This window comes from Paraburkholderia acidicola, from assembly GCF_002362315.1.
Classification (GTDB): Bacteria; Pseudomonadota; Gammaproteobacteria; order Burkholderiales; family Burkholderiaceae; genus Paraburkholderia; species Paraburkholderia acidicola.
The window spans coordinates 743416-858758 of the sequence record NZ_MTZV01000004.1 but is presented as its reverse complement, the minus strand read 5'-3'; the positions used below and the strand labels follow the sequence as shown (position 1 = coordinate 858758).

Genomic DNA, 115343 nt, shown 5'->3' with positions numbered 1-115343 from the left:
CCGACAAGGCGCCCGCGCCGCACGCGCAGGCCTTTTTTGGCAAGCGCGGGCGCGAGGCCGCCGAGCGTGCTCAATGCAGTGCCGCTGTGCGCGTGGCAGATCGCCATGCCGAGTGCGTCGGCGGCGTCGGTGCCCGGCAGGCCCGACAGGTTCAGCAGGCGCACGACCATGTGCTGCATCTGTTCCTTGGTTGCGCGGCCGTAACCGACCACAGCCTGCTTCAACTGCAGTGCCGTGTATTCGGCCACCGGCACGCCGCCCGCCACGAGCCCGCAGATCGCCGCGCCGCGCGCCTGGCCGAGCAGCAGGGTGGACTGTGGATTGACGTTCACGAAGACTTTTTCGATCGCGGATTGATCCGGCGCGTGCTGGCGGATCAGCGTTGAGATGCCCTCGAAGATCGTACCGAGGCGCGACGGCAGGTCCGCGTCCGACGTCTTGATGACGCCGCTCGCGACATACGCGAGCTGATGGCCCGACTTGTCGATGATGCCGAAGCCGGTCACGCGCAAACCTGGATCGATGCCGAGAATTCTCATGAAATACGCTGGGGAAGGACTGCTTGCGATACTACAACGAATCGCATGAAAAACGGCCAGCAGGGCGTGTAGCCCGGCCGGCCGTGTTCGCCGTCCCATTCGCGCAGGGTAGGTGGCTACCCGTGCATGGACGCGTTCGGTGCTGACTCAGTTACGTCGTCAATGACGGAAATGCCGCACACCCGTCAAAACCATCGCGATGCCGTGTTCATCGGCGGCGGCGATCACTTCATCGTCGCGCATCGAACCGCCCGGCTGGATCACGCACGTCGCGCCCGCGTTGACCACGACGTCGAGACCGTCGCGGAACGGGAAGAACGCATCCGACGCAACCGCCGAGCCGCCCAGCGACAACCCTGCGTTCTGCGCCTTGATGCTCGCGATCCGCGCCGAATCGACACGACTCATCTGGCCAGCGCCGACGCCAAGCGTCATGCCATTGCCGCAGAACACGATCGCGTTCGACTTCACATACTTCGCGACGCGCCAGGCGAACAGCAGATCGTCCGTTTCCTTCGGAGTAGGCTGGCGCTTCGTCACCACGCGCAGCTCGTCCGGTTGCACGTTGCGCGCATCGAGCGATTGCACGAGCAGGCCACCGCCCACACGCTTCAGGTCGAACGCGTTGTGGCCGTCGCCGAGTGCGATTTCGAGCAGACGCACGTTCTGCTTTGCAGCGAACACCTGCTTTGCCGCTGCGCTGAAAGCGGGCGCAATCAGCACTTCGACAAACTGCTTCGCCACGGCTTGCGCGGCCGCTTCGTCGACTTCGCGATTGAACGCGATGATTCCGCCGAATGCCGAAGTCGGATCCGTCTGCAGCGCCTTCAGATACGCTTCGTGCGCACCTGCGGCGACTGCGACGCCGCACGGATTCGCGTGCTTGACGATCACGCACGCGGGCACGTCGAAGGTCTTCACGCACTCCCATGCCGCGTCGGAATCGGCGATGTTGTTGTACGACAGTTCCTTGCCCTGCAACTGGTGGTAGTTCGCGAGTGCGCCCGCCGGTGCTGCGAGGTCGCGGTAGAACGCCGCGCCCTGATGCGGGTTTTCGCCGTAGCGCAGGTCCTGCACCTTGTCGAACGCGAGGTTCAGCGTGGCCGGGTAGGCGTTGCGCGACTTGTGTTGCAGTTCGTCGGTGAGACTTGTCAGGTAGTTCGTGATCGCGCCGTCGTATTGCGCGGTGTGCGCGAATACTTTCGTGGCGAGCCGGAAGTTGGTCGCATAACTCACCGCGTTCGCGTTCGCGCGCATTTCGTCGAGCACCGTCGCGTAGTCGACCGGATCAACCACGACGGTCACGTCGCGATGATTCTTCGCAGCCGAACGCAGCATGGTCGGCCCGCCGATGTCGATGTTCTCGATCGCGTCTTCCAGCGAGCACTCTTCCTTCGACACCGTCTGCACGAACGGGTACAGGTTCACGACGAGCAGGTCGATGGTGGGGATGCCGTGTTTGTCGAGCGCTGCCATGTGCTCCGGCAGATCGCGACGCGCGAGGATGCCGCCGTGCACCTTCGGATGCAGCGTCTTCACACGGCCGTCGAGCATTTCCGGGAAGCCGGTGTAGTCGGCGACCTCAGTCACCGCGAGGCCGGCATCCGCGAGCAGTTTCGCCGTGCCGCCCGTCGACAGGAGCTTGACACCGAGAGCGGACAGCGACTTCGCAAAGTCGACGATGCCGGACTTGTCGGAAACGGAGATGAGCGCTTGCTTGATCATGATGGGGACGGGGAGCCGAAAAGGGACGAGGCGGGGCGCGCGACGCTACAGCAGGCCGTGCTGTTGCAGCTTCTTGCGCAGCGTATTGCGGTTGATGCCGAGATACTCGGCGGCGAGCGACTGGTTGCCGCCCGCCTGCTGGAGTACCACCTCGAGCATCGGTTTTTCGACGCACGCCATCACCATTTCATAGACGTCGTGCGGATTGGAGCCGTCGAGATCCTGGAAGTACATCCCCAGGCTATCGCGGACACATTGTTCGATGTTGTGCTTGCTCATGCTGCCAGTCGGTCGGTATGGTCCGGCTCGCCGTCGTTGTTCACGTCGTCGTCGACGTACACGAGCCGCTCGGAAAGCGCGCTCTGTGCGTCGAAAAATTCGTTGACGGCGAGCAGTTGTTCGCGCGTCGTGTCCAGCGTATTCATGCGATGCCGGAACACGTTGGCGCCAGAAAGGCCGCGAGTGTACCAGCCGATGTGCTTGCGCGCAGTACGGACACCGGTGAATTCACCGTAAAACGCGTAGTGATCTTCAAGATGCTCGTTCATGATCTGCTGGATTTCGACCACGCGCGGCGCCGGCAACAGCTCGCCGGTACGCAGGTAATGCTCGATTTCGCGGAACAGCCACGGGCGCCCCTGGGCCGCGCGGCCGATCATGATGGCGTCCGCGCCGGTGGCGGCCAGTACGTCACGTGCTTTCTGCGGCGTCGAGATATCGCCGTTCGCCACCACGGGAATGCGTGCCGCGGCCTTGACGGCGGCGATCGTGTCGTATTCGGCATCGCCGCGATACAGGTCGGCGCGCGTGCGGCCATGCACGGTCAACATCGAAATGCCGGCTTCTTCAGCGATGCGCGCGATGGTCAGCGCGTTGCGGTTGTCGCGATCCCAGCCAGTGCGGATTTTCAGCGTGACCGGCACGGCATCCGGGCCGATGCCCACCGCGTCGACCACTGCGGACACGATGCGCTGCACGAGCGGCTCGTTCTGCAGCAGCGCAGAGCCGGCCGCGACGTTGCACACCTTCTTCGCGGGGCAGCCCATGTTGATGTCGATGATCTGCGCGCCGTTCGCGACGTTGTAGCGGGCCGCTTCGGCCATCATGGCCGGATCGGCCCCGGCGATCTGCACCGCGATCGGTTCGACCTCGCCGGCGTGATTTGCGCGGCGCATGGTTTTCTCGCTCTTCCACAGCTGCGCATTCGACGCGACCATCTCCGATACCGCATAGCCCGCGCCCAGCCGCTTGCAGAGCTGGCGGAACGGCCGGTCCGTCACGCCGGCCATCGGGGCGACGAACAGGTTGTTGCGCAGGTTGTGGGAGCCGAGAGTAGGCATCGGGCGAGTCGAAAAAGAGAGAACGCAAAAGCCGTCCGCGGTGCGGACGAATTGACAATTTGCGCGGGAAAACCGCCATTTTACCGTTAACGGATTCCTGGCAAACCCCTGGAGTCTGCTGTAACCCATTAAATCTTCTATGAAAGTGCCTGCGCTCATAGACCCACATCATGCGTGGGCTATGAGCGCTCGTGCGTTCAGCGGCGCTGGCCGAACATCATCTGACGGGCGAGTGCGGTCTTCACCGGCGGCGCGAATTCGAGCGCGGTGAGCGCGAGGCCGCGCAGCGTCGCGAACGGTGCGAAATCGACGGTAAAGACGCGGGCGAGCGTGTCGGTGGCGCGGATCGTGAGACGCCGGTCGAGCGCGCGACGCTGCGCGAAGGTGGCGAGCGCGAGCGGCGTCGCGCCGTGCAGCGACAACGCATCTGTAAGCGCGTGCGCATCGCGCAGACCGAGATTCAATCCCTGGCCCGCCACCGGATGCAGCGTCTGCGCCGCATTGCCCACCGCGACGATGCGGCCCTTGACGAGCGTATCGACTGCATTGAGTCCGAGCGGAAACGAAGCGCGGCCGGTGATTTGCGTGAAACGTCCCATGCGGTCGCCGAATGCCGTACCGAGTTCGCGTAGAAACGCATCGTCGGGCAACTGTGCGCGGCGTGCGGCCAGTTCCGGTGCACAGCACCAGACGAGCGCGAATTCCGCGCCGCGCGCGCCACCGATTGGCAGCAGCGCGATCGGCCCTTCCGGCGTGAAGCGTTCCCACGCGACGTGTGGCTGCGGCGCCGAGACGCTAACGGTACCGACAAGTGCGGTCTGCCCGTAGTCGCGCGAGTTGCCGCTGTCGGCGTCGCGTGCTCCCTGTTCGTGGAACAAACCGCCTTCGGCATTCACGAGAATACGGGTGCGCAAGTTGCGCGAGCCGTGCGCGTCGGTGACGGGCAGCGTGATGCCGTCGTCTTCCTGCACCGGCGTTTGCGCGGCGGTGGACGTGAGCCAATGCACCGCGGTCGGCCGGACCGCATCGGCGAGCGCGCCGACAATCGAGCCATAGCGCAGCACATAACCGAGCGCGGGCAGATCGTGTTCCTTGTGATCGATCAGCGTGCGCCCGAAGTGACCGCGCTGCGATACGTGAATGCGCTGGATCGCGGTGGCATCGTCGGGCCAGCGCAGCGGCTCGAGAATCATCCGGCTGCCGTGCGAGACGGCAATCGCGCGCGGATCGGAGCGTGCGTGTTCCGGTTCGCGTGCATCGATGAGCGCCACCGACAACGCCTGTGTCGCGCTACGCCGCGCCAGCCAGCCCGCGAGCGCGAGACCGACCGGACCAGCGCCGACGATTGTCACGTCGTAATCGAATGGGGCGCTGGCCGTGGCGGAAGAGGGTGCTGCGGACACTTCGCTCATGGCTGCTGGTGGTTAGCACCCGCCGCGGCGCGCGCTTCCTGCATCAGCGCTTCGATTTCATCGGCGGTGACGGGGACGTCGCGCGTGAGCAGCTCGCAGCCGTCGGCGGTGACGACTGCGTCGTCTTCGATGCGGATGCCGATGTTCCAGTATTGCTCGGGGACATCGTCGGCGGGGCGGATATAGAGACCGGGTTCGATGGTCAGTGCCATCGACGGCTGCAGCGTGCGCCATGGCAGCGCACCCTGTTCATCGCGTTCGGCGCCGCGCTCGCGATAGTCGCCGCAATCGTGCACGTCCATGCCGATCCAGTGGCTGGTGCGGTGCATGTAGAAGCGCGCATACGCGCGTTCGGTGATCACGTCGTCAACGGTTGCATAGCGCTGACGATCGACGATGCCGGTGTCGAGCAACCCTTGCGCGAGCACCCGCACGGCAGCCTGATGCGGCGCGTCGAAGGTGACGCCGGGGCGCGTTGCGGCGACGGCAGCCTGCTGCGCGGCGAGCACGATGTCGTACAGCTCGCGCTGCGCGGGCGAAAACCGGCCGCTGGCGGGGAACGTGCGCGTGATGTCCGACGCATAGCCGTCGAGTTCACACGCGGCGTCGATCAGGATCAGGTCGCCGTCCCGCGCGATTGTGTTGCCCGCGGCGTAATGCAGCACGCACGCGTTCGCACCGGCCGCGACGATCGAGCCGTACGCGGGCGCCTGCGCGCCGTAGCGGCGGAACGTATAGAGCAGTTCGGCTTCGAGTTCGTATTCGCGCACACCGGGGCGGCATACCGCCATCGCGCGGCGATGCGCGAGCGCGGAGATCTGCCCGGCGCGACGCATGATCGCGAGTTCGTGAGCATCCTTGAAGAGCCGCATGTCGTCGAGCAGCGGCAGCAGGTCGTGTGCGCTGACCGGTGCCGCGGTTCCGCTGCGGCTCTGCGCGCGCACCGTGTCGAGCCAGCCGCGCACCTTCGTGTCGAGTTCCGCCGAGGTGCCGAGTGCGTAGTGCAGCGCGGGTTTGTCGGCGAGGATGCGGGGCAGTTCGGTATCGATGTCGTCGATGGCGAATGCTGCGTCGAAGCCGAAAGTTTCGCGTGCGCCTTCAGGGCCGAAGCGGAAACCTTCCCAGATCTCGCGCTCGACATTTTTTGCGCGGCAGAACAGGATTGCTGCCGGTTCGCCTGGCTGTGCGCTTGCGTCGAGAACGAGCGTCGCTTGCGGTTCGGTGAAGCCGGTCAGGTAGTAGAAATAGCTGTCGTGGCGGTATGGGTACTCGGCGTCGCGGTTGCGGATCGCCTCGGGTGCGGTCGGCACGAGGGCCACGCCGCCGCCTTGTGCTCGGAGTGCGGCAAGGACGCGCTCGCGGCGGGCGCGATAGAGGTCGATAGCCGGGGGGGCGGCGGGCGTCGTGTCGCCCTGGAGTTCGGTGAGATTGTTCATCGTGCGATTGTAGCGCTCTATGTGGAGGTCGTTCAGGGTGCCGCTGCATGCGGGCGGCAGTGTCTGTTCTTGCCGTGCCGCCGCCTGTGCAGGCAAACAAGAACCAGCCGCGAGGCGCCAACAAGAAGCCCCCGGCCCAGCCAAACAAGAACCCGCCGCCAGGCCCCCCCGGCAGGGACAAACAGCAAAAACCCCGCCCCCTGAGCCAAACCCCCAAACCCTGTAAAATACGCCCCCATGGAAACATGGGCCCCCCACGTCACAGTCGCCGCCGTCATCGAGCGCGATGGCCGCTTCCTGCTGGTCGAGGAACATACGCCCGCCGGGCTGCGGCTCAACCAGCCAGCCGGCCATCTCGAAGCAGGCGAAACGCTGGTAGAAGCAGCATCCCGAGAAACGCTAGAAGAATCGGCGCATCCGTTCGCGCCCGACGCACTGGTTGGCATCTACATGACGCATTTCGAGCCGACGGCAGGCAGCAAAGGCAGCAGCGACAGCACAGGCACCACCTACCTGCGCTTCACCTTCTGCGGGCAGGCTGCAGAAGCGCTGGATGAACGAGCCCTCGATCCGGACATCGTCCGCACCCTGTGGATGACCGCCGACGAGCTCCGCGCCTGTCCCGAACGGCATCGCACGCCGCTCGTGATGCGCTGCGTCGACGACTACCTCGCGGGCCGGCGTTTTCCGCTCGATCTCGTCCACACGCACGCGGTCGCGCCCTCCGCATCAAGCAAGTCAGGCAACCCATGAGCAAGCAGAAAGTCGTAGTAGGTATGTCAGGCGGCGTCGATTCGTCGGTCACCGCGTGGCTGCTCAAGGAGCAGGGGTACGACGTCGTCGGTCTCTTCATGAAGAACTGGGAAGATGACGACGACAGCGAATACTGCTCGACCCGTGAAGACTGGATCGACGTCGTTTCGGTCGCCGACCTGATCGGCATCGATGTCGAAGCCGTCAACTTCGCCGCCGAATACAAGGACCGTGTATTCGCCGAATTCCTACGCGAGTACTCGGCCGGCCGCACCCCGAACCCCGATGTGCTCTGCAACGCGGAAATCAAGTTCAAGGCGTTCCTCGATCACGCGATGTCGCTCGGTGCGGAAACCATCGCAACCGGCCACTACGCGCGCGTGCGCGAAATCGACGGTCGCCATGAGCTGCTTAAAGCGAAGGACCTCACGAAAGACCAGTCGTACTTCCTGCATCGTCTGAACCAGGCGCAGTTATCGCGCACGATGTTCCCGCTCGGCGAAATCCCGAAGACGAAGGTCCGTGAGATCGCCGAGCAGATCGGTCTGCCGAACGCAAAGAAGAAAGATTCCACAGGCATCTGCTTCATCGGCGAACGGCCGTTCCGCGATTTCCTGAACCGCTATCTGCCGACCCAACCCGGCCCGATGAAGACCCCCGACGGCGAGCTGGTCGGCGAGCACATCGGTCTTGCGTTCTATACGTTCGGCCAGCGCAAGGGCATCGGTCTCGGCGGCAGCCGGGATGGCAGCGGCGAGCCGTGGTTCGTCGCCGGCAAGGACATGGCGTCGAACACGCTGTACGTCGTGCAGGGCCACGACCATCCGTGGCTGCTGAGCCGTACGCTCGTCGCCGGCAACACGAGCTGGGTGGCGGGCCATGCGCCCGCGGAAGGTTTCGCGTGCGGCGCCAAGACGCGTTACCGCCAGGCCGACGCAGCTTGTACGTTCGATGCCGCGGACGATAGCGGCCGCACCTTCGAACTGCATTTCGACGATCCGCAGTGGGCTGTCACACCGGGGCAATCCGCGGTGCTCTACGATGGCGATGTTTGTCTTGGCGGCGGCATCATCGAGCACGCAACCACGGCGCAACCCGCTGTGCGCCGGCCGCAGCAAGCCGCGCTATTGACGGCGCGCTGAGCTTCGGGAAGTTTCGTGCGCGGCAGCTTGGCGGCGTACCGCGCGCATCTGCGGTACGCTGCACCTTCACAACAAAATGAGCAGTCGTTCGTCCCACCCCGCAACGGATCCCTGCCGTACCCGAACCTGACGATCCCGCCGCGGGGACTCACTGCAACGGAGCCCCCATGTTTTATCGACGCTATCTGGCCATGTGGTGCGCGGTGCTACTGGTCGTCGCCTGCGGGGCGCTTGCCTCGCTGCATCACCTGTCGTGGTTCTGGATCATCGTGCCCGTGCTGCTGGTCGGGCTCGGCATCTTCGATCTGACGCAAGAGCACCACGCGATCCTGCGCAATTACCCGCTGTGGGGCCACTTCCGCTTCATGTTCGAGTTCATTCGTCCGGAGATCCGTCAGTACTTCATCGAGGACGACACCGACGAAAAACCGTTCTCGCGCGCACAGCGCAGCATCGTCTATCAGCGCTCGAAGAACGAAGTCGACAGCCGTCCGTATGGCACTGAACTCGATGTGAAAGCAACCGGTCACGAATGGATCAGCCATTCGCTTGCGCCGACCAAAATCGACGGGCACGATTTTCGTATCCTGGTCGGCGAGACACGCGAGCAACCGTACTCGCTGTCGATCTTCAACGTGTCCGCGATGAGCTTCGGTTCGCTGTCGGCGAACGCGATCATGGCGCTGAACCTCGGTGCGAAGAAAGGTAATTTCGCGCACGACACGGGTGAAGGTTCGATGTCGAAGTATCACCGCGAGCACGGCGGCGACATCATCTGGGAAATCGCGTCGGGTTACTTTGGTTGCCGTAACGACGACGGCAGTTTCAACCCCGATAAATTCGCGAAGCAGGCGCACGAGCCGCAGGTGAAGATGATCGAGGTGAAGCTCTCGCAAGGCGCGAAGCCCGGGCATGGCGGTGTGCTGCCGGCCGCGAAGATCACCCCCGAAATCGCCGAAACGCGTGGCGTGCCGATGGGACGCGATTGCATCTCGCCCGCTACCCACTCAGAGTTTTCGACACCGCGCGGATTACTCGAATTCGTCGAGCGACTACGGCGTCTGTCCGGCGGCAAGCCGACTGGCTTCAAGCTGTGTATCGGCCATCCGTGGGAATTCTTCGGCATCGCGAAGGCCATGCTGGAAACAGGCATCCTGCCGGACTTCATTGTCGTCGACGGCGCGGAAGGCGGTACCGGTGCGGCGCCACTCGAATTCACCGATCACATCGGCGTGCCGCTGCAAGAAGGGCTGTTGCTCGTGCATAACACGCTCGTCGGCGCGGGTTTGCGCGATCGTATCCGGATCGGCGCGAGCGGCAAGATGATCACCGCCTTCGATATCGCCAAGACGCTGGCGATCGGCGCGGACTGGGTCAACGCGGCGCGCGGCTTCATGTTTGCGGTCGGTTGCATTCAGGCGCAGACCTGCCATACGGGCCGCTGTCCGACCGGCGTCGCGACGCAAGACCCGGTGCGTCAGCGCGCGGTCGTCGTGCCCGACAAGTCGGACCGCGTGTTCAGCTTCCATCACAACACGCTGCATGCCTTGCAGGAAATCATTCAGGCGGCGGGCTTGCATCACCCGTCGGACCTGCGTGCGCATCACATCGTGCGGCGCGTGTCGTCTCACGAAGTGCGTCTGATGTCCGATCTGCTCAAGTATCTCGAGCCGAACGATCTGATCAACGGCAATTACCGGTTCTCGCTCTACGAGAAGTGGTGGCCGGTGGCGCGCAGCGATTCGTTTGCGCCGGCGCTTGAAACTGCGGCGGCCTGAGCGTTAATCCGGCAGCACGGGAAAATCGCCTGCGGCGTTGAGTTCGCCGCAGGCGGTTTTTCCCGCACAGCGATGAGTCGGCCGCAGCGTGACCGCAACGGCCACGCTCGCGGCGACGGCTTCAATCTGACGGAAAGGTATCGACGAACGACGGCCGCTGCGTCAGTTTCTGAAAGTGTTTGTCGAGATTCGGATGCGCTTCGCGCCAGTTGATCTCGGGCATCCGGAAGTCCAGATAACCGAGCGCGCAACCGAGCGCGATGTCCGCCAGCGTGTAGTGATTGCCGGCGCACCACGTCTTGCTGCCGAGCCCCTGCGTCATCGCAATCAGACCTTCATCGATCTTGCGCTGCTGGCGTACAAGCCACGCGTCGTCGCGACGGTCGGCAGGACGCAGCACATTTTCAAGGCGGATCAACACCGCGGCTTCGAGTATCCCGTCCGCGAGCGCCTCCCAGCAGCGCACTTCGACACGTTCCCTACCCGACTGCGGAATCAGCTTGCCGACCGGCGACAGCGTATCGACGTACTCGCAGATCACACGCGAATCGAACACGGCCTCGCCGTCTTCCATGATCAGGCACGGCACCTTGCCGATCGGATTGAAGGTGTGAATGGTGGTGTCCGGCGCCCAGACGTTCTCGAGCACCAGCTTGTAGTCGATCTTCTTTTCGGCGAGTACGATCCGCGCCTTGCGGACAAACGGGCTCGCCAGCGAACCGATGAGTTTCATCACATCTGCCTTTTATGGAATCCGGCGAAAGTATACGTTGGATATCGGTCGTCCAGACAACGGCGGGCGATCTTCCGGAAGCACGTCCGCGGGAGCTGTGGGCGGATTGCAACATTGCCGCAACGCGGGCGGCCTGGCCAGACGGCCGGACGGCCAGTCCGTACGGAGAAAAAATAAAGCCGACGGAGAGGTAAAAGCCAAACCCAGCCGATTGGCATAAACCCCATGCCAATACAAACCCCAGGCTGCCAGCCGGCACGGGAATTTCGGTTAAAGTGGACACCCGTAGCCGTTGCACCAGCAAGCCGGCGGGCCTCGTCGGCAATTCACAGGAAGGTCGAGGAGGATTCAACGATGCACATCGGAGTGCCAGCCGAGACGCGCGCGCATGAAACCCGCGTCGCCGCGACGCCCGAGACCGTGAAGAAATACGTCGCGCAGGGCCATCGGGTCACGGTTCAGAGCGGTGCCGGTAACGGCGCCAGCTTTCCCGACGAAGCCTTTACCGCTGCCGGCGCCGAGATCGTCGATGTAGCCGCCGCATTCGGCGCCGATCTCGTCCTCAAGGTCCAGTCCCCCACCGAAGCCGAACTCCCGCAGCTCAAACGCGGCGCCGTACTCGTCGGCATGCTCGATCCGTTCAATGCCGACAACGCCGCGAAACTCGCTGCGGCCGGCGTGACTGCGTTCGCGCTCGAAGCCGCGCCGCGTACCACGCGTGCGCAAAGCCTCGATGTGCTGTCGTCGCAGGCGAACATCGCGGGTTATAAGGCCGTGTTGCTCGCCGCCACGCTGTATCCGCGCTTCATGCCGATGCTGATGACTGCCGCAGGCACCGTGAAGGCCGCCCGCGTGCTGATTCTCGGTGCGGGCGTCGCGGGTCTGCAGGCGATCGCTACGGCAAAGCGCCTCGGCTCGGTGATCGAAGCATCGGACGTGCGCCCGGCCGTGAAAGAGCAGATCGAATCGCTTGGTGCGAAATTCCTCGATGTGCCGTATGAAACCGACGAGGAGCGCGATGCCGCGCAAGGCGTCGGTGGCTATGCGCGGCCGATGCCGCCAAGCTGGCTCACGCGCCAGTCCGCACTCGTCCACGAACGCGCAAAGCAGGCCGACATCGTCATCAGCACCGCGTTGATCCCAGGGCGTCCCGCACCGACACTGATCTCCGTCGAAACCGTGCAAGCGATGAAGCCCGGCTCCGTGCTCGTCGATCTCGCGGCCGGCCGCGGCGCGGAGTACGAAGGCCGGCGCGGCGGCAACTGTCCACTTACCGAAGCGGACCAGGTCGTGACGAAGCACGGCGTGCAGATCGTCGGCTATACGAACCTGGCATCGATGGTCGCCGCCGATGCATCGTCGCTCTACGCACGCAACCTGCTCGATTTCCTGAAGCTAATCGTCACGAAAGAAGGCACCCTGAACATCGATCTCGCGGACGACATCGTCGCGGCCACGCTGCTGGCTCGCGACGGCGCCGTCACGCGCAAACCATAAAGAGGAGCGGCGATGGAAGTCATCAACCACACCGTGATCGACCTGATCATCTTCGTGCTGGCAATCTACGTCGGCTATCACGTCGTCTGGAACGTGACACCGGCCCTGCACACCCCGCTGATGGCCGTAACCAACGCGATCTCTGCGATCGTGATCGTCGGTGCGATGCTCGCGGCCGGGCTCACGATCGGCGGGCCTGGCAAGTTCTTCGGCACGCTGGCGGTGCTGCTCGCGGCTGTCAACGTGTTCGGCGGTTTCCTTGTCACCCGGCGCATGCTCGAGATGTTCCGCAAGAAGGAACCGAAGAAGCTCGCCAGTGCGGCCAAGGAGGGTGCGTAAATGAGTATCGACGTCGTTACGCTGCTGTACCTCGTCGCATCGGTGTGTTTCATCCAGGCGCTCAAGGGGCTGTCGAATCCGAAGAGCGCGCGCGCCGGTAATGTGTTCGGCATGACGGGGATGGCGATCGCGATCCTCACCACCGTTGCGCTGATCGTCAAACAGGCCTCGGTGCTCGGTTCGAACCTCACGCTCGGGCTGTCGCTGCTGCTGGGCGCGCTGGTAGTAGGCGGGGCGATTGGTGCGTTCGTCGCGGCACGCGTCGAGATGACGAAGATGCCGGAACTCGTCGCGGCGATGCACTCGCTGATCGGTCTCGCCGCGGTCTGTATCGCGTATGCGGTGGTCTGCGAGCCGGCCGCGTTCGGGATCGGTATCGAGGATGCGCCCTATGCCGGCTTCCTGCCGTACGGCAACCGGATCGAACTGTTCATCGGGACGTTCGTTGGCGCGATCACGTTCAGCGGCTCGGTGATTGCGTTCGGCAAGCTGTCGGGCAAGTACAAGTTCCGGCTGTTCCAGGGCGCGCCGGTCGTCTACGCGGGGCAGCATCTGCTGAACCTGATGCTCGCGATCGCGATGCTCGGCTTCGGCGTGATCTTCTTCCTGACGCAGGCCTGGTTGCCGTTCATCATCATGACGGTGATCGCGTTCGCGCTCGGGGTGCTGATCATCATCCCGATCGGCGGCGCGGATATGCCGGTGGTCGTGTCGATGCTCAACTCGTACTCGGGCTGGGCGGCGGCGGGGATCGGCTTCTCGCTGAACAACCCGATGCTGATCATCGCAGGGTCGCTGGTCGGCTCGTCGGGGGCGATCCTGTCGTACATCATGTGTCACGCGATGAACCGCTCGTTCTTCAACGTGCTGCTGGGCGGCTTCGGCGCCGAACCGGGCGCGGTGGCGGCGGGTGCGCAGGAGCAACGCCCAGTGAAGTCCGGTTCCGCCGACGATGCATCGTTCATGCTCGGCAACGCCGAAACCGTCGTGATCGTGCCGGGTTACGGACTTGCCGTGGCACGCGCGCAGCATGCGCTGAAGGAACTCACCGACAAGCTGATCGCGAAGGGCATTGATGTGCGTTACGCGATCCATCCGGTGGCGGGGCGCATGCCGGGGCACATGAACGTGCTGCTCGCCGAAGCCGAAGTGCCGTACGACCTGGTGTTCGAGATGGAGGACATCAACAGCGAGTTCGGCCAGGTCGATGTGGTGCTCGTGCTCGGCGCGAACGACGTGGTGAATCCGGCCGCGAAGAACGATCCAAAGTCGCCGATCGCGGGCATGCCGATCATCGAGGCGTACAAGGCGCGCACGGTGATCGTCAATAAACGATCAATGGCCGCGGGCTACGCGGGCCTCGACAACGACCTGTTCTATATGGAGAAGACGATGATGGTCTTCGGCGATGCGAAGAAGGTCATCGAGGATATGGTCAAGGCGGTGGAGTGAAGAGGTACGTGCGGCACGTCAGCGTATCACCGGCTCGTTCGGTGCGTTGATGTGCCGCAGATAATCAGCGAGACGCCGGCCGCTCATGTCCGGAAAGGTCTCGTGCAGCGCCACGCCGCCCATACGGGCGATGTCGAAATTGCGAAAGTCTTCGCGCAGTTCGCACCACGCGCCGACCATCCAGCGTCCACCCAGATAGATGAGCCCGAGCGGCCACACGCGCCGTTCCGTGTGCGCACCGAGCCGGTCGCGATACGGGAAGCTCACCACGTGACGCGAATCGACCGCGCGATGCAGCGCATCCACCTTCACGAAAAATTCCTGATCGACATGAAACGACGGCGCGAACACCGCGAGGCGTTCGAGTGCGGCGCGTTTGTCGGCGGGCATTGCGGAGGCGATCTTCGCGAGCGCACTGCGTGCGCCGCCTGCGAAGCTCGCACCGCCCCATGATTCGAGCATCCGCGCGCCGGCGGCGAGCGCGGCGAGTTCGTCGGCGGTAAACGTAAGTGGCGGCAGACTCGCCGCACGGCTGAGCCGATAGCCGATGCCCGCTTCACCTTCGATCGGTACGCCCGATAACTGCAGGTCGTGGACATCGCGATAGACGGTGCGCAGCGAGATGCCGAGCCAGTCGGCAAGCTGCTGCGCCGTAGTCAGGCGGCGGCCGCGCAGCAATTCGGCGATCTGGAACAGGCGGTCGGCGCGACGCGTCATCGGGAGGACAGGAGCGAGTGAACAGTGCTCCGATGATAGCGCCACGCCGGGCCCTGCAACCAACGCTTCTTCAGGCCAGTTTCAGCGAATGCAGGCCGACGCGGTTGCCTTCGGTATCGATGAAAAAGCCGACGTAGCCGAAGTTGTTCGGCAGCTCGATCGCCATGCCGTCCTTCTTGCCGCCCGCGCGCTCGACGCGCTCGAGTGCTTCCCGCACCGAGGGCTCCGCGTTCAGATACACGAGCACGCCATCCGAAACGGGTTTGATTTCGCGCGGGTTGTAGACGATGCAGCCGCCCGTTGCGCTTTCTTCGTGGCCGAATATGGCCATCGGTACGCCGCCCATCACTTCGCGTTGCAGCTGCGTGTCGAGCGCGGCCTCATAGAAGCGCGTCGCACGATTGAAGTCGGTGGACGGGATTTCGAACCAGGCGATGACGCGGCTCGCGGTGGCTGTTGCTACTGCCGTTTCTGTTGCGGTGACGGTTGACATGACTCTCTCCGGTAGATCGCTGTGGGCCACGGACGGCGTCGACGACACCGGATGGCATGGAGAGGAGTGTGCGACCGGGCTACTGCCAGCGTGCTGTCAGTAGCCTCGGCGTCTTGGAGCAGAAAGTGAGCCGTGCATCGGGCGATGCAACGGCCCCATGACGCGGTTTTCAGTCCGCAGGCGTGTCGCTGGCCGGGCGTTGCCGCACGCTGCCGGCGATCAGATCGAAGCGGAACAACCGGCATTCGAGCGCGCCGTTGAAGAGCGGCGTTTTGGTCGACTCGCGCAACCGCAACTGGCCGGGCAGCTTGCGATCGGAGGTCAGGATGAACGCGTGCCAGCCGGTGAAGCGCTGCTTCAGCGAGTCACCGAGCGCCTTGAAAAACTCGCTGTCTGGCGGTGCGTCGGTGTGGACGCGGCGAAAGCCGTCGTCGTCACGGGAATCGCGGGTATCACGTGCTTCGCGCGAATCACGGTCTTCGCGCCGGTCACGCCCGGTTTCGCGGACTTCACCGCGCGGGCCGCGGCCGCGCACTTCGATCCGTTCGCCATACGGCGGATTCGCGACGAGGATGCCCGGCGTCGCGACCGGCGCGCTCATGCCGCGCGCGTCGACCTGCTTGAGCACGATGCTGGGCAAGCCTGCACGCTGAAAATTCGCGCGGGCCTTGTCGAGCATGTCCCCAGAGATGTCGCTGCCGAAAATCTGCAGATCCTTGCGCGATGACGCGGCCGCCTTCTTTGCATCGAGCGCGGCGGCCTTCAGGCCTTGCCACACGCTCCGGTCGTACTGGCGCAGTTTCTCGAAGCCAAAGCGGCGCTCCGAACCGGGCGCGACGTTCAGTGCCACCTGCGCGGCTTCCGCGAGGAACGTGCCGCTGCCGCACATCGGATCGTAAAGCGGCGTACCGGGCGTCCAGCCGGTTAGACGCAGGATGCCTGCGGCGAGGTTCTCGCGCAGTGGCGCCGCGCCCTTGTCGAGCCGCCAGCCGCGCTTGAACAGCGGTTCGCCGGAGGTATCGAGGTACAGCGTGCAATCGGTGGCGGTAAGGAAAGCGAAGACGCGCACGTCGGGCGCGGCAGTGTCGACGTTCGGCCGTTCGCCGCTCACTTCGCGCAGGCGGTCGCAGATGGCGTCCTTGACCCGTAGCGTCGCGAATTCGAGGCTACGCAGCGTCGACTTGATCGCCGTCACGTCGACGCGCAGCGTTTCGTTTGCGGAGAACCACTGCTCCCAGCGCTGTTCGAGCGCGAGCGCGTAGATGTCCTGTTCGCTGCGGTACGGCTGGTGTGCGAGCTTCAGCAGCACGCGGCTCGCGAGGCGCGAATGCAGGTTCGCCGCCATGCCCGCGGCCCAGCCCCCGCGGAAGTGCACGCCGCCCGGCACCTGGGCGCCGGCCGTGAAAGGCGCGCCGTTCAGGTGGCGTGCGGCGATCTCGGCGAGTTCGGCGGCAAGCGCGGCTTCAAGGCCGCGCGGGCAGGGGAGGAAAAATTCGAAGGACATTGAGCGTGCCGGGAGGCGTTGAATAAGGCGCTATTGTACGCGGTCGGGGTGGGCGGGCCGGGTGCGTGCCAGGTATGCGACCCTGCCGGCGCGGCACGAGCCCGGTGCGTTTCTGCCGATATGTCAGGGATACGGGCAGGGCGCCCCAGGGCGGACTAACCGCTAGCCAGCCTCGCGCGACCGCCGCACCGGCCAGACGAGATCGAGCGGATGACGCAGCACATGCCGCAGGAACGCCCCGCGCAGCGAGCGCACGTCCTTCGCCCGCAAGTCGCGTGAGCGCACCGCCATCAGGAACGCCAGTGCAAAGCTCACGGCGACGTTCAGCACCGCCATGCTGAACGTGCCGGCCAGCGCCCACCATAGCTCGGGCGTATTGAATGCGCCTTTGCCGAGCACGCCGAGCGCAACGCCGATCGAACCTGAACTCAGCGTGACGTGCCGGACTTCGAAGCTGAAGGCGAGCGCCGTGACGATTGCCGGAACGAGGCCGAGCATCAAACCGAGCGTGACATTGCCGATCACACCGGCGATGTTCGAGCGACAGAACCCGGCGAGCCGCGTCGCGCCCGCGACCCCGAGCGTCATCCGTAGCCGCCGGTTGTAGGCGAGCGCGTCGCCGACCCGGTGCAGCACGAACCAGTTGTCGGCCCAGCCCGCGAGCAGGCTCGACGACCACAGCAGCACGCCGGTCAGCGCCGCGTAGAACGGCGTCGGGCCGAGCAGCGAGAACGAATGCAGCGTTGCGTGGGCCTTTTCCGGCGAGATCAGGTTCGCGCCGAAGACGCCATGCCACAGCAACTGCACGACGAGACACACGGGGAACACGACCGCGACATTGCCGAACACCGCCGCCGACTGTGTACGGATCAACGCAACCACCGACGCGACGAAGTTATCCATCCCTTCGCGCGTGCCGGTCCCGTCGAGTTCGCGCGCGAGCGTCGGCGCGGTCATTGCGGGTTGCTTGGTGGCGAGCGAGAAGTGCAGGAAGTGCATCAGCAGGAAACTGGCCGCGTAGTTGATGCCGGCGAGTAGCCCTTCGAACATCGACTGCAGATGCGCCCCCGTGATCGCGAATTTCACGCACACGGTGACGACGGTCACGAGCCCGCCGCCAGCCGCCATGCGGAGCATCTTCAGATACTCGGCGCGATCGCGTGCAATGTAGTGCTCGCCGGTGTCCGCGCTGTACTCGACGACCTTGCGTGCAAGCAGCGAGAAATTGCTACGCAGCAGATGCGCCACGCTCTGGCTCGCGTGATTCGCGTTCACGAGTTCGGCGACGAGGCGTGCGCCTGCGTGCAGGTCGTCGGCGGCCATCCAGGCATCGAGCAGCAACTCGGCGCGCACGATGCGCATGCGCATCCGCTCGACCTGGAAGACGATGTCGACGCTCACGCCGTTGCGGTAGAGGTGCGAAAAGACGTTGTCGGTGGCGATCCGGCATTCGTCGAGCAGGATGCGCAGATAGTTGACCTCGTGCAGCAACCGGGCTGCTTCCGTGCCAGAGCCAGGGCTCGTGCCGTCGGTGCTTGCTTCGACGGCGTGATGTGCGGCCTCGACCGCAAGCATCGCGCGAGTGAGCCGGTAAAACGGCTGCTTTTCCATCGCCTTGCGTACGTCGAACGCATCGGGTGCATCGGACGCATCGGCATCGCCCAGGCGGCTGCGGACCGTCTGCGACAACCCCGTCGAACTGATCTGGCAGGTCAGGTTATGCATCGCCGCGAGCAGATCGAGCGACAGCGCGCCGCCGGGTTGCAGGTTTATTTCGCCGGATTCGTAGTCGAACAGATCGCGAATGCGCGCGAGCAGATCGGCGGGCAGCGATGCAATCCATTCGGCATCCTGCTGCGACGTGAACATCAGCGTGAACAGCGCGGACAGTTCGCGGCGATTCGGCGCGGGCGGGATCAGCGACGCTTGTGCTCGCTCGAACAGCGCGCCGAAGAAGCCCGAATGCACGGGCATGCCGGCGTCGCACAGCAACGAGATGCCGTCGCTTTCGCGCAGCACAGCACGCAGGATACCGGCGACGTTGGTCTTCCACGCGAGGTTGCGATCGAGCACGTGCAGCAGGTAGCGCACGCGCGTATGCGCGGGGATGGGGCGCGGTGCGTCGTCGGGCGTATCAGCGGTGTCGGTCTGCAGACTGCCGCCGCGATGCAGCCAGTGCGCGAGTTCGATCAGCCATTCGCTGCGCTCGGCGTAGGGCGCGTTCACGTCCGCGATCGCGAGCAGCGCATCCAGTTGATGTCCGCCGTTGCGCGAGGCGCGCCATTTTTTCAGGAACGTCTTGAGAGAACGAAGCATGGGTCAGGGTGTGTCGTGCGTGACGGTCGTTGGGTATGGACGGACTGCGCGCGGCTTCGGCATCGGGCGGGCGACGACTTTTTCTGCCGGGCGGCGAGCACGCGGTACTGCAACGCGCGGCGTGCCACCCGTTTGCGGGCGGCCTTATCGAGTCGGGTAGCAGCGCGCGGACCGGGCCGGCTTCCGGTGGCGGGGTTTGCTACTACCGATCGTTTGCAGCCGCTCTTAAGCCGCCAAGCTGGCCGCTGAATTCAACCACTGGCCCCGCCAGCCGCGTTCGCCGACGTCCCGGTCGACGCAGGCAACGGGCAAGGCACCGTTACAGGCTGCACAGTAGCCGGTGCCGCGGCACCCTTCTTCGTGGACGCAGCGGCAGCGCGCGGTTGTGGCGCAGCCGCAAGCGCACCGACGGCCGTCGCGATCTGCGCGGAGATGTCCTGCACCGCGCGCCGGTGACCCTCGACGAGCGCGTCATAACCACCCGTCACCGGTTCACTGATTATGCTGCGGCAGGTCATCACGGCCTGCGTGCGCACTGCGCGCACACTCCACACCGCGTCGATCAGCGCATGCGAACCGGGCCACGATTCGAAACGCTGCACGTTCACGCTGACCCGGTACACGGGCACGCCGTCCGGATACGCGGTGCCGGCTACATCGATTGTGCCAAGCCGTTGCGTCAGATCGACCGATAGCGCGCGCCGGATCTCGTCGCCGGGCAGCGAAGCCCAGCGTGTCTGCTCCAGCACATCGACCTGGTTCGCGCCGGTCTGCACGACGAACGATGTCTTTGCGACCTGTGCCGGCACATCGACGGGCGGTACTTCGATCAGAAACTGCGCGTGCGCCGCACTGCGAGCCGGTGCAGTGGTCGCGTCGGAGCCGAGCGTATAGAAGCGGCTCGGCGGCGACGAACAGGCGGCGAGCGCGATCAACCCCGCACAGGCTGCAATACCGCCGACCGTACGCAGCGAACGCGACGAACTAGAGAAGAGGCCGGGAAGCCAGGTTTGCGTCATGGTTTATCTCCTGGTTTGCCGCGCAACAGCGATTCGGGATGACGCTCCAGATAATCCGACAGCGCATTCAGCGACTGCAGCGTGCGGGTCAGTTCCTGCAACGCCTGGTGTACGTCGGACTGCAGCGGCGAATCCTGCTGCAGCGTCGATTCGGCGGAATTGAAAGTGTGCTTCGCGGCCGACAGTGTGTCGCGCGCCTCCGGCACCACTTCGGTGTTGAGTCGCAAGAACAACTGATCGGCGTTTTTCAGCGAGCTGTTCAGATTCGTGCCGATCTCGTCGAACGGTATCTTGTCGAGCTTCTTCGCGATGTCGGCGACCTGCAGTTGCAGTTCATCGAGCGTGTTCGGAATGGTCGGTATCTCGACCGGATCGCGTGACACGTCGATGGTGGCGGGCGCTACCTTCGGGAACAGATCGAGCGCCACGTACAGCTGGCTCGTGATCAGGTTGCCCGTGCGCAACTGGCCGCGCAGTCCGTGCTGCACGAGACGCTGCAGCAGCTCGCGGCTCGCCGGCGTGCCTGCGGCGGGCACGCTGCCGACCGAGCGCCGGCGCAGGCGGTCCGGGTACAGATTCATCGTGACCGGCATCGTGAAGTTGCGTGCCTTCGGATCGTATTCGACACCGATCGCCGTCACCTGGCCGAGCACGATACCGCGGAAGTCGACCTGTGCGCCCACCGACAGCCCGCGCAGCGACTGGTTGAAATTCATCACGACACGCACGGGCGGGCCGTCCGGCTCGCGCATGGCATCGGCCTCGTCGGCGCCGAGGCGGAAGGTTGCGTTATCCGCGGCCTGCTGGCCGACCAGTTGCCCCGGCGGCGACTGGAACGCGAGGCCGCCGGTAATCACGGTCGCGAGCGACTGCGTGTTCAACGTGAAGCCACTCGAATCGAGCCGCAGATCGACACCGCTCGCATGCCACCAGCGCGAATTCGTGCCGACGTACTGATCGTACGGCGCGCTGACGAACACCTGGATCGTGACGCCGGTGCCTTCCTTGTCGAGCGCGAAGCCGACCACCTGGCCCACCTGCACGCGTCGGTAATAGACCGGCGAGCCGATGTCGATCGAGCCGAGCGATTCACCGCGCAGCGTGAAGCGATGGCCACGCTGATCACCGGTGACGGGGGGCGGCGTTTCGAGGCCGGTATAGAGCTTTTGCGTGTCCTGCGAGTGACCCGCGTCGACACCGATGTAAGCACCGGAAAGCAGCGTGTTGAGACCCGAGACGCCGCTCGTGCCGACCCGCGGACGCACGACCCAGAAACGCGTGTCCTTCACCGCGAAGTCTTCGGCTTCCTTGGTGAGCTGCACGACGACTTCTACCTGCGTGTGATTGTTGATCAGCTTGATCGTTTTCACTTCGCCGATATCGACGTCCTTGTACTTGACCTTGGTCTTGCCGGGCTCGAGCCCTTCGGCGGAGCTGAACAGGATCGAGATGGTCGGCCCGCGATCGACGACCGATTTGACGACGAGCGCGATGCCGATCAGTGCGGCGATCAGCGGAATGACCCAGACAAGCGACGGCAGCCAGGTCCGCCTCGGTTCGATGTCGGGCTCAGGCAGGTCGGGCGGAACGATGGGGCCTTGCGGGCTAGTCATGGTTGAGGTCCTGAGCGGTAGTTCCGGTATGGCGTTTGGCGGCGTTGGCGTTGCTGTCGTCAACCCGTTTTGCGTTATCGATGTGGTCCCAGATGAGACGTGGATCGAACTGCATCGAGGCCAGCATCGTCAGGATCACGACCGAGCCGAACGCCAGCGCGCCCGGCCCTGCGGTGATCACAGCAAGTGACTTGAAGCGCACGAGCGCGACCGTCAGCGTAATCACGAATACGTCGAGCATCGACCACCGGCCGATGCGCTCGACGATCCGGTACAGCTTCGTGCGTTCGTGCGGCCGCCAGGTGGAGCGGCGCTGCGCGGTGACGGTGAGCAGCAGCAGCACCGACAGCTTCAGCATCGGCACGAGAATGCTCGCGACGAACACGATGATGGCAAGCGGCCAGTCGCCCGAGGTCCAGAAGAAGACCACGCCGCTCATGATCGTGTCGTCCTCGGAGCCGACGAGCGACGAGGTGTGCATGATCGGCAGCAGGTTCGCCGGAATATACAGCAACGCGGCCGCGATCAGCAGCGCCCACGTGCGCATCAGGCTGTCCGGGTTGCGCCGGTGCAGGACCGCGCCGCAGCGCGGGCAGTGTTGAGGGACCACCGAGCGCACGCGCTGCGACACGTGTCCACACGCGTGACAGGCGACCAGGCCGGCGCGCGACGCCGTGAGGTATTTCATCGGCGGCTCATCCCTGACGCGGTGTGACTGGCGCGGGTGCGCTGGCCGGGCGGTTCGCGACTGCGGCGCGGCCCGGCTGACCCGGATGGGCTTTCTGTTTGCGACGCGGCGCGGGGCGCGCACGCAGATCGTCGACGACGTCCCACAGCGTGCGTGGATCGAACGTGACGACGACGGCGAGCATCAGCGTCAGCGCACCGAACGCGAACAGCGCGGCCTCGGGCATCACGCGCGCGAGGCTGACCATCTTCACGATCGTCACCAGCACGCCGAGCATGAACACTTCGATCATGCCCCACGGCCGCACGAACTGGATCGCGCGCAGCACCCGGTTGAAGCCCGGCGGCACATGGCCGCGGCGCACCGGGATGAGGATGTAGAGCAGCGCGACGAGTTCGGTGAGCGGAAACAGCGTGGTCGCGCAGAACACGATGACGGCCACGATCTGCATGTTTTCGTCCCACAGCGCGACGAGCGCACCGAACAGACTGGTCTGCGACGTGATGCCGTTGGTTTCGAGTTCGACGATCGGAAAGCCCTGCGCGATCAGGAACGTGATCAGCGCGGCAACGGTCAGCGCAGTGATGCTATCGAGCCGGCCCGACACGCCGCGGTACAGCGTGGCCCCGCAGCGCGGGCAGCGCGCGGTGGCGCGGCCGGATAGCCGCGGTTTGCGAAACAGTGTGTCGCACTCGTGGCACGCAATCAGGTGGTGGTCATGTTCCATGCGGGCTAAAAGGCAAACGACGTGAATGGGGACACGCGCTGCCGGGAGGTCCGGCAACCAGTGAGGCAATAGTACCAAACGCGCCTGTGGCGGGCATTTGCGGCGGGTAAGCCGGATTTTTTTGCCGGGTCGCCCTCGATAATTTTACGCAGCGACCCGTCTCGGACAGCAACGCTCCCTCGTCGTTCCCGTTCCGCTGCGGCCCGCCAGATGCCGCTATGACGGCGTTTTTGGTCCATACCGCCTTTTACGGCTTGGGGTAGCATGGCGGCCTTAGTGCATGTTGTGTGCCTGACCGATGCGCACTGCATCGGGAATAACGGTACATGCTGGATCGTTTAACCTTCGTATAGTCTTTTTAGCTGGCCTCGACCCGCCATGACCCACGACCCATCATTCGCTCCACGCGAGTCGTATACGCGCACCGCGATTGCATTTCACTGGCTGATTGCGCTGCTAATCGTCTGCGGTTTCGCGCTCGGCTGGGTAATGACCGACATCCCCGGTTTCACGCCGACCAAGCTGCGCTATTTCTCCTGGCATAAATGGATCGGCGTGACGGTGTTCGCGCTGGCGGTGCTGCGCATCCTGTGGCGCGCAACCCATGCAGCGCCCCCGCTGTCGCGCGAGACGCCCCTGTGGCAGCGCGGTGCCGCGCACGCGGTGCACGGGCTGCTCTATGTGCTGATGGTGGCGATTCCGGTGTCGGGCTATCTGTACAGCTCGGCGGCAAACGTGCCGGTCGTGTACCTCGGTCTCGTGCCGCTGCCACGGCTGATCGCGCCCGATCCCGCTCTGAAGGTTCTGCTGAAAACCGTCCATATAACGCTGAATTACGGGCTGCTCGCACTCGTGGTGATGCACGTCGCGGCGGCGCTCAAACATCAATGGCTGGACCGCGATGGGCTGCTGTCGCGGATGATCCCTTTCCTCAAATAAGGACGACCATGAAAGTTTCGTTTTATCGATACATGCTCGCGGCGTTTGCCGCCGCGTCATTGACCGCTGCCGGCAGCGCCTGGGCGCAGGTCGATGCGGCGAAGAGCACGATTACCGCAATCTCGACGCAGATGAACGTGCCGGTGGAAGGCAAGTTCACGAAATTCACCGCGCAGGTATCGTTCGATCCGGCCAAGCCGGCGGCGGGCAGTGCGCAGTTCACGATCGATGTCGGCAGCTACGATCTCGGCGATGCGTCTTACAACGATCAGGTGCGCGGTAAGGAGTGGTTCGACACGAAGACCTATCCGAGCGCGACGTTCGTTTCCACGGCGATCGCGGCGGCTGGCGGTAACCAGTTCAAGGTGACCGGCAAGCTGACCATCAAGGGCAAGTCGCAGACCGTCGTCGTACCCGTCACGGTCACGCAGCAGGGCACGACGCAGACCTTCGACGGTTCACTGCCGATCAAGCGCTCGCAGTTCGACATCGGTACGGGCGAGTGGAAGGACACGTCGGTGGTCGCCGACGCGGTGACGATCAAGTTTCACATCGTCGCAGCACATAAGTAAGCGCAGTCGTTTGATATAACCGAAAGCACCGCACTACACGCGGTGCGCTTTCTTCAAAGAAGGAGCATCACTTGAAAAAGACCCTCTTGATCGCTGCTGGCGCACTCGCGTCGTCGCTGTCGTTCGGCGCATTTGCCGCCGATACCTATCAACTCGATCCGCAGCATACCGCCCCGAGCTTCGAGGCTGATCACTTCGGCGGCCTGTCGGTGTGGCGCGGCAAGTTCACGAAGAGCTCGGGCACGGTCACGCTCGATCGTGCGGCGAAGACCGGCACGGTCGACGTCACGGTCGACCTCTCGTCGGTGCAGATCGGCAATGCCAAGCTCGACGCCGAACTGGTCGGCGACAAGTTCTTCGACGTCGCGAAGTTCCCGACGGCAACGTACAAGGGCACGCAGATCCGCTTCGATGGCGACAAGCCGGTCGAAGTGATCGGCGCGCTGACGCTGCACGGCGTGACCAAGCCGCTGAATCTCGAGATCGATTCGTTCAAGTGCATCCAGCATCCGATGCTCAAGCGCGAAGTGTGCGGCGTCGAAGCGGAAGGCACGTTTAACCGCGACGACTTCGGTGTCGACTACGGTAAGACGTACGGTTTCAAGATGGCAACGAAACTGCACATCCAGGCTGAAGGCATCAAGCAGTAAGTCGCAGGACGGTTTTGTGTAGAAACCGCTTCGAGCGCTGCGGCGCCGAAGCGGTTTTTTTATGGCCTCGCCGGAGACGGGCGGATACAAGGAAGTACTCGCGCAGCTTTAATTTTTGCGGTAAATAGTGCGTTGACGCCCGACTGTTGTGCGTGCAACCAGTCGCGGCCCGCGAGGCGGCCTTGACCGTCCGCATTACATAATTCGCGCGCGACGGAGATCTGCATGAGTGCAACGACAGCAGCAAACCCCGCGGCGGTGCGCCGCGGCACGTGGCGCGCGGTGGTCGCCGCGTCGATCGGCAACGCGCTGGAGTGGTTCGACCTCGTGGTGTACGGCTTTTTCGCCGTCATCATCTCGAAGCTTTTCTTTCCGGCCGGCAACGACGCAATCTCGCTGCTGCTTACGCTGGGCACATTCGGCGTATCGTTCTTCATGCGTCCGCTCGGTGCGATCGTGCTGGGCGCCTACGCGGACCGCGTCGGCCGCAAGGCGGCGCTCACGCTGTCTATCCTGCTGATGATGATCGGTACGCTGATCATCGCTATCCTTCCGACCTACGAGACCATCGGCGTCGCCGCTCCGTTGATCCTCGTCGCAGCACGGCTGATGCAGGGCTTTTCCGCGGGCGGCGAGTTCGGCAGCGCGACCGCGTTTCTGGCCGAGCACGTGCCGGGAAGGCGCGGATTCTTCGCGAGCTGGCAGGTCGCGAGCCAGGGGCTGACCACCTTGCTCGCGGCCGGATTCGGCGCGGTGCTGACCGGTGAACTGTCGTCTGCGCAGATGGCTTCGTGGGGCTGGCGTGTGCCATTCTTCTTCGGGCTGCTGATCGGCCCCATCGCCTGGTACATCCGCACGAAGCTCGACGAAACGCCCGAATTCCTCGCCGCCGAAACCACCGATACTCCGCTGCGCGACACGTTCGCGAGTCAGAAGCTGCGGCTCCTCATCGCGATCGGGATCGTGGTGCTCGGCACCGTGTCGACCTATCTGGTGCTGTTCATGCCGACGTATGGCGTCAAGCAACTGGGGCTCGCGCCGTCGGTGGCGTTCCAGGCGATCGCGTTGACCGGTGTGATCCAGCTGGTGTTTTCACCGCTGGTTGGACATCTGTCGGATCGTTATGGACGCACGTCGATCATGCTGGTGTCGGCGGTACTGCTGCTCGTGCTGATCTATCCGGCGTTCGCGTGGCTCGTCGCGAATCCGACGTTTGGTGCACTGATCGTCGTGCAGGTCGTGCTCGGTTTTCTGATGACCGGCTACTTCGCGGCGCTACCCGGCCTGCTGTCGGAAATCTTCCCGGTGCAGACGCGCACGACCGGCATGTCGCTCGCGTATAACATCGCGGTGACGATCTTCGGCGGGTTTGGGCCGTTCATCATTGCGTGGCTGATTCGCGCGACCGATACGAAAGTTGCGCCGAGCTTCTACATGATCTTTGCCGCGCTGGTGAGTCTGGTTGCGTTGATCGCTGCGCGGCGCAAGCTGGGATTCAGCTAGTCGGGCAGGGCGCCGTAAACGACAAAGGCCGGTTCAAATGAACCGGCCTTTGCGTTTTACAACTATGCAAATCTACACCGATCGCATCACAGCGCTTACACCTGCGCGCCCGCGTTCGGATCGTTCGGATCGTGGCTTTCCTTCTTTTCCTTCAGCAGATCTTCCCGCTTCACGCCGAGCCACATCGCGAGCGCCGCCGCGACGAACACCGACGAATAGATACCGAACAGAATACCGACCGTCAGTGCCAGCGCGAAGTAGTGCAGTGTCGGACCGCCGAACAGGAACATCGACAGCACCATCATCTGCGTACTGCCGTGGGTGATGATCGTGCGCGACATCGTGCTGGTGATGGCGTGGTTGATGACTTCGACCACGGTCATCTTGCGTTCGCGGCGGAAGGTCTCGCGAATCCGGTCGAAGATAACGACCGATTCGTTCACCGAGTAGCCGAGCACCGCGAGCACCGCGGCGAGCACCGACAACGAGAACTCCCACTGGAAAAACGCGAAGAAGCCGAGAATGATCACCACGTCGTGCAGGTTGGCGATCACGCCGGCCACCGCGTACTTCCACTCGAAGCGGAACGACAGGTACAGCACGATGCCGATCACCACGCAGGCGAGCGCGAGTAGACCGTCGGTGGCGAGTTCCTTGCCGACCTGCGGGCCGACGAACTGGACACTGCGCAACTCTGCCTGCGCATCGGCGCCCTTCAGTGCGCCCATCACCTGGTCGCTCTGTTGTGCGGACGTGAGGCCCTGCTTGGCCGGCAAGCGGATCAGGATGTCGCGTGAGGTGCCGAAGTTCTGCACCTGCGCGTCGGCGTAACCGAGCTTGCCAAGCGTGGCGCGCACGGGTTCGAGCACGACTGCCTGCGGATACTGCACCTCGATCACCGTGCCGCCGGTGAATTCCACTGACAGATGCAGCCCGCGATGCAGCAGGAAAAACACCGCCGCGGCGAACGTGAGCAGCGAGATCGTGTTGAACAGCAACGCCCGCTGCATGAGCGGCAGGTCTTTACGGATGCGGAAAAATTCCATGGTGTGTTTCTCCGGGACTCAGCGGGACGAGCCCGGTTTGCGCGGCGCACTGCCCGCGTCGCGACGGCGTACGACCGGCTTGCCTGGGCGTGCCGGTACTTTTGCCTTGCTGGCGGTGGTGGCAGCGCTGATGGCCTGCGCGGTGCTGGTGTCGGCGTCGCTGTTTTCCAGGTACGCTGCCGCACCGTCGACGGCAACTGCGTCGGGACGCCATACCTGACCGATCGCGAGCGACTTCAGTTTCTTCTTGCCGCCGTACCAGAGATTCACGAGACCGCGCGAGAAGAACACTGCCGAGAACATCGACGTGATGATGCCGATACAGTGGACGACCGCGAAGCCGCGCACCGGGCCGGTGCCGAACGCAAGCAGCGCGAGACCGGCAATCAGTGTCGTTACGTTCGAGTCGAGAATCGTCGCCCAGGCATGGGCGTAGCCGTTCTGGATAGCCAGTTGCGGCGGCGCGCCGTGACGCAGTTCTTCGCGTACGCGTTCGTTGATCAGCACGTTCGCATCGATCGCCATACCGAGCGCGAGCGCGATAGCGGCGATACCGGGCAGTGTTAGCGTGGCCTGCAGCATCGACAGTACGGCGACCAGCAGCAGCAGGTTCACCGACAGGCCGATTACCGAGATCACACCGAACAGCATGTAGTACGCGATCATGAACACGGCGATCGCGACGAAACCCCAGACCACCGAGTGGAAGCCCTTGCGGATGTTGTCGGCGCCGAGGCTCGGGCCGATCGTGCGTTCTTCGATGATGTCCATCGGAGCCGCGAGCGAACCGGCGCGCAGCAGCAGTGCGAGATCGGTGGCGGCTTGCGGCGTCGGCTGGCCGGTGATCTGGAAGCGGTCGCCGAGTTCGGACTGGATCGTCGCGACCGTCAGCACTTCGCCCTTGTTTTTCTCGAACAGCACCATCGCCATCGGCTTGCCGATGTTGTCGCGCGACACGCTGCGAATCGCGCGGCCACCTGCTGAGTCAAGACGGATATTGACCGACGGCCGTTGATGTTCGTCGAAGCCTGCCGAAGCATCGATGATGCGGTCGCCGGTGAAGATCACCTGCTTGCGCAGCAGCACCGGTACCTGGTTGCCTTGCGTGAACAGTTCGTCGCCCGGGGGCACCGGGTCGCCCGGATTCGGATGCAGGTTGACCGGATCGGCGAGACGCGCTTCGAGCGTCGCCGTACGACCGATGATGTCCTTCGCCTTGGCCGTGTCCTGCACACCCGGCAGTTCGACGACGATGCGATCCGAGCCTTGTTGCTGGATCACCGGTTCCGACACGCCGAGTTCGTTCACGCGGTTATGCAGTGTCGTGATGTTCTGCTTGAGCGCGGCATCCTCGACCGTTTTCTGCACGGCCGGCGTGAACGTACCCACTACCTGGTAGCCGCCGCTTGCAGCCGGCTGCGTGGACCACTGGAGTTCGCTGACACCCTTGGCAAGTTGTGTGCTGGCACTGTTGGCGACGCTCTGGTCGCTGAAGTTCACCACCACCGATTGATTGACGCGGTTCACACCGCCGTCGCGGATGTTGTTGTCGCGCAGCAGCGTGCGCGCATCCGATGCATCGGAGTCGAGCTTCTTGTTCAACGCGCCGGCCATGTCGACCTGCAGCAGGAAGTGCACCCCGCCGCGCAGATCGAGACCGAGATACATCGGCAGTGCGTGCAGCGCGGTGAGCCAGTGCGGCGACGCGCTTTGCAGGTTCAGTGCGACGATGAACTGCGGATCGCTCGGATCGCTGTTCAGTGCCTTCTGCAGCAGATCCTTCACGCGCAACTGCGTGTCGGTATCACCGACGCGCACACGGATGTTGGCGTTGGCTACCGCGTTGTCGAACGTGACTTCGTCAGGCTTGATCTGGTTCGCGGCGAGCGCGGTTTCGACCTGCGCAAGCGTGCCTGAATCGAGTTTGACCGTTGCCTTGCCGCTCAGCACCTGGACTGCGGGCGCTTCGCCGAAGAAGTTGGGCAATGTGTACACGAGGCCGATGACGAGTGCCACCAGCATCACGACATATTTCCAGAGGGGGTAACGATTCATGGGGGTGGTCCAACGGGAAGGTTGGCTTGGAAGCGCAGCGTCCGGCCGTGGGCGCGGCAGTGAAGCAACGATGACGATCGTGCTTCACGCACCTGCGCGGCTGGCCGGACGCGGGAGAGAGCCGGCTTACAGCGACTTGATCGTGCCCTTCGGGAGAATCGTGGTCACCGATGCCTTTTGCACGGTGATCTCCGTACCTTCGGAGATTTCGACGCCGACATACGCATCGCCGACCTTCGTCACCTTGCCGACGATGCCGCCGTTCGTCACGACCTCATCGCCCTTCGCCATCTCGGCCAGCATGTTGCGATGCTCCTTCTGGCGCTTCATTTGCGGGCGAATCATGATGAAGTACAGCACGCCGAACATCAGGATCAGCGGCAGGAAGCTCATCAGACTCGATTCTGTGCCACCTGTGCCTTGAGCGAAGGCGTTGGAAATGAACGACACGTTGGTCTCTCCGTTATAACGATCAAAAAAATCAGCCGGTTATTCTACCACCGGCACTTCACGCGACGGCGCGCCCAAAGGGGCTTTGCGATCAAGCTGTTACCACCGACGGCAGCAGCCTGGGCCAATTGCGAAAGGCTATTGTAATGTTTCGCGGGCGGATCACGACGCGGCCGCAGCGGTTGCCTCCTCGACGCCGCGCGCGCGATTCTCGCGAAAGGCGATGCGGAAAGCATCGAAGGTATGGGTTTCGATTGCGTTGCGAATCTCGCCCATCAGTTCGAGGTAGTAGTGCAGGTTGTGGATCGTATTCAGTTGCGCGCCGAGAATTTCGCCGACCCGGTGCAGATGGTGCAGATAGCCGCGCGAGAAATTGCGGCAGGTATAGCAGCCGCATTGCTCGTCGAGCGGGCGCAGCGAATTGCGATGCGTGGCGTTGCGGATCTTGATGTCGCCGAAACGCGTGAACAGCCAGCCGTTGCGCGCATTGCGCGTCGGCATCACGCAATCGAACATGTCGACGCCAGCAGCCACGCCGGCAACCAGGTCTTCCGGCGTACCGACACCCATCAGGTAATGCGGTTTGTGCGCGGGCAGCTTCGGACCGATGTGGTTGAGCACGCGCATCATGTCTTCCTTCGGTTCGCCGACCGACAGTCCGCCTATTGCGAGGCCATGAAAGTCCATCTCGGCGAGACCGGCGAGCGACTCGTCGCGCAGGTCTTCGAACATGCCGCCCTGCACGATGCCGAACAGCGCGTTCGGGTTGTCGAGCCGTCTGAATTCATCGATTGAACGCTGCGCCCAGCGCATCGACATGCGCATTGAGTCCGCGGCGTCCTGGTGCGAGGTCGGTACACCGTTGGTCGCGTACGGCGTGCATTCGTCGAACTGCATCACGACGTCCGAGTTCAGCACCTTCTGTACCTGCATCGACACTTCCGGCGACAGAAACAGCTTGTCGCCGTTGATCGGCGAGGCGAACGTGACGCCGTCTTCGGTGATTTTGCGCAGGTCGCCCAGCGAGAAGACCTGGAAGCCGCCCGAATCGGTGAGGATCGGCCGCTTCCAGCCCATGAAGCCGTGCAGGCCGCCGTGCGCGGCGATCGTTTCGAGACCGGGGCGCAGCCACAGATGAAACGTATTGCCGAGAATGATCTGCGCGTGGATTTCTTCGAGCTCGCGCGGCTGGATCGCCTTGACCGTGCCGTACGTGCCGACCGGCATGAAGATCGGCGTTTCGACGACACCGTGATTCAGCGTCAGCCGGCCGCGGCGCGCGGCGCCGTCGGTGGTGAGCAGTTCGAACGCGAGGCCGCCTTGCGGTGGCGTGTGCGTGTCGCCGGCGGTGGGCGTGGCGCGATCGTCGGTCATGGATTGCTCCTGTGCTGCGGGAATACGGTTTTGCATGGGAGTGGCGTTAGTTTTGCGCAGCGTCGTCGGTGCGGGTCAGCAGCATCGCGTCGCCGTAGCTGAAGAAGCGATACCGCTCGTCGATCGCGTGACGATACGCCGCGCGGATCGTATCGATGCCAGCGAACGCGGACACCAGCATCAGCAGCGTCGACTTCGGCAAATGAAAATTCGTCACGAGCCGGTCGACCACGCGAAAACGATAACCCGGTGTGATGAAAATATCGGTTTCGGCACTGGTCGCTGCGAGCGGGCGGCCGGCGGCGTCGGCGTCGCGCGCCGCGGCTTCGAGCGCGCGCATCGATGTCGTGCCGACCGCGATCACGCGATTGCCGCGCTGGCGTGTGGCTTCGATCTGCTCGACGAGCGTTTGCGGCAGCGCGTACCACTCGCTGTGCATCTTGTGTTCAGAGAGATTCTCGACCCGCACCGGCTGGAACGTGCCCGCGCCGACATGTAGCGTCAGCGTCGCGCGTTGAACGCCACGCTCATCGAGCCGTGCGAGCAGCGCATCGTCGAAATGCAGGCCCGCGGTCGGCGCGGCAACCGCGCCAGGGTTCTGCGCGAAGACGGTCTGGTAGCGGGTTTCGTCGGTTGCGTCCGGATCGTGCTCGATATACGGCGGCAGCGGCAGGCGACCGTATTGCTCGATCAGCGTCAGGCAGTCGGCGGGAAAATGCAGTGTGTAGAACGGCTCGACGCGTTCACCGACGGTGACGTCGAACGCATCGGCAAGACGTAATGTCGTGCCTGCCACCGGGGTCTTGCTCGCGCGAATCTGCGCAAGCGCGGTCCGCTCGCCGGTCAGCCGTTCGATCAGCACCTCGATCTTGCCGCCGCTGGCCTTCTGGCCGAGAAAGCGTGCCTTCAGCACTTTGGTATCGTTGAAGACCAGCAGGTCGCCGGGCGCGATGCAATTGGGCAACTCGGCGAAACCGCGATCGGTGAAATGGGCTGGCGTGCGTGTGCCGTCCACCTCGAGGAGGCGGCTTGCGCTGCGCTCGGGCAACGCGGTTTGCGCGATCAACTCGGGCGGCAGCGTGAAATCGAAATCGGAAAGCGTGAACATGCGGACTGAACGGATACGGAACGAGAAACTGGAGAGCGGATCGGGCCGCCGCGAGGCGGCGAGCGGCTATGATTGCGGGACGTTGTCACCGCGGCGGCAGCGGTGACTGCAACCCGGCCTGCACTGCTGCAAGGCGGCCGCTGGAGCCGTTGAACCCGTTGAAAGCCGATATTGTACTTGCGAAGCGACTCATGCCCTTGTCCGAACGCCGTCCGCCTGCCGAACCCGATGATGCGAATGCCGAGCCGCCGCGCCGCGCCGCGCGCGGCAGGAAGGCGAGCGGCGCCGATACGGCCGGTGCATCCGGTGCAGCCGATACGAAAAAGCCCGCGCTAGTCAAAACCGCCGACAAGCTCGCGAAGCTCGGGCTGACGCGCGACATCGATCTCGTGCTGCATCTGCCGATGCGTTACGAAGACGAAACCACCTTGACGCCGATCAGCGAACTGCTGCCGGGTGGCGTTGCGCAAACCGAAGGGGTCGTGTTCGACAACGAGATCGCGTATCGCCCGCGCCGTCAGTTGCTCGTCAAGCTGCGTGACGACACCGGCGACGAACTCGTGCTGCGCTTTCTCAACTTCTACGGCTCGCAGGTCACGCAGATGGCGATCGGCAAGCGGTTGCGCGTGCGTGGCGATGTGCGCGGCGGTTTCTTCGGCATGGAGATGGTGCATCCGGCGGTGCGTCCGGTTGAAGAGGGCGCGCCGCTGCCGCAGGCATTGACTCCTGTTTATCCGAGCACGGCAGGCGTGACCCAGGCGTATCTGCGCAAGGCAATCGATAACGCGCTGACTCGCACTGCGTTGCCCGAGCTGCTACCCGAGCCGGTCGCGCGCGCGTACATGGACCCGCTCGGCGTGCCGCCGCTAATGGATGCAGTGCGCACGCTGCATCACCCAGCCGTCGATGCGGACGAAACCGCGTTGATCGACGGCACGCATCCAGCGTGGCTGCGCATCAAGTTCGAGGAACTGCTCGCACAGCAACTGTCGCTCAAGCGTGCGCACGAAGAGCGCCGCACACGAGCCGCGCCGGTCATGCCGCGGCGTGCGGCGAACGACGAGGCATCGCTATTCGCGCGGCTCTCCGCTGCGTTGCCGTTCGGCCTGACCGGTGCGCAGCAGCGCGTCGTTGGGGAGATCGGACACGAACTGACGCTGTCGCATCCGATGCAGCGGCTGCTGCAAGGCGACGTAGGCAGCGGCAAGACCGTGGTGGCGGCGCTCGCTGCCGCACAGGCAATCGATGCCGGCTACCAGGCCGCGCTGATGGCGCCGACCGAAATCCTCGCTGAGCAGCACGCCCGCAAGTTGCGCGGCTGGCTCGAACCGCTCGGCGTGCAGGTCGCGTGGCTGGCTGGCAGCCTGAAGGCCAAGGACAAGCGCGCCGCGCTCGAAGCGGCCGCGCTCGGCACGGCGCAGCTCGTCATCGGCACGCACGCCATCATTCAGGACGCGGTCGAATTCGCGCGCCTCGGGCTCGTGATCGTCGATGAGCAGCATCGTTTCGGCGTCGCGCAGCGGCTGGCGCTGCGCGCGAAGGCGCTCAACGCCGCAGATGGCGCACGCGACTTCCAGCCGCATCAACTGATGATGTCCGCGACACCGATCCCCCGCACGCTGGCGATGACCTACTACGCCGATCTCGACGTCTCGACGATCGACGAGTTGCCGCCGGGCCGCACACCCGTCCTCACGAAACTCGTCGCCGACGGGCGTCGCGACGAAGTGATCGGCCGGGTGCGCGAAGCGGCGCTGACGGGCCGTCAGGTGTACTGGGTCTGCCCGCTGATCGAGGAAAGCGAGACGCTGCAGTTGCAGACCGCCGTCGAAACCTATGAAACGCTGCTCGCGGCGCTGCCCGAACTGAAGGTCGGGCTCGTGCACGGCCGGCTTGCTCCCGCCGAGAAAGCGGCCGTGATGGAAGCGTTCACGCGCAACGAAGTCCAGTTGCTGGTGGCGACGACCGTGATCGAAGTCGGGGTCGACGTGCCGAACGCGTCGTTAATGGTGATCGAGCACGCGGAGCGCTTTGGTCTCGCGCAACTGCATCAGTTGCGCGGCCGGGTGGGGCGCGGCAGCGCGGCATCGGTCTGTGTGCTGATGTACACGGGGCCGCTGTCGCAGACCGCGCGCTCGCGCCTTCAGACCATGCGCGAAACCACCGACGGCTTCGAAATCGCGCGGCGCGACCTCGAGATTCGCGGTCCCGGCGAGTTTCTCGGCGCCCGGCAGTCCGGCGCCGCGATGTTGCGGTTCGCCGATCTCGAGCAGGACGGCTGGCTGATCGAGCCGGCGCGGGAGGCTGCCGCGCGGTTGCTCGATAGTTATCCGGAGGCAGTCACCCAACATCTGGCGCGCTGGCTCGGCGCGCGGGAGCAGTATCTGAAGGCTTAGCGGGAGGGGTTTCCAAGGCATATTCGTGCATCTCCAGGCGCCCAAATATGCTGATCCGACGATGAAGTTGGCGAATTGGCCCCATGGGTGTATAACAGAAACCTATCGACTTCACTATATTGATTGGTCCCCAATGACGCTCACTGAATTGAAATACATCGTCGCGGTTGCCCGCGAACGGCATTTTGGCCGTGCCGCCGAGGCGTGTTTCGTCAGCCAGCCGACCTTGTCGGTGGCGATCAAGAAGCTCGAGGACGAGCTGAACGTGCAGATCTTCGAGCGTGGCACGAGCGAAGTCAGCGTGACGCCGATCGGTGAGCAGATCGTCACGCAGGCGCAGCGGGTGCTCGAACAGACGCTCGCGATCAAGGAGATCGCGAAGCAGGGCAAGGACCCACTCGTCGGGCCGCTGCGGCTTGGCGTGATCTATACGATCGGGCCGTACCTGCTGCCAACGCTGGTCAAGCAGATGATCCAGCGCTTCCCGCAGATGCCGCTGATGCTGCAGGAAAACTACACGCTGAAGCTGATCGAGTTGCTCAAGCAGGGGGAAATCGACGTCGCCATCATGGCGCTGCCGTTCCCTGAAACCGGTTTGATGCTGCGGCCGCTGTACGACGAACCGTTTGTCGTCGCATTGCCGTCCGGTCATGCGTGGGAAAAGCGGGCCAAGATCGACGCCAGCGACCTGAAACAGGAAACGATGCTGTTGCTCGGCAGCGGGCATTGTTTTCGCGACCACGTGCTCGGCGTGTGCCCGGAACTGATGCGCTTTTCGCAGAACGCGGACGGCATCCAGAAGACCTTCGAAGGGTCGTCGCTGGAAACGATCCGGCATATGGTGGCGAGCGGCGTCGGCATCACCGTGCTGCCGCGCATGTCGGTGCACGAAGTGAAGCCGCATGCCGGTGGCGTGGACTCCGGGTTGCTCTCCTACGTGGCGTTCGACGATCCGGTGCCGGATCGCCGGGTCGTGCTGGCGTGGCGCAAGAGCTTCACGCGGATGCCCGCCATCGAGGCTATTAGCGATGCCATCGCGGCGTGCAATCTTGCGGGCGTCGCGAAACTCGATCTGCCGGTTGCGGTGAACTGACACTCGGGCACTGCGCACGGCGCGGCGCGGGGTGACAAACCCGCGTTCTCCGCCCCACCCGACGCAACCCAACCCGCTCGCTGCAGCCCCTATTGAATAGATAAAATTAATCAAACAACGATATTCGATAGTATTTGTTATAGTGTCCTCCATGGATCAACCGATCCCCAGCCCCTGGAGGAACCCATGACGCAGCCTCAATCGCAACAGACCCCATCCTCGCTCCCGCAGACCCAGCCGGCCGCCAGCTTTGCCGCGACGCTGTCCGGCGCGCGCACGGTTGCGCTGTCACTGCTGGTCGACCGCGCGCTGTCGGCCTGAACGGCCTGAGCCGCGCCCGCAGCCGTTACACCCCGCTTCTTTCAAGACCCGATACCCGATACCCAGGAGTTCAGGATGTCCGAACGCAAACTCACCACGGCGGCCGGCGCGCCCGTCGCCGATAACCAGAATTCGTTGACCGCCGGCGTACGTGGCCCGGTCGCGCTGCAGGACGTGTGGCTGCTCGAAAAACTCGCGCACTTCGATCGCGAGGTAATTCCCGAGCGCCGTGTGCACGCGAAGGGTTCGGGCGCGTTCGGTACGCTGAAGGTCGCGCACGACATCTCGCGTTTCACGAAGGCGAAGGTGTTCGCCGAAGTCGGCAAGGAAACGCCGCTGTTCATGCGCTTTTCGACGGTAGCCGGCGAGCGCGGCGCCGCCGATGCCGAACGTGACGTGCGCGGCTTCTCGATCAAGTTCTACACGGAAGAAGGCAACTGGGACGTGGTCGGCAACAACACGCCGGTGTTCTTCATTCGCGATCCGTTGAAGTTTCCCGATTTCATTCACACGCAAAAGCGCGATCCGTACACGAACCTGCGCAACAACATCGCGGCGTGGGACTTCTGGTCGCGGCATCCGGAGTCGCTGCATCAGGTGACGATCCTGATGAGCGATCGCGGCATTCCGAAGAACTATCGGCAGATGCATGGTTTCGGCTCGCACACGTTCTCGTTCCTCAACGCGAACAACGAGCGTTTCTGGGTGAAGTTCCACTTCAAGTCGCTCAATGGCCTCGAGAACTACAGCGATGCAGAAGCAGCGCAGGTGGTGGCGGGCGATCGCGAAAGCGCGCAGCGCGATCTCGTGACGAGCATCGACGAAGGCCGTTTCCCGAAGTGGGCGTTCCGCATTCAGGTGATGCCTGAGGCCGATGCAACGAAAGTGCCGTACAACCCGTTCGACATCACGAAGGTGTGGCCGCACAAGGACTATCCGCTGATCGACGTCGGCACGGTCGAACTGAATCGCAACGCGCAAAACTATTTCGCCGATGTCGAGCAGGCCGCGTTCACGCCGGCTAACGTCGTGCCCGGTATTGGTTTTTCACCGGACCGGTTGTTGCAAGGGCGGCTCTTTTCGTACGGCGATACGCAGCGCTACCGGCTCGGTGTGAATCATCACCAGATTCCGGTCAATGCGTCGCGCTGCCCGTTCCATCACTCGTTCCATCGCGACGGCGGCATGCGTACCGACGGTAACCTCGGTGGCACGGCGAACTACGAGCCGAATCGCTACGGCGACTTCGCGCAGGACCGCAATGCGATCGAGCCGCCGCTCGCGGCCGGCACGGTCGATCACTACGACCATCGCGAGGACGACGATTACTACAGCCAGCCGGCCGCGCTGTTCCGGCTCTTCGATGCGGCGCATCGCCAACGTCTGTTCGCGAACATCGCGCGGTCGATCAAGGGCGTGCCCGATGAGATCGTTGCACGGCAGGTCGAGCATTTCCGCCGCATCGATCCGGCGTATGCAGAAGGTGTTGTCGCCGCGCTCGTGAAGCTCGACGAAGCGGTGGCGGCGCAGTAGCCGTAGCGCGCAGGCCGCTACGGCAGCACAAGGTCATTGCCGGGCGGCGTGGCTATGCAGGGCGGGGCGCTTCGGCGCCTCGCCGGTTTTACAGATGAAACGAAGGAGAACGATCATGAACCAGTTGATGACGATGATGAGCAATGGCGGCACAGGATTCGCGCAGCAGGCAGTCGCCATGCGCCGCGCTGCGCTCGTGCAGAAAATCACGGGATTCGCGATTGTCGGTAGCGGCTTCGCGGTGATCTTTGCACACGGTCTGCAGCACCTGGTCGGCGCCTGATCTAACAACGTACGAGTGCAGCGACGCGCCGCCGCAGCACGCAAAAGCGCCGTGCTTCTACGCTAAACTGTCGGACGTTTAAATGTCCGGAGTCGCCGCAGCAGGGCAGTCCGGCATCCGCTAACCGGTTCGTATCACTCTTCAAGGGAGTCATCATGGCCAAGAAAGGCACCACCGTACCGCACGTGAACATCGGCATCAGCGACAAGGACCGCAAGAAAATTGCAGACGGCCTGTCGCGTCTTCTGGCCGACACCTACACGCTGTATCTGAAGACCCATAACTTCCACTGGAACGTGACGGGTCCGATGTTCAACACGCTGCATCTGATGTTCGAAGGGCAGTACAACGAACTCGCACTCGCCGTCGATGCGATCGCCGAACGCATCCGCGCACTCGGCGTCGCCGCGCCGGGCAGCTACAAGGAATTTGCGAAACTGTCGTCGATCCCCGAAGCGGATGGCGTACCGGCAGCGGAAGAAATGATCCGCCAGCTCGTGGAAGGTCAGGAAGCGGTCGTGCGTACGGCACGCGAAATTTTCCCGGCAACCGAATCGGCACACGACGAACCGACCGCCGATCTGCTGACGCAACGCATGCAGACGCACGAAAAAACCGCGTGGATGCTGCGCGCGATGCTGGCCTGAGTTTGCACTTTGCAGCGCCGCGCTGCTGAGGTACGGCAGCGCGGCGCATGCCTGCTCTAGAATACGGGCATCGCCTCAGACCGTACGATCATGTTCGCCCGACTCCCGCTCTATTTACGGCTCGTCCGCATGGACAAGCCGATCGGCAGCCTGCTGCTGCTGTGGCCGACGCTCAACGCGCTGTGGATCGCATCGGGCGGCCGTCCGTCGGCGCAACTGCTGGTGATCTTCGTGATCGGTACGTTGCTGATGCGCTCGGCTGGCTGCGCGATCAACGATTACGCCGATCGCGATTTCGATCGCTACGTAAAGCGCACGGCCAACCGGCCGCTGACCTCGGGCAAGATCAAGGCGTGGGAAGCAATTGCGCTGGCGGCGGGGCTCTCGCTGCTCGCGTTCCTGCTGATCCTGCCGCTCAACGCGTTGACAAAGGAACTGTCGGTGGCAGCGCTGTTCGTCGCCGGATCGTATCCGTTCATGAAGCGCTTCTTCGCGATTCCGCAGGCGTATCTCGGCATCGCGTTCGGCTTCGGTATTCCGATGGCATTTGCCGCCGTGCAGAACCATGTGCCGACACTTGCGTGGGTGATGTTGCTGGCCAACGTGTTCTGGTCGGTTGCGTACGATACCGAGTACGCAATGGTCGATCGCGACGACGACATCAAGATCGGGATTCGCACGTCGGCGCTGACGTTTGGCCGCTTCGACGTGCTGGCCGTGATGCTCTGCTATGCGGGGACGCTTGGCATCTATGCAGGAATCGGTGCGACGCTGCACTTCGGCGTGCTCTATTGGTTAGGCTGGGCTGCGGCTGTGGCGTGTGCGATCTATCACTACACGATGATTCGCGGCCGCGACCGGATGCAATGCTTCGCGGCGTTCAAACATAACAACTGGCTGGGCGGTGCGCTGTTTGCCGGGATTGCTGCGCACTACGTTGCCGCGGTGTTCTGAGCTGCAGCGGGCTACTGCTGGCCGAATTCATCACCCATCTCTTTCGCCCGTGCATCGGCCGCCAGCGCGCCACGCACGATCGCATCCTTCACGCCATTCGCATCGAACGCAGCGAGCGCGGCAGCCGTCGTGCCGCCTTTCGATGTCACCCGTTCACGTAGCACGGCGGGCGACTCAGACGATTGCGCGGCAAGTTGCGCAGCACCCGTGAACGTCGCGACGGCGAGCGCGCGCCCCTGTTCGTCGTCCATACCTAACTGGCGTGCCGCTTCCTGCAATGCCTCGATGAAATAGAACACATACGCTGGACCGCTTCCCGAAATCGCGGTCACGGCATCGATCTTCGCTTCATCGTCGAACCACACCGTCTGGCCGACCGCCCCCAGCACCTGCCCAGCGAGCGCGCGGCCGGCCTCGTCGACACCGGCCGTCGCCACGAGGCCTGCGACACCCATGCCGATCAGCGCAGGCGTATTCGGCATGGTGCGCACGATACGCGCATGACCGTTCAACCAGCGCGACAGATCAGCGGAATGAATGCCCGCGACGATTGAGATGACGAGCTGGCTGGCACCGAGATACGGCGCCAGCGCCTGCGCAACGCTCCTGACAACCTGCGGCTTGACCGCGAGCACGATCGCGTCATACGACGTGAGCGTCGCATCGGCGCTCGCACCGGTACCCACACCGAACTGCTGCGCCGCGCGCGTACGGGCGTCTTCGTTGGGGTCGATCGCGTAGAGATCGGCGGGTGCGACACCTCGCTTGATCAGACCGCCGATGAGCGCCGCAGCCATATTGCCGCCGCCGATAAACGCAATTTTCATGATGAAGATGAAGACGAAGAGGAAAGATCAGTGAGAGTAATCGCGGCCGCCAAAAATCGCGGTGCCAACGCGCACGATCGTGGCGCCTTCCAGCACGGCGGCTTCGAGATCGGCGGACATGCCCATCGATAGCGTATCGAGGTCGAGGCCATCCGCGCGCAACCGCTCGAACAGTTCGCGCAGCAGCCGATGCGGCACGCGTTGCTCGTCGACGCTGCCGGCAGGTTCGGGAATCGACATCAGCCCGCGCAGCCGCAGTCCCGGCAACGCGGCGATCTGCTGTGCGACGGCCGCCGCTTCGGCAGGCGGTACGCCGCTCTTCGACGCTTCTCCGCTCACGTTCACCTGCAGGCAGACGTTAAGCGGTGCGAGCGTGTCGGGGCGCTGTTCGGACAGACGCTGCGCGATCTTCAGACGATCGACCGAATGCACCCAGTCGAACAGTTGCGCCACCGGCTTCGTCTTGTTCGATTGCAGTGGACCGATGAAATGCCATTCGAGCGACGCGCGCAGATCGGCAAGCGCCTCGATCTTGGCCGCCGCTTCCTGTACGTAGTTTTCACCGAACGCACGCTGACCGGCGGCGTGGGCGGCGCGGACATCTTCGGCGGGAAAGGTTTTTGACACGGCAAGCAGCGCGACGCGGTGCGGGTCGCGGCCAGCCCGCTGCGCGGCAAGTGCGATGCGCTGCTGGACGGCTTCAAGGTTGTGAGTGAGATCGGGCATGACGGACGCAAGCAATGGAACAATGCGTCGATTATACGGACGCCGCCGCCATGAACGGGATCAGCCGAATGGCCAGGTGGCGGCGTCGATGGGTTCTGGCTACGCTGACAACATGTGCTCGACGAGTTCGATCCAGTGCGCGACTGGCATCGATGTGCCGCTTTGCAGATGCGAAATGCAGCCGACGTTCGCCGATACGATCATCTGCGGTTCGAGCGCATTCAGCTTTTCGAGCTTCTGGTTGCGCAGCGTGTACGACAGCGCCGGCTGCGTGAGCGAGTAGGTGCCCGCGGAGCCGCAGCACAGGTGGCTGTCGGCGGGAAGGCGCACTTCGATGTCGAGCGCTTCGAGCAGATGCTCGACCTTGCCGCGTATCTGCTGGCCATGCTGCAGCGTGCAGGGCGGATGAAACGCGACGGTATGCACCGCGCGGCGGCGGGTGAGGGCGATCAGTGGTTCTTCGAAATCAGGAAGGATCTGGGCGATATCGCGGGTCAGCTCGACGATGCGTTGCGCTTTTGCCGCGTAGGCCGGATCGTCGCGCAGCAGGTGCGCGTATTCCATCACGGTGGAGCCGCAACCGGACGCATTCATCACGATCGCTTCCGCGCCCTGCTCGACATACGGCCACCATGCGTCGATGTTCGCGCGGATGTCGTCGAGCGCCTCGTCGGTGTAGCCGAGATGCAGGCGGATCGCGCCGCAGCAGCCCGCTTCCGGCGCAACGATGGTTTGAATGCCGAGTGCGTCGAGCACGCGCGCGGTGGCGATGTTGACGTTCGGCATCATCGACGGTTGCACGCAGCCCGCGAGCATCAACATCTTGCGCGAATGCGTGGTGGTCGGCCATTCGAGCATGCGTTGTCGCGCCGGCACCTTGTCGCGCAGCTTCTTCGGCAGTAACCGGCGCACGTGCTGACCGAGCCGCATCGTCGGTGTGAACAGCGCGCTGTTCGGCACGAAGCTCGCCAGTACCCGGCGCATCACGCGCTGGCCGATCGGCCGCGTGATCTTCTCTTCGGTGATCTTGCGGCCGATCTCGACGAGCCGTCCGTATTGCACGCCGGACGGACACGTGGTTTCGCAGCTGCGGCAGGTCAGGCAGCGGTCGAGGTGCGTCTGCGTGCTGCGCGTAGCGGGTGCGCCTTCCACCAGTTGCTTGATCAGGTAGATGCGGCCGCGCGGTCCATCGAGTTCGTCGCCAAGCAACTGATAGGTCGGACAGGTCGCCGTGCAGAAACCGCAATGCACGCACTTGCGCAGAATGGCATCAGCCTCTTCGCCATCCGGTGTGTTGCGCATGAAGTCCGCGAGATTCGTCTGCATCGTGTGGTTCAGAAGTCGGGGTACAGACGGCCGCGATTGAAGACGCGGGCTGGATCGAAAGCGGCTTTCAAACCACGATGGATTTTCATCAACGGTGCGGGCAGCGGGGTGAACACACCGGCGCTGCGATCGTAGCCATGACCGGTGCGAAAGATCGTCGCGTGGCCGCCGGCCTGTTTCGCGCTCATGCGTACCGTTTGCGCGTCGGTGTCGGTGATCCACCAGCGTTGCCCGCCGCCCCATTCCATCAGTTGGGCGCCTGGCAGTTGCAGCGGTTCGGTGATGGTTGGGAGTGCGAGACGCCAGAGTGCGGCCATTGGTGCGATCGCCGAGAAGAACGGATCGGTCTGCTCGCGCAGACCGCCCCAGAAGCGTTCGGCTTCGACCGCGTCGACTACTTCACCGCCCAGCACGGACTTCGCGGCCTTCACCGCAGCTTCCGCCCCGCCGAGGCGCAACGCGAGCGTGCCGTTGCGCCACGCGCTGGCGGTGACCGGCAGCGGCCGGCCGCCCCATTCGTTGAGCTTGCGTACGGCATCGGTGCCGTTCATGTCGAACTTGAGCGTGGCTTCGACCTTCGGCCGCGGCAACACCTTCACCGATAGTTCGAGGATCAGCGCGAGCGTGCCGAGCGAGCCGGCCATCAATCGCGATACGTCGTAGCCGGCAACGTTCTTCACGACCTGACCGCCGAAGTGCAGCACCTGGCCATGGCCGTTCATCACGACCGCACCGAGCACGAAGTCGCGCGGTGCGCCGGTCGCGGGGCGCCGCGGCCCGGCGATACCCGCCGCGATGCAGCCGCCGAAGGTGGCCTGCGCGCCGAAATGCGGCGGCTCGAACGGCAGCATCTGATCGTGTTCGGCAAGCGCTGCTTCGATCTCGAGGAGTGGCGTGCCGGCCCGTGCGGTGATGACGAGTTCGGCCGGGTCGTAGGCGATGATGCCGCGGTGGGCGCGCGTATCGAGGATTTCACCTTCCAGCGTCTGGCCGTACCAGTCTTTCGTGCCGCCGCCGCGAATGCGCAATACGTGTCCGGAGGCAGTGGCCGAGCGGATGCGCTCGGACCAGTCGGCGACGATGTCGTCCTCTTCCATGGTGTCCTGCTTCGTTGTGTTTCGCTCGATTGTACCGGTCGGCGCCGCTCTGGCAACCCGGAGCGGACCCGTAGCACGAAGCGCGGGAAGACGCCACGGCAAGGGTCTTCGCGCCGGCGAGCACGCACCAGGGATGACCCGCGGAGCGCGCTTGCCAGTGGACGACCCGCGCGCGCAGGCTAGAAACGCGGCAGATCGGGATGCGGCAGCAGGCCGCCGCGCACATGCATCTTGCCGTACTCCGCACAGCGGGCCCGCGTCGGGATGCCCTTGTCGGGGTTCAGCAGGCCGGGGGGATCGAAGGCGCGCTTGACCGCGTGAAACGCATCGCGTTCTTCGGGCGAGAACTGCACGCACATCGAATTGATCTTCTCGATGCCGACACCGTGTTCGCCGGTCACGGTGCCGCCCAGCTCGACGCAGGTCTCGAGAATGTCGGCGCCGAACGCCTCGGCGCGATGCCATTCGTCGAGATCGTTACCGTTAAACAGAATCAGCGGATGCATGTTGCCGTCGCCCGCATGGAACACGTTCATGCAGCGCAGGCGGTACTTTTCTTCCATCACCTCGATGCGCGCGAGCAGCGGTCCGATGCTGCGACGCGGCACCGTGCCGTCCATGCAGTAGTAGTCGGGCGAGATACGTCCGGCGGCCGGAAACGCATTCTTGCGTCCGGACCAGAAGCGCAGCCGCTCGCTTTCCGAGCGCGAAATCTGGATGCGCGTCGCACCGTGCTCGCGTAGTACGGCCGTCATCCTGACTATTTCGTCGGCGACTTCTTCGGGTGTTCCATCCGACTCGCATAACAGGATCGCCGCGGCATCGAGATCGTAGCCGGCGTTGACGAAACCCTCGACGGCGCGCGTGGCCGGTTTGTCCATCATCTCAAGGCCCGCGGGAATGATGCCCGCCGCGATGATGCCCGCGACCGCATCGCCGCCCTTCACGACATCGTCGAAACTCGCCATCACGACCTGCGCGGTTTGCGGCTTCGGAATCAGCTTGACGGTGACTTCGGTGACGATCGCGAACATCCCTTCGCTACCGATCACCACCGCCAGCAGATCGAGACCGGGCGCGTCCGGGCTCAACGAACCGAACTCGACGATCTCGCCATCCATCGTCACCGCGCGCACGCGCAGGACGTTATGCACGGTGAGACCGTACTTCAGGCAATGCACGCCGCCGGAATTCTCCGACACGTTGCCGCCGATCGTGCAGGCGATCTGCGACGACGGATCGGGTGCGTAGTAGAGCCCATACGGCGCGGCCGCTTCCGAGATCGCGAGATTGCGTACGCCCGGTTGCACGGTGGCGGTACGCGCATACGAATCGACTTCGACGATCTTCCTGAAACGCGCCAGCGATACGACCACGCCATGGCGTATCGGCATCGCGCCACCCGAGAGCCCGGTGCCCGCCCCGCGCGGCACGATCGGCACGTCGAGCCGCTTGCAGATCTGCACGATGCGCTGCACCTGCGATTCCGTTTCCGGTAGCACGACGGCGAGCGGCAGGCGGCGGTAAGCAGCGAGGCCGTCGCACTCGTAGGCGACCGTGTCTTCTTCGCGATAGAGCAGGCAGTGCGTCGGCAGCACGGCCATCAGCGCCTGCACGACTTCGCGCTGGCGTTGCGCGAGCACTTCAGCCGAGAGTTCGGCGGGTGCGTTCATGTCTCCTCCTGCTGCGACCTCTTTCATCTCCGACACGCTCCGTTGCGTTATGCGTCAGGCTGCCCACGAGAAAATCTTGCCGGGGTTCATCAGGTTCTGTGGATCGAGCGCGTGCTTGATCGAGCGCATCGTTTCGATTGCGACAGGCCCGTGCTCTTCGAGCAGGAAGTTCATCTTGTGCAGGCCCACGCCGTGCTCGCCGGTGCAGGTGCCGTCCATGCGCAACGCGCGTTGCACGATGCGCTGATTCAGGCGTTCGGCTTCGGCGAGTTCTTCGGGTTTGTGTGGATCGATCAGGATCGCGACGTGAAAGTTGCCGTCGCCGACGTGACCGACGATCGGGCAGGGCAGCGGCGAGGCGATCAGGTCCTGCTCGGTTTCGACGACGCATTCGGCGAGCCGCGAGATCGGCACGCAGACATCGGTGGTGACCGCGCGGCAACCGGGTTTGAGCTGCAGCATCGCGAAGTACGCGTTGTGTCGCGCGTTCCATAGACGGCTGCGATCTTCGGGCCGGGTCGCCCATTCGAAGTCTTCGCCCGAGTGCTGCGCGACGATGTCCTGGACCTGTTCCGCCTGCTCCTTGACGCCGGCCTCCGTGCCGTGAAACTCGAAGAACAGCGTCGGCGCTTCGCGCAGTGTCATCTGCGCATGCTTGTTGATCGAACGGATCGCGAGCGAATCGACAAACTCGACGCGTGCGATCGGTACGCCCATCTGGATCGTTTCGATCACGGCGCGGACTGCATCGCCCATCGACGGAAATGCGCACACCGCGGCCGATACCGCTTCCGGCTGCGGATAAATCCGCAGCGTGATTTCGGTGATGACACCAAGTGTGCCTTCGGAACCGACGAAAAGACGCGTGAGGTCATAGCCCGCCGACGATTTGCGCGCGCGTGTGCCGGTATGAATCACGCGGCCGTCGGCGAGTACGACGGTCAGGCCGAGCACGTTCTCGCGCATCGTGCCGTAGCGCACGGCGTTGGTGCCCGACGCGCGTGTGGCCGACATACCGCCGATGCTCGCGTCCGCGCCCGGATCGATCGGGAAGAACAGGCCCGTGTCGCGCAGCGCTTCGTTCAGCTGCTTGCGCGAGACGCCGGGTTCGACGGTGACGGTGAGGTCTTCGGCGTTGATCGACAGCACGCGGTTCATTGCGGACAGGTCGATCGACACGCCGCCCTGCACGGCCAGCAGATGACCTTCGAGCGACGAGCCGTTGCCGTACGGAATGATCGGTGTGTCATGTTGCGCGCACAACTTCACGACGGTCTGTATGTCTTCGGTGTGATTCGCGAAGACGACGGCATCGGGTAATTGCGGATCGAAGGGCGACTCGTCGCGGCCGTGATGGGTGCGGACTGCCTCGGCGGTCGAGACGCGCTCGCCGAACGCGGCTTTCAGCGAGGCGAGCAGCTCGGCGGGGAACGGGCGGCGCAAAGGTGCCGGCGGCACGGGATGGTTCACGCATGTCTCCTGAAAGCGGGCGATGTGTCTTATGGTTGCGGGTCATTTTACGCCGATCGTCTGTGGGGAGCGTGATGGGCACACAGGGCGCGCAGGGTAAGGCCGGCACCTATAATGCTGCGATCGACCGCGCGGGCTTTTTGGCTTGGCTTGGCTTGCTGCCGCGGCGCATGGCTTCAATCAGCAGCGGGTGCGCACCGCACGCGCTGCGACCGACTGAATGAATGGGACTCCATCATGGGCAACCGCTTGAGCAAGATCGCCACCCGCACCGGCGACGACGGCAGCACCGGGCTCGGCGACGGCCGGCGGGTGCGCAAGGACGACCTGCGGATCGCGGCGATCGGTGACGTCGACGAACTGAATTCGAATCTGGGCGTGCTGTTGTGCGAAGCGCTGCCCGACGACGTACGGGCAGCACTCACCGCGATCCAGCACGATCTCTTCGATCTGGGCGGCGAGCTGTGCATACCGGGGCACACGGTGATCGCCGAGGCGCATCTCGCGCAACTGGACAACTGGCTCGCGCACTACAACGCGACGCTGCCGCCGCTGAAGGAATTCATCCTGCCGGGCGGCTCGCGGGCCGCGGCGCTTGCACATGTCTGCCGTACGGTGTGCCGGCGCGCCGAACGCACGATCGTCGCGCTCGGCGAACACGAGACGATCAACGCGGCGCCACGGCAGTATGTGAATCGACTGTCGGACCTGTTGTTCGTACTAGCGCGCGTATTGAACCGGAGCGCTGGCGGCAGCGATGTGCTCTGGCGGCGGGATCGTTCTATCGGTTGAGCATGCGCTACTGAAGATGCACGCGGCACGCGCGCTGCACGGCGATCCGTGTGCGCGAGTGCCTGTGCGAGACCAGCTTCGTTTTAGTTGTCGCGCGGCCCGCACTGGGTTGCCGCTACCGGGTCTCAACAGCCGCAGTTGAGTCCCAGTTGCGACTGCCCGATCTTAGTTACCGCTGCCGCGCGCAACGCGCCGCTGTTTCACCGATTCAGCCAGCCCTTCGAGCACGCCGATCGTTTCGTCCCAACCGATACACGCATCGGTAATGCTCTGGCCGTATGTGAGCGCGCAGCCTTCCTGCAAGTCCTGACGTCCCGCCACGAGATGCGACTCCACCATCACACCGATGATCCGCTCATCGCCCGCCGCGATCTGCCGGCCGATATCCGCGCACACCGGAATCTGGTTCTCGTGCTTCTTCGAGCTGTTCGCGTGGCTCGCATCGACCATCAGGCGTGCGGCGAGACCCGCCTTGCCGATGTCGGCGCAGGCTGCGTTGACGCTCTCGGCGTCGTAGTTCGGCGTCTTGCCGCCGCGGAGGATGATATGACAATCCTCGTTGCCGGCCGTCGACACGATCGCCGAGTGGCCACCTTTCGTCACCGACAGGAAATGGTGCGGCTGCGACGCCGCCTTGATTGCATCGACGGCGATCTTGACGTTGCCGTCGGTGCCGTTCTTGAAGCCGACCGGGCATGACAGCCCGGAAGCCAGCTCGCGATGCACCTGCGATTCGGTGGTCCGCGCGCCAATCGCACCCCACGAGATCAGATCGGCGATGTATTGCGGGCTGATCATGTCGAGGTACTCGGTCCCTGCCGGCAGACCCAGTTCGTTGATGTGCAGCAGCAGCTCGCGCGCGGTGCGCAGGCCGTCGTTGATCTTGAAGCTGTTGTCCATGTGCGGGTCGTTGATGAGACCCTTCCAGCCCACCGTCGTGCGGGGCTTCTCGAAGTACACACGCATCACGATTTCGAGTTCGCTGGCGAAACGCGTGCGCTGCTCGACGAGGCGGCCGGCGTATTCGAGCGCGGCCTTTGTGTCGTGAATCGAGCACGGCCCGACGATCACGATCAGCCGGTCTTCCATGCCATGCAGGATGCGGTGCATCGACCGGCGTGCGTGGTAGATCAGGCTCGACACCGGCTCGTCGCACGGGAACTCGCGGATCAGATGGGCGGGCGGTGTGAGCTCTTTCAGCTCTCGAATACGGACATCGTCGGTGTTGTGCGGGGGCATGGTTTTTCTCCAGGATTCGACTTGTAGCGTGCTCGCGCGGTGGATAGCGGACCGCAGCGGAAACTCGTCAGGCTAGTTAAAAGGATTAGGTGGATAGAAGCGAGGGGCGAAAAAAAACCGCCAGACTCGCTGGCGGTTTTTTCGGGAATTTCGGGTGCCTTACGTGCACTAACACCCCTCTCGATCCGCCAGCGGTCTGAGATGCCAGAAAAAATAAAAATAAAACTTGGCGGACATGGCGTTGAAAGGTGCTCGGTGATCTGAAAAAGGTGTCGTGCTTTATAACCCGGCCTCAGGCAGCTGGCAAGCCGGGCGACATGAAAATGCGGATAATCCGCACATTTCTTTTAAATTGCGCAAGAAATGTGCGGACCGGGCGAAACTCAGGCGGTACCACCCACCGTCATCTTCTCGATACGCAGCGTCGGCTGGCCGACGCCGACCGGCACGCTCTGGCCTTCCTTGCCACACACACCGACGCCGGAATCGAGCGCCATGTCGTTGCCGATCATGGTCACGTACTTCAGCGATTCCGGGCCGCTACCGATCAGCGTCGCGCCCTTCACCGGGTAGCTGATCTTGCCGTTCTCGATCATGTACGCCTCGGAGGCCGAGAACACGAACTTGCCGTTCGTGATGTCGACCTGACCGCCGCCGAAGTTGACCGCGTACAGGCCGTTCTTCACCGATTCGATGATTTCCTGCGGATCGCGGTCGCCATTGAGCATGTAGGTGTTGGTCATGCGCGGCATCGGCAGCGCGGCGTACGATTCGCGGCGCGCATTGCCGGTGACGGGCATTTTCATCAGACGCGCGTTCAGCGTGTCCTGGATGTAGCCCTTGAGGATGCCGTTCTCGATCAACGTCGTGCACTGCGTCGGGTTGCCTTCGTCGTCGATATTGAGCGAGCCGCGACGGTTGGGCAGCGTGCCGTCGTCGACGACCGTGACGCCCTTCGCCGCAACCTGCTCGCCGATGCGACCGGCAAACGCCGACGAGCCCTTGCGGTTGAAGTCGCCTTCGAGCCCGTGACCGATCGCTTCGTGCAGCAGCACGCCGGGCCAGCCTGGCCCGAGCACGACGGTCATCGCGCCGGCTGGTGCGGGCCGCGCGTCGAGATTGACGAGCGCTGCGTGCACGGCGTCGTCGACATACTTCGACAGGATCGCGTCGGTGAAATAGCCGTAGTCGAAGCGCCCGCCGCCACCGCCGCTGCCAATTTCACGGCGGCCGTTCTGTTCGGCGATCACCGTGACCGATACGCGTACGAGCGGGCGGATGTCGGCGGCAAAACCGCCGTCGCTACGCGCCACCAGCACGACATCGTATTCGCCGGCGAGCCCTGCCATCACCTGCGTGATGCGCGGATCGCGGCTGCGCGCGATCTGCTCGACACGTTCGAGCAGCTTGACCTTGGCGGTCGCGTCGAGCGAATGCAGCGGATCGGACGGCAGGTACAGATCGCGTCCGGCGATGCCTGTCAGTGACGACGCGACCTTCACCTTCTGCTTGCCGCCGCCGGCCTTTGCAATCGAGCGGGTCGCGATCGCGGCCTGGCGGATCGCTTCGGGCGACAGATCGTCGGAATAGGCGAAGGCGGTGCGGTCGCCGGACACGGCGCGCACGCCGACGCCCTGGTCGATGCTGAAGCTGCCCGACTTGACGATGCCCTCTTCGAGGCTCCACGCCTCGCTGCGGGTGGCCTGGAAGTACAGGTCTGCGTAGTCGACGCGGTGCGTGAAAATCTCGGCGAGCGTGCGGGTGAGCAGGGACTCGTCGAGACCGTAGGGCGTCAGAAGCACGTCCTTCGCGGTCGCGAGATTACGAATTCCGGGTTCGATGATGTTCATGCGGATGTGAGTCGATTAGATCGGGTCGTAAGTTTGGGGATATCGCGAGCTGGCGGTTCGGGTTGCCACGGTTGCCATTGTCATTCGATACGCATATTCAATGCGGATAGGTTATCAGATGGTTCGAATGGATCGAATTTCAATGGCTGTATCGGGCTATCGAGCGTTAGCCGGACGTCAGGCGAGCACGCGGTGACGCAAGGCAGGCAGGCTCGCCCGGACTTCGTCGATGCGCGCACGCTCGATGTTGCCCGCAACCACTCCGGCGCCCTCTTCGCGTACCGAAACGATTTCGCCCCACGGGTCGATCAGCATGCTGTGGCCCCACGTGCGGCGGCCGGTTTCATGCGTGCCGCCTTGCGCGGCGGCGAGCACGTAGCACTGGTTCTCGACCGCACGTGCGCGCAACAAGGTTTCCCAGTGCGCACGACCGGTCGTGTAGGTGAACGCCGATGGCACGACGATCAACGCGCAGTCGCCGAGCTTGCGATACAGCTCCGGAAAGCGCAGGTCGTAGCAGACCGACAGGCCGACGCGGCCAAACGGCGCGTCGAAGGCCGTAACGCTGTCACCGGGGCGGATCGTGCGCGCTTCATTGAACGATTCGGTGCCCTTCTCGAAACTGAACAGATGAATCTTGTCGTAGCGCGCCGCTTCGTTACCCTGCGGATCGAACACGAGCGTCGTATTCAGCACGCGATCCGGTTCCGGTGCAGTCAACGGCAGTGTTCCGCCGATCACCCACACGCCATGCCGGCGCGCGGCGTCGGCGAGAAAGCGTTGGACCGGGCCGTCGCGATATGCTTCGCGGATCGACAGCTTGTCGGTGTCCTTGAAGCCCATGAAGCAGAAATATTCGGGCAGCAGCACGAGTTGCGCGCCGTCAGCGGCAGCTTCGGCGATCAGGCGTTCGGCTTCAGCAAGATTACGTTCACGATCGGGCGTCGTCACCATTTGCAATGCGGCAACGCGGGTGGACGAGGCGGCTTCGGATGGGGAATGGGCGTGTTGATCGCTCATGAGATTTTCGAAAGGTTCCGGGCAGGGCCGCGGCGCTGATAGTGCGTGCCGCGGGCGAGAACGAGACTGGCCGCTTCGGCGCCGCGCCGCGGGGAATGCGGGTTTAAGGAGCGGTCGCCGCAGAAGCGGGTGCGTCCATCTTACCCCGATCGCCATGGACCCGCTCGACATGCGGTTTGGACCATGAGCCGGTGATCGCGTAGTCGAGTGCGAAGGCTTTACCGATCGAATGCGATAGCGCCAGATCCGCTGCGAGTACGCCGAGCCCGAGCAACGGATTGATCACTGCGACCGCTACGGCAGCGGCGCCCGCGCTCACCGTCGGGATGACGTGGACGTTCAGATTCTGCGTTTCGTGCGCGAGATCGACGGTGCCGCGCATTTCGGCGCGCGCCGGTGCGGTGATCATCTCGAAGTTGTCGGTGCGGCCGATGCCGTTGTTGATTTCGCTAGTGCCCTTGATGCTTTCGAACGGCAGGCCCTTGCCGATCACATCCTTGAAGTTCAGTGTCGCGAAGCGCGCGAGGCTTTGCAGGCTCAGCACACCGAGTAGTTTCGCTGCGCCCGGATCGACCTTGAGAATCTGGCCGTGATGCAGATCGAGCGACAGGTTGCCGTTAAGCGTCGGGTAATCGATTGCAGTCGGGCCGCCGCGCCAGCCGACCTTGCCCGCCAGCACGCCCGAACCACCCTTGACCGTGCGCGGCAGTCCCGCGCGTTCGAGCAGCTCGCCCGCATCCTTGATGTCGAGTTTGAAGTCGAATACCGTGCGGCGCGGCGTGTCCTCGTCGGCGTTCGAACCGAGCCGGCGCGACGTGCGCCAGTTCCCGGTCGCGGTCAGCTTCGCGGCCGGATTGTTGACTTCGAGCGTATCGAGTTGCCACACCGGTACGCCGTCTTCGTCGCTGTTGTGCGCATCGACTTCGAGCCGGCCGAAGTTGCGGCCGCGCACGATCAGCTCGTTGACGATCAGATCGATCGTCGGCATGTTTTGCGCCGGTGCGGAGATCGCCTGGCCGAGCAGATCGTTTTCGGACGCGGATGGAATGATGAGGCGCGCGAGACGTGCCTGCAGTGTGCCCGGTGAATCCTTATTGGCGCCGGGCAGCCACGATACGTGACCGGACACCTGATTCGACGCGATGTTGGCCTGCCACTTGTTGTCGTCGTGCGAGGCGCCGACGACCACGCTTTCCCAGTGACGCTTGAGCAGCGTCAGTGTGCCGATGTGCACGGCGAAGCGGTTCGGCAGGAACTGCGCGACGGTCGCGGACGGCACGCCGGGTTGCGTGCCGTCGTTGCCGTGGCGCATGTCGGTGACGAACGTGCGCCATGCGTCGGCATCGAGGGCGTCGACGTCGACTGCGGCGGTGACGCCTTCGGACGGGAGTTCGGCGGGACGGTTGACGCCGATCGCGCCGCGTACAACTGCGGGCTTTTCGTGCGGTGCGAGCCGCAGCAGATACGTCGCGGCGATTGGGCCGAATGTCAGGTCGGCGCGTTGCTGGCCGCTTGTGCTTGCCGTGCCTGTCGTGTCGGCGGCCGCTGTCGTGGACTGCGGCTGCAGCGTGAAATGCAACGGCATCGGTGTGCCGAGCGGTTTGTTAAACGGCGCGGGGAAGTTCAGCGCGAGTCCGGTGAGATCGGAGTTCGCCGTGACTTCCGGTAAACGCCCCTTGCTGCCGTGCATGTTCAGATCGTACGGCGCGCTGCCCGTCATCCGCGTCAGCACCTGCGCAGCGGGACCATGCAGATCGAGACCACGTGCAGCATCGACGGCGATGTGGCCCGCGACGTCGAGCGCATAGCTGCCGTTTTCCTTCAGGCCGCCATTGGCCCGCACGTCACCACCGAGAAACCGGCCCGACAGCTTGTCGAGCGCCGCGGTGTGCTCGGTGAAATGCACCTTGCCGCGCAGATCGGACAGCGGCGGCACGTTGTTCATCGCGAGGCGGTTGTTCTGGAAGCCGATCGCTCCTTCAACGGCGATGTGCGGCTTGGGCGTGCTGCGCGGCACCGTGAGTTTCAGCGCGAGCGTGGCGGGACCGTCGGCGTGGATCTTTTCGCCCACATGTTTCGACATGCCGCCGAGCGCGCTGCTGTTCACGTAATCGAGCATGTCGGCGAGCGGACCGCGTCCGTCGCCGGCGATCACGAGGCTGGACGCCTTCGTGCCGAGATCGTCGATGCGGCCCGTCACCTTGTTCAGTGCGACGCGCCGGTAATGCGCGCGGTCGATGTCGAAGCGCAGCAGGTTTTCCTTCAGTTCGAACACCCCGTTGATACCTTCGAGCGCGGGCCACACGCTCGGCGTGCCGTCCTTCATTTTCTTTGGCGGGTACGGCGACGGATCGAACGTGCCGCCCGTGAACGGCGCGACGATATGAAAGATCCCCGCCGACGGGTTGCGCGAATACGGGAACTGGGTCAGGTCGCCACGCACCTCGATCGTCCCGTTGTGCGCTGTGCCCGCCTGCAGCCCGTGGCCGAGATAGATGCGCAGCTTTTCGCCGATACTGGTCGGCAGATAGCGCACGACGCGCGATACCTGCGCATGATCGATGTCGGCTTTCAGATCGAGCGTGCCGCGACCGTGCCCGGGGTTCGTATAGTTCGCGACGACCTTGCCGTGCAGGTCGGCGTTCTGCACGCTCAGCGCCGAGACCGACACGGCAAACGCCTTGTGCGCTTCGCCGGGCGCGGCCGGCGAGACGGTCCAGGTGCCCGTGCCCTGCAGGCGGTCGAAGGTGAGCCGCGGGTCGTCGAAGAGGCCGGGCACCGTGACGGCTGCGTTGGCGGTGTCGAGTGTGACCGTGCCGTGGGTTTCGTCGGCGTCGACGCTGCCCCACAGATTCTCGAAACCCGGGATGCCCGCGCGCGGGTGGTTCAGCGCGGTGAGCCCTGGCGGCGGTTCCTGCGCGGCGACGCTGATGCCTTGCAGGTCACCCTTGAACCGGTAACGCACGATCGGTTCGGTACCTGTCGCGTTGTGCTCGCTCGCGGCCTCGCCGCTTTCCGGCGTGCCCCGCTCGATCTTGATTTCATAATTGGCGACCTGGCCGCGCGGATTGAAGCGCACGAGCTCGTTCAGGAGGCGCCCCGGTAGCGGCAACGCGCGGCTGAATTCCGCGAGGATGCCGAGGTCGACGCGGTCGCCGGCCACGCTTACGAGCTGGCCATGCTGCACGCTCGGCATCCGGTAGTGGCCGGTCAGCGTGCTGAGCGCGAGCGTGCGCGTGAGCGGCGTGCCGTCGTCGAGCGGCGGCTGACCGAGTTCCGCGCGCAGGTCGCGCAGCTTCAGCGTGTAATCGCCGCGCGCCGGCGCGTCGAGCGACCAGGAGAAGCGCGCCTCCGGCATGTCGAGCTTCGGCTGGGTGGGACGTACTCGCAGCGAGACGTCGGTGCCCGACAATTCGCCGCCCGCCGATTTCATCCGCCCCTGGCCGAAGTCGATCCAGATGGCGTTATCGATGCGGCCCGCGAAAGCCTCGATCGGGAAGTCGATGTAATGGGAAAGTGTAGGCAGATCGACAGGACCGGTCGACACGTAAGCCGTGCCGCTCCAGTTGACCGGCTTGCCGATCGCCGCCATCCGCGCGTGCCGGAACTGCGCGCGGAAATCGAGCGGGCCGTGCAGCACGGTGCCTTCGGCGGGCGCCTGCAGCGCGATCCGGTGGTCATAGCCGTCGTTCAGAATGGCGAGGCGGATGTCCTGCAGGGTCAGCTCAGGCGCGTCGTGGCGTGCGTCGCGCCAGCGCAGCGTGCCGCCGCGCAGGACGATCGCCTGCTGGCGCAGCAGCCACGTGGTGAACGTGTCGTTGCCGGTGTGCGTGCTTGGCATCGGCACGCCGGCCACCGACAGCGTGCCGTCCGCGGAGCGCGCAACGAGGACGTCCGGTTGATCGACGATCAGGCTCGATAGCAGCGGCGTGAGTTGCACGAGCGAGCGCCACGACACCGTGGCAGTAGCGTGCGGGACCGTGAGCGCGACGTTGCCGTCGCGGTCGCGAATGGTCAGGTCGGTGACGTCGACGCCGGGCTGGAAGCCCAGCCAGTGCGGCGCGAGCTTGCCGATGCGGACTTCGGTGTGGAGCTTGTCGGAGACGAGTGCTTCGATGCGCGGCCGGAACGAGTCGACGTGCGGCAGGACGCCGTAGCGCAGACCCAGCACCAGCGCGGCCACGATGAAATAAACGACGAGCGCGATGCCCAGCACCACCCGCAGCGTATGGCGCAGAACCACATGGTCGTGTCCGCCGGCGGGCCTGATATTTCCAGCATTGTGCGGGTCGGCGGAGTCGTTTCGCTCGGACATGCTGCGGCGGATGGCGGGTATGGTAGTTTTGCTGTCTGACGACGAAATGTAACACACGGGCCGGTGCCCTCGAACTTCCTGCAAACCCTTGCCCATACCGGTTTGCAGCCTATGTTGCAGGTGCGAACCGTAATGCGCCGCAGATAGCCGGGACCGGTCCACGGGATGTAGCAACGAGCGAGCCAGACCTCTGATGACTGATGTAACCCTGCTGAGTTCCAGCTATTCACGTTACGTTGCGCGAGCGGTCGCTGCGCGCCCGGATCTTGCGGCGCGCATAGCGGCACTGGCGGCAACGCCGCTCACGCGCGAGCGCATCGATGCGCGGCTCGACGCGCTGTGTGCGGAATCCGCAGCCTGTGCCGCAGGCGCCACGAGCGGCGACGATGCACTGAAACAGGCGCTGCGGCAGTTGCGCACCGAGGTGTTCTGCGCCGTGATGGAGCGCGATCTCGCCCGCACCGCCGATGTCGCCGAAGTCACAGGCACGATGACCGATCTTGCCGAAGTGACGATCCAGCGTGCGCTCGCCGTCGTATCCGCCGATCTCGAAGCGCTCTATGGCGAGCCGCGCGGGCCGCAGGGCGAACGGCTGACGCTCGGCGTCGTCGGGATGGGCAAGCTGGGTGGGCGCGAACTCAACGTATCGTCGGATATCGACCTGATCTTCGTATACGAGGACGACGGCGAAACTGCGGGCGGTCAGCGCTCGCCGATCGCGACGCAGGAGTTTTTTACCCGAGTCGGCAAGCGTCTGATCGGCGCGCTCGCCGAAGTCACCGCTGACGGCTACGTGTTTCGCGTTGACATGCGGCTGCGCCCGAACGGCGATTCGGGGCCGCTCGTATGTAGTCTTGGCATGCTCGAAGAGTATTTTTACGTGCAGGGCCGCGAGTGGGAGCGCTACGCGTGGATCAAGGGGCGGCTCGTGTCGGAAGGCCGCAGCGAATCCGCGCGGCGTCTGGCGAAGCAACTTGCCGCTCTCACTCTGCCGTTTATCTATCGCCGGTATCTGGACTTCGGCGTGATCGGCGCGATTCGCGCGCTGCATGTGCAGATTCGCCAGGAAGCGCAGCGCCGCGCGTCGATGCGGCCCGACAAGGCCGACGATATCAAGCTCGGTCGCGGCGGTATTCGTGAGATCGAATTCAGCGCCCAGGTATTTCAGTTAATTCGTGGTGGTCAGGACACGGGGTTTCGCGTCCGGCCGACGCTCGCCGTGCTGCGCTATGCGAACGTGCGCGGGCTGATCGCGCCGGCCGTGTGCGAAGAGTTGTCGCACGCGTATCGTTTTCTGCGCGAACTCGAACACCGGCTGCAGTATCGCAACGATGCGCAGACACACGCGATGCCGGTCGATCCCGACGAACGCGCCTGTCTTGCTACAGCGATGGGATTTGACGATTACGCCGCGCTGATGGTGGCGCTCGATGCACACCGCGATCGCGTCGAGCATCAGTTCGACCAGATCTTCTCCGACAAGGTGACCGGTCATCGCGGCTGCGGCGTGCGCGAAGACGGCGCGGCCGCGTGGGTGTGGAGCAGCGCGCTCGCCGACGATAGCGCCGGTGAAGCGCTCGAAGCACGCCTCGTCGAACTGGGTGTCGCTGAACCGGGTGAGCTACTCGCGCGGCTGCGCGCCATGTGGCAATCGTCGCGCTATGCGGGGCTCGCCGAGCGCAGCCGGCAGCGCTTCGACATCGTCGCCCAGCGTGCACTGGAAGCGGCGAACACGCTCGAACCGCCCGAACGGCGCGGCGATACGGTCGCGCGTTTCTTCGATCTGCTGGACGCGGTGAGCAAACGCGGCGCGTATCTCGCGCTGCTGACCGAATATCCGAGCGCGTTGCATCGCGTGTTGTCGGTGCTGGGTGCGTCGCACTGGGCGGCGGGTTACCTGATCCGCCATCCGCAGTTGCTCGATGAACTGCTCGACGACGAAGCGATTGCGAGTCCGTTCGACTGGCCCGAATTCAAGCGGACACTGCGCGCGCATCTCGCGGCCGCCGATGGCGTCGAGCATCAGATGGATCTGCTGCGTCACGCGCACCAGGCCGAAGTATTCCGCATCCTGCTGATCGATCTGGCGGGCAAGCTCAGCGTCGAGCACGTCAGCGACCGGCTGTCCGAACTCGCCGATGCGGTGCTCGACGTGACGCTCGAAGCGGTCTGGGCGCAGCTCGCGAAGCGTCATCGCGAGGTGCCGCGTTTTGCGGTGATTGCGTACGGCAAGCTCGGCGGCAAGGAGTTGGGCTACGCATCGGACCTCGACCTGATCTTCCTGTACGACGACCCCGACGATGCCGCCGCCGATGTCTACGCGACCTTCACGCGCCGCCTGATCACCTGGCTCACGATGGCGACCGGTGCGGGTACGTTGTTCGATGTCGATCTGCGGTTGCGGCCAAATGGCGAGTCGGGTTTGCTCGTCACCGATCTCGACGCATTCCGCCGCTATCAGCTGCGCGAGGGCGACGCTGCGAATACCGCGTGGGTCTGGGAACATCAGGCGCTGACGCGTGCCCGTTATTGCGCCGGCGATGCCGACATCGGCGCACGTTTCGAGGCGATTCGCGAGCAGGTGCTGACCACGCCGCGCGAAGCTGTGCCGCTTGCGCGCGAGATCGTCGATATGCGCGAGCGCGTCGAGGTGGGGCATCCGAATCGCTCGCCGTTGTTCGACCTGAAGCACGATCGCGGCGGGATGGTGGATATCGAATTCCTCGTGCAGTACTGGGTGCTGCTGCACGCGGCAAGCGACCCGGAACTGATCCGCAACACCGGCAATATCGCGCTGCTGCGTGAGGTGTCGCGTTTTGGTCTGATGAGCGAGGAAGAGGCCGAGACGGTCGGCGCCGCGTATCGCACGTACCGGAAGATGCAGCACCGGTTGCGGCTCGACGGGATGGAGAAGGCGCGGGTCGATCCGGATGCGGTGGCGGAGGAGCGTGATGTTGTGCTGAGGTTGTGGCGGCGGGTGTTTGGTTGAAGTTGAAGCGCGGCTAGTGTGCGACGTGCGGCGACCGCGATGGCTTCACGTCGATAGCACTTTGAAGCTGTGGCCGCGGGTATCGGGACCAGGCGCAGCTAGCGCACGACGTGCCGCGCGCCGCACTCGCCTCACGCCGTCAACATTTCCTTCGCGTGCTTACGCGTCGTAGCGGTGATCTCCAGACCGCCAAGCATCCGCGCGACTTCCTCGATGCGGTTCGCCTTGTCGAGCGGCGTGACGGTGCTGACCGTGCCGCTCTTGCCGTTCGATGCCTTCGCCACCTGAAAGTGATGATCGCCGCGCGCCGCAACCTGCGGCAGGTGCGTGACGCACAGCACCTGGCGATCGCGTCCGAGCTGATGCAGCAAACGCCCGACCACTTCAGCAACGCCGCCGCCAATCCCGGTATCGACTTCGTCGAAGATCAAGGTCGGCGTCGGGCTTGCAGCACTCGCGATCACCGCGAGCGCGAGACTGATCCGCGCGAGTTCGCCACCCGACGCCACTTTGGCGAGCGGCCGCAACGGCACACCCGCATGTCCGGCGACGCGAAACTCGATCTGCTCGAGTCCGTGCGCGCCGCCTTCCGGTAGCGCGACGAGCGCGACCTCGAAGCTGCCGCCCGCCATCGACAGTTCCTGCATGCCTGTCGTCACCGCCGCGCCGAGCGCCTTCGCAGCCTTCGTGCGCGCTTTCGACAGTTGCAGTGCGTCGGCGAGATACGCTTCCTTCGCTTTTGCTTCGGCGGCACGCAGGCTGTCGATGTCGGCGGCGGCATCGAGCGCGGCAAGTTGCGCGCGGCGCGCTTCGTGTTCTTCGGGCAGCGTCTGCGGCTGCAGACGGAATTTGCGCGCTGCCGAGTGCAAGGCTTCCAGTCGCTTTTCGACCTGGGCGAGCCGGTTCGGATCGAGTTCGAGCCGCTGCGCGTAATGCGAGAGCGAGTAGGCGGCTTCCTGCAACTGGATTTCGGCGGGCTCGAGCGCGGCGAGCGCATCGTTCAGCGCCGGATCGATCTCCGCGAGATCGCGCAGCTTCGAGACGATCGTGCCGAGCTGCGAAAGCATCGCCTCGTCGGATTCGGACAGCGCGTTGAGCGCGCCCTGCACACCGTCGATCAGATTCGCCGAATGCGACAGCCGCCGATGCTCGACATTCACGTCTTCCCATTCGCCGGGCTGCGGCGCGAGCTTGTCGAGTTCGGCGAGTTGCCAGGCGAGGCGCTCGCGTTCGAGTTGCAGTTCGCGGTCGCGGGTTTGCGCGAGTTCGACGGCCTGGGCAGTATCGCGCCAGCTGCGCCATGCGCGGTTCACGACGGCGGCGGTTTCGAGCAGGCCCGCGTGCGTATCGAACAACTGCCGTTGCGCGTCAGGCCGCATCAGCAACTGGTGCGCATGCTGCCCGTGGATATCGACCAGCATCTCACCGAGTTCGCGCAGTTGCGTGAGCGTGGCGGGCGTGCCGTTGACGAACGCACGCGAGCGGCCGTTCGCATCGAGCACGCGTCGCAGCAGCACGGTGTTGCCAGCGGCATCTCCGGCCATGCCGAGCGCCTGGTCGTCGAGCCATTGCTCGACTTCGCCGTGGGTATCGAATTCGGCGGTGATATCGGCGCGCGTCTCACCGGTGCGCACGACGCTCGCATCGCCACGAGCACCGAGCGCAAGCGCGAGCGCATCGATCAGGATCGATTTGCCGGCGCCCGTTTCGCCCGAGAAAACCGTGAAGCCGCTGTCGAATTCGAGATCGAGCGCGGCGACGATGACGAAGTCGCGTATCGAGAGGTGGCGAAGCATGGAAGTGGTCTGGTTGGCAGGCGGTGACGGGCAGGCAAGCGAAACGGGCGCTCGGTTTTCAGCTCAGTTCTCAGCTCAGTTTTCAGGATCGTCTTCGTGCGACGGGTATTCGTTCCAGTGCAGCTTCTTGCGCAGCGTCGCGAAATAGCTATAGCCGGCCGGATGCAAGAACGGCACCGTGTGGCGCGAACGGCGCACCTCGATCGTATCGTTCAGTTCGAGCGCGGTGAACGACTGCATGTCGAAGTTCACGTTGACGTCGCGGCCCGAGATGATCTGGATGCCGACCTTCGAGTCGTCCGGCAGTACGATCGGCCGGTTGGACAGCGCATGGGGTGCGATCGGCACGAGCACGAGGCCCTGCAACTGCGGATGCAGGATCGGCCCCTGCGACGACAGGGCATATGCGGTCGAGCCGGTGGGGGTCGCGACGATCAGACCGTCGGAGCGCTGGTTGTACATGAAGCGGCCGTCCACCGAGACGCGCAACTCCGCCATCCCCGAGAAGCCACTGCGATTCACGACGACATCGTTGAACGCGAGCGCGTGATAGATCGGTTCGCCGGCGCGCATGATGCGCGCTTCGAGCAACGTGCGTTCTTCGCGCTCGAAGTTGCCCGCGAGCATCTGCGGGACGGCCTCGTACATATCGGAAATCGGGATGTCGGTGATGAAGCCGAGCCGGCCGTGGTTGATGCCGATCAGCGGCGTGCGGTAGGGCGCCAGTTGCCGGCTGATGCCGAGCATCGTGCCGTCGCCACCGAGCACGACCGCGACGTCCGCGCGCGCGCCGATCTCGGCGAGCCGCAGCGCGGGGTGGCCGGACGCGCCGATCTCAGTGGCCGTATCCGCTTCGAACACGACCTCGAAGCCACGCTTCTCGATGCAGGCGGCGAGCTTCGTCAGCGGCTCGCCGATGCCGGGCGTATTGCTGCGCCCTATGAGCGCAACGGTCTTGAACTGGGTGGTAACTTGCATGGCGGCATTACACCATAGGTGAGTGCCGAAAAGAACTGCGGCCAATCCCGACGGCGCACGGCGCCCCGACGTCGGCGCGCCGGGACTGAAACCCGGCTTGCATGGACAAGATTGTCGTTAGAATGGTGAAGCGCCGATGACAGGACCGCATCGGACGTGCGGCGGCACCTCTGCCATGCAACTGCTGACGGGCGACAAAGCCGGCCAGGATAGACGGTGATATCCCGGTCATATCGTTTGTAGCGCCATTGAGCTAAAATTTTTCGTCATGCTAGATCCCCGCGCACAAACCCTCCTCAAAACGCTGATCGAGCGTTACATCGCCGAAGGTCAGCCGGTCGGCTCGCGCACGCTGTCGCGTTACTCCGGGCTGGAGCTGAGCCCCGCGACGATCCGCAACGTGATGTCCGACCTCGAGGAACTGGGGCTCGTAATCAGCCCGCATACGTCGGCGGGCCGGATTCCGACACCGCGCGGCTACCGGCTCTTCGTCGACACGATGCTGACCATGGAGTCCGCCGCCGACGAAGAAGCGGTCACCCGGACCGTCAAGACCACACTCCAGGCCGGCGAGCCGCAAAAGATCGTCGCGGCTGCTGCGAGCGTGCTGTCCAGCCTGTCGCAGTTCGCCGGCGTCGTGCTGACGCCGCGCCGCAGCCACGTGTTCAAGCAGATCGAATTCATGCGCCTGTCGGACAAGCGCATCCTGCTCATCATCGTGACACCCGAAGGCGACGTGCAGAACCGGATCATGGCGACGCAGCGCGACTTCTCGCTGTCCGAGCTGACCGAAGCGTCCAACTACATCAACGCGCATTTCGCCGGCCTCTCCTTCGACGAAGTGCGCCGCCGTCTGCGCGAGGAAATCGATGCGCTGCGCGGCGACATGACGACGCTGATGCACGCCGCGGTCACCGCAAGCACCGACGACACCGATACCGGCGAAACCGTGCTGATTTCCGGCGAGCGCAACCTGCTCGAAGTGGCCGACCTGTCGTCCGACATGGCCCGGCTGCGCAAGCTGTTCGATATCTTCGACCAAAAGACCAGTCTCCTTCAGTTGCTCGACGTGTCGAGTCACGCGCAGGGCGTGCAGATTTTCATCGGCGGCGAATCGAATCTCGTGCCGATCGAGGAAATGAGCGTCGTCACCGCGCCGTACGAGGTGAACGGCACGATCGTCGGCACGCTCGGCGTGATCGGGCCGACGCGGATGGCCTATAGCCGCGTGATCCCGATCGTCGACATCACCGCGCGGCTGCTCTCGTTGACCCTCAGCCAGCAGTAGGGCGGTTCCTGCGGTTTTCCATGGCGATGAGGGATGTTGCCGCGCCCGCGGCCGCGCCGCCAATCGGCCGGATGGCCAGCGGACGCGGTCGGCGCGGTGGACGCAGATTGGTCCGGCAAGCCGCGCCGCTATAATGGCCGCTTTCGCCTCTCACTCCGCGCCCCGCGCGCCGACCCGTTGCCTATGCGTTTCGATCTCGAGCGGCCTTCGCAGCCTGCTGCGGCACATCGCGTCGGCGTGCTGCTGATCAATCTCGGCACCCCCGATGCACCGACGCCCCGCGCGGTGCGCCGTTACCTCGCGCAGTTCCTGTCCGATCCGCGTGTCGTCGAGATTCCCGCCGTGCTGTGGCAGATCATCCTGCGTCTGCTGATCCTGCCGTTTCGTGGTGTTTCGTCGGCGAAGAAATACGCCGCGGTCTGGATGCCGGAGGGCTCGCCACTGCGCGTGCATACCGAGAAACAGGTCGACGCGTTGCGCCAGTTGCTGCTGGCGAACGGCTACACGACGATCGTCGAGTACGCGATGCGCTACGGCACGCCAGGCATACCGGCGATGCTGAACCAGCTAAAGCTTGCCGGCGCCGAACGCGTGCTGCTGATGCCGATGTATCCGCAGTATTCGTCGTCGACGACCGCGACCGCCTTCGATGACGCGTTCGCGGCGTTGCGACGCATGCGCAACCAGCCCGAGATCCGCACCGTGCGCCAGTACGCGGACCATCCCGCGTACATCGCCGCGCTCGCGGCACAGGTGCAGCATTACTGGCACGCGCACGGCCGCCCCGATTTCGCTGCCGGCGACAAGCTCATCCTCAGTTTCCACGGTGTGCCCAAGCGCACGCTCGATCTCGGCGATCCGTACCACGAGCAATGCCAGCAAACCGGCGCGCTGCTGATGCAGGCGCTCGAGCTGAGTTCGGTCGAATGCCGGGTGACCTTCCAGTCGCGCTTCGGTAAGGCCGAATGGCTGCAGCCGTATACCGCGCCGACGCTGAAGGAACTGGGCGCGGCGGGCGTGCGGCGCGCGGACGTGTTCTGTCCGGGCTTCACCGCCGACTGCCTCGAAACCATCGAGGAAATCGGTATCGAAGTCCGCGACGAGTTCATGCACGCGGGCGGCAAGGAGTTTCACCGCATTCCCTGTGTCAATAACGCGCCGGCGTGGATTGCGGCGCTCGGCGAGATCGTTGCGATCAATCTGCAGGGCTGGCCGGTGCAGGCGCCGCAACCTCACGGCGCGGCGGTGGCATGAGCGCCGACGTGTGGCCGGGCCGGACAGCGGGCCCGGCACCTGTATTTCGTAGCACCTCGCCGGGCCAGGTCCACGCGAGAAGGAGCAACCGATGAACTACCGCATTTCAACCGACGCAAGCGCCCGCCTGCGGATCGACAAATGGCTATGGGCGGCGCGCTTCTTCAAGACGCGTTCGCTCGCGGCCACGGCGGTCGAGAAGGGACAGGTGAGGATTGGCGGTGCGACGGTCAAGCCGGCTAGAGACGTGCGTGTCGGCGACCTGGTTGAGATCGAGATCGAGCGGGTGGTGTGGCAGGTGGAGGTGCTGGGCCTGTGCGACGTGCGCGGGCCGGCCAGCGTAGCCCAGACGCTCTACGCGGAAACCGCGGACAGCAAGGCGAAACGGCAGCAGGAGCTGGAACGCCGCAAGACGTACCGGGAGCCCGCAGAGGCGTTGCAGGGCCGGCCGACGAAACGCGACCGGCGCATTATCGACAGACTTGCAGGTGGGGATTGAACAGTTTTTCCATCGTCGCGTGCACGCCACCATACTCGGTCGTGCTCTCGTTGACGGCCCCGGACATGCAGATGGTCGTGGTCCCCGCAATGAGTACCAAGGCGACCACCGATATTGCAAAGGTCAGTTTCACGGTACCCCCTGAACACAGGATGGAAACGGGCAATTAGGACGGATCGATGAGGCGCTCGCGTAAGCTAAGGGTAAACATGCCTTTTCCGACGCTTGGATGGAGTTTAGGCCACTCGGAAATCCGGCTCAATCTCAATCCGATGAAGGCAGAGTAATGGTTGTAACCGGGCGTTTCCGCAGCACGGCTGCGGTGCAAAAACTGCCCCGGAAGGCTTGAAATCGGTGTTTTCGGACCTATTTGCACTCGTAGCGAGCGGGGGGCGGGTCGCACCGCGTCGCGCATTAGCAACATCAGAATGCGCCGGACGCGAGCGACACGCCCCCGCCTGGTTTTTTGGCTTCCGTTTTTATATTTCTAACGACTTTCAGCGACATGGAAAACACGCAAGAGAACCCGACAGGCCAGAACCCGGCGTCTGCCGATCCGGCGAAGCAGGACGAAGCCGCGCGCCAGGCCGCAGACGCCGCCTTGCAGCAGGACGCAGCCGCAGCGCAGGGCTCGGCCGGCGAGGCCGAAGCCGCACTGGCCGAGGCCCAGGCAAAGATCGTCGAGCTCCAGGAAAGCTTCCTGCGGGCTAAAGCCGAGACGGAAAACGTGCGGCGCCGCGCCCAGGAAGACGTCACGAAGGCGCACAAATTCGCCATCGAGAGCTTCGCCGAACACCTGCTGCCGGTGGTCGACAGCCTGGAAGCGGCGCTTACGCATTCGTCGGATGACCTCGTGAAGGTGCGCGAGGGCGTCGAACTGACGCTGCGCCAGCTCACCGGTGCGCTCGAGAAAGGCCGCGTCGTGCCGCTGAACCCGGTCGGCGAGAAGTTCGACCCGCACCGTCACCAGGCCATTTCGATGGTGCCGGCTGAGCAGGAGCCGAACACCGTCGTCGCCGTCCTGCAAAAGGGCTATGTGATCGCGGACCGCGTCCTGCGGCCGGCGCTCGTCACCGTCGCCCAGCCCCAGCCGAAGTAACCGGCTGGTATCAACTGGCATCGGCCGGCGATTGAAAATATTTAAAGACCGTATCGCGTAAAAGGTCTTGAAAACGATGCGGATGCACTCACCTTGGGTGCAGGTATGAATCTGGAGGCGGAATCGGCCGTAAAGCCAGCAGGCACAAGGCGTTCCGCAGCGATCGAAATACAGGAGATTGGTAAAAATGGGCAAAATTATCGGCATCGACCTCGGCACTACGAACTCGTGCGTGGCGGTGATGGAAGGCAATCAGGTCAAGGTGATTGAAAACTCGGAAGGCGCCCGTACGACGCCGTCGATCATCGCCTACATGGACGACAACGAAGTGCTGGTCGGCGCACCGGCTAAACGCCAGTCGGTCACGAACCCGCGCAACACGCTGTTTGCCGTGAAACGCCTGATCGGTCGTCGCTTCGAAGAAAAGGAAGTGCAGAAGGACATCGGCCTGATGCCGTACAAGATCATCAAGGCAGATAACGGCGACGCCTGGGTCGAAGCCCATGGCGAGAAGCTCGCCCCGCCGCAGATTTCGGCGGAAGTGCTGCGCAAGATGAAGAAGACCGCTGAAGACTACCTCGGCGAGCCGGTCACCGAAGCCGTGATCACGGTTCCCGCGTACTTCAACGACAGCCAGCGCCAGGCGACGAAAGACGCCGGCCGCATCGCCGGTCTGGAAGTGAAGCGGATCATCAACGAGCCGACCGCAGCCGCGCTCGCGTTCGGTCTCGACAAGGCCGAAAAGGGCGACCGCAAGATCGCCGTGTTCGACCTGGGCGGCGGTACGTTCGACATCTCGATCATCGAGATCGCCGACGTTGACGGTGAAATGCAGTTCGAAGTGCTGTCGACGAACGGCGATACGTTCCTCGGCGGTGAAGACTTCGACCAGCGCATCATCGATTACATCATCAGCGAATTCAAGAAAGAGCAGGGCGTCGATCTGTCGAAGGACGTGCTCGCGCTGCAACGCCTGAAGGAAGCCGCTGAAAAAGCCAAGATCGAACTGTCGTCGGGCCAGCAAACCGAAATCAATCTGCCGTACATCACGGCCGACGCCTCGGGTCCGAAGCACTTGAACCTGAAGATCACGCGCGCGAAGCTCGAAGCGCTGGTCGAAGACCTGATCGAACGCACGATCGAACCGTGCCGTGTCGCGATCAAGGACGCTGGCGTGAAGGTGAGCGACATCGACGACGTGATTGTCGTTGGCGGCCAGACGCGTATGCCGAAGGTGCTGGACAAGGTGAAGGAAGTCTTCGGCAAGGACGCGCGCCGTGACGTGAACCCGGACGAAGCCGTGGCCGTTGGCGCTGCGATTCAAGGCCAGGTGCTGTCGGGTGACCGTAAGGACGTGTTGCTGCTCGACGTGACTCCGCTGTCGCTCGGCATCGAAACGCTCGGCGGCGTGATGACGAAGATGATCAACAAGAACACGACGATCCCGACGAAACACGCACAGGTGTACTCGACGGCCGACGACAACCAGGGCGCCGTGACGATCAAGGTGTTCCAGGGCGAACGCGAAATGGCAGCCGGCAACAAGCTGCTGGGCGAGTTCAACCTCGAAGGTATTCCGCCGTCGCCGCGTGGCGTGCCGCAGATCGAAGTGAGCTTCGACATCGACGCGAACGGCATTCTGCACGTCGGCGCGAAAGACAAGGCGACCGGCAAGGAAAACCGCATCGTCATCAAGGCGAACTCGGGTCTGTCGGAAGCAGAGATCGAGAAGATGGTGAAGGACGCGGAAGCGAACGCCGAAGAAGATCACAAGCTGCGCGAACTGGCCGATGCCCGCAACCAGGGCGACGCGCTGGTCCACAGCACGAAGAAGGCGCTCACCGAATACGGCGACAAGCTCGAAGCCGGCGAGAAGGACAAGATCGAAGCCGCGTTGAAGGACCTCGAAGAAACGCTGAAGAGCGGTGCGAGCGACAAGGCTGCGATCGACGCGAAGATCGAAGTCGTGGCAACGGCATCGCAGAAGCTCGGCGAAAAGATGTACGCCGACATGCAGGCCGCCCAGGGCGCAGCAGGCGCCGCAGCGGGTGCGGCTGGCTCAGCGGGTGCGTCGGCAGGTGGTGCCGGTCAGCCGGAAGACGACGTCGTCGACGCCGAGTTCAAGGAAGTGAAGAAGGACTAAGCCGGGTTGTGTCTAACCGTCACGCCATGCGCAGCCACGCTGCGCATGGCCGGCTACAAAACGCTCTGCGCCCATCCGGCGCATGAACGGTGACTACGCCTGGCGAGCCTTCCGGCTCCCCGGGCACGTTTGTTTTATGGAGGACGCTGCGCATGCCGTGCAAACGGCGCGGTGCGCAGCGCCTGGAACGAGTCGAGAGACTCCAGCATTCAACAGGAACCGCCGCGCTGCACCGCGCGGTGGGCGCTGAACCGATATGGCGAAACGGGATTACTACGAGGTTCTGGGCGTCGCGAAGAACGCGAGCGACGACGAAATCAAGAAGGCTTATCGCAAGCTGGCGATGAAGCATCACCCTGACCGCAATCCGGACAACAAGGATTCGGAAGAGCGTTTCAAGGAGGTGAAGGAAGCCTACGAAATGCTGTCGGACACGCAGAAACGCGCGGCCTACGACCAGTACGGCCACGCAGGCGTCGACCCGAACATGGGCGGCGCGGGTGCGCAGGGGTTCGGCGGGTTTGCCGATGCATTCGGCGATATCTTCGGCGATATCTTCGGCCAGGCGGCCGGCGGTGCCGCACGCGGCGGCCGCAGCGCCGGCCCGCAGGTGTATCGTGGCGCCGATCTGCGCTACAGCATGGAAATCACGCTCGAGCAGGCGGCTCACGGCTACGACACGCAGATTCGCGTGCCGAGCTGGGTGTCGTGCGAGATCTGTCACGGCTCGGGCGCAAAGCCCGGTACCAAGCCGGAAACCTGCCCGACCTGTAACGGCTCCGGCGCGGTGCGCATGTCGCAGGGCTTCTTCAGCATCCAGCAGACCTGCCCGAAGTGTCATGGCACCGGCACCTATATTCCCGAGCCTTGCACGCATTGCCATGGCGCAGGCAAGACCAAGGAAACCAAGACGCTGGAAGTGAAGATTCCGGCAGGCATCGATGACGGGATGCGCATCCGCTCGGCGGGCAACGGCGAGCCGGGTATTAATGGTGGTCCGTCGGGCGATCTGTATGTCGAGATCCACATCAAGCAGCACGCGGTGTTCGAGCGCGACGGCGACGATCTGCACTGCCAGATGCCGATTCCGTTCACGACCGCGGCGCTTGGTGGCGAAATCGAAGTGCCGACGCTGGCCGGCCGCGCAACCTTCACGGTGGCCGAGGGCACCCAGTCGGGCAAGACGTTCCGGTTGCGTGCCAAGGGGATCAAGGGGCTGCGTTCGAGCATCGCTGGTGATCTCTACGTGCACGTGCAGGTCGAAACGCCGGTCAAGCTCACCGACCAGCAGCGCGAATTGCTGCAGCAGTTCGAGAAGTCGCTGGTTGAAGGCGGCGCGCGTCATAGCCCGCAGAGCAAGAGCTGGTTCGATCGGGTGAAGAGCTTCTTCGATTGATGTGCTGCGGTTGATGGCGGTTTGATGCCGATGGTCGAGATGGCGGCTGAAGAACGTGATGCGGTATTCGCGTTGCTCGACGATAGCGGGTCGACGGCGCTTTGTCCGTCGACCCGTTTGTACACCGGGTTTGTGCGCGAGCGTGTGTGTAGCGATGTTGTGCAACTCGATGCGGTTGTTGCCGCTGTCGTAGCGGATCAGCGGGCGGGTTTGCATGCGGTCGTGCTCGCAGACTATGAGTTTGGCCACGGCCTGGCCGGTATCGATACCGACACGGGCAGTGCGCAGTTTCAAGCAACGCAGCGGGGCGACGCCCCGCTGCGTTTTTTATTGTTCGAACGATGCGCCAGGCTGTCGCGCGAAGCCGCCGATGCATGGCTCGCGCAGCGCGACGGCGGCGCGGAGCAGCCTTCGGTGGCGGGCACGGCGAACCTGCGGGCGAGCGTCGATAACAAGCAGTTCGCCGCCGCGATCGACGCGATCCACGCGGCGCTGCGCGATGGCGATTCGTATCAGGTCAACTACACCTACCGGCTCGCGTTCGATGTATTCGGTGCGCCGCTCGCGCTCTACCGGCGTCTGCGCGACCGTCAGCCGGTGCCGTATGGTGCGTTGATTGCGTTGCCGGATGGCCGTTGGGTGCTATCGTGTTCGCCGGAATTGTTCGTCGGGAAGACTGGGGCGACGTTGCTCGCACGCCCGATGAAGGGCACCGCGCCGCGCGCCGCCGATCCGTTACACGATCAACGTGCCGCCGATTTTCTCGCCAGCGATCCGAAGAACCGCGCCGAAAACGTGATGATCGTCGATCTGCTGCGCAACGATCTATCGAGAGTGGCGCGCATCGGTTCGGTGCGCGTGCCGGCGTTGTTCTCGGTTGAGCCGTATGCGTCGGTGTGGCAGATGACGTCGACGGTGACGGCTGCATTGCGTCCGCGCACGTCGTTCGCCGATGTGCTGCGTGCGCTGTTTCCTTGCGGATCGATCACGGGTGCGCCGAAGCATCGTACGATGCAACTGATCGACACGCTCGAAACGACGCCGCGCGGGCTATACACTGGCGCGATCGGCTGGCTCGATGCGCCCGCACCGGATTCAGTCGAAGAAGAGCTTTGCGGCGATTTCTGCCTGTCGGTTGCGATCCGTACGTTGACGCTCGAGGCCGCGAGCCGCACTGGCAAGCGCAATGGAACCATGGGCGTCGGCGCGGGTATCGTGCTCGACAGTGTCGCCGCCGACGAATACGAGGAGTGTCAGTTGAAAGCCCGATTCCTGACTGAAGCCGATCCCGGCTTCGAGCTGTTCGAGACGATGTACGCGACGCACGAGGACGGTATCCGTCATCTCGAACGTCATCTGGCGCGGCTGTCTGCGAGCGCGGGCTACTTCGATTTTCGTTTCGATGTCGCTGCGGTGCGTGCGCAACTCGAGGCGCAGCGCGCTGCGTTGCCAGCCGGTGCCGAGCACCGCGTGCGGCTCGCGGTCGGCAAGAACGGCGATGCGCAGATTGTCGCTGCGCCGCTTGCCGCGTTACCCCCCGGTGAGGTCGGTGTGCTGCTCGCGCCCGAACGCGGATTCACCGCTACACAGGCCGACGATCCGTTGCTGCGGCACAAGACGACGCGCCGCGCGGATTACGATCGTGGCTGGCGTGAGGCCGAAGCACATCACGCATTCGATACGCTGTTCTTCAACGAACGCGACGAGCTGACCGAAGGCGGTCGCTCGAATGTGTTCGTGAAGCTCGATGGAACGTGGTGGACGCCGCCGCTGGATTCGGGCGTGTTGCCTGGTGTGATGCGTGCGGTCTTGCTCGAAGACCCGGCGCTGCACGCGGCGGAGCGTGTGCTTACGCGGGCCGACCTGCTGCGTGCCGACGCTCTGATGCTAAGCAATGCATTGCGCGGCGCATTGCCAGCTCGCATTGTTAGTGCATTGGCCGCGACTTAACAGGAGGAGCGGGCCGATCTGCGTTGCGCCGATGCCCGGCAACACATTGCCTGGCGCACTGCCTGTCCACATTACGAGCGCACGACCGGTGACCGGCGCAAGCGCGACAGACACCCCGCTCAAAACGTATGTTCAGGGCCCGGAAACGACCGATCCTTCACCGCACGAACATACGCATCGACAGCAGCGAAGATACCCGGCTGCCCCTGCGTGAAATCCTTCACGAAGCGCGGGCGCTTGCCGGGGAAAATCCCCAGCATGTCGTGCAGCACGAGCACCTGACCCGAACAATCGACGCCCGCCCCGATACCGATAGTTGGAATACGCAACTGCTGCGTGACTTCGGCGGCAAGCAGCGTCGGAATCGCTTCGATCACGACCAGTTGCGCGCCCGCATCCTGTAGCGCCCGCGAGTCGCGCAATAGCTGGCTCGCACCGGCCTCGGTCTTGCCCTGTACCTTGAATCCACCAAACGCATGCACCGATTGCGGCGTGAGCCCGACATGCGCACAGACCGGCACAGCGCGTTCAATCAGAAACCGCACCGTCTCGGCAAGCCACTCGCCACCCTCGATCTTCACCATCTGCGCACCGGCCCGCATCACCTGCGTTGCGCTCGCGAACGCATCGGTGGGGGTGCCGTAGGTACCGAACGGCAGATCCGCGACGACGAGCGCGGACGGCTGCGCACGCGCGACGCAGGCGGTGTGATACGCGATGTCGTTGAGCGAAACAGGCAGCGTCGTCGCATGTCCTTGCAGCACATTGCCGAGCGAATCGCCGATCAGCAGCACATCGACGCCCGCGCGGTCGAGCAGCGCGGCAAAGCTCGCGTCATAGCACGTGAGCATGGCGATTTTTTCGCCGGCGTCGCGCATCGCCTGAAGCTTCGGGACCGTAATCGCGTTCCGGGCCGCTTCCTGCAGATAGGTCATGGGGAATCCAGATCCAGTGAGTGGAGGTACGTTGAAAAGCCGTCGTGTGAAGCCGCGGCGTTGATAGCGATATCGCTTATAGCGACGTGCCCTTCACGAAGAACTCCTTGCGTCCGCGCATCGTCTCGATACGTTCGACCAGCAGCGCGAGGTCCGCATCGGAGTCGAGCGGGTTCAGATGTTCTGCGTTGACCGTCAGCACCGGCGTGCGGTCGTAATGGTAGAAGAAGTCGTTGTACGCGTCGCACAGCGCGCGCAGATAGGCATCCGGAATCTGCAGTTCCATCGGCACGGCGCGCTTCTGGATGCGCGCAAACAGCACCTCGGGGCTCGCCTGCAGATAGACGACCAGGTCGGGCGCGGGCGCTGTGCGGGCACTGCCTTCGAGCGCACCGCGTGCACTTCCTTCGCTTGCCGAAGAGTGCGCATCGATCCGTGTAGAGAGCGCGCGATACAGGTTCCACTCGTCGTCGGGCAAGGTCAGCCGCGCGAAGATGTCGTTCTTCTGCGTCATGAAATCGGCGACCAGCGCTACGCCGCTTGCGTGCGCAGCGGCGATTTCCTGCGCCTGCTGGGCGCGCTGCAACGCGAAATGCAGTTGCGTAGGCAGCGCATAACGCGCGGTGTCGCGATAGAAGCGTTCGAGAAACGGATTGTCCTGCGGCCGCTCGAACAGCGTGCGCATCGACCAGCGCTCAGCGAGCCGTCGCGTCAACGAGGTCTTGCCGACACCGATCGGACCTTCGATCGCCAGATAGCGGAACGGCGGACGCAGAACGGGGGCGGTGACGGTCAGCGGTGGTGTGCTCATCGGCGGTTTGTCCGGCGAATGATGGAAGAGGGGGAAGACGGACTCACAGGCGCTCGCCCTTGTCGGCGCTCGCGCCAAGCATCGAGCACTGACAAGGGTTCTTCATCTTTTCGATGCGCTGGTCCGCGACCGCGGCGAGAAATGCGTCTGCGCGGCCGTGCTGCGGGATGACCAATTGCGGAGCGATCTCAATGAGCGGTACGAGCGCGAACGCGCGTTCGACGAGCCGCGGATGCGGCACGATCAGATCGGGTTCTTCGATGGATTGCTCGCCGTACAGCAGGATGTCGAGATCGAGCGTACGCGGCGCGTTGCGAAACGGGCGCTCGCGGCCGAAGTGATGCTCGATCTTGTGGCACAGCGCGAGCAGATGCCGCACGGGGAGCGTCGTGTCGAGCTTCACGACACAGTTGAGGTAATCGTCGCCGCCCGCGTCGATCGGGGCGGTGCGATAGAGGCTCGACTTCGCGAGCACGGCAATGGTGTGCTGCTGTGCAAGGCACACCACCGCGTCTTTCAGGGTCTGGCGCGCGTCCCCGAGATTCGCGCCGAGGCCGAGATAAGCAACCGTCATGGCATAACTTCCTACGACTTTCGTTCGACGGCGAGTGCCGGTACCGCGTCAATCCTCGTGAGCGCCGCCGCCGGAGCTCACGTCGTTTGCTGCGCGGCTACCTTCTGTCGTTCCGCCCTCCATTCCGCCACCCTCATTGCGGTTTCTGGCGCCACCGCGCCGCCGTCGTTTTCTGGGTGCCCGGTCCTTCCCGCCCTGCGTGAGCAATGCCTCGCGCGCGGCGATGTCTCCCTCGATGAACTCCGTCCACCACGCACCCACCGACTCGTCGAGTTCGCCGGATTCGCAGCGCAACAGGAGGAAATCATACCCCGCTCTAAATCTTTGGTGTTCCAGCAGCTTGATGGCGCCACGGCCCGAGCGTTTTTCGAGGCGCAACTGCAGGCCCCAGATCTCGCGCATATCGGACGAGAAGCGCTTGTGAATCGCGAGCTTTTCGGTCTGCATGTCGAGCACGTCGTCCATCGCGCGGTGCAGCGCGGGCACCGGATACTCGCCGTTCGCTTCGTATTGTTGCCAGCGCTGCTGCATGTCGTGCCATAGCAGCGTCGCGAACAGAAAGCCAGGCGACACCGGCTTGCCGGCGCGCACGCGGTCGTCGGTGTTGGTGAGCGCGAGCGTGATGAATTTCTCGCCTTGCGGCTGTTCGAGCACAACGTCGAGCAGCGGCAGCAGGCCGTGATGCAGGCCTTCCTGACGCAGCCGTTGCAGGCACGCGAGCGCGTGGCCCGAGAGCAGCAGCTTGAGCATTTCATCGAACAGACGCGCGGCCGGCACGTTGTTGATCAGGTCGGCGAGCGCCTTGATCGGTGCGCGCGTCGAATCTTCGATCTCGAAGCCAAGCTTGGCCGCGAAGCGCACGACGCGCAGCATCCGTACCGGGTCTTCGCGGTAACGCGTAGCCGGATCGCCGATCATCCGCAGCAGGCGCGCGCGCATGTCGGCCATGCCGTTGTGATAGTCGAGCACCGTCTGCGTGGCGGGATCGTAGTACATCGCGTTGATCGTGAAGTCGCGGCGCGTCGCGTCTTCGTGTTGCTCGCCCCACACGTTGTCGCGCAGCACGCGGCCGCTGGCGTCGACGGCATGGGTGCGGCGATCGAGTTCGTCGCGTCGCAGGCGTTTCTGCGGAGGGGCATCGGCGGCCGGCGGGTCGACCAGTGCGCGGAACGTCGAGGTCTCGATGATTTCCTGGCCGAACTGTACGTGCACGATCTGAAAACGCCGGCCGATGATGCGCGCGCGGCGGAACAGCTTCTGCACTTCGTCGGGGGTCGCGTCGGTGGCGACGTCGAAGTCTTTCGGCGCGATGCCGAGCAGCAGGTCGCGCACCGCACCGCCGACGATAAACGCCCGGAACCCGGCTTGCTGCAGCCCGTCGGTGACGCGGATCGCGTTCTTCGAGATCAGCGACGGATCGATGCCGTGAATCTCGGACGGGATGATGACGGGCACGTCCGGGTCGCGTTTGGCCGGCGCGGCTTTACCCGCTGGCTTGCGACGCGTTTTCGTGGGCGCCGTGGACGTCTCGGCGGCTTCCGCCGGGGATGCGTCGGCGGGCGTCGTGTCCTGTCCGAACAGCTTGCGAATGAGTTTCTTGATCACGTGGATTGAAAGAGTTCCAGGATGCGCCAGCCGTGCGCTTGCGCGTGGGCGCGCAGCGTATCGTCAGGGTTGGTCGCGATGGGGTCGGTCACCCGTTCGAGCAGTGGGATGTCGTTATGCGAATCGCTGTAAAAGTAGCTGCGTCCGAAATCGGACCATGTCTTGCCAAGCGATGCGAGCCATGCCTCGGTACGCAGGATCTTGCCTTCCTTGTAGCTCGGTGTGCCCGTGGGGCGGCCGGTGTAGGCCGATTGCGGATCGCCGTCGACGGTCTCGACTTCGCAGGCGATCAGGTTGTCGACGCCGAACACTTCGGCGATCGGTGCGGTGATGAATTCGTTGGTCGCGGTGACCACGCAGCAGAGGTCGCCGGCGTCGCGGTGCTGGCGCACGAGTTCCATGGCGGCCGGCACGATGGCCGGACGGATCACTTCGTGCATGTACTGGTCGTGCCATTCCTTCAACTGCGCGCGCGAACGGCCGGCAAGCGGCGTCAGCATCGCGACCAGATAGGCATGGATATCGAGCTTGCCGGCCTTGTAGTCGGCATAGAAGCGGTCGTTTTCACGCGCGAAGCTCGCACCGTCGACGATGCCGAGCTTGACCATGAAGCGGCCCCATTCGTGGTCGCTGTCGGTGGGGATGAGCGTGTGATCGAGGTCGAAGAGTGCGAGATTAGCCATGGGGGCACATTTTACTTGAAGCGGCTACCGGCAGCGGGCGAGGCTGCCGCGCGCGGGTCTTCGGCCCCGGAAGGGTCCCCCAAGGGGACTTCCTTCGGGGCATCCCCCAAGGGGACTTCCTTCGGGGCAGATGCCAGCATCGTGCGCAGCAGCGGCAGTGTCACCGCGCGCTTCTGTTCGAGCGAGAAGCGGTCGAGCGCGTCGAGCAGCGTCATCAGGCTCGGCATGTCGCGGCGGAAATGGGTGAGCAGGTAGGCGGGCACATCGTCGGCGAGCGCGATGCCGCGCTCGCGCGCCGCGTGTTTCAGCACGGCCGCCTTGCCTTCGTCGGGCAGCGGCGCGAGATGGAACACGAGCCCCCAGCCGAGCCGCGTGCGCAGGTCTTCGCGCACAGTCAGGCCGATCGGCGCGGCGTTGCCCGCGGCGACGAGCGCACTGGAAGGCTGCGCGCGCACTTCGTTGAACAGATTGAAGAGCGCGATCTGCTGCGCCGCCGACAACCCGTCGCAATCGTCGACGGCATACAGCGCGACCCGCGGATCGAAGGTGAATGCCGCGAGACCGCTCTGCGGACTGACGAAGCGCGCATGCCCCGGTGCCGCTTCGTGGATGAACGCCTGCAGCAGGTGCGTGCGACCGCTGCCCGCTTCGCCCCAGATATAGAACGTGCGGTCCGCGACCGGGCCGGCCGCGAGCGCGCCGTCCAGCTCGCGCAGGCGCGTCACCAGCTCGGCGTTCGCACCGGCGAAGAAGTTGTCGAATGTCGATGGCGGCGGAGTGCCGAGATCGAGCGTCAGCTGTCGAAGCACGATAGGTCGGGTGCGTAGGTGAGGGCTGAAAATGAAAACAATCAGTTGTTCTTGTAGAGCGTGCTAGACAGGTAGCTCAACCGCAGCTCGCGCACCGCGACCGACAGGATCGCGCTCACGGGCAGCGCGAGCAGCACGCCGAAAAAGCCAAACAGTTGACCGAATGCGAGCAGGGCGAAGATCACGGCGAGCGGGTGCAGGCCGATCCGTTCGCCGACAAGGCGCGGTGTCAGGAAAAAGCCTTCGAGCACCTGGCCGATACCGTAGATCACCGCGACCGCGCCGAAGCCATACCAGTTGCCGAACTGCAGCAGCGCGGCGAGTAGCGCGAGGACGAGACCGGTGGCATAGCCGATGTACGGAATGAACACCGCAATGCCGGTGAAGATGCCGACGGGCAGCGCGATCTCGAAGCCCGCGATCCACAGCGCGAGCGCGTAGAACACGGCCAGCACGGCCATCACGAGCAACTGGCCGCGCAGGTATTGCGACAGCATCTGGTCCATGTCGTGCGCGAGCTGCAGCGTCTTGTCGAGCCAGCGGCGCGGCACGAAATTCTGGGCGCGCCGCAGCATGTCGTTCCAGTCGTACAGCAGATAGAACAGCACGAGCGGCACCATTACGACGTTGCCGATCACGGTGATCATCACGTTGCCGCTGGTGCGCACCGAGGTCCACGCATACATCGCAACGGTCTTGGCACTCCCTTCGAGCTGACCCATCACGAGATCGCGGATGCTCGCGAAATCGAGTGAGTCGGCGAGGCCGAGCAACGCGAGTTTCGGCTGCACCCAGTCGTGCAGGTGGGTGAAGAAGCCAGGCACCTGCTGGCGCAATTGCGGCCCTTCCTTCTGTACGACGGCGAGGATCAGCAGGACGAGGAGGGTGATCAGCAGCGCGAACAGCAGCATCATCAGCAGGGCCGCGAGACCACGCGGCACCCGCCGCCGCACGAGCCACGCGACGCCCGGCTGCAGGATGTACGCGAGGATCGCGCCGAGCAGGAACGGGGTCAGCACCGGGCTCAGCAGCCACAGCAGGATGCCGGTGCCGAGCGCGATGGCGAGCCAGATGAAGACGTGGCGCTGGTACTGGGTCAGAAGCGGAGAATTTTGCTGCAAGGCGTATTTCCCTGGTGATTGGGCAACTGAGTGGGCAACTGCGTAGGCAACTGTAAGGGCGATTGCCGGGCGGCAACCGGGCTAACCCGCAGTCAAATTCCAGCCGACCGGTCCGCATCGGGTAAAATCGCATTTTACCGACCTTCTCGCGCTTCCCCATGAATCAACCGAAATCCGCCTCTGACGCCCAAGGTTTGTCGTATCGCGACGCCGGCGTGGACATCGACGCGGGCGACGCCCTTGTCGACGCCATCAAGCCCTTTGCCAAAAAGACGATGCGCGATGGCGTGCTGGGCGGCATCGGCGGCTTCGGAGCGCTTTTCGAGGTGCCGAAGAAGTATCGCGAGCCGGTGCTCGTGTCCGGTACCGACGGCGTCGGCACGAAGCTGAAACTCGCGTTTCACCTGAACCGGCACGACACGGTCGGCGAGGATCTCGTCGCGATGAGCGTGAACGACATCCTCGTGCAGGGCGCCGAGCCGCTGTTCTTCCTCGATTACTTCGCCTGCGGCAAGCTCGACGTCGGTACGGCGGCGACGGTCGTGAAGGGCATCGCGCAAGGCTGCGAGTATGCGGGATGCGCGCTGATCGGCGGCGAAACGGCCGAAATGCCGGGCATGTACCCGGATGGTGAATACGATCTGGCGGGTTTCGCGGTCGGTGCGGTCGAGAAGAGCAAGATCATCGACGGCAGCACGATTACTCCCGGCGACGTCGTGCTGGGGCTCGCGTCGAGCGGCATTCATTCGAACGGGTTTTCGCTGGTGCGCAAGATCATCGAGCGCGCGCAACCGGATCTCGACGCTGACTTCGACGGCCGGACGCTCGCCGATGCGCTGATGGCGCCTACGCGCATCTACGTGAAGCCGCTGCTCGCGCTGATGCAGCAGATCGCTGTGAAGGGTATGGCGCACATCACCGGTGGTGGTCTCGTCGAAAATATTCCGCGTGTGTTGAGGACCGGTCTCACCGCCGAACTCGATCATCGCGCCTGGCCGCTGCCGCCGCTGTTCTCGTGGCTGCAGAAGCACGGCGGCGTGGCGGATGCGGAGATGCATCGCGTGTTCAACTGCGGGATCGGGATGGCGGTGGTGGTGTCCGCTGCCGATGCTGAACAGGCCATCGGGCTGTTGTCCGCTGCGGGCGAACAGGTCTGGAAGATCGGGACCGTGCGCGAGAGCCGTGAAGGTGAAGCGCAGACGGTTGTTGTTTGAGGCGCGCTTGAATCAATCGGCAGTGTAGTTAGCAGCGCAATTTGCAACGCATCTAGCAGCGTATTTACCGGCGCATTTATCAGGCTTGCCGGCAACGGTTCATACGTTGCCGGTCGTTTCCCGCAGCACACTCCCCAACGCAAAACCTGAAGCGTCAGCCGACTGCCTGTTCCAGCGCCGTCAATGCGCGTTCGACCGCATCGTCGGCACAGCAATCGACGACGATCCGCTCCGGCATCGAGCGCAGCCACGTCAGCTGTCGCTTGCAGAGCTGCCGCGTAGCGAAGACACCTTTGTCGCGCATCGTCGCGTAATCGACGGCGCCGTCCAGATACTCCCAGGCCTGCCGGTAGCCGACACAGCGCATCGACGGCAGGCCCGCATGCAGATCGCCGCGGGCGCGCAGCCGTTCCACCTCATCGATAAAACCGTTCGCGAGCATCGCATCGAAGCGTCGCGCGATGCGCTCGTGCAGCACGCTGCGATCCGATGGCTCCAGCGCCACTGGCACGAAGCGCCAGTGTGCCGCTGTGTCTTCACGCGACGGAGCGTTTAGCAGCGCCGACATCGGCTGACCCGCCAGCAGGAAAACTTCGAGTGCACGCTGGATGCGCTGCGAATCGTTCGGCGCGAGCCGCGCAGCAGTCTCGGGATCGATCGCCGCGAGCCGCGCGTGCATCGCGGGCCAGCCCTCGCGGGCCGCATCGGCATCGAGCGATGCGCGCACCTCAGGGTTGGCGGCGGGCAGTTCGTTGAGCCCCTGCGTCAACGCGCGGTAGTACAGCATCGTGCCGCCCACCAGCAGCGGCATGCGTCCGCGCGCCGCGATCTCGCCGCACAGACGCAGCGTGTCGGTGCGGAAATCGGCGGCGGAGTAGGCATCGGCCGGGTCGACGATATCGATCAGATGATGCGGCACGCGGGCACGTTCTTCGGCGTCCGGCTTCGCGGTGCCGATATCCATCTCGCGATAGACGAGTGCCGAATCCACGCTGACGATCTCGACCGGTCGTCTGGCCGCGAACGCGAGCGCAGCCGCGGTCTTGCCGGAGGCAGTCGGCCCGAGCAGGCACGCAACCGGAATGGGCGTGTGGGTGGAAGCGGACATCATCGCAGGCAGGCTCTTCGACGTAGCAAACAACGCACCGCGCTCATTGCCCGCGCATGAACAGGCGATCGAGATCGGTCAGCGTCAGTTGATACCACGTCGGCCGCCCGTGATTGCACTGATCCGCACGCTCGGTGGCTTCCATCTGGCGCAGCAACGCGTTCATCTCGTCGAGCGTGAGGCGCCGGTTCGCGCGCACCGCGTGATGGCACGCGAGCGTGCCGAGCAATTCATGCTGCCGCTCGGTCAGCACACGCGAGCCGCCGTACGCCTGCAGATCGGTTAGCACTGCACGCGCGAGCGCCTGCAGATCGGCATCCTTCAGCAACGCGGGAACGGCGCGGATCGCGAGCGACGTCGGAGACAGCACGGCGAGATCGAAGCCGAGTGCATCGAGCGTCTCGCGCTCTTCCTCGACGATGCCGATTTCGACGGCGTCCGCGGGCATCGATAGGGGGATCAGCAGCGGTTGCACAGCAATCGTACGATCGGCGAGCGCGTTCTTGAACTGCTCGTAGAGAATGCGTTCGTGTGCTGCGTGCATGTCGACGATGATGAGCCCGTGTGCGTTTTGCGCCAGCACGTAGATGCCGTGGATCTGACCGAGCGCGAAGCCGAGCGGCTGCTCGTCGTCGGTGAAGGTGTGGGCCGACGCTGCTGGCGCGGCAAACGGTGTGGCCGTTCCGTCGCGCGCTTCGAGCGTCGTTGAACCTTGCGGCGTACCGGCACCGGTGTCACGCCGACCGAATAGCGCATCGTAAAGCGCGAGCGGCTGCGCAACCGGCAGCGTGCCCTGGGTCATCCGCGCCTGTCTGAGCCATGTGTTGCCGGCGTCGGCACCACCGCTGCCGCCGCGATTGCCGAACCCCGTGCCAGGTAAGCCGGTGGGCATTGGGCCAAAGGGACCAGACGCACCAGGCGCTCCGCTAACCGGCGCGATATGCGCAGCATGTCCACCGGCGGTCGTTTCCGGCGACGCCCCCGCATGCCGCGCCAGCGCGCGCTGGACCGCATGAAACACGAACTGATGAATCGAGCGCGAATCGCGGAAACGCACTTCGATCTTCGACGGATGCACGTTCACATCGACCGCTTCAGGCGGGATATCGAGGAACAACACATAGGACGGATAGCGGTCGCCGTGCAGCACGTCTTCATAGGCGGCCCGCACGGCATGCGTAAGCAGCTTGTCGCGCACGAAGCGCCCGTTGACGAAGAAATATTGCTGGTCGGCGCGGCCGCGGCTCGCGGTAGGCAGCCCCGCGCAGCCATACACGGCGAGCGGTCCCGCCGATTCATCGAGCGGCAGGTGCGCGGTCGCGAACGTCTCGCCGAGAATCTTCGCGACGCGTGCCGCGGGATCGGTTGCGTTCCAGTGCTCGACCGCGCGGCCGTTGTGCAGCACCGAGATCGCCACGTCGGGCCGCGCGAGCGCCGAGCGGCGAATCGTTTCGAGGCAATGGCCGAGTTCGGTCTGCTCGCTCTTCAGGAATTTGCGGCGCGCGGGCGTGTTGAAGTACAGCTCGCGTACTTCGATCGTCGTGCCCTGGGTGCCGGCCGCGGGCGCGAGCACGCCGGTTTGCGCATCGATGCGTACCGCGTGCGGCGCATCGGCGGTGCGGCTCGTGATGAACATCTCCGCCACCGATGCAATCGAAGCCAGCGCTTCGCCGCGAAACCCAAGCGTCGCAACCGATTCAAGCTCGGCCAGCGAGCGGATCTTGCTGGTCGCGTGACGCATCAGCGCGAGCGGCAGTTCGGCTTCGGGGATGCCGTAGCCGTCGTCGGTGATCGAAATGCGTTTGACGCCGCCTTCGTCGAGCAGGATACGCAAGGTGCTCGCACCGGCATCGATAGCGTTTTCGAGCAGTTCCTTGACGACCGATGCCGGGCGCTCGACCACTTCGCCGGCCGCGATCTGGCTGATCAACTGATCGGGTAGCGGCTGGATTGTGCGTAAGCGACGCGGCGCGGCGGTCCCGGGCGGCTGCGCAGCGGCGGGGCCCGTGGCTTCGGCGGCTTTTTCGGAGAATTCTGAGAACTCGGACATGGACGGATTATAGCGATTTGCCGCGCTTCCCCGCTGACGCTCCGGGCCGCGGCGTTCCCGCAGTCACACCATATTTTTATTGCGGCCAGGCACTTTCGGTATCATGGCGCGGTCAATTTTCCGGCTTGGCGCCGCAGTATCGGGCGCGCCTTCGCCGCCCGCGTGTTTTCATGCCCGCGGGCCGGTCACCTCATCCGCTCATAAGGGACGTTCCTTGGATACGCTGCTGCAGTTTGTGAACCTTGTCCTGCACATCGACAAGTTTCTCGGAGTCTTCATCAATCAATACGGCGCGTGGGTGTATGCGGTGCTGTTCCTGATCGTGTTCTGCGAAACCGGCCTGGTGGTGCTGCCGTTTCTGCCTGGCGATTCGCTGCTGTTTATCGGCGGCGCGTTTTGCGCGAGCGGCGAAATGAGCCTCGGCTTGCTGATCGTCCTGCTGGTCATTGCGGCGGTTACGGGCAATACCGTCAACTATCTGATTGGCCGGGCGATCGGGCCGAAGGTATTCAATTCGCACATTCCGGTGCTGGAGAAATTCCTCGACCGCGCGGCGCTGCAGAAGACGCACAACTTCTACGAGAAGCACGGCGGCAAGACCATCGTGCTGGCGCGTTTCATTCCGGTGGTGCGGACGTTCGCGCCGTTCGTCGCGGGCGCATCTGCGATGACCGTGCGCCGTTTCCAGTTGTTCAATATCGCTGGTGCGCTGTTCTGGGTGCTGCTGCTGGTGCTGCTCGGGTACTTCTTCGGCAATATTCCGTTTATCCGTCAGTACCTGAATGTGATCGTGCTGGTCGGTATCGGTGCGGCGGTCGTGCCGGTTGTGCTCGGGGCGTTGTGGAAGATGCTGCGCAAATCCACCTCGGCAAGTGACCGACGCTAACGGGTGAGCGGGTTGACTGCTGTTGGCACATGCGCCGCGGAAAGCGGCCCGATTTCGCGGATCAGATCGACAAACGCGCGTAACCCCGCGGGCACATGGCGGCGCCCGGGATAATAAAGACTCAACCCGGGAAAGGTCGGTGTCCAGTCTTCAAGCACGCGTATCAGATGCCCCTGCTCGATATCGCGTGCGACATGCCATTCCGCCAGATGCGTGAGGCCCACGCCCGCGCGGGCGGCTTCGAGCATTAGCGTCGATTCGTCGAGTGTGAGCGGGCCGTCCACCTCGACATCGAGCGCTTCACCCTTCCACGCAAATTCCCAGCGATACAGCCCGCCGCCCGGCATACGCGAGCGGATACAGGCGTGGTTGCGCAGATCGTCGGGGGTACGCGGCGGGGGATGCTGCTCGAAATAAGCGGGGCTGCCCACTACAGCGAAGCGCAGTTCGGTGGTCAGCGGCACGGCGATCATGTCGCCCGGAACCGTCTCGGCGAGTCGCACGCCCGCGTCGTAACCGCCGGCGACGATATCGATCAGCCGTCCCTCGGTGACCATGTCGACCTTCATCTCCGGATAACGGCGCAAATACTCCAGCACGACCGGCCTGAGGATCAGGCGCGCCGCGCTCGCGGCCATGTTGATGCGCAGCGTGCCCGACGGCGTCTGCCGATGCGAATTCACCGCGTCGATTGCATCGTGGATCGTGGATAGCGCCGGCGCAATCTTGCCGACGAACTGCTCGCCGGCCTCGGTTAACGCGACGCTGCGCGTCGTGCGATGGAACAGCCGTACGTTAAGGCGCGCCTCGATGCCGGCAATCGCCTGACTCAGCGCGGAGGGCGACATACCGAGTTCGGTCGCCGCCGCACGGAAGTTGCCGAGCCTGGCCACAGCCAGCACGGCTTCGAGTTCGGTCAGCCCCGATCGATGCATTGTCCCGATTTCCTGAATGGCTCATGCGGATTTGTGTAGCTTATCAAATCAATGGGCGAAGTCTAGACTGGCTTCACTGAAATCGGCTGCAAGGCCACGGAGGCAACACAGTGAAGCTCATCGACACGATCTATATCGACGGCGCGTTCGTGAAACCGCACGGGCGCGAGCGTTTCGATCTCGTGAACCCGTCGACCGAGGCCGTCATCGGCCAGGTGACGCTCGGCGACGAGATTGACACGCAACACGCAATCGATGCGGCCGTGCACGCGTTCCCGGCGTTTTCACGCACCAGCCGCAGCAAGCGCATCGCGATGCTGCGCCGTCTGCACGACGCGCTGATGGCGCGCAGCGACGATCTGAACGAAGCGACCGTCGAGGAATACGGCGCGCCACAAGCACGTGCGCAGTGGAGCACGCGCTATGCCGCGGAAGCCTTTCTCTCGATGGCGACCACGCTCGAAACCTACGAGTTCACGCGGCGTGTGAATACGGCCGAGGTGGTGATGGAACCGGTCGGTGTAGTCGGTCTGATTACGCCGTGGAACGCCAACGCCGGTTTTATCTGCAACAAGCTTGCGACCGCGATCGCCGCGGGCTGCACGACGGTCATCAAACCGAGCGAGATGAGCGCGCTGCAGACGCAGATCGTGATCGAGGCGCTGCACGAAGCCGGCTTGCCACCGGGCGTGTTCAACGTCGTGAATGGATTAGGCAATGTGGTGGGCGCGACGCTTGCCGCGCATCCGAAGATCGCGAAGATTTCGTTCACCGGTTCGACGGCGGTCGGCAAGTCGATCCTGCGGACCGGTGCCGAGACGATGAAGCGCGTGACGCTGGAACTGGGTGGCAAGTCGCCGACGCTGCTGCTCGACGATGCGAACTTCGCCGAAGCGTTGCCGCTTGCGCTCAATCTTGCGTTCATGAACAGCGGCCAGGCCTGCATTGCGGGTACACGCCTGCTGGTGCCGGAGCAACGGCTCGACGAAGTGATCGAACGGGTGAAGAACCTGATCGCCACGATCCAGTCGGGCGATCCGCACGATCCGGCCACCACGATCGGGCCGATGGTCAATCGCAAGCAATACGAGCGCGTGCAGCACTACATCCGGGTTGGTGAAGAAGAGGGCGCAACGTTGATCGCGGGTGGTGCGGGACGGCCCGACGGATTGACGCGCGGTTACTTCGTGAAGCCGACGGTCTTCGCGCACGTCACCAACAACATGACGATCGCACGCGAAGAAATCTTCGGGCCGGTGCTGTCGATCCTCGCGTACCGCTCGGAGGAAGAAGCGATCGAGATTGCCAACGACACCGTCTATGGTCTGCAGGCCAGCGTGTTCTCGTCGAACCTTGCGCGTGCGCGTAGCGTGGCCTCGCAGCTCGCGGCGGGACGCGTGCTGATCAACGGCGTGCATCACGATCCGCTCGCGCCGTTCGGCGGTCACAAGCAATCGGGGATAGGCCGCGAGTATGGCGTGTTCGGACTCGAAGCCTATCTCGAGCCCAAGACCTTGCTGGGTGCCGCGAGTTGATCTGCGTGTGGCTCGGGAGAAGCGCTTTCTTGCGAAGCGGCGCGCCTGCGTAACCGCGCGCAATGCGGACACCAGTTGCCCCGGTTCTGGACCGTCCTCGAGGTGGCTTGCCAGACGTGCCCGAACTCGCACATCCAGGTGAGCTTGTCCGCGTAGCCAAGATATTGCGTGCTCAGGCACTGGCCGCCGCGTCGACGGGCGGCTTCCTGCAGGTCTTCAATCGTGCGGCGTTGACGTTCGTTGGCGCAGAGCCGGCACCACTTGCCGACCAGCACGAGATGGCCCCACCCAAGCCACTCGTGTCCCTTTGCGCAGCGAAAGCGATACTTGGCCTGCAGCTTCGTACACGCATCTTCGAGACATACGCCGCCGTGCGCGGCAGCGGCGGCCTGAAGGCGGGCCAGCCCGTCTGGATCGCACCGCGGACGCGGTGCGGTGGTCGCGGAGGTGGATGCGGTGGATGCAGTGGGTGTTGCTGCACTGGTGGGAAGACTGAAATGGTTCGACATGCGATGTTCCGGGTGCGTGCTCGTTTGCGCGATACCGATGGCGCGAAACATTTCACGCGTGCGGCGTGCCGATTTTAGGCATCGTCGGTCCACTGAACTTTGAACGTTTGTGAATTCGGCGGAGAAATTTCGCCTGCACCGGCGATGTCCGAAGTAGCGATGTTGTATAGGCAGGAGCGGCGGATCTGGCGTGAAAATCGTCGATCAAAGGCTTACTGGCTGGGAATCAAAGGGTAAACACCAGCGCAGAAAATAGTTGTCTATACAAATTTGACCGCATACAGTCGTTTCGAAACCGCCGCACTCGAAAGGATCTGTCATGGCTGTCCCCACCCACGATGCGCAGTCGCGCACCGTCGTCGAACGTCGGACGATCGACTACATTCCCGCTGCCGAACGTCACGGCCACCTGATCAGCCAGTTCACGCTGTGGCTTGCAGCCAACCTGCAGATCACCGCGATCGTTACCGGCGCCCTGGCTGTCGTGCTGGGCGGCGATGTGTTCTGGTCGCTGGTGGGACTGCTGGTCGGGCAGGTACTCGGCGGCGCGGTGATGGCGCTGCATGGCGCACAAGGTCCGCAACTCGGCCTGCCGCAGATGATCTCGAGCCGCGTGCAGTTCGGCGTGTACGGCGCGGTGATTCCGATCGTGCTCGTCTGTCTGATGTACGTCGGCTTCTCGGCAAGCGGAACGGTCCTCGCTGGCCAGGCGGTTGCGCAACTGCTGCATGTGGGCGATGAGGCCGGAATTGTTCTGTTCACGGCGGTCATCGTCGCGTTCACGGTGTTCGGCTATCGGCTGATTCATACGGTTGGGCGCATTGCGAGCGTGATCGGCGTGATTGCGTTCGTGTACCTGTTCGCGCAACTGCTGATCGGGCACGACGTCGGGCAACTGCTTGCGATCCGTCATTTCTCGATCAGCAGCTTCCTGCTGGCCATTTCGCTGTCGGCGTCCTGGCAGATCGCCTTTGGTCCTTACGTGGCCGACTACTCGCGCTATCTGCCGCGCACGACTTCTCCACGCAAGACGTTCTGGCTGATCGGCGCCGGTTCGGTGCTGGGCGCGCAGACCTCGATGACCTTCGGCGTGTTTGCCGCGGCGCTCGCCGGCAAGCAGTTCTCCGGGCACGAGGTGTCGTTCGTCGTCGGGCTCGGTGCGACCGGCGCGATCGCCGCGCTGCTCTACTTCGCGATTGCGTTCGGCAAAATCACGATCACGACGCTCAACGCGTATGGCAGCGTGATGTCAGTGGCGACGATCGTCAGCGGCTTTCGCGGCGACAACCGCTTTTCGCAACGCGGGCGGCTCGCGTATGTCGTTGTGATGATCGGTGCGGCGATGTGGCTCGCGCTCGCGGGGCGTCACGCATTCCTGAAAGAGTTCTCGTCGTTCATCCTGTTTCTGCTCGCGTTCTTCACACCATGGAGCGCGATCAATCTGGTCGACTACTACTTCATCACACGCGACCGCTACGACGTACCCGCGCTATACGATCCGAACGGACGCTACGGCCGCTGGAACGCGACGGGCATCTCCGTCTACGTGATCGGCGTGCTCGTACAACTACCGTTCATATCGAGCGGCTTCTATACCGGACCGTTCGTCGACCGCCTCGGCGGCACGGATATTTCGTGGATCGTCGGGCTCGTCGTGCCCGCGCTGCTTTACTTCTGGCTTGCACGTCGGGTGCAGCGAAGCATGCCCGCCCACCTGATCCTGCCGCACGATCCGGCAGACGCTCATGCGAAGTGGGAAGGCGAAACCGTCGCGAAGTAGGCGATCGGTTCTCGCTCTTCGGCACAGGGAGCGACGGACGAATCCGCCGCTCCGAGCGGCGCGCGGACTGACAAGGCGCGGTCGGTTCGCCGCGTATCTAGCACGCAAATCCAGCGAAACCTCATCGAAATCGCACCGTATATAGCTCAATATGCCGTATGATTCGACGCCTCTCAGGCGTTGCCACGGCCGACTGGAAGCTGGCCGGAACCCGCCGAAAAGCCCGCCGGAGGCCGATCCTGGCGGCAAAGCGGACGTCCGTGCCACGATCCTCAGGCTTGTGCAATGAGGGCCGGTTGGGTTACGGTATGGACGGGCTCTGTCTCTGCCCAGCGTCTGAGAGCGCAGGCGCCACCGCAGATCAAGGGTGTCCTGGCAGCGGATTGCCATTGAACCGAACATGACCACCACGGAGATTCCATGAACAAGCAGGAACTGATCGACGCTGTGGCAGCGTCCACAGGTGCGAGCAAATCGTCCACCGGAGAAGCCATCGATGCGGTAATTCACGCCATTACCCAGGCGGTTGCCTCGGGTGACGGCGTGCAGCTCGTCGGCTTCGGTTCTTTCAGCCAGGGCTCGCGTGCTGCGAGAACCGGGCGTAACCCAGCCACGGGCGCCACCATCAACATCGCCGCGGCAAAAACAGTGAAGTTCACCCCGGGCAAGGCATTCAAGGACGTAGTGAACAGCTAGTCCACCGACCATTCGCTCGATGAGCCGTCTGGTCGTCGTTTCCAACCGCACTGCCGACCCGCGCAAGACCGCAGCGGGCGGGCTGGCAGTCGCGGTGCGTGAAAGCCTGCAACAGACCGGCGGTTTATGGTTCGGCTGGAGCGGAAAGATCCGCAGCGAGACGGACGCTGCTGCGGGTCAACCCGATGTACGCGTACAGACGACAGGCAGCGTCACGCTCGCCACGCTCGATCTGGATCAGCGCGACTACGACACCTACTATCTCGGCTACGCCAACGATGTGCTGTGGCCGGTGTTTCACTATCGGCTCGACCTCGCCAACTTCGATGTCCGTTTCGCAGCCGGCTACCGGCGCGTCAACCAGCTGTTTGCGCGCAAGCTGATGCCGCTGCTGCGACCCGACGATCTGATCTGGGTTCACGACTACCACCTCATTCCGCTTGCCGCCGAACTGCGCGCGATGGGATGCACGAACCGCATCGGTTTCTTTCTGCATATCCCGATGCCGCCGCCGCTCATCATGGCGGCGATTCCGGAGCACGAGTGGTTGATGCGCTCGCTGTTCGCTTACGACCTCGTGGGTTTTCAGGCCGAAGCCGACGTCACGCATTTCGCGCACTACGTCGAATCGGAAGCGCAGGCGCACCGGCTGGAGCCGGGTCGTCTGCGGGCGTTTCAGCGCACGCTGCGCGTGGGCGCATATCCGATCGGTATCGATGTCGACGAATTTGCCGGGCTCGCACAAGGGAAGGAAGGGCGCGAGATGTTCGTGCGCATGCGCGAAGAGTATTCGCGGCGACGTCTATTGATCGGTGTCGACCGGCTCGATTATTCGAAGGGCTTGCCGCAGCGCGTGCATGCGTTTCGCGAACTGCTCGCGCAATATCCCGAGAATCACAACAGCGCGACGCTGATCCAGATCGCCTCACCCAGCCGCGAGGACGTCGGTGCCTACGACGATCTGCGCCGGCAGATGGACAGCCTGTGCGGCGAGATCAACGGCGACTATGGGGAACTCGACTGGATGCCGGTGCGCTACATTCACCGCAATGTGGCGCGCAAGCGCCTGCCGGGTCTATACCGCGCAAGTCGCGTCGCGCTCGTCACGCCGTTGCGAGACGGCATGAACCTCGTCGCGAAGGAATTCATCGCGGCGCAGGACCCGGCCGATCCTGGCATGCTCGTGCTGTCGCGCTTTGCCGGCGCGGCCGAACAGCTGACCGACGCCTTGCTCGTCAATCCCTACGATGCGCAAGGCACCGCGCAGGCGATCCAGCGCGCACTGACCATGCCGCTCGACGAACGCATCAATCGGCACACGCGGCTTACGCAGCGCATTCGCGAACACGATGTGCACTGGTGGTGCGCGAGCTTTCTCGAAGCGCTCGAGCACAGCGGGCAGGAACACGACTCCTGACGCGATCTGCCATGCCGACCGTACAATCCGACATTTCCCGGATCTGAGGGTGCCGTGACGCATAGCGCGGGAGCCACGAAGACGTCCTATTCGCTACGGGCGGCCGTCGTTCGAACGGTCGTCTCGGGGGCGATTCTCAACGCCTTCGCGATCGTGCTCGCCTACTTCGCTTACTGGTGCGATCTCGGCATGTCGCTGCTGCCCGGACGGATCAGTATCGGTATCGCGGTGGTGTGCCTCGGCGGACCGCTGCTGATCCTGCTGCTGTTTCGCCGTTCGACGAGTCTGGTGATTGTCGGCATCGTCAAGCTGCTGGGTGCGCTGTCGATCTACGCGCTGTTCGGCGTCACGTTCTACTTCTTCTTTTTCGCCTTTGCGCCGATGCCGGATCGTGCGCACCTCGTGAGTCTCGTCCTGGGCGCGGTGTTGACGGGTTACTGGTTAGCGTTTTCGTATGTCGACCTGCGCCGCTTCGTCAGACATTCGACGTTTGTCGATGAGGCCTTCGATGTATCGGGCAACGCAATCGTTTGCGACGACAGGCTCTTCGAGATTTTCGAGGACATGTACGAGCAGAAGACCGTGTTCTCGATCTGGCATACGCGCATCGTGATGGCGATCGTGCCGGTTCTGCTCGTGCCGTATCAGGTGGCGACGTTTTTCTTCGGCACGCAAGGATTGCTGTTCTTTGTCGCGGCGATTACGTTCCCGGTTTCCTTGTGGGTTGTCGGCGCAATGCTGCGGATCGCGACCGTCATGATCCTGGTGCCAGCGGCGCTGCAGCGGCAATCGGGCAAGCGCGTGTTGCTTAAGTCCACGGCCTGGTTCTGACCTGGGCTGCTGCTGTTGCGCCGTCTGAAGGATTCACGGCGACGTGGCATCATCGATCCTGCCGACCGTGGCCCGGGCAATGCAACATCCCCGCGGCCACTGCACTGCAACCCGCGTGTGAACATCCGCCGATCCGGCGATATTTCAGTCCAGGAGAGAGCAGCACCATGAGCGAAGCTATCTATGACATTCCGGTGAAGTCGATCGACGGCACCGAACTCACGCTCGACCAGTTCAAGGGTCGCGCACTACTGGTGGTCAACGTTGCGTCGAAATGCGGTTTGACACCGCAATACGAAGGGCTCGAGAAGCTCTATGAACAGAAGCGCGCTGCGGGTCTCGAAGTGCTGGCGTTTCCGGCCAACAACTTCAAGGGGCAGGAGCCCGGCAGCGACGACGAAATCAAGCAGTTTTGCAGCACGACGTATGACGTGACCTTTCCGTTGTTCTCGAAGATCTCGGTGGTCGGCGAGGATCAGCATCCGCTGTATGGCGCACTGACCGCGGCGCAACCGGATGCATCCGGCGACGGTCCGTTCCGCGAGCGCCTGAAGGGCTACGGTATTGCGCCGAACCCGGCACCCGACGTGCTGTGGAACTTCGAGAAATTTCTCGTGAGCCGCGACGGCCGCGTGATCGGGCGTTTCGCGCCGGACATCACCGCCGACGATCCGCGCCTGCTCGAAGCGATCGATGCGGAGTTGACGCGCGGCGCATAAGTTGCGTGTGAGTGCTGTGTATGCAGATTGACGGGGCGGTGTCTCGCAGCGACGGGAGACACCACCTGTTTCGCTGGATCAAACGGTCGCGCCGCGCACCGCTACAGACAGCGAATACAACGAAGTATTGGCGGTAATAAACAGCCGGTTGCGCAGCGCCCCGCCGAACGTCAGATTCGCAACCACTTCGGGCGTCAGGATCTTGCCGAGCAGTTCACCATCGGGTGTATAGCAATGCACGCCGTCGCGCGCACTGGTCCAGACGTTGCCATGTTCATCCACGCGCATGCCGTCGGGTACGCCCTGCGCAATCTCGACAAAGACACGACCGTTGCGCAGTGTGCCGTCGACCACATCGAACACACGGATGTGATGTGGCGCGCCCTCGATATGCGAGGCGGCCGAATCGGCGATATACAGGCGCGACTCATCCGGTGAAAACGCGAGGCCGTTCGGCTTGACGAAATCGTCGGCAACGAGCGTGACTTCGCCGTTATGAGGCGAGATGCGATACACATTGCATCGACCGATCTCGCTCTCCGCAATACCGCCCTCACGGTCGCTCAGAATGCCGTAGTCGGGGTCGGTGAACCAGATCGTGTCGTCGGATTTGATTACGACATCGTTCGGTGAATTGAGCCGCTTGCCCTGGTAGGCCGAAGCCAGCACGGTGATGGTGCCGTCGTGTGCGGTGCGGGTGACGCGGCGCGTGCGGTGTTCGCAGGTCACCAGCCGGCCGTCGCGGTCGCGCGTATTGCCGTTGGAAAAATTCGAATTCGCGCGAAACGTGCCGACGCCCATGCCCGGTACCCAACGCAACATGCGGCTGTTCGGAATGTCGCTCCAGACGAGATAGTCGCCAGCCGGAAAATACACCGGACCTTCCGCCCACAGACAATCGCCATAGAGTTTCTCGAGCGGTTCATCGGGCAGCAGCAGCGCGCGAAAACGTTCGTCGTGAATTTCGAAATCGTGTGCGTTCATGGCGGTTATCGTCCGTTGAAAAAGCGGTTGCGTTGATCAGCGCGCGGTTCGGCCGCCGGCCGCGACGACCACAGCGATGATCAACACACCGTAGGCGATCGAGCGTATGCCCGCGCCGGCGCCGAGTGCGTTGAGCACGGCATTGGTGAGAAACAGGAACATCGACGCGCCCCATACGCCGGTCACCGTCGCGCGTCCTCCGGTCACCAGCGTACCGCCGATCACGACAACCGCAATCGAGATCAGCATGTACTCGACGCCCATGTCGAGTGTCGCGCCGCCCGATACCGCCGAGAGCAGCACGCCCGTGAATGCGGCGATCGCACCGGACATCAGATAGACCGCGCAGCGCGTTTTTTCTACGCCGACACCGGCGAGCCACGCAGCACGCGGATTCTGACCGACGGCGGAAAGACCACGCCCGAACACGCTTAGATGCAGCAGGATCGCGATCGCCACCGACAGCACCAGCGCGATCAGCGCGAGGTGCGGTACGCCGAGCAACCGACCGTTAGCGAACACTTCGAGTGCGGCGGGCGGCGCGTTCATGCCGTGGCTCTGCGTGATCGCAACCGACTGCACGATGAAACTCGACGAGAGCGTCGCGATGATCGGCGGAATGCGCAGCGTGCGGATCAACAGATAGTTCGCGAACCCTACCGCGACACCGGCTGCGACTGCCGCAGCGAAACCGGCAACGACACCGCTCGAGGCCATCACGTGCATACCGATCATGCCCGCGAGTGCGATGACAGATGGCACGGACAGATCGATATTGCCCGGCCCCGACGTGATGACGAGCATCTGCGCGAGACCGACCAGCACCATGAACGTACCGAACACGAGGGCAGTCAGCACGACATTGCCGGCGATCGACAATCCGAACACGCTCGCAATGACGACGCCGACAATCGCCGCACCGGCGAACGACCATGCCCACGGTGCGCGCAATATCCGCAGGCGCCCGCTGCTCGCTGCGAGGCTCGACGCGGGCGGCGACGCAGTTCCGGACTGCAGCGGCGAGGGCGCATTCACGGGCGGTCTCCCCGGCGTTGCAGCACGACGCGCAGCGACAGCACGACGATCAGGATCGCGCCTTGCATACCGACCTGCCAGTCGGGCGCGATGTCGAGAAACGCGAGGAACGACGCGGCGACGGTCAGCGTGATCGCACCGAGCACGGCGCCCCACACCGAGACACGTCCACCGACAAACTCTCCACCGCCGAGTATCACCGCCGCGATCGAGAGCAGCGTGTAGCGCAGTGCGAGATTGGAATCGGCAGAGGTGGTGAGGCCGAGCAGCGAGAGCCCCGCCAGTACACCGAAGATGCCAGCGATGCCGTACAGGATCGCGCGGCTTTTGATCATCGACCAGCCGAAGCGGCTCATCGCGCGCGGGTTGCCACCGGCGGCCCGCACACGTACGCCCGCCGACGAGCGCATCAGCAGCAGATGCCCGACGAGCGCGATCGCCACCGACCACACGACAGGTGCCGCGATCAGCGGCGTCTGGAACGTCATGAGACCGGTGAGCCACGCGGGACTCGTGCCACCAGGCGACGGCAGCAGCAACACCGCGAGCCCGGTCCAGACGAACGACAGACCGAGCGTGACGACGATCGACGGTATCTGACGGTACTCGATCAACGCGCCGATCGCTGCATAGAGCAGCACGCAACCCGCCAGCGCCGCAATGCCTAGCCACGGTTCGCGCACGAGCAGCGTCGCACCGATGCAGGCAGTGAGGCTCACGAACGAACCGATCGACAGATCGAGATCGTTGACGGTGATGACGGCCAGTTGTGCGAGCGTCGCGAAGACGATCGGCACCGCGAGATTGAGCAGCAGGCCAAGACCGAAATAGCTGAAGGTGGCGGGCTGCAGGATGAAGATCGGTACGAGGATCGCGATCAGCGAAAACAGCGGCAGCAGGGCGCGCAGCGGCACCTGTCGCAGCACTCCGGGAGACGATGCCATGCGGCTCATGCGGCATGCTCCTCGAAACTGGCGGCGAGCAGCGTTTCTTCGTCGCATTCGTGCGCATCGAGTACACGGTTAACGCAGCCGGAACGGAACACGTACGCGCGATCGCAGTGCGCGAGTTCGTCGTTTTCGGTGGTGTACCAGATGAACGTGCGGCCGCGTGCCGCTTCGCTGCGCACGAGTTGATAGATGTCGTGCTTGGTGCCGACGTCGACGCCGCGTGTGGGATCGTCCATCAGGATCAGGTCGGCATCCGAAGCCAGCGCGCGGGCGAACAGCACTTTCTGCTGGTTGCCGCCGCTGAGCGACAGGATGCCTGCGTTCATCGCCGCGCCGCGAATGCCGATCTTCGACTGCCAGTCTTCGGTGAGCGTACGTGCGCCTGTTGCGTCGACGAACAGGCGGCAGCGCCCTCCTTGTTGCACACCGTTGAGCCAACGTAACACCAGGTTCTCGCTGATCGACCAGAGCGGGAATACACCGTCGCTCGCACGGTCGCCTGCGACGAAGGCGACGCGCTGTTGCGCGCTGCGTCGCGTGGCGCTTCGATAGATGGCCAGCAGCGCTTCGGTCTGTCCTTGTCCCGCAAGACCGGCAAAGCCGACGATCTCGCCGCGCGCCGCTTCGATCGTTGAGCGTCGTGCAGCGGGGCCGACGTGCCAGGTGAAGTGCGCGGCATCACGTGGCGCGCGATTCGACTCACGCGTCTGAGAATCGGCTTCCACGTGCTGGCCCATCGCGCGAACGATGGCTTCCTGCGTGAGTCCTTCGTGCGGCAGCAGCGCAGCAGTTGTACCGTCGCGCATCACGAGCACGCGGTCGGCCACGCGTTCGATTTCACCGAGCATGTGGCTGATCAGAATGCAGGTAATGCCGCGCTGCGCGACTGCGCGCACAAACGTCAACAACTGCGCGGCAGTATGTCCATCGAGACTCGAAGTCGGTTCATCGAGAATCACGAGTTTCACCGGTGCGCGCATGACCGTGAACGCGCGCGCGATCTCGACCATCTGACGCTGCGTGAGCGTCAGATCGGCCACCAGCTCGGAGCCGTTCAATCCATGACCGGGGAAGATTGCATCGAGTTGTTCGCGCATCAGCGCCGTGGCTTTCTTGCGCCAGCCGTAGCCCTTGAGTTCGGGATGCAGGATGCACATGTTCTCGGTCACCGAGAGATTCGCGCAGAGCGATAGCTCCTGGAAGACACAGCGAACACCGGCTTCGCGTGCGGCGTTGGCGTCGTAGTGCGCCACGGGCCGGTCATGTATCGACAGCGTGCCTTCATCGGGTGTGTAGACGCCTGCGAGTACTGCCATCAACGTGGACTTGCCCGCGCCGTTGTGTCCGGCGATGCCGACGCATTCGCCGCTGCGAAAGACGAAGTCGATACCGCTCAGCGCCTTGACCTGTCCGAAAGTCTTGCTGATGCCGGCAAGACCGATCAGCGCGACGCCCGGGTGACTGTCAGACGATCCTGCTGCAGCGACCACGATGTGTCTTCCCCCTCGTCAGGCTAGAACCGCAACGCGCGCTATTGAGCGTCGACGATCTTGATGACTTCGTCGCGCGTGTATTCCTTGTTGGCGAGCGAGCCGGGCGGCGTCTTCGCAAGGACCGCATCGAGTTCTTCCGCCTTGACTTCGAGCAGCGGCATGCGGATGTCGTGCGGCAGCTTCTTGCCCGCAAGCAGTTGCTGCGCGACCCAGAACGCGAAGGTCGATGCACCTGGCGGGATGGTCACGGACATCGTCTGATAGCCACTCTTGCGTTGTTGCGCCCACCACGCGAGTTCTTCCTGGCGATTGCCGAGGATGATGATCGGTGTGGGACGTCCCGCTTCTGCGAAGGCCTTCGCCGCACCGAAACCGTCGCCGCCCTGAGTGACGACCGCATCGATTTTCGGCAGCGTCGGCAGAATGCCGGCTACCTGTTTCTGCGCCACGGTCTGCGTCCAGTCGCCATGCACCGAGCCGACCAGCTTGAGACCGGGATATTTTTTCAGCTCATCGACGATGCCCGCATGAATCTCGTCGTCGACGGAGACGCCGGCCAGGCCGCGAATTTCGAGCAGGTTACCGTTGCCGTTCAGGCGTTTCGCCAGGTAGTCGACCTGCATCGAACCGAGCTTGCGGAAGTCGACGGCGATCCGGTATGCGCAGGGTTCGGTAGCGATTCCGTCAAACGACACCACCGTCACGCCCACGCCGCACGCCTGCTTGATCACGCCATTCAGCGCAGTAGGCGAAGCCGCATCGACGACGATCGCCTTGAAGCCTTGCAGGATCAGATTCTGCATCTGTTGAACCTGCTCGGTTGCCTGACTCTCCGCCGTGGTGAAAGTCGGTGCGGCTGCAACGACCTTCTGCTTGACCGCGATATCGGCGACGTCTGACCAGCTCTTGAGCATCATCTGACGCCAGCTGTTGCCGGCGTAGTTGTTGGACAGCGCGATCTTCGCCGACGAAGTGTCGCGGGTCGCTGTCTGTGCGCCGGCCACGCTCGCCATGCCGAGACATAGCAACGCAGCGGCAAGCGTGCTGCAGGCAACTCTGGTTCTCATACCTCGTCTCCTGATTACCTGCGAGCGGTGTCCGGCACCTGGGTCGGCGCACGACGTGGCAAACCGCCTCAAATCGGGTTTGTATGTATTTATTGATGAATCTGATGTTCTCCTGTGAACAATTTGGCGTCAATAGTCCCTGCCGGTGGGACTTTCCCTGGCGTTGCGGTGTTACGGGGTTGCGTGAAGGTGAAGGCGCGCGACCTGTGGCGTTACACGCGGGCGGCGAGCTTGCGGATGCGATGCCCGCGATCAACCGTAAGCATCGAGCCACGCGGCAATCTGGGCGTCGGCCTGGCGCGGCGTGACCGTCTCGCCGCTGGCGAGTATTTCGCCGGTCCCGGCCGCAAACGCCTGTTCGTCGTCTTCGGCGTCATCGGCCTCAATGGTCCAGCGATAGTCCACATGGTCCGCAATCGGAGAAGGACCGCCGACGATGCACACGCGGTAGCCGTCGACCAGTGCGACGAAGCCGGTGTCGGTGGCGGTGTAGGTGTAGCGCATGAAGAAGCTCCGGAGAAAGGGGAGAGGTGCGCACCCGGTGCGCTCTGTCACCAGGGCGATTCTAGATTGATTGTCCGCGCAACGATGTGAGAACTGCCCGAACGTGTCTGTTTCATGAAACAACGATCATTCGTTTGAGCCTGGTTTCAGGGCGACTTTCTAAACATCACCGGATCGATTTTGTAATGACATTGAATGCTACAGATAAGCGCTGGATAAGCGCTGATGAATCGACTATCTTTAGCCTCACTCGATGCGCATATACCTGAATACCACGGAGGAATGCATGGCAATCACCAGGCAGGTCATCACGTCGTTGCAGCGTGACGGCACCGATATGCTCGGTACACGCAGTCTCGCGGTCAAGATCGTCGACGACAGCATCGTGTCCGGCTCACTACTCACCGTCGAAAGCAATCATTTCTGCGTGCTCAAATCGCGCGGTGCGGTTCTGAATGTTTACGAAACCGGCCAATATGCGCTGACCACACCCGATAAACCGATTCTGGGTTCGATTGCACAGGGTTTTTTCGGCGGTGCGTCGCCGTGGATTTTCGAAGTCATTTACGTGAACCGTTCCAAACTGCTGGTGCGCAGCCAGGGTATTGCGACCAGCGCGGAAATGGCTGAAATGGCGTATCAGGTCGATTACTACATTCATATCGATTCGAAGGAAGCGGCACTCGATCTGATTACGCATCTGCCGTTCAACGGCCATGTGATCGATACGCAGGAGGTTGCCGATTACGCGAGCCCGGCGATCGAGCAAGCGATCAACCAGATCGTGCAGGTCACGAAGATGGAAAACATCAACGAACACATCAACGAGATCCGCGAATCGGTGAAGACGCATCTGGCCGATTTCCTGCGCATCTTCGGCATCATGCTGAACGACCTGAAGGTGCTGATCGTGCCGAAGGACGAACGGATGCGCGAACTGATCTCGCTGCAGGAAATCGGTCTCACGCCGATCGAAGCGGTCCGCTATTACCTCGCACTGCGGATGGCCGAGAAGGGCCTCGTATCCGCGCCGAATGCGGCTGCGGGATTGCCCTTCCAGATCGGTAGTCCGGCCACCGGGATCTATCCGGTGTCGGCTGGCACGGGACTGACGGGACCCGCCTGATCATGAGTCAGGACTTCTACGACGAAGGGGCGCTGCGGCAGGCCGCGATCAATCTGTTCCACGGCTGGGGCTACAACTTCTATCGCAAGGAGAACCAGCTGCGCGCTGATGATCAACTGGTGCGCAGCAAGGCCGGCTGGCTGCTCGGCACGGCGCGCGCGACGGTAGAGGCCGCCGAGGCTGCGTACCGTCGCGAGTTCTTTCCGACACCGACACGCGAGAAACCGTTTCCCGACCCGGCGCTCGCCGCCGATGCGCGCAAGCTCGAGCGGCTCGCTGCGGACATCGGGGTGATCGGTGGCCGGCTGCAGGCCCAGCCGGTGCCCGAGAACGACCGCATGACACAACGTTATCGCAACGAAGCGGGCACGCTCGAGGCGCTGATCGGTTGGGACCAGCGGCTCGTTGGCCAGTGCGCGCTGCTGAACGCGCTGACCGACGGACGCACCGGCGTCTGGATGCTCGAGCATCTGATCGAACTGCAAGAAGGGCTGACTGCGCTCCAGCAGACGCTGCGTAGCCGGGAAGCGGTATTGCACGAATAACGTTCGAGGTGCGGCATGGAAGCGCTCATAGTGCTCGTTGTTCTGGTTGTCGTGGGCCTGGCCATTTTTCTGTCGATCCGGCGCGCGACGAAACGGGTGCGGACGATTCAACGTGAGTTCGAGTCGACGGTAAATACCAGTTTCACCAACAACAGTGCGTTTCAGTCGCAGATCAACGCGGCGGTTGCCGACGCGCTCGCAAAAGCTTCTTCATCGGGGACTACCGCAGGCGCAGGGCTCAGTGCCGCGGCCGTTGCCGATCTGTTCGCGAAGGCAACTGCATCAGGGACGGCCGCGGGTGCGGAGTCCAGCACCGGGACATCGATCGATCTGTCGATGCTTGGTGTGGCAGAAGTGCTGTCGGTATTGTCGTTCGTGCCGGGCAACCCGGAGGCGCAACTCGAACTCGACGCGATCGGGGCGCCCAAGCGTCGGGTGACGATGACCGTGCCGGACGGCGCATCCGTCACGCGCGGCGACCGGCTCTACGTCGTGCTCGATGCGAACGATCCGTCGAAGGTCTCGCTCGCGCCCGCATCGCTGACCGGCGGACAGACGCTGCCGGAAGGGACGAATCGCCTCGATGCACTGGTGCTCGGACCGCAGATCCTGCGTGCCGGCGACAAGGCGAAGGGTGTCGTGAAGTCGGCGGAATCGATGCCGCTCGGCAATGCGTTGCTCGAGTCGCGCGGCATCAGCAAATGGCATCTGGAAATCGAAGTCACTCCAGAGCGCGCCTGGCCCTATCGCGCGGAACTGACCACCACCTTGTCGACACCCGAGAAGGTTGCGCGCATCGCGCACGCCGGTGCGGAACTGCCGCTGCGGGTCGATCCCAACGATCCCAAGACCATCGCGATCGACCCGATCGAAATGGGTTACGGCGATCCTTATGAAGCGTTGAAATCGCCGGGACCGTTCGTCACTACGAAAGTAACCCGCTTCACCACCACCGGTCCGACGAGCGGGCACACGGTGATCCTGATGGACGCTGGGCGCAACAAGATCAGCGTGATCAAGGAAGTGCGCGAACTGATGGGCCTGGATTTGAAAGACGCGAAGGATCTTGTCGAATCTGCGCCGCAAAAACTGAAGGACTTTGCGTCGACCGACGAGGTGGAAGCGGCGCGACGGCGTCTTGAAAGTGCGGGTGCGACGGTGGTCGTGGTCTAGCGATCGGCGCTCCAGCTAATCCCTGCGACGAGCGTGGCTTCGGCAACGTCTGCCGCTGCGGGGCCATACACTGTGATCTCGTCCTGTGAACAACTGGAGGGGACCTGGTATGAATCTCGCCGACTTCGATACGCTGACGTTCGACTGCTACGGAACCTTGATCGACTGGGAGACCGGTATCCTCGAGGGACTGCGGCCTCTTCTGGAGCGCGTGAAGCGACCGCTAACACGCGACCAGGTGCTTGAAGCGCACGCACGGCACGAAGCGTCGCAACAGAACGCCACACCTGCGAAGCGATACCAGGAATTGCTCGCGATCGTCTACAAACGGTTAGCCGAGGAATGGCAGGTCGCGCCCACGCTTGCCGAATGCATTGCGTACGGCAAGTCGATACAGAACTGGCCAGCGTTCGAAGATTCGGCGGGCGCGCTGCAATATCTGAAGAAACACTACAAGCTCGTCATTCTGTCGAACATCGATAACGAGAGCTTTGCTTATAGCAATGCAAAGCTGCAGGTGGAATTCGACGGGGTGATCACCGCCGAGGACGTCGGCTCCTATAAGCCATCGCTACGCAATTTCGAATACCTGCTGGAAAAACTCGGCGATCGTGGCATTCGCAAAGAAAAGATCCTGCATACCGCGGAGAGTCTGTTCCACGATCACAAGCCCGCCAATGAACTGGGTCTCGCGTCGTGCTGGATCAATCGCCGGCACGCGAAGCAGGGGTTCGGTGCAACGCTGAATCCGGGGACGCAGCCGACGTTCGATTTTCGCTTCGATAGCATGGGCGATCTGGTGAAAGCGCATCAGCAGGATTCGCAGCAGCAGTAAGTGCAGACCTTCGATAGCGTACCGCTCGTGCAGCGGCACGCTATCGCGTCGTTGTGCCCTTGAGCACAACCGGCGCCCCGTGCCTCGCAATCTCGCTATTCCTCAATCCGCAGATTCGCTCCGCCTGCCGTCGATTTTGCAATTGTTCACAACGCGATACTGAGCATTTCGGTTACCTTGCACCAGTCTAAAAAACGTCAATAGATCGCCGTTGCCAAGGTTATTTCAAGCGCGCCGATCCTGGACAAGGACAAGAGTCAGGCTGGATCAACAATCACAAGCCGGTTTAACAAACAGGTCGGGTTGCTTGTGGCGCATCGGACAGCGCGGGTGAATGCTGCAAAGAAGGCCACAAAACATCCGAACCATACGCTTAAGCAGTGCGCAGGTTTAGCAAGGAGATCCCTTTGAAAAAATTGAATAGTTACAGCACGCTCATTTCGGCAACAGCGATTGCCATTACCTTGAGTGGTTGCGCAACCGAAGCGTCGCGATCACTACCGGTACCGGTTATCAGCAGCGCGCAAACACCGTTTGCCGGCAAACCAACCGAAATTGCGGTCGGCAAGTTCGACAACCGGTCGAGCTATATGCGCGGCATTTTCTCGGATGGTATCGATCGTCTCGGCGGACAGGCGAAGACGATTCTGATCACCAGCTTGCAACAGAGCCGCCGCTTCAATGTGCTCGATCGCGACAATCTGGATGAGATCAAGCAGGAGGCAGGGTTCCTGAAAAAGGCTCAGGCAGTAAAAGGCGCGAATTTCGTCGTGACCGGGGATGTCACCGAGTTCGGGCGCAAGGAAGTGGGTGATCAGCAACTGTTCGGCATTCTCGGGCGCGGTAAAGAACAGGTCGCGTACGCGAAGGTCAGCCTCAACATCGTCAACACGACGACCTCCGAAGTCGTCCTGTCGAGTCAGGGTGCAGGCGAATACAGCCTGTCGAATCGCGAGATTATCGGCTTCGGCGGAACCGCGGGTTACGACTCCACGCTAAACGGCAAGGTGCTCGATCTGGCAATCCAGGAAGCGGTCAATCATCTCGTCGAACAGGTCGATGCGGGCGCACTCAACACGCCGAAGTAATTCCGCAGTACGTACTTTCTCAATCATCTAATTCAAGAACAACATGCAGACCAGAGTTTCCAGTAAAGGCGCGTGGCTATCGTTTGTTGCAGCGAGCGTTTTGCTAACCGGGTGCGCCACCAACCATTCCACTCCGCCGCTGTATCAATGGGATGGTTATCAACCGCAGGTCTATGAATACTTCAAGGGGCAAACCGATCCGCAGGCGCAGATCGATGCGCTGGAGAAATCGCTGCAGCAGATTCGTGCGAAGGGTAATCGCCCGCCGCCCGGATTCCATGCGCACCTCGGGATGCTGTACGCGAGCGTCGGGAAAGATCAGCAAGCCGCGAGTGAGTTCGAGGCGGAAAAGCAGTCGTTTCCGGAATCGTCGACCTATATGGATTTTTTGCTGAAAAAATCCGCACAACAATAAGAGCGCAGTCATGTTCAAACTGATTTCACTGAAGTTTCTGTCGGCTGCCGCTGTGCTGACCTTGCTTGCTGCGTGCGCGGGGCCGGCGCAGCGTCCCGACTACACCGCATTCAAGAAGAGCCAGCCGCGTTCCGTGCTGGTGCTGCCGCCGATCAACGACACGGCGGATGTGAAGGCAACGTACGGAGTGCTGTCGCAGGTGACGTTGCCGCTTGCCGAGTCCGGGTACTACGTGGTTCCGGTCGCACCGATGGAAGAGACGTTCAAGCACAACGGTCTGACCACGGCGACGGACATCCAGCAGGTCGCTCCAGCGAAGCTTCACGACATCTTCGGTGCCGACGCGGCGCTATATATAAAGGTGACGCAGTACGGCTCGGTCTATACCGTGCTGGACAGCACGACGGTCGTTGCGGCATCGGCGAAGCTCGTCGATCTGAAAACGGGCGACGTGTTGTGGCAGGGAACGGGGCGAGCGACAGGCAAGGAAGTCGGTGCGAATGTCAACCTGACTAGCGGGTTGGGGCTGATCGGGATGCTCGCACAGGCAGCAGTCAAACAGATTGCGCATACGCTAACCGATGACAGCGTCGATGTGGCTGCGCTGACGAGCCAGCGACTGTTGTCTGCCGGGCCGCCGGATGGTCTGTTGTACGGTCCGCGTTCGCCGAAGTTCGGAAGCGATTGATCTGGAGTAGAAGTGTTGTGATGGGGAGAGCCGTAGACGCTTGCGGCCTCCTTTCAGTGTGTTGTGTCTGCGTTTAGGTTAGGGCACAAGAAAGTGGAGCTCAAGGAAGGATGCTCCCAAAAATAATCCTTTAGCGTGAGTGCCTGGCGCTTAGTCATCGCGCATGATTTTACTGAGCGCTCTTAGAAATCCTTTGTCCGTTTAAGTCGGCGCGTGATTCCTCGGCTTTGCGTCCTGCATAAGTCGATGCCGCCAGGAAGTCGTTCTTCTTGTTTTTAGCCGGATTTGTACTCGATTCGCTAAAAAACGAATGCTCAAGAGAAGCTCAAATTTTACGCGTACTGCTCAAGCATTCTGCAAGCTTGGTGAAGTCTGCATCGCGAAAAGTCGCCGATTCTAAAAGTATCGATCTACGAGAATTTCATTCCTTAGTCATCGTCTGTTGTGTATCTTGAAAAGCGGAATCTTAACGAGTGTTGCTCGTTATTAAACTGCAAGCGTCACATCTGAACGATTCGAAAAGATTCCACGTCGCACATTCCATTCAAACCTAGAGGGGGTTTAATTGAAGAACATTCTTCTTGCTTTGGCATTGTCCGTTGCATCCCTTCCCGTGCTGGCCGCCGATGTATGTCAAGGGGGTACCTTGCTGACCGGTACGGTTCTGACTGCGCCCACGTATAAAGCGGGATCGAAACTCAATGGTATCTATCTGGATCACACGCACGTGAGTCTGCAAGGAACCGATGGCCAGGTCTACGACGTCGCAATGGACGACGTGTTCGCCAACGGTTACAAGAAAAACCAGGCTAGCGTGCCGTCGCCGTTGAACCAGATTCTCGTCGGCGATCAGCTCGAACTGTGCGGCGAGCTTTACACCGGCGGTGACGTCGGGATTCACTGGGTCCATACGAACTGCGGCGACACACCGACACCGACCGATCCGAATGGCTGGACCAGGGACCTGTCGCAGCCGGCGCTGGGCAACAATCTCGAGAGCAACGAAACGTACTGCTATCTCTGGCAGTAAACATCGGGCGCAAGGTCAGGCCATCCTCATGAACCCGACGCGTACGCTACTGGTTGCTGCTGGATTCACGGGCATGGTCCTGGCCGCCGTCTATTACACCGCTCGCGGGCCAGCGCCGACGGCGCTTGCCGCTGCTTCAGCGCCTGGCTTGAGAGGCAGCGAGGGCGGTGCTTCGGTTTTTTCGCAGTTTGAGCCGTCGGGTGTGGCAGCGACTGCTGATCAGGTGCGGCCGTCCTTGATCGGTAGCAGCGGGCGGATAGTCGATCTGGGCGGGAAAACTGTTGCGCAGTACGTTGCGCAATACGAAGGTGCCGCGCGTCTTGGTGACGCGGATTCCGCCTATAAGGTTTATCTGGCCGAGTCGCTTTGTGCAGCCGGTTCTAGTCAACGCGATATGGAGCAGGGCGATCATGCTTCATCTGCGGCGTCTGCTGCGCATGCCGACGCCGCGCATCTATGCGCAGCGGTCACACCTGCTGAAGTCCAGGAGCGTCTGAAATTTCTCGCGCTTGCTGCGCGCACAGGTCAAGCGGGCGCACAGGTCGATTTCTTTCTGGAAGGCCCCGACGGGACGGGAAAAATTCCGTCAACGGGAAGTGATCCCGCGAGCCCGGATGTCAAACGCTGGAAAGACGACGCACTCGATCATCTAAAGGATGCGGCCGGACAGTGCGATCCACTTGCGGCAGGATTACTTGCCACGAGTTATAGCTCAGGGAAGTTCAATGCGCAGGACTCCTCGCAGGCCATTGCGTTCGATTTGCTGGCGGCAGCGACCGGGAACGGCAAATGGTCTCGTGAGCGGCTGCAGGCACAGTTTGGCGCCGGTATGAAAGCCGGCGCGTTTGATGCAGCTTATGCGGACGGAGTTCAGGCCGCGCGTGAGGCTTGTCCGCAGGCTAAGGTTCAGTGACGCCTCGCCCAATCCACTCGAAAGCGAAAACATCCAACGCGTCTTCGTCGTGCATCTTGAGCACCACGCCGAGTTACCGCGATAAGCCATCGGTCCGGACTTCGCTATGCAGGTCACCGGGACACTCACACGATCGTGACGGCTTTTGCCGCACGCATCGTGACTACAACCGCTCATTGCCAACGACGCAATCGATTCAGATCCTGCGGCCACGTGCTTTGACAGCCTGGCCATGGCTACCCGCTGTGCGCGCGGCATTCTCCCAGATGAGCGGCCTCGATCTTTTCACCCGGCTGTTCACAGTAGCAACGCAGACAGGGCACGGACTCATGAAGAGTTCGGACGTACGCGCAATTTCGTGGCGCAGTTTGTCAACGGGAAAACGCGCCGCAAGTACTGCCATAAGGCGGTGAAAACTGCAGGACGACAGAGGAGATACGATGAAAAGTTCAAAGCGTGGATTGGCAGTGCCAGGCACAGACATCGCAGGTACGAAAACATCCAACGGACCCAGTCGAAGGTCGTTCCTGATCGGCTCGGCAGTCGTTGGAGCGGTCGCCGGATCCGCGATCGCCTGGCCCGTGTTCGCTCAAGCGGTGGGTGGCCTTCGGCAACGCACACGCCTGGCAGACGACTCACAGACGTTCACGGTTGTCAGAAATGGGAGCGACACGTCGGTAATCCAGAAGCAACTGGATGCGGCGGCCGCGAGCGTTACCAGCGGTGTTGCCACGGTAATCGTGCCCTACGACGGCAGTGACTGGTTAACCAAACCGCTGTTTATTGGCTGGCATACGCCGGTTGATCCGTTTCGGACCGGTGCTGTGACGCTGCACCTCATCTTTGAGCCTGGCGTTGTCGTCCGCGCGAACCTGCCCGAGTTCGCCGCAGGGTCGCGAATGATCACGATCGGCGGTCACAAGAGCGCCCAACTAACAAGCACAAACCACGGCTACAGCGCGTGGGGTATCGTCATCTCGGGGTACGGAGCCTTCCTCGATGGCAATGATCCTGATCACACGCTGGACAGCAACGAGGAGTACCAGCAGAACAGCGCCATCTTCCTTGCCAGCGCCGGCAATGTGCTGGTTGAAGGGCTCACGCTTCAGAACACGCCTGGCGACGGCATCGAGATAGAGTCTGTGAAGAACAACGCCGACATCAACAACTATAGCGGCGGTGCCGGCGGCACCAATCCTGTCCATGTAATCAATGTCAGCTGTCACAACAACGGTCGCAACGGTATGTCGGTTTGCGCGGTGGACGGGTTGCTGGTCACCGGTTGCTCGTTCACAGGCGCCAGCTCTGCTGGCCACGCTGGCCCGAATGCGGGCATCGATTTCGAGCCGGACCGTGGATGGATTTACGGCGTAAACGATGGCACCCTCGGACACGAATACGGGCGGCTGGCAGACATCCTGATCCAGGACTGCGTCATGGAGAACAATGTCAACTGTGGTGTGCAGTTGCAGGCGGCGCACCTGAAGACCGCGACGTCGGTGCCGGACATAGACATTACCCTTGATCGCGTCATGCTCGGTGCCCAGCAACGCCCTCTCACAGCGGGTCAGAACCAGACCTATCCGAACTTCCTTGTCGCCGGCGACGGACGGAGCGTCATTGGCGGAAAACTTACCCTGCAGAACTCATTGATTGCGACGGCGCCTGTTCAACGCAGCATGCTGGTTGCCAACAACTGGTCGGGTGGACCGTCGGCTAGTGCAGGCACCCAGCCCACCCATGGCATCCTGCTCTCGCTGACCAATTCCGTGTGCATCGACTGGAACAATTCTCTCGACGCGGCCGGAGACCACGTGATCGACATTTCCGCTGATGACTACGACAACGGAGGGCCTATGGACTGTAACCGGGCGCCCTGCGTAGCGATGGGCTACGGCCACGTCGAGTTCAATAACTTCCTTGTCGTCACCAACGTCAGCGAGCCTTTTCTGGTCACTACCGACGCGCCCAATACTCCGGCGAGCGCGGGTGCCGCGAACCTCACGGGTACGCTGCATGTCGTCGATCCGAAGGGAGGCATCGTGTCCATCGGCAAGAACTCGGTGAATACCGCCTTCACCCAGAATCCTGCAACCGCCATGCCGAACACGACCGTCACCATGAGCATGACGCCGAGTCAGGTTCCTGTCGGCCAGCCGATCAAGCTGACGGTGACCAGAACAGGCGGTGACCTGAGCAGGCCTCTGGCCGTAACCTACGCGCTGAGCGGTACTGCCAAAGAGCGCTACGACTACGATGGGCTGCCAGGTGTCGTCGTCATCCCTGCGGGTGAGACTTCTCAAACGGTGAGCTTCACCGCGCGGCGAATCGACTCCGGTACGGACTCCCGCTCTGTGACCGTTACGCTGACCCCGACCCCTGCGGTGTCTACCTACACACTTGCATCGGGATCATCCATCCAGGCGACAGCGCTGATCAGCTGAGGTGTCAGGTATTCCGGCAGCGTCGCGCGAGCGCCGGGTAGACGTCACAGATCACGGAGGAGCTACCATGAGTTGCTGGAGCTTCTCCGGTTTTTTTGAAGGCGACCATCGATTTGCAGTCCTTGTGTCATTGACCTTGAAGGACGAACTGAACAAATTCCTGGGCAAGTAATTCGATATGCAAAAATGAAAAGGGCTTACATGCATTCGCATGTAAGCCCTCGAATCTTTTGGTAGGCCGTACGTGACTCGAACACGTGACCAACGGATTAAAAGTCCGCTGCTCTACCAACTGAGCTAACGACCCAAAAACAGAAGCGGAATTATAGCGGGAGCCGCGCTGAAGTGTCAACCTGACCCTCGGCAACGACCACAGAAGCCCAATAAGAAAAGCCCGAAGCATGAACTACATGCTCCGGGCTTTTCAGCGAGAGGCGCGTGTGATGATGACGTCCAGCACTACGCGTTGCGCTTTCGTACGACTGGCCGATGGATGGTGCAAAACAAACCGGCCAGCCGCACGAGGCGCCTCCTACTTGCTACTTGATCTGCGACAACTTCTCCTGCGCCGACTGCGCAACGTCCGAACCGCTGTATTGCGCGACGATCTGCTCGAGGGTCTTCTTTGCCGCGGCCTTCTGACCTTGTTCGAGCTGATTGTTCGCAATGGCCAGCAGTGCGTCTGCCGCGCGCGGATGCTGCGGGTAATTCTTCACGACACCCATCCACGTCGCCGTCGATCCCTTGTAGTCGCGCAATGCATACAGCGCGTTGCCGAGCCAGAACTGCGCAGTCGGCTGGTAGGGGCTCTGCGGATACTTCGCGATGAAGCTGCGAAACGATGAGGCCGCGGTCTTGAAGTCGCCGGCACGGAACTGCTGTGATGCCGCGTTGAACGCATCCGTTTCACCAGGCTGCACGGTGCCCTGCACGCCGTCGACAGTCTGCTGCTGCGGCTCGAACTTCTTCAGCCGGCCATCGAGGTCGGTGTAGTAGTCCTTCTGCTGCTTCTGCAGTGTCGTCAGCTGGTTCGCCATGTCCTCGTTCTGTCCGCGCAATGTCGCGACCTGCTGGTTGAGCTGGTCGAGACGGTTGGACTGATCGAGGATCGTGCGTTGTGCAGCGGACAGCTGGCTCGACAGGCTGTCGGTCTTCGTGCGCAGGTCGAGAATCGCCTGGCGGGCCTGGTCGTCGTCGAAGATGCCCGCGTGCGCAGGCACGGTCACGAGGACCATGCCCGCTGCACAGGCGGCCGCGGCTGTGGCAATTCGCAGCCGGAAGAAACGATGCGTCATACGGCTTATCACCCGTTGCGATTACTGTTGATACACGAGGTTAGCACGGCGGTTCTGGGCCCACGACGATTCGTCATGACCCGTCGCTTGCGGCTTTTCCTTGCCGAGGCTCACAGCTTCCATCTGCGAATCCTGCACGCCGAGCAGCGACAGCGCGCGACGCACAGCTTCAGCACGCTTCTGGCCCAGTGCCAGGTTGTACTCGCTCGTGCCGCGTTCGTCGGTATTGCCCTGGATCAGCACGTGACGTTCCGGATGGCTCTTCAGATATTGTGCATGTGCCTGCAGCAGCGGCTGGTAGTCATCCTTCACCGAGTAGGCGTCGAAGTCGAAGTACACGCTGCGCTTGGCGAGCGGGCTGTTCGGATCATTCAGCGGATCGACGTTGACCTGAGCCACATCGGTCGGGTTCGGTTGCGTCGTCTGGACCGCGCCACCCTTGTTGGCGTTGTCGTCGAGCTTCACGCCCGAATGACACGCTGCCAGTGCACCGACCATCAGGACCGCAAATGCGATACGAAGTTTGGACATCATTTTTAACTCTCCTTGTGTGTTATTGCATAAACGGGCCCCAGGACGGCTCGCGTACGCTACCGCCCTGAACGGACAGGACCTGCCGGGTGCGACCATCGGTCGACACTGCCGCCAACACGCCACGGCCGTTCACCTGAGTGGCGTAAAGAATGTACTGACCATTCGCCGCGAAGCTCGGCGATTCGTCATGTGTGGTGTCGGTGAGCCCGGTTGCAACGCCGGACTGCAGATCCTGCACGTATAGCTTGAATGCGCCGCCGACGCGCGAGATATAGGCAAGCTGCTTGCCGTCCGAACTCACGCGCGGGCTCGTGTTGTAGTTGCCCGTGAACGTCACGCGCTGCGCGCCACCGGCGCTTTCGCCCTGGGCGGACATGCGGTAGATCTGCGGCGCGCCGCCGCGGTCGCTCGTGAAGTAGATGGATTGTCCGTCGGGAGAGAAGGCAGGTTCGGTATCGATCGAGGTGCCTTGCGTCAACCGGCGCAGGCCGCTGCCGTCCGCGTTGACGGCGAAGATCTGTGTATTGCCGGTGCGCGACAGTGCGACGGCGAGCGTGCGACCATCAGGCGACCATGCCGGGGCACTGTTGTTGCCCTTCTGATCCGATACCACTACGCGACGACCGGTAGGCAGGTCGTGGATATAGACGATCGGCTTCTTCTTTTCAAACGATACGTAGGCGACCTTCGTACCGTCCGGCGACCATGCCGGCGAAATGATCGGCTCGGGGCTCGACAGCGCGATGTGCGCGTCCTGTCCGTCCGAATCGGAGATCTGCAACTGGTAGCGACCACCGGTCTTGATCACGTATGACAGGCGCGTGGCAAACACACCGCGCGAGCCCATCAGCTTCGCATAGATGTAGTCGGCGACCTTGTGCGCGCTCATGCGCAGTCCGCTCGCGGGACTGACCAGCACGAGCCCACCAAGGCTTTGCTGCTTGACCGTGTCGTACAGTTTAAAACGCACTTCATATTGACCGTTCGCGAGCTGGTTCACGCTGCCTGCAACGAACGCGTCCGCGCCCTTGGCCTTCCAGCTGCCGAGGTCGACTGAATCGTTTTCGGAGATGGGCGCGCTGCCTGCATCGACATTGGTGAATTTGCCGCTGCGTTGCAGATCCTGACGCACGATTGTGCTGATCTGCTGAGGGGAATTCGTCTCATTCGCAAAATTCGCGGTGGCGATCGGGAACTGCGTCGACCCGACACCGGTTACCAGGACGTTGAGTTGTGCGTGCGCAGCGCTTCCTGCCGCAATCAGGCACGACGCGACCAGTGTCCGCAGGCCTAGCTTGGTCATCAAACTCATGCTTTATCGATTCCCAAAAAAACAGATGATCTAACAGATTACGACAGCAGACAGACCCGCAAACGCCCGAATCGTTCCCCGGAACGCCATGTGGGCCGGGGCGCGGGCTGCTGTCAGGCTGCCGGACGCAATGTAATCGTAAAGCTCGCCGGTGTTTTGCCGTTCGTATCGAGCGGCATTGGATCGGAGCGCTGAACCGCCCGCAAAGCCGCGTCGTCCCATTGCGCATTGCCGCTACTACGCGTGATCGTCGCGCTCAGCAGCGTGCCAGTGGGCGCACAACGTACTGCAACTACCGTTTCAAGACCCTGCGTATCGCCGGCCCACACGATGTTCGGCCGTACGCGTCGCTGCACCTTCTCAGCATAGCCCGCTGACGCAGCCGAGCCACCCGAGCCACTGCCGGTGCCGCTCTTCGCAAGGCCATCGCCGCTCGAAGCGTCGCCGCCACCGGCCAGCCCCTGCATCTGAGCAAGCCGCGCGCGCCGTTCCTGATCGAGCTTCTTCGTCTGCTGCGCATCCGTTTTAGCCTTCGCGAGCTTATCCGCATCGGCTTTCTTCTTTGCGTCGGTCTGCGCCTGCTTCAACTGATCCTGCTTCTGCTGCTCGGCCAGTTGTTGCTGCCGCAGCTTGTCGGCCTGCTGCTGTTGCTGCTTCTGCTTTGCATCGGCGGCTTTCTGCGCGGCCAGTTGTGCTGCCTGCGCGGCAAGTTGCTGCTGACGTTGTGCCTGCGCTTCCTGATCGGCCTGCTGCTTCTGCCGTTGCTGCTCGGCGAGCTGCGCCTGACGTGCGGCTTCCTGTTGCTGGCGTTTCTTTTCCTGCAGCGCAATGTCCGCTTCGGTGTTGTCGACCGGCGGCGGAGCAACCTTGATGGGCGGCGTCACGACAGGGCGCGGCAATGCGGTGTCGGGCACTTCGGTCCACAGTTCGGCTTCGGCGCCTGCGGGCGTGCTGTTCTGCCACTGGATGCCGTGATACAGGAAGTACCCGAGCAACAGATGCATCACCACCGCAAGCGCAATAGCACGTCCTGTGCCGCGTTCACGCGGCGGCTGGAGCGGGTACGAGGATTCCTGGCGTTTCATTGCGATTTGACGAGCAACCCGACGCGCTTGACGCCGCGGGCCTTCAGGTCGGACATCACGTTCATCACGACTTCATACTTCACGGTTTTATCCGCGGCGATCACGACCGGCTGATCCGGATGGGTTTGCGCGCGATCGGTGATGAAGCCGTTCAGGTCGGCCCGCGTCATGTTTTCCTGCTGGGTCGCGCCGCCATCGTCCTTGTACTTGACGTTCATGTTGCCATCGGCGCGGATGTTGACGACGACCGGCGGCGTCTGCTGCTGGGGCGCGGCACCACCGACGGTCGGCAAATTAACAATTGACGGCGCGACGAGCGGGGCGGTCACCATGAAGATCACGAGCAGCACGAGCATCACGTCGATATACGGCACGACGTTGATGTCGGCCATCGCGCGGCGCGTACGGCTACCGCGCATGCTGGATGACGAGGAACCGGCCATGGTGTGCTCCTTAGTGCGCCTGGCGCTGCAGGATGTTCGAGAACTCTTCGATGAAGGTCTCGAAGCGGATCGCGAGGCGGTCGATATCGTGTGCGTAGCGGTTGTAGGCAACCACCGCCGGAATCGCCGCGAACAGACCGATCGCGGTGGCGGTCAGCGCTTCGGCGATACCGGGCGCCACGTTCGCTAGCGTGGCCTGCTGCACGTTCGCGAGACCGCGGAACGCATTCATGATCCCCCAGACGGTACCGAACAGACCGATATACGGGCTGACCGAACCGACCGATGCGAGGAACGCGAGGTTCGCTTCGAGGACGTCCATCTCACGCTGGAACGCGGCACGCATCGCGCGTCGTGCACCGTCGAGGATCGCGCCCGGATCGTTGAGCCGTTTTTCCTTGCCCTTCAGGAATTCGCGCATGCCGGATTCGAAGATCCGTTCGAGCGCGCCGATCGAGTGGCGGTTGTTCGCGGCGCTCTGGTATAGCGCCTGCAGGTCGCCGCCCGACCAGAACTCGCGTTCGAAACGCTCGGTCTGCGCGCGTGCGCGCCGGATCGCAAACCACTTGCGGAAGATGAATGTCCACGACAACAGCGACAGCAGCAGCAGCAGCGCCATCACGGCCTGGGCCAGCAGGCTCGCGTTGAGAACGAGGGAAACGATCGATAGATCTTGGGTAGTGTTCATAGAGGTTCGCTGTAACGTCCCGGAAGGGGCGTCCGGCTGCAAGGCCCGTCGAAGCTGGCGGTCGGGAAACCGGAAGCTTCGGCGTATCCTTCGCCGAACCATGCTTGGTGTGGCTTTGATCGATACGAGTTCACTGGCGACGTATCAACGGTGTTCAGTCGACTGTCGTTGACACGCCGGTCGTCGTAGTAGCTGGTCCGCGCCGCAATGCGGCGAGCACCGGTGGAGGAATGGCGGCAGGTCGGAACGCAGCACGTTCGACGCAGCCGACCCGGATCTCGCCCGTGGCGAGCAGCGTGTCGTCACGCCAGGCTTCCTGCGTGAAATCGACCGATGCGCGGCCAAGCCGCTCAACCCGGCTGATCACGGTGACGAGATCGTCGAGCCGCGCCGGCGCCCGGTAACTGAGCGCGGTGCTGCACACGATGAACATCGTGCCGGTTTCGTCGGCGAGTTGCCGCTGGTCGATTCCGGAGGCGCGCAACCATTCGGTGCGCGCCCGCTCGAAAAACTTCATGTAATTCGCGGAGTACACGATGCCACCGGCATCGGTGTCTTCGTAATACACCCGGATCGGCCACGTGAAGCCTGGTTCCGTGCCGGGCTGGCTGCTGGACATATTCATGCCGCGCATTTTACCGGAACGCGGACGCGTCTCACGATTTGTCGCGATTTGTTGTCTTTCCGGTTGCCACGTGCGGCGCGAACGCTCAGCCGCGGTGCACCGACAAACCCGCAAACGACTGCGCAACCGGCATCAGCTCGATCGTGTTGATGTTCACGTGAGCGGGCCGTGTGGCGATCCAGTAGATCGATTCCGCGATGTCTTCGGCGGTTAGCGGCTGGACGTTCTGGTAGACATTCGCCGCCTTCGCGTCGTCGCCGCGGAAACGCACGTTTGAAAACTCGGTACCGCCGCACAGTCCCGGCTCGACATCGGTGACGCGCACCGCGGTGCCGGTCAGGTCGGCGCGCAGGTTCAGGCTGAACTGCCGCACGAACGCCTTGGTCGCGCCGTAGACGTTGCCGCCCGCATAGGGCCAGTTGGCCGCCGCGGAGCCCAGATTGAACACGTGTCCGCGGTTACGCTCCACCATGCCCGGCAGCAGCGCGCGCGTAACCTGCACAAGGCCGGTGCAGTTGGTGTCGATCATCGTTTGCCAGTCGTCCAGCACGGCGCGCTGGGCGGGTTCCAGGCCGAGTGCGAGACCGGCGTTGTTGACCAGCACGTCGATGGCTGCGAACTCTGGCGGCAGCGCGGCCGGCGCGGCTTCGACGGCGGCGCGGTCGCGCACGTCGAGTTCGAACGGCAGGAGCCGCTCGCCCAGTTCATCGGCGAGCGCTTGCAGGCGGTCCTTGCGGCGCGCGGTGGCGACGACCCGATGGCCGCCGTTGACGAACGCTCTTGCGATAGCGGCGCCGAACCCTGCGGACGCGCCTGTGACGAACACGATCATTGCTGCTCCATGGTCGGAAAGATGGAAAGGGCATCAGCCTACTTCCAATGCGGCGCTGCGGCAAGGACGAGGGCCGGCCCGGCTGCCGCGGGCGCCGGCGCTGGAGCACCGTCCCGCGGGGCTTGCAGCGGCATGGGGCGGCGCCGG

At 63.3% G+C, this 115343-nt stretch carries 101 protein-coding genes and 1 tRNA gene (1 of these 102 running past the window's edge); 44 read left to right on the top strand and 58 right to left on the bottom strand.

Annotated features, from left to right (window positions below):
- From ruvC to BWP39_RS14055, 6 genes are all read right to left on the bottom strand, one after another.
- Positions 1-539: the 5' portion of a crossover junction endodeoxyribonuclease RuvC gene (gene ruvC / locus BWP39_RS14080; protein ID WP_096721095.1), read on the bottom strand. Its footprint begins 4 nt before the window's first position; 539 of the gene's 543 nt are visible here — the first part of the coding sequence; its start codon is at positions 537-539; its stop codon lies off the left edge, out of view.
- A 159-nt stretch (positions 540-698) separates the two neighbouring features.
- Positions 699-2264: a bifunctional phosphoribosylaminoimidazolecarboxamide formyltransferase/IMP cyclohydrolase gene (gene purH / locus BWP39_RS14075; RefSeq protein WP_096721093.1), complete on the bottom strand. Its 1566-nt coding sequence runs from the start codon at positions 2262-2264 to the stop codon at positions 699-701.
- A gap of 45 nt (positions 2265-2309) precedes the next feature.
- Complete coding sequence (locus BWP39_RS14070) at positions 2310-2543, bottom strand: Fis family transcriptional regulator (protein WP_091009940.1); 234 nt, start codon at positions 2541-2543, stop codon at positions 2310-2312.
- Complete coding sequence (gene dusB / locus BWP39_RS14065) at positions 2540-3604, bottom strand: tRNA dihydrouridine synthase DusB (RefSeq protein WP_096721091.1); 1065 nt, start codon at positions 3602-3604, stop codon at positions 2540-2542. The genes BWP39_RS14070 and dusB overlap by 4 nt, the downstream gene beginning before the upstream one ends.
- Before the next feature lie 197 nt (positions 3605-3801).
- The gene (locus BWP39_RS14060) at positions 3802-5016 is read right to left on the bottom strand and encodes a UbiH/UbiF/VisC/COQ6 family ubiquinone biosynthesis hydroxylase (RefSeq protein WP_096721089.1); all 1215 of its coding nucleotides are present in this window, start codon (positions 5014-5016) and stop codon (positions 3802-3804) included.
- Positions 5013-6452 (bottom strand): aminopeptidase P N-terminal domain-containing protein, encoded by a 1440-nt coding sequence (locus tag BWP39_RS14055; protein ID WP_096721087.1) that lies wholly within the window; start codon positions 6450-6452, stop codon positions 5013-5015. The genes BWP39_RS14060 and BWP39_RS14055 overlap by 4 nt, the downstream gene beginning before the upstream one ends.
- A gap of 237 nt (positions 6453-6689) precedes the next feature.
- Between BWP39_RS14055 and BWP39_RS32095 the strand changes: the two genes are divergently transcribed.
- The 3 genes from BWP39_RS32095 (at position 6690) to BWP39_RS14040 (ending at position 10125) form a co-directional block, all read left to right on the top strand.
- A complete protein-coding gene (locus BWP39_RS32095) occupies positions 6690-7205 on the top strand; it encodes an NUDIX hydrolase (protein WP_096721085.1) in 516 nt (171 codons plus the stop codon).
- The gene (gene mnmA, locus BWP39_RS14045; RefSeq protein WP_096721083.1) at positions 7202-8347 is read left to right on the top strand and encodes a tRNA 2-thiouridine(34) synthase MnmA; all 1146 of its coding nucleotides are present in this window, start codon (positions 7202-7204) and stop codon (positions 8345-8347) included. Before BWP39_RS32095 ends, mnmA begins: the two co-directional genes overlap by 4 nt.
- A gap of 167 nt (positions 8348-8514) precedes the next feature.
- On the top strand, positions 8515-10125 hold the full coding sequence (locus tag BWP39_RS14040; protein WP_096721081.1) for an FMN-binding glutamate synthase family protein: 1611 nt from the start codon (positions 8515-8517) through the stop codon (positions 10123-10125).
- A gap of 121 nt (positions 10126-10246) precedes the next feature.
- On the opposite strand, the gene BWP39_RS14035 is transcribed toward BWP39_RS14040, so the two are convergent.
- On the bottom strand, positions 10247-10858 hold the full coding sequence (locus BWP39_RS14035; RefSeq protein ID WP_096721079.1) for a glutathione S-transferase N-terminal domain-containing protein: 612 nt from the start codon (positions 10856-10858) through the stop codon (positions 10247-10249).
- A 354-nt stretch (positions 10859-11212) separates the two neighbouring features.
- On the opposite strand from BWP39_RS14035, the gene BWP39_RS14030 reads away from it, so the two are divergent.
- From BWP39_RS14030 to BWP39_RS14020, 3 genes are read left to right on the top strand one after another with little or no spacing between them, the layout of a single operon-like run.
- Positions 11213-12355, top strand: a complete 1143-nt coding sequence (locus BWP39_RS14030; RefSeq protein ID WP_096721077.1) for a Re/Si-specific NAD(P)(+) transhydrogenase subunit alpha — start codon at positions 11213-11215, stop codon at positions 12353-12355.
- Between the two features lie 12 nt (positions 12356-12367).
- Complete coding sequence (locus tag BWP39_RS14025) at positions 12368-12694, top strand: NAD(P) transhydrogenase subunit alpha (RefSeq protein WP_091009957.1); 327 nt, start codon at positions 12368-12370, stop codon at positions 12692-12694.
- Positions 12695-14146, top strand: a complete 1452-nt coding sequence (locus BWP39_RS14020; protein WP_096721075.1) for an NAD(P)(+) transhydrogenase (Re/Si-specific) subunit beta — start codon at positions 12695-12697, stop codon at positions 14144-14146.
- Between the two features lie 18 nt (positions 14147-14164).
- On the opposite strand, the gene BWP39_RS14015 is transcribed toward BWP39_RS14020, so the two are convergent.
- The 8 genes from BWP39_RS14015 to BWP39_RS13980 all read right to left on the bottom strand — a co-directional run bounded on the left by BWP39_RS14015 (position 14165) and on the right by BWP39_RS13980 (position 23223).
- Positions 14165-14863, bottom strand: coding sequence for a helix-turn-helix transcriptional regulator (locus BWP39_RS14015; protein WP_096721072.1), 699 nt, complete (start codon positions 14861-14863; stop codon positions 14165-14167).
- A 70-nt stretch (positions 14864-14933) separates the two neighbouring features.
- On the bottom strand, positions 14934-15356 hold the full coding sequence (locus tag BWP39_RS14010; RefSeq protein WP_096721070.1) for a VOC family protein: 423 nt from the start codon (positions 15354-15356) through the stop codon (positions 14934-14936).
- A gap of 169 nt (positions 15357-15525) precedes the next feature.
- Positions 15526-16860, bottom strand: coding sequence for a THUMP domain-containing class I SAM-dependent RNA methyltransferase (locus BWP39_RS14005; protein ID WP_096721068.1), 1335 nt, complete (start codon positions 16858-16860; stop codon positions 15526-15528).
- A gap of 162 nt (positions 16861-17022) precedes the next feature.
- Positions 17023-19176 (bottom strand): site-specific recombinase, encoded by a 2154-nt coding sequence (locus BWP39_RS14000; RefSeq protein WP_096721065.1) that lies wholly within the window; start codon positions 19174-19176, stop codon positions 17023-17025.
- Between the two features lie 251 nt (positions 19177-19427).
- On the bottom strand, positions 19428-20195 hold the full coding sequence (locus tag BWP39_RS13995; protein ID WP_096721063.1) for a PqiC family protein: 768 nt from the start codon (positions 20193-20195) through the stop codon (positions 19428-19430).
- Complete coding sequence (locus BWP39_RS13990) at positions 20192-21808, bottom strand: PqiB family protein (RefSeq protein WP_096721061.1); 1617 nt, start codon at positions 21806-21808, stop codon at positions 20192-20194. The genes BWP39_RS13995 and BWP39_RS13990 overlap by 4 nt, the downstream gene beginning before the upstream one ends.
- A complete protein-coding gene (locus BWP39_RS13985; RefSeq protein ID WP_096721059.1) occupies positions 21801-22496 on the bottom strand; it encodes a paraquat-inducible protein A in 696 nt (231 codons plus the stop codon). The genes BWP39_RS13990 and BWP39_RS13985 overlap by 8 nt, the downstream gene beginning before the upstream one ends.
- A 7-nt stretch (positions 22497-22503) precedes the next feature.
- Positions 22504-23223 (bottom strand): paraquat-inducible protein A, encoded by a 720-nt coding sequence (locus tag BWP39_RS13980; protein ID WP_096721057.1) that lies wholly within the window; start codon positions 23221-23223, stop codon positions 22504-22506.
- Positions 23224-23601: 378 nt separating this feature from the next.
- Here BWP39_RS13980 and BWP39_RS13975 point away from each other — a divergent pair, with 378 nt between their 5' ends.
- The 4 genes from BWP39_RS13975 to BWP39_RS13960 all read left to right on the top strand — a co-directional run bounded on the left by BWP39_RS13975 (position 23602) and on the right by BWP39_RS13960 (position 26887).
- A complete protein-coding gene (locus tag BWP39_RS13975; protein ID WP_096721055.1) occupies positions 23602-24162 on the top strand; it encodes a cytochrome b in 561 nt (186 codons plus the stop codon).
- Between the two features lie 8 nt (positions 24163-24170).
- Entirely contained in the window at positions 24171-24734 is a 564-nt protein-coding gene (locus tag BWP39_RS13970; RefSeq protein WP_096721053.1) for a YceI family protein, read from the top strand.
- A gap of 71 nt (positions 24735-24805) precedes the next feature.
- Complete coding sequence (locus tag BWP39_RS13965; RefSeq protein WP_096721051.1) at positions 24806-25384, top strand: YceI family protein; 579 nt, start codon at positions 24806-24808, stop codon at positions 25382-25384.
- Between the two features lie 225 nt (positions 25385-25609).
- Complete coding sequence (locus BWP39_RS13960) at positions 25610-26887, top strand: MFS transporter (protein ID WP_096721049.1); 1278 nt, start codon at positions 25610-25612, stop codon at positions 26885-26887.
- A gap of 95 nt (positions 26888-26982) precedes the next feature.
- Here the strand turns inward: BWP39_RS13960 and secF are convergent, their stop codons facing one another.
- The 5 genes from secF to queA form a co-directional block, all read right to left on the bottom strand.
- Positions 26983-27933, bottom strand: coding sequence for a protein translocase subunit SecF (secF, locus tag BWP39_RS13955; protein WP_091009981.1), 951 nt, complete (start codon positions 27931-27933; stop codon positions 26983-26985).
- A gap of 18 nt (positions 27934-27951) precedes the next feature.
- On the bottom strand, positions 27952-29988 hold the full coding sequence (gene secD / locus BWP39_RS13950) for a protein translocase subunit SecD (RefSeq protein ID WP_096721047.1): 2037 nt from the start codon (positions 29986-29988) through the stop codon (positions 27952-27954).
- 126 nt (positions 29989-30114) lie between these two features.
- Complete coding sequence (yajC, locus tag BWP39_RS13945; RefSeq protein WP_091009984.1) at positions 30115-30438, bottom strand: preprotein translocase subunit YajC; 324 nt, start codon at positions 30436-30438, stop codon at positions 30115-30117.
- Positions 30439-30600: 162 nt separating this feature from the next.
- Positions 30601-31812 (bottom strand): tRNA guanosine(34) transglycosylase Tgt, encoded by a 1212-nt coding sequence (tgt, locus tag BWP39_RS13940; RefSeq protein ID WP_096721045.1) that lies wholly within the window; start codon positions 31810-31812, stop codon positions 30601-30603.
- Between the two features lie 46 nt (positions 31813-31858).
- Entirely contained in the window at positions 31859-32920 is a 1062-nt protein-coding gene (gene queA, locus BWP39_RS13935) for a tRNA preQ1(34) S-adenosylmethionine ribosyltransferase-isomerase QueA (protein WP_096721043.1), read from the bottom strand.
- 191 nt (positions 32921-33111) lie between these two features.
- Here queA and recG point away from each other — a divergent pair, with 191 nt between their 5' ends.
- From recG to ubiA, 7 genes are all read left to right on the top strand, one after another.
- Complete coding sequence (gene recG / locus BWP39_RS13930) at positions 33112-35316, top strand: ATP-dependent DNA helicase RecG (protein ID WP_096721041.1); 2205 nt, start codon at positions 33112-33114, stop codon at positions 35314-35316.
- Positions 35317-35449: 133 nt separating this feature from the next.
- Complete coding sequence (locus tag BWP39_RS13925) at positions 35450-36409, top strand: LysR substrate-binding domain-containing protein (RefSeq protein ID WP_091009991.1); 960 nt, start codon at positions 35450-35452, stop codon at positions 36407-36409.
- A gap of 186 nt (positions 36410-36595) precedes the next feature.
- The gene (locus BWP39_RS32495; protein ID WP_268877172.1) at positions 36596-36730 is read left to right on the top strand and encodes a hypothetical protein; all 135 of its coding nucleotides are present in this window, start codon (positions 36596-36598) and stop codon (positions 36728-36730) included.
- A gap of 75 nt (positions 36731-36805) precedes the next feature.
- Complete coding sequence (locus BWP39_RS13920) at positions 36806-38263, top strand: catalase (protein ID WP_096721039.1); 1458 nt, start codon at positions 36806-36808, stop codon at positions 38261-38263.
- 115 nt (positions 38264-38378) lie between these two features.
- Entirely contained in the window at positions 38379-38546 is a 168-nt protein-coding gene (locus tag BWP39_RS31495) for a hypothetical protein (RefSeq protein ID WP_207556809.1), read from the top strand.
- Positions 38547-38701: 155 nt separating this feature from the next.
- Positions 38702-39193 (top strand): Dps family protein, encoded by a 492-nt coding sequence (locus BWP39_RS13915; RefSeq protein ID WP_096721037.1) that lies wholly within the window; start codon positions 38702-38704, stop codon positions 39191-39193.
- A 90-nt stretch (positions 39194-39283) separates the two neighbouring features.
- Entirely contained in the window at positions 39284-40147 is an 864-nt protein-coding gene (ubiA, locus tag BWP39_RS13910; protein WP_096721035.1) for a 4-hydroxybenzoate octaprenyltransferase, read from the top strand.
- 11 nt (positions 40148-40158) lie between these two features.
- Here the strand turns inward: ubiA and proC are convergent, their stop codons facing one another.
- From proC to BWP39_RS13880, 6 genes are all read right to left on the bottom strand, one after another.
- Positions 40159-40974: a pyrroline-5-carboxylate reductase gene (gene proC, locus BWP39_RS13905; RefSeq protein ID WP_096721033.1), complete on the bottom strand. Its 816-nt coding sequence runs from the start codon at positions 40972-40974 to the stop codon at positions 40159-40161.
- A 27-nt stretch (positions 40975-41001) separates the two neighbouring features.
- Positions 41002-41700 carry a YggS family pyridoxal phosphate-dependent enzyme gene (locus BWP39_RS13900; protein ID WP_096721031.1) on the bottom strand — a complete coding sequence of 233 codons (699 nt, stop codon included), beginning with the start codon at positions 41698-41700 and terminating at the stop codon, positions 41002-41004.
- Positions 41701-41799: 99 nt separating this feature from the next.
- Positions 41800-43026: a glycolate oxidase subunit GlcF gene (gene glcF, locus BWP39_RS13895; protein WP_096721029.1), complete on the bottom strand. Its 1227-nt coding sequence runs from the start codon at positions 43024-43026 to the stop codon at positions 41800-41802.
- Between the two features lie 8 nt (positions 43027-43034).
- Positions 43035-44123 (bottom strand): glycolate oxidase subunit GlcE, encoded by a 1089-nt coding sequence (glcE, locus tag BWP39_RS13890; protein ID WP_096721027.1) that lies wholly within the window; start codon positions 44121-44123, stop codon positions 43035-43037.
- A 179-nt stretch (positions 44124-44302) separates the two neighbouring features.
- Positions 44303-45796, bottom strand: coding sequence for an FAD-linked oxidase C-terminal domain-containing protein (locus BWP39_RS13885; RefSeq protein WP_096721025.1), 1494 nt, complete (start codon positions 45794-45796; stop codon positions 44303-44305).
- A 54-nt stretch (positions 45797-45850) separates the two neighbouring features.
- Positions 45851-47266, bottom strand: coding sequence for an FAD-binding oxidoreductase (locus tag BWP39_RS13880; protein ID WP_096721023.1), 1416 nt, complete (start codon positions 47264-47266; stop codon positions 45851-45853).
- Positions 47267-47503: 237 nt separating this feature from the next.
- Between BWP39_RS13880 and BWP39_RS13875 the strand changes: the two genes are divergently transcribed.
- The gene (locus BWP39_RS13875) at positions 47504-48058 is read left to right on the top strand and encodes a cob(I)yrinic acid a,c-diamide adenosyltransferase (protein WP_096721021.1); all 555 of its coding nucleotides are present in this window, start codon (positions 47504-47506) and stop codon (positions 48056-48058) included.
- A 165-nt stretch (positions 48059-48223) separates the two neighbouring features.
- Here the strand turns inward: BWP39_RS13875 and aroG are convergent, their stop codons facing one another.
- From aroG to BWP39_RS13855, 4 genes are all read right to left on the bottom strand, one after another.
- A complete protein-coding gene (aroG, locus tag BWP39_RS13870) occupies positions 48224-49297 on the bottom strand; it encodes a 3-deoxy-7-phosphoheptulonate synthase AroG (protein WP_096721019.1) in 1074 nt (357 codons plus the stop codon).
- Between the two features lie 383 nt (positions 49298-49680).
- The gene (gene tldD / locus BWP39_RS13865) at positions 49681-51147 is read right to left on the bottom strand and encodes a metalloprotease TldD (RefSeq protein ID WP_096721017.1); all 1467 of its coding nucleotides are present in this window, start codon (positions 51145-51147) and stop codon (positions 49681-49683) included.
- A gap of 177 nt (positions 51148-51324) precedes the next feature.
- Positions 51325-52167 carry a carbon-nitrogen hydrolase family protein gene (locus tag BWP39_RS13860; protein ID WP_096721015.1) on the bottom strand — a complete coding sequence of 281 codons (843 nt, stop codon included), beginning with the start codon at positions 52165-52167 and terminating at the stop codon, positions 51325-51327.
- Positions 52168-52270: 103 nt separating this feature from the next.
- Positions 52271-56482 (bottom strand): YhdP family protein, encoded by a 4212-nt coding sequence (locus BWP39_RS13855; RefSeq protein WP_096721013.1) that lies wholly within the window; start codon positions 56480-56482, stop codon positions 52271-52273.
- 193 nt (positions 56483-56675) lie between these two features.
- Between BWP39_RS13855 and glnE the strand changes: the two genes are divergently transcribed.
- Positions 56676-59471 carry a bifunctional [glutamate--ammonia ligase]-adenylyl-L-tyrosine phosphorylase/[glutamate--ammonia-ligase] adenylyltransferase gene (glnE, locus tag BWP39_RS13850; protein ID WP_096721011.1) on the top strand — a complete coding sequence of 932 codons (2796 nt, stop codon included), beginning with the start codon at positions 56676-56678 and terminating at the stop codon, positions 59469-59471.
- A 131-nt stretch (positions 59472-59602) separates the two neighbouring features.
- Here glnE and recN read toward each other — a convergent pair whose 3' ends face one another.
- Entirely contained in the window at positions 59603-61267 is a 1665-nt protein-coding gene (gene recN / locus BWP39_RS13845) for a DNA repair protein RecN (protein WP_096721009.1), read from the bottom strand.
- Between the two features lie 75 nt (positions 61268-61342).
- On the bottom strand, positions 61343-62245 hold the full coding sequence (locus BWP39_RS13840; RefSeq protein ID WP_096721007.1) for an NAD kinase: 903 nt from the start codon (positions 62243-62245) through the stop codon (positions 61343-61345).
- Positions 62246-62513: 268 nt separating this feature from the next.
- Here BWP39_RS13840 and hrcA point away from each other — a divergent pair, with 268 nt between their 5' ends.
- The 7 genes from hrcA (at position 62514) to pabB (ending at position 71874) form a co-directional block, all read left to right on the top strand.
- Positions 62514-63533 carry a heat-inducible transcriptional repressor HrcA gene (gene hrcA / locus BWP39_RS13835; RefSeq protein ID WP_091010896.1) on the top strand — a complete coding sequence of 340 codons (1020 nt, stop codon included), beginning with the start codon at positions 62514-62516 and terminating at the stop codon, positions 63531-63533.
- A gap of 183 nt (positions 63534-63716) precedes the next feature.
- Positions 63717-64787 carry a ferrochelatase gene (gene hemH, locus BWP39_RS13830; RefSeq protein ID WP_096722570.1) on the top strand — a complete coding sequence of 357 codons (1071 nt, stop codon included), beginning with the start codon at positions 63717-63719 and terminating at the stop codon, positions 64785-64787.
- A 91-nt stretch (positions 64788-64878) separates the two neighbouring features.
- Positions 64879-65286, top strand: coding sequence for an RNA-binding S4 domain-containing protein (locus BWP39_RS13825; RefSeq protein ID WP_096721005.1), 408 nt, complete (start codon positions 64879-64881; stop codon positions 65284-65286).
- 505 nt (positions 65287-65791) lie between these two features.
- Positions 65792-66385 (top strand): nucleotide exchange factor GrpE, encoded by a 594-nt coding sequence (gene grpE, locus BWP39_RS13820; RefSeq protein ID WP_096721003.1) that lies wholly within the window; start codon positions 65792-65794, stop codon positions 66383-66385.
- 187 nt (positions 66386-66572) lie between these two features.
- Entirely contained in the window at positions 66573-68528 is a 1956-nt protein-coding gene (dnaK, locus tag BWP39_RS13815) for a molecular chaperone DnaK (RefSeq protein WP_096721001.1), read from the top strand.
- A 256-nt stretch (positions 68529-68784) separates the two neighbouring features.
- Positions 68785-69924, top strand: coding sequence for a molecular chaperone DnaJ (gene dnaJ, locus BWP39_RS13810; RefSeq protein WP_096720999.1), 1140 nt, complete (start codon positions 68785-68787; stop codon positions 69922-69924).
- A 39-nt stretch (positions 69925-69963) separates the two neighbouring features.
- Positions 69964-71874, top strand: coding sequence for an aminodeoxychorismate synthase component I (gene pabB / locus BWP39_RS13805; RefSeq protein ID WP_096722568.1), 1911 nt, complete (start codon positions 69964-69966; stop codon positions 71872-71874).
- 119 nt (positions 71875-71993) lie between these two features.
- Here the strand turns inward: pabB and panB are convergent, their stop codons facing one another.
- From panB to BWP39_RS13770, 7 genes are all read right to left on the bottom strand, one after another.
- Complete coding sequence (gene panB / locus BWP39_RS13800) at positions 71994-72809, bottom strand: 3-methyl-2-oxobutanoate hydroxymethyltransferase (RefSeq protein WP_096720997.1); 816 nt, start codon at positions 72807-72809, stop codon at positions 71994-71996.
- A 76-nt stretch (positions 72810-72885) separates the two neighbouring features.
- Positions 72886-73620: a deoxynucleoside kinase gene (locus tag BWP39_RS13795; protein ID WP_096720995.1), complete on the bottom strand. Its 735-nt coding sequence runs from the start codon at positions 73618-73620 to the stop codon at positions 72886-72888.
- A 43-nt stretch (positions 73621-73663) separates the two neighbouring features.
- On the bottom strand, positions 73664-74194 hold the full coding sequence (gene folK, locus BWP39_RS13790; protein ID WP_096720993.1) for a 2-amino-4-hydroxy-6-hydroxymethyldihydropteridine diphosphokinase: 531 nt from the start codon (positions 74192-74194) through the stop codon (positions 73664-73666).
- 48 nt (positions 74195-74242) lie between these two features.
- On the bottom strand, positions 74243-75799 hold the full coding sequence (gene pcnB / locus BWP39_RS13785; protein WP_096720991.1) for a polynucleotide adenylyltransferase PcnB: 1557 nt from the start codon (positions 75797-75799) through the stop codon (positions 74243-74245).
- Positions 75796-76482 carry a histidinol-phosphatase gene (locus BWP39_RS13780; RefSeq protein ID WP_096720989.1) on the bottom strand — a complete coding sequence of 229 codons (687 nt, stop codon included), beginning with the start codon at positions 76480-76482 and terminating at the stop codon, positions 75796-75798. The genes pcnB and BWP39_RS13780 overlap by 4 nt, the downstream gene beginning before the upstream one ends.
- A gap of 11 nt (positions 76483-76493) precedes the next feature.
- Positions 76494-77291 (bottom strand): DnaA regulatory inactivator Hda, encoded by a 798-nt coding sequence (gene hda / locus BWP39_RS13775; protein WP_096720987.1) that lies wholly within the window; start codon positions 77289-77291, stop codon positions 76494-76496.
- Between the two features lie 41 nt (positions 77292-77332).
- The gene (locus BWP39_RS13770) at positions 77333-78412 is read right to left on the bottom strand and encodes an AI-2E family transporter (RefSeq protein ID WP_096720985.1); all 1080 of its coding nucleotides are present in this window, start codon (positions 78410-78412) and stop codon (positions 77333-77335) included.
- A gap of 158 nt (positions 78413-78570) precedes the next feature.
- Here BWP39_RS13770 and purM point away from each other — a divergent pair, with 158 nt between their 5' ends.
- On the top strand, positions 78571-79626 hold the full coding sequence (purM, locus tag BWP39_RS13765; protein WP_096720983.1) for a phosphoribosylformylglycinamidine cyclo-ligase: 1056 nt from the start codon (positions 78571-78573) through the stop codon (positions 79624-79626).
- 154 nt (positions 79627-79780) lie between these two features.
- On the opposite strand, the gene miaA is transcribed toward purM, so the two are convergent.
- Positions 79781-80734: a tRNA (adenosine(37)-N6)-dimethylallyltransferase MiaA gene (gene miaA / locus BWP39_RS13760; RefSeq protein ID WP_096722566.1), complete on the bottom strand. Its 954-nt coding sequence runs from the start codon at positions 80732-80734 to the stop codon at positions 79781-79783.
- Between the two features lie 43 nt (positions 80735-80777).
- On the bottom strand, positions 80778-82784 hold the full coding sequence (mutL, locus tag BWP39_RS13755) for a DNA mismatch repair endonuclease MutL (protein ID WP_096720981.1): 2007 nt from the start codon (positions 82782-82784) through the stop codon (positions 80778-80780).
- Positions 82785-82998: 214 nt separating this feature from the next.
- Between mutL and BWP39_RS13750 the strand changes: the two genes are divergently transcribed.
- Positions 82999-83670, top strand: a complete 672-nt coding sequence (locus BWP39_RS13750; RefSeq protein WP_170043856.1) for a DedA family protein — start codon at positions 82999-83001, stop codon at positions 83668-83670.
- Here the strand turns inward: BWP39_RS13750 and BWP39_RS13745 are convergent.
- A complete protein-coding gene (locus BWP39_RS13745; protein WP_096720977.1) occupies positions 83667-84605 on the bottom strand; it encodes a LysR family transcriptional regulator in 939 nt (312 codons plus the stop codon). The two genes, BWP39_RS13750 and BWP39_RS13745, sit on opposite strands and share 4 nt — an antisense overlap.
- Before the next feature lie 110 nt (positions 84606-84715).
- Between BWP39_RS13745 and BWP39_RS13740 the strand changes: the two genes are divergently transcribed.
- Complete coding sequence (locus BWP39_RS13740; protein WP_096720975.1) at positions 84716-86140, top strand: aldehyde dehydrogenase family protein; 1425 nt, start codon at positions 84716-84718, stop codon at positions 86138-86140.
- On the opposite strand, the gene BWP39_RS13735 is transcribed toward BWP39_RS13740, so the two are convergent.
- Entirely contained in the window at positions 86101-86649 is a 549-nt protein-coding gene (locus BWP39_RS13735; RefSeq protein WP_133116873.1) for a hypothetical protein, read from the bottom strand. The genes BWP39_RS13740 and BWP39_RS13735 overlap by 40 nt on opposite strands.
- A 319-nt stretch (positions 86650-86968) precedes the next feature.
- Between BWP39_RS13735 and BWP39_RS13730 the strand changes: the two genes are divergently transcribed.
- The 5 genes from BWP39_RS13730 (at position 86969) to BWP39_RS13710 (ending at position 92092) form a co-directional block, all read left to right on the top strand.
- The gene (locus tag BWP39_RS13730; protein ID WP_096720971.1) at positions 86969-88429 is read left to right on the top strand and encodes a purine-cytosine permease family protein; all 1461 of its coding nucleotides are present in this window, start codon (positions 86969-86971) and stop codon (positions 88427-88429) included.
- A 420-nt stretch (positions 88430-88849) separates the two neighbouring features.
- Complete coding sequence (locus tag BWP39_RS13725) at positions 88850-89125, top strand: HU family DNA-binding protein (RefSeq protein WP_091010055.1); 276 nt, start codon at positions 88850-88852, stop codon at positions 89123-89125.
- A 19-nt stretch (positions 89126-89144) separates the two neighbouring features.
- Positions 89145-90542, top strand: coding sequence for an alpha,alpha-trehalose-phosphate synthase (UDP-forming) (otsA, locus tag BWP39_RS13720; RefSeq protein WP_096720969.1), 1398 nt, complete (start codon positions 89145-89147; stop codon positions 90540-90542).
- Between the two features lie 54 nt (positions 90543-90596).
- Complete coding sequence (locus BWP39_RS13715; RefSeq protein ID WP_096720967.1) at positions 90597-91373, top strand: hypothetical protein; 777 nt, start codon at positions 90597-90599, stop codon at positions 91371-91373.
- Between the two features lie 167 nt (positions 91374-91540).
- Positions 91541-92092 (top strand): glutathione peroxidase, encoded by a 552-nt coding sequence (locus BWP39_RS13710; protein ID WP_096720965.1) that lies wholly within the window; start codon positions 91541-91543, stop codon positions 92090-92092.
- A 78-nt stretch (positions 92093-92170) separates the two neighbouring features.
- Here BWP39_RS13710 and BWP39_RS13705 read toward each other — a convergent pair whose 3' ends face one another.
- From BWP39_RS13705 to BWP39_RS13680, 6 genes are all read right to left on the bottom strand, one after another.
- Positions 92171-93076: an SMP-30/gluconolactonase/LRE family protein gene (locus tag BWP39_RS13705; protein ID WP_096720963.1), complete on the bottom strand. Its 906-nt coding sequence runs from the start codon at positions 93074-93076 to the stop codon at positions 92171-92173.
- Between the two features lie 36 nt (positions 93077-93112).
- Positions 93113-94093, bottom strand: coding sequence for an ABC transporter permease (locus tag BWP39_RS13700; protein ID WP_096722564.1), 981 nt, complete (start codon positions 94091-94093; stop codon positions 93113-93115).
- Between the two features lie 14 nt (positions 94094-94107).
- Positions 94108-95055: an ABC transporter permease gene (locus BWP39_RS13695; RefSeq protein WP_096722562.1), complete on the bottom strand. Its 948-nt coding sequence runs from the start codon at positions 95053-95055 to the stop codon at positions 94108-94110.
- A 5-nt stretch (positions 95056-95060) separates the two neighbouring features.
- Complete coding sequence (locus BWP39_RS13690; RefSeq protein ID WP_096720961.1) at positions 95061-96551, bottom strand: sugar ABC transporter ATP-binding protein; 1491 nt, start codon at positions 96549-96551, stop codon at positions 95061-95063.
- Positions 96552-96592: 41 nt separating this feature from the next.
- Entirely contained in the window at positions 96593-97621 is a 1029-nt protein-coding gene (locus tag BWP39_RS13685) for an ABC transporter substrate-binding protein (RefSeq protein WP_096720959.1), read from the bottom strand.
- A 252-nt stretch (positions 97622-97873) separates the two neighbouring features.
- Complete coding sequence (locus BWP39_RS13680; protein WP_096720957.1) at positions 97874-98125, bottom strand: hypothetical protein; 252 nt, start codon at positions 98123-98125, stop codon at positions 97874-97876.
- Between the two features lie 286 nt (positions 98126-98411).
- Between BWP39_RS13680 and BWP39_RS13675 the strand changes: the two genes are divergently transcribed.
- The 10 genes from BWP39_RS13675 (at position 98412) to BWP39_RS13630 (ending at position 108382) form a co-directional block, all read left to right on the top strand.
- Positions 98412-99251, top strand: a complete 840-nt coding sequence (locus BWP39_RS13675) for an SPFH domain-containing protein (protein WP_096722560.1) — start codon at positions 98412-98414, stop codon at positions 99249-99251.
- Positions 99252-99253: 2 nt separating this feature from the next.
- Complete coding sequence (locus BWP39_RS13670; RefSeq protein WP_096720955.1) at positions 99254-99796, top strand: hypothetical protein; 543 nt, start codon at positions 99254-99256, stop codon at positions 99794-99796.
- Between the two features lie 15 nt (positions 99797-99811).
- Positions 99812-100969, top strand: coding sequence for a ribosomal protein L7/L12 (locus BWP39_RS32090; RefSeq protein WP_207556805.1), 1158 nt, complete (start codon positions 99812-99814; stop codon positions 100967-100969).
- Positions 100970-101078: 109 nt separating this feature from the next.
- A complete protein-coding gene (locus tag BWP39_RS13660) occupies positions 101079-101804 on the top strand; it encodes a haloacid dehalogenase type II (protein WP_096720953.1) in 726 nt (241 codons plus the stop codon).
- Between the two features lie 416 nt (positions 101805-102220).
- Positions 102221-102892: a CsgG/HfaB family protein gene (locus tag BWP39_RS13655; protein WP_170043872.1), complete on the top strand. Its 672-nt coding sequence runs from the start codon at positions 102221-102223 to the stop codon at positions 102890-102892.
- A gap of 43 nt (positions 102893-102935) precedes the next feature.
- The gene (locus BWP39_RS13650; protein ID WP_096720949.1) at positions 102936-103307 is read left to right on the top strand and encodes a DUF4810 domain-containing protein; all 372 of its coding nucleotides are present in this window, start codon (positions 102936-102938) and stop codon (positions 103305-103307) included.
- 10 nt (positions 103308-103317) lie between these two features.
- Positions 103318-103995, top strand: coding sequence for a DUF799 domain-containing protein (locus BWP39_RS13645; protein ID WP_096720947.1), 678 nt, complete (start codon positions 103318-103320; stop codon positions 103993-103995).
- Positions 103996-104560: 565 nt separating this feature from the next.
- On the top strand, positions 104561-105025 hold the full coding sequence (locus BWP39_RS13640) for a hypothetical protein (RefSeq protein WP_207556804.1): 465 nt from the start codon (positions 104561-104563) through the stop codon (positions 105023-105025).
- A gap of 28 nt (positions 105026-105053) precedes the next feature.
- Positions 105054-105938 carry a hypothetical protein gene (locus BWP39_RS13635; RefSeq protein WP_096720945.1) on the top strand — a complete coding sequence of 295 codons (885 nt, stop codon included), beginning with the start codon at positions 105054-105056 and terminating at the stop codon, positions 105936-105938.
- Positions 105939-106378: 440 nt separating this feature from the next.
- On the top strand, positions 106379-108382 hold the full coding sequence (locus BWP39_RS13630) for a right-handed parallel beta-helix repeat-containing protein (protein ID WP_133116872.1): 2004 nt from the start codon (positions 106379-106381) through the stop codon (positions 108380-108382).
- A gap of 231 nt (positions 108383-108613) precedes the next feature.
- Here BWP39_RS13630 and BWP39_RS13625 read toward each other — a convergent pair.
- The 9 genes from BWP39_RS13625 to ydfG form a co-directional block, all read right to left on the bottom strand.
- A tRNA-Lys gene (locus tag BWP39_RS13625) sits at positions 108614-108689 on the bottom strand.
- 232 nt (positions 108690-108921) lie between these two features.
- Positions 108922-109677: a tol-pal system protein YbgF gene (ybgF, locus tag BWP39_RS13620; RefSeq protein WP_096720941.1), complete on the bottom strand. Its 756-nt coding sequence runs from the start codon at positions 109675-109677 to the stop codon at positions 108922-108924.
- 21 nt (positions 109678-109698) lie between these two features.
- Positions 109699-110211: a peptidoglycan-associated lipoprotein Pal gene (gene pal, locus BWP39_RS13615; protein ID WP_096720939.1), complete on the bottom strand. Its 513-nt coding sequence runs from the start codon at positions 110209-110211 to the stop codon at positions 109699-109701.
- A gap of 19 nt (positions 110212-110230) precedes the next feature.
- The gene (tolB, locus tag BWP39_RS13610) at positions 110231-111523 is read right to left on the bottom strand and encodes a Tol-Pal system beta propeller repeat protein TolB (protein ID WP_096720937.1); all 1293 of its coding nucleotides are present in this window, start codon (positions 111521-111523) and stop codon (positions 110231-110233) included.
- Positions 111524-111636: 113 nt separating this feature from the next.
- Complete coding sequence (gene tolA / locus BWP39_RS13605) at positions 111637-112608, bottom strand: cell envelope integrity protein TolA (protein ID WP_096720935.1); 972 nt, start codon at positions 112606-112608, stop codon at positions 111637-111639.
- Positions 112605-113051, bottom strand: a complete 447-nt coding sequence (gene tolR, locus BWP39_RS13600; protein WP_096720933.1) for a protein TolR — start codon at positions 113049-113051, stop codon at positions 112605-112607. The genes tolA and tolR overlap by 4 nt, the downstream gene beginning before the upstream one ends.
- 10 nt (positions 113052-113061) lie before the next feature.
- A complete protein-coding gene (gene tolQ / locus BWP39_RS13595) occupies positions 113062-113739 on the bottom strand; it encodes a protein TolQ (protein WP_091010097.1) in 678 nt (225 codons plus the stop codon).
- Between the two features lie 154 nt (positions 113740-113893).
- Positions 113894-114373, bottom strand: a complete 480-nt coding sequence (gene ybgC, locus BWP39_RS13590; protein WP_096720931.1) for a tol-pal system-associated acyl-CoA thioesterase — start codon at positions 114371-114373, stop codon at positions 113894-113896.
- A gap of 76 nt (positions 114374-114449) precedes the next feature.
- Positions 114450-115196: a bifunctional NADP-dependent 3-hydroxy acid dehydrogenase/3-hydroxypropionate dehydrogenase YdfG gene (gene ydfG / locus BWP39_RS13585; RefSeq protein ID WP_096720929.1), complete on the bottom strand. Its 747-nt coding sequence runs from the start codon at positions 115194-115196 to the stop codon at positions 114450-114452.
- Positions 115197-115343 lie beyond the last annotated feature (147 nt).

Coding starts and splice junctions, on each gene's coding strand:
- BWP39_RS31495 (WP_207556809.1), top strand. CDS start 38,379: ATGAACCAGTTGATGACGATGATGAGCAATGGCGGCACAGGATTCGCG.
- BWP39_RS14000 (WP_096721065.1), bottom strand. CDS start 19,176: ATGCTTCGTTCTCTCAAGACGTTCCTGAAAAAATGGCGCGCCTCGCGC.
- BWP39_RS14025 (WP_091009957.1), top strand. CDS start 12,368: ATGGAAGTCATCAACCACACCGTGATCGACCTGATCATCTTCGTGCTG.
- panB (WP_096720997.1), bottom strand. CDS start 72,809: ATGACCTATCTGCAGGAAGCGGCCCGGAACGCGATTACGGTCCCGAAG.
- BWP39_RS13780 (WP_096720989.1), bottom strand. CDS start 76,482: ATGGCTAATCTCGCACTCTTCGACCTCGATCACACGCTCATCCCCACC.
- dusB (WP_096721091.1), bottom strand. CDS start 3,604: ATGCCTACTCTCGGCTCCCACAACCTGCGCAACAACCTGTTCGTCGCC.
- tolQ (WP_091010097.1), bottom strand. CDS start 113,739: ATGAACACTACCCAAGATCTATCGATCGTTTCCCTCGTTCTCAACGCG.
- recG (WP_096721041.1), top strand. CDS start 33,112: ATGCCCTTGTCCGAACGCCGTCCGCCTGCCGAACCCGATGATGCGAAT.
- BWP39_RS13685 (WP_096720959.1), bottom strand. CDS start 97,621: ATGAGAACCAGAGTTGCCTGCAGCACGCTTGCCGCTGCGTTGCTATGT.
- glcF (WP_096721029.1), bottom strand. CDS start 43,026: ATGCAGACGAATCTCGCGGACTTCATGCGCAACACACCGGATGGCGAA.
- BWP39_RS13990 (WP_096721061.1), bottom strand. CDS start 21,808: ATGACTAGCCCGCAAGGCCCCATCGTTCCGCCCGACCTGCCTGAGCCC.
- folK (WP_096720993.1), bottom strand. CDS start 74,194: ATGACGGTTGCTTATCTCGGCCTCGGCGCGAATCTCGGGGACGCGCGC.
- BWP39_RS14070 (WP_091009940.1), bottom strand. CDS start 2,543: ATGAGCAAGCACAACATCGAACAATGTGTCCGCGATAGCCTGGGGATG.
- BWP39_RS13630 (WP_133116872.1), top strand. CDS start 106,379: ATGAAAAGTTCAAAGCGTGGATTGGCAGTGCCAGGCACAGACATCGCA.
- pal (WP_096720939.1), bottom strand. CDS start 110,211: ATGATGTCCAAACTTCGTATCGCATTTGCGGTCCTGATGGTCGGTGCA.
- BWP39_RS13855 (WP_096721013.1), bottom strand. CDS start 56,482: ATGTCCGAGCGAAACGACTCCGCCGACCCGCACAATGCTGGAAATATC.
- BWP39_RS14015 (WP_096721072.1), bottom strand. CDS start 14,863: ATGACGCGTCGCGCCGACCGCCTGTTCCAGATCGCCGAATTGCTGCGC.
- BWP39_RS13985 (WP_096721059.1), bottom strand. CDS start 22,496: ATGAAATACCTCACGGCGTCGCGCGCCGGCCTGGTCGCCTGTCACGCG.
- BWP39_RS13645 (WP_096720947.1), top strand. CDS start 103,318: ATGTTCAAACTGATTTCACTGAAGTTTCTGTCGGCTGCCGCTGTGCTG.
- BWP39_RS13900 (WP_096721031.1), bottom strand. CDS start 41,700: ATGCCCGATCTCACTCACAACCTTGAAGCCGTCCAGCAGCGCATCGCA.
- BWP39_RS14055 (WP_096721087.1), bottom strand. CDS start 6,452: ATGAACAATCTCACCGAACTCCAGGGCGACACGACGCCCGCCGCCCCC.
- BWP39_RS13695 (WP_096722562.1), bottom strand. CDS start 95,055: ATGGCATCGTCTCCCGGAGTGCTGCGACAGGTGCCGCTGCGCGCCCTG.
- secD (WP_096721047.1), bottom strand. CDS start 29,988: ATGAATCGTTACCCCCTCTGGAAATATGTCGTGATGCTGGTGGCACTC.
- BWP39_RS13675 (WP_096722560.1), top strand. CDS start 98,412: ATGGCAATCACCAGGCAGGTCATCACGTCGTTGCAGCGTGACGGCACC.
- BWP39_RS13670 (WP_096720955.1), top strand. CDS start 99,254: ATGAGTCAGGACTTCTACGACGAAGGGGCGCTGCGGCAGGCCGCGATC.
- mnmA (WP_096721083.1), top strand. CDS start 7,202: ATGAGCAAGCAGAAAGTCGTAGTAGGTATGTCAGGCGGCGTCGATTCG.
- BWP39_RS32495 (WP_268877172.1), top strand. CDS start 36,596: ATGACGCAGCCTCAATCGCAACAGACCCCATCCTCGCTCCCGCAGACC.
- hrcA (WP_091010896.1), top strand. CDS start 62,514: ATGCTAGATCCCCGCGCACAAACCCTCCTCAAAACGCTGATCGAGCGT.
- BWP39_RS13825 (WP_096721005.1), top strand. CDS start 64,879: ATGAACTACCGCATTTCAACCGACGCAAGCGCCCGCCTGCGGATCGAC.
- BWP39_RS13875 (WP_096721021.1), top strand. CDS start 47,504: ATGGGCAACCGCTTGAGCAAGATCGCCACCCGCACCGGCGACGACGGC.
- BWP39_RS32095 (WP_096721085.1), top strand. CDS start 6,690: ATGGAAACATGGGCCCCCCACGTCACAGTCGCCGCCGTCATCGAGCGC.
- aroG (WP_096721019.1), bottom strand. CDS start 49,297: ATGCCCCCGCACAACACCGACGATGTCCGTATTCGAGAGCTGAAAGAG.
- BWP39_RS13920 (WP_096721039.1), top strand. CDS start 36,806: ATGTCCGAACGCAAACTCACCACGGCGGCCGGCGCGCCCGTCGCCGAT.
- recN (WP_096721009.1), bottom strand. CDS start 61,267: ATGCTTCGCCACCTCTCGATACGCGACTTCGTCATCGTCGCCGCGCTC.
- BWP39_RS14020 (WP_096721075.1), top strand. CDS start 12,695: ATGAGTATCGACGTCGTTACGCTGCTGTACCTCGTCGCATCGGTGTGT.
- BWP39_RS13745 (WP_096720977.1), bottom strand. CDS start 84,605: ATGCATCGATCGGGGCTGACCGAACTCGAAGCCGTGCTGGCTGTGGCC.
- BWP39_RS13635 (WP_096720945.1), top strand. CDS start 105,054: ATGAACCCGACGCGTACGCTACTGGTTGCTGCTGGATTCACGGGCATG.
- BWP39_RS13960 (WP_096721049.1), top strand. CDS start 25,610: ATGAGTGCAACGACAGCAGCAAACCCCGCGGCGGTGCGCCGCGGCACG.
- ybgF (WP_096720941.1), bottom strand. CDS start 109,677: ATGACGCATCGTTTCTTCCGGCTGCGAATTGCCACAGCCGCGGCCGCC.
- BWP39_RS13705 (WP_096720963.1), bottom strand. CDS start 93,076: ATGAACGCACACGATTTCGAAATTCACGACGAACGTTTTCGCGCGCTG.
- BWP39_RS13730 (WP_096720971.1), top strand. CDS start 86,969: ATGGCTGTCCCCACCCACGATGCGCAGTCGCGCACCGTCGTCGAACGT.
- queA (WP_096721043.1), bottom strand. CDS start 32,920: ATGTTCACGCTTTCCGATTTCGATTTCACGCTGCCGCCCGAGTTGATC.
- BWP39_RS13915 (WP_096721037.1), top strand. CDS start 38,702: ATGGCCAAGAAAGGCACCACCGTACCGCACGTGAACATCGGCATCAGC.
- BWP39_RS13710 (WP_096720965.1), top strand. CDS start 91,541: ATGAGCGAAGCTATCTATGACATTCCGGTGAAGTCGATCGACGGCACC.
- BWP39_RS13970 (WP_096721053.1), top strand. CDS start 24,171: ATGAAAGTTTCGTTTTATCGATACATGCTCGCGGCGTTTGCCGCCGCG.
- BWP39_RS13995 (WP_096721063.1), bottom strand. CDS start 20,195: ATGACGCAAACCTGGCTTCCCGGCCTCTTCTCTAGTTCGTCGCGTTCG.
- grpE (WP_096721003.1), top strand. CDS start 65,792: ATGGAAAACACGCAAGAGAACCCGACAGGCCAGAACCCGGCGTCTGCC.
- miaA (WP_096722566.1), bottom strand. CDS start 80,734: ATGTCCGCTTCCACCCACACGCCCATTCCGGTTGCGTGCCTGCTCGGG.
- BWP39_RS13660 (WP_096720953.1), top strand. CDS start 101,079: ATGAATCTCGCCGACTTCGATACGCTGACGTTCGACTGCTACGGAACC.
- tolA (WP_096720935.1), bottom strand. CDS start 112,608: ATGAAACGCCAGGAATCCTCGTACCCGCTCCAGCCGCCGCGTGAACGC.
- BWP39_RS13650 (WP_096720949.1), top strand. CDS start 102,936: ATGCAGACCAGAGTTTCCAGTAAAGGCGCGTGGCTATCGTTTGTTGCA.
- proC (WP_096721033.1), bottom strand. CDS start 40,974: ATGAAAATTGCGTTTATCGGCGGCGGCAATATGGCTGCGGCGCTCATC.
- BWP39_RS13980 (WP_096721057.1), bottom strand. CDS start 23,223: ATGGAACATGACCACCACCTGATTGCGTGCCACGAGTGCGACACACTG.
- BWP39_RS14010 (WP_096721070.1), bottom strand. CDS start 15,356: ATGTCAACCGTCACCGCAACAGAAACGGCAGTAGCAACAGCCACCGCG.
- pabB (WP_096722568.1), top strand. CDS start 69,964: ATGGCGGCTGAAGAACGTGATGCGGTATTCGCGTTGCTCGACGATAGC.
- glnE (WP_096721011.1), top strand. CDS start 56,676: ATGACTGATGTAACCCTGCTGAGTTCCAGCTATTCACGTTACGTTGCG.
- BWP39_RS13795 (WP_096720995.1), bottom strand. CDS start 73,620: ATGAGCACACCACCGCTGACCGTCACCGCCCCCGTTCTGCGTCCGCCG.
- tolB (WP_096720937.1), bottom strand. CDS start 111,523: ATGAGTTTGATGACCAAGCTAGGCCTGCGGACACTGGTCGCGTCGTGC.
- secF (WP_091009981.1), bottom strand. CDS start 27,933: ATGGAATTTTTCCGCATCCGTAAAGACCTGCCGCTCATGCAGCGGGCG.
- BWP39_RS32090 (WP_207556805.1), top strand. CDS start 99,812: ATGGAAGCGCTCATAGTGCTCGTTGTTCTGGTTGTCGTGGGCCTGGCC.
- BWP39_RS14040 (WP_096721081.1), top strand. CDS start 8,515: ATGTTTTATCGACGCTATCTGGCCATGTGGTGCGCGGTGCTACTGGTC.
- mutL (WP_096720981.1), bottom strand. CDS start 82,784: ATGTCCGAGTTCTCAGAATTCTCCGAAAAAGCCGCCGAAGCCACGGGC.
- BWP39_RS14060 (WP_096721089.1), bottom strand. CDS start 5,016: ATGAGCGAAGTGTCCGCAGCACCCTCTTCCGCCACGGCCAGCGCCCCA.
- glcE (WP_096721027.1), bottom strand. CDS start 44,123: ATGGAAGAGGACGACATCGTCGCCGACTGGTCCGAGCGCATCCGCTCG.
- BWP39_RS13860 (WP_096721015.1), bottom strand. CDS start 52,167: ATGAGCGATCAACACGCCCATTCCCCATCCGAAGCCGCCTCGTCCACC.
- BWP39_RS13975 (WP_096721055.1), top strand. CDS start 23,602: ATGACCCACGACCCATCATTCGCTCCACGCGAGTCGTATACGCGCACC.
- BWP39_RS13680 (WP_096720957.1), bottom strand. CDS start 98,125: ATGCGCTACACCTACACCGCCACCGACACCGGCTTCGTCGCACTGGTC.
- ubiA (WP_096721035.1), top strand. CDS start 39,284: ATGTTCGCCCGACTCCCGCTCTATTTACGGCTCGTCCGCATGGACAAG.
- ybgC (WP_096720931.1), bottom strand. CDS start 114,373: ATGCGCGGCATGAATATGTCCAGCAGCCAGCCCGGCACGGAACCAGGC.
- purH (WP_096721093.1), bottom strand. CDS start 2,264: ATGATCAAGCAAGCGCTCATCTCCGTTTCCGACAAGTCCGGCATCGTC.
- tolR (WP_096720933.1), bottom strand. CDS start 113,051: ATGGCCGGTTCCTCGTCATCCAGCATGCGCGGTAGCCGTACGCGCCGC.
- dnaJ (WP_096720999.1), top strand. CDS start 68,785: ATGGCGAAACGGGATTACTACGAGGTTCTGGGCGTCGCGAAGAACGCG.
- tldD (WP_096721017.1), bottom strand. CDS start 51,147: ATGAACATCATCGAACCCGGAATTCGTAATCTCGCGACCGCGAAGGAC.
- BWP39_RS14030 (WP_096721077.1), top strand. CDS start 11,213: ATGCACATCGGAGTGCCAGCCGAGACGCGCGCGCATGAAACCCGCGTC.
- otsA (WP_096720969.1), top strand. CDS start 89,145: ATGAGCCGTCTGGTCGTCGTTTCCAACCGCACTGCCGACCCGCGCAAG.
- BWP39_RS14035 (WP_096721079.1), bottom strand. CDS start 10,858: ATGAAACTCATCGGTTCGCTGGCGAGCCCGTTTGTCCGCAAGGCGCGG.
- BWP39_RS13725 (WP_091010055.1), top strand. CDS start 88,850: ATGAACAAGCAGGAACTGATCGACGCTGTGGCAGCGTCCACAGGTGCG.
- purM (WP_096720983.1), top strand. CDS start 78,571: ATGAATCAACCGAAATCCGCCTCTGACGCCCAAGGTTTGTCGTATCGC.
- tgt (WP_096721045.1), bottom strand. CDS start 31,812: ATGACCGACGATCGCGCCACGCCCACCGCCGGCGACACGCACACGCCA.
- BWP39_RS13885 (WP_096721025.1), bottom strand. CDS start 45,796: ATGAACGCACCCGCCGAACTCTCGGCTGAAGTGCTCGCGCAACGCCAG.
- dnaK (WP_096721001.1), top strand. CDS start 66,573: ATGGGCAAAATTATCGGCATCGACCTCGGCACTACGAACTCGTGCGTG.
- BWP39_RS13735 (WP_133116873.1), bottom strand. CDS start 86,649: ATGTCGAACCATTTCAGTCTTCCCACCAGTGCAGCAACACCCACTGCA.
- BWP39_RS14005 (WP_096721068.1), bottom strand. CDS start 16,860: ATGTCCTTCGAATTTTTCCTCCCCTGCCCGCGCGGCCTTGAAGCCGCG.
- BWP39_RS13840 (WP_096721007.1), bottom strand. CDS start 62,245: ATGCAAGTTACCACCCAGTTCAAGACCGTTGCGCTCATAGGGCGCAGC.
- hemH (WP_096722570.1), top strand. CDS start 63,717: ATGCGTTTCGATCTCGAGCGGCCTTCGCAGCCTGCTGCGGCACATCGC.
- ydfG (WP_096720929.1), bottom strand. CDS start 115,196: ATGATCGTGTTCGTCACAGGCGCGTCCGCAGGGTTCGGCGCCGCTATC.
- BWP39_RS13925 (WP_091009991.1), top strand. CDS start 35,450: ATGACGCTCACTGAATTGAAATACATCGTCGCGGTTGCCCGCGAACGG.